Source organism: Oscillospiraceae bacterium (assembly GCA_035380125.1).
In the GTDB taxonomy this organism is placed as follows: Bacteria; Bacillota; Clostridia; order Oscillospirales; family JAKOTC01; genus DAOPZJ01.
Genome location: DAOSWV010000012.1, coordinates 7,459 through 96,521, shown reverse-complemented (window position 1 = coordinate 96,521; position 89,063 = coordinate 7,459). Strand labels below are relative to the sequence as shown.

Annotated in this window: 83 protein-coding genes and 1 pseudogene; 30 read left to right on the top strand and 54 right to left on the bottom strand. The window is 50.4% G+C overall.

The window, feature by feature from the left end; translation table 11 throughout:
- Positions 1 to 185: 185 nt before the first annotated feature.
- The 8 genes and pseudogenes from PK629_06510 to PK629_06475 form a co-directional block, all read right to left on the bottom strand.
- Positions 186 to 2,351, bottom strand: coding sequence for a Tex family protein (locus tag PK629_06510; GenBank protein ID HOP11123.1), 2,166 nt, complete (start codon positions 2,349 to 2,351; stop codon positions 186 to 188).
- 23 nt (positions 2,352 to 2,374) lie between these two features.
- Positions 2,375 to 4,075 carry a hypothetical protein gene (locus PK629_06505; protein ID HOP11122.1) on the bottom strand — a complete coding sequence of 567 codons (1,701 nt, stop codon included), beginning with the start codon at positions 4,073 to 4,075 and terminating at the stop codon, positions 2,375 to 2,377.
- A gap of 169 nt (positions 4,076 to 4,244) precedes the next feature.
- Positions 4,245 to 5,252: a hypothetical protein gene (locus PK629_06500; protein HOP11121.1), complete on the bottom strand. Its 1,008-nt coding sequence runs from the start codon at positions 5,250 to 5,252 to the stop codon at positions 4,245 to 4,247.
- A gap of 94 nt (positions 5,253 to 5,346) precedes the next feature.
- A complete protein-coding gene (locus tag PK629_06495) occupies positions 5,347 to 6,462 on the bottom strand; it encodes a DegT/DnrJ/EryC1/StrS family aminotransferase (GenBank protein HOP11120.1) in 1,116 nt (371 codons plus the stop codon).
- Between the two features lie 11 nt (positions 6,463 to 6,473).
- Positions 6,474 to 7,460 carry a GNAT family N-acetyltransferase gene (locus tag PK629_06490; protein ID HOP11119.1) on the bottom strand — a complete coding sequence of 329 codons (987 nt, stop codon included), beginning with the start codon at positions 7,458 to 7,460 and terminating at the stop codon, positions 6,474 to 6,476.
- A 3-nt stretch (positions 7,461 to 7,463) separates the two neighbouring features.
- Positions 7,464 to 8,315: pseudogene (locus PK629_06485) on the bottom strand (3-keto-5-aminohexanoate cleavage protein).
- 4 nt (positions 8,316 to 8,319) lie between these two features.
- The gene (locus PK629_06480; protein ID HOP11118.1) at positions 8,320 to 8,967 is read right to left on the bottom strand and encodes a hypothetical protein; all 648 of its coding nucleotides are present in this window, start codon (positions 8,965 to 8,967) and stop codon (positions 8,320 to 8,322) included.
- Positions 8,968 to 9,340: 373 nt separating this feature from the next.
- Positions 9,341 to 9,862, bottom strand: a complete 522-nt coding sequence (locus PK629_06475) for a hypothetical protein (GenBank protein ID HOP11117.1) — start codon at positions 9,860 to 9,862, stop codon at positions 9,341 to 9,343.
- A 150-nt stretch (positions 9,863 to 10,012) separates the two neighbouring features.
- Between PK629_06475 and PK629_06470 the strand changes: the two genes are divergently transcribed.
- The 15 genes from PK629_06470 (at position 10,013) to PK629_06400 (ending at position 27,141) form a co-directional block, all read left to right on the top strand.
- Complete coding sequence (locus PK629_06470) at positions 10,013 to 11,704, top strand: hypothetical protein (GenBank protein HOP11116.1); 1,692 nt, start codon at positions 10,013 to 10,015, stop codon at positions 11,702 to 11,704.
- A gap of 20 nt (positions 11,705 to 11,724) precedes the next feature.
- Positions 11,725 to 12,606 carry an MBL fold metallo-hydrolase gene (locus tag PK629_06465; GenBank protein HOP11115.1) on the top strand — a complete coding sequence of 294 codons (882 nt, stop codon included), beginning with the start codon at positions 11,725 to 11,727 and terminating at the stop codon, positions 12,604 to 12,606.
- A gap of 102 nt (positions 12,607 to 12,708) precedes the next feature.
- Positions 12,709 to 13,713, top strand: coding sequence for a potassium channel protein (locus PK629_06460; protein ID HOP11114.1), 1,005 nt, complete (start codon positions 12,709 to 12,711; stop codon positions 13,711 to 13,713).
- A gap of 564 nt (positions 13,714 to 14,277) precedes the next feature.
- On the top strand, positions 14,278 to 15,057 hold the full coding sequence (speD, locus tag PK629_06455) for an adenosylmethionine decarboxylase (protein HOP11113.1): 780 nt from the start codon (positions 14,278 to 14,280) through the stop codon (positions 15,055 to 15,057).
- Entirely contained in the window at positions 15,054 to 16,502 is a 1,449-nt protein-coding gene (locus PK629_06450) for an aminotransferase class I/II-fold pyridoxal phosphate-dependent enzyme (GenBank protein ID HOP11112.1), read from the top strand. Before speD ends, PK629_06450 begins: the two co-directional genes overlap by 4 nt.
- 1 nt (position 16,503) lies before the next feature.
- Positions 16,504 to 17,355: a polyamine aminopropyltransferase gene (gene speE / locus PK629_06445; GenBank protein ID HOP11111.1), complete on the top strand. Its 852-nt coding sequence runs from the start codon at positions 16,504 to 16,506 to the stop codon at positions 17,353 to 17,355.
- Complete coding sequence (gene speB / locus PK629_06440) at positions 17,348 to 18,196, top strand: agmatinase (GenBank protein ID HOP11110.1); 849 nt, start codon at positions 17,348 to 17,350, stop codon at positions 18,194 to 18,196. Before speE ends, speB begins: the two co-directional genes overlap by 8 nt.
- Before the next feature lie 150 nt (positions 18,197 to 18,346).
- On the top strand, positions 18,347 to 19,549 hold the full coding sequence (locus PK629_06435) for a saccharopine dehydrogenase family protein (GenBank protein ID HOP11109.1): 1,203 nt from the start codon (positions 18,347 to 18,349) through the stop codon (positions 19,547 to 19,549).
- Complete coding sequence (nspC, locus tag PK629_06430; GenBank protein HOP11108.1) at positions 19,549 to 20,679, top strand: carboxynorspermidine decarboxylase; 1,131 nt, start codon at positions 19,549 to 19,551, stop codon at positions 20,677 to 20,679. The genes PK629_06435 and nspC overlap by 1 nt, the downstream gene beginning before the upstream one ends.
- Positions 20,680 to 20,931: 252 nt before the next feature.
- Positions 20,932 to 23,103: a hypothetical protein gene (locus PK629_06425; protein HOP11107.1), complete on the top strand. Its 2,172-nt coding sequence runs from the start codon at positions 20,932 to 20,934 to the stop codon at positions 23,101 to 23,103.
- A gap of 11 nt (positions 23,104 to 23,114) precedes the next feature.
- A complete protein-coding gene (locus PK629_06420) occupies positions 23,115 to 23,789 on the top strand; it encodes an alpha/beta hydrolase-fold protein (GenBank protein HOP11106.1) in 675 nt (224 codons plus the stop codon).
- Positions 23,790 to 24,147: 358 nt separating this feature from the next.
- Entirely contained in the window at positions 24,148 to 24,879 is a 732-nt protein-coding gene (locus tag PK629_06415; protein HOP11105.1) for a LytTR family DNA-binding domain-containing protein, read from the top strand.
- Position 24,880: 1 nt separating this feature from the next.
- On the top strand, positions 24,881 to 26,197 hold the full coding sequence (locus PK629_06410; GenBank protein ID HOP11104.1) for a GHKL domain-containing protein: 1,317 nt from the start codon (positions 24,881 to 24,883) through the stop codon (positions 26,195 to 26,197).
- Between the two features lie 113 nt (positions 26,198 to 26,310).
- Positions 26,311 to 26,463, top strand: coding sequence for a cyclic lactone autoinducer peptide (locus PK629_06405; GenBank protein HOP11103.1), 153 nt, complete (start codon positions 26,311 to 26,313; stop codon positions 26,461 to 26,463).
- Positions 26,464 to 26,520: 57 nt separating this feature from the next.
- A complete protein-coding gene (locus PK629_06400) occupies positions 26,521 to 27,141 on the top strand; it encodes an accessory gene regulator B family protein (protein ID HOP11102.1) in 621 nt (206 codons plus the stop codon).
- Positions 27,142 to 27,586: 445 nt separating this feature from the next.
- Here PK629_06400 and PK629_06395 read toward each other — a convergent pair whose 3' ends face one another.
- From PK629_06395 to PK629_06385, 3 genes are read right to left on the bottom strand one after another with little or no spacing between them, the layout of a single operon-like run.
- Positions 27,587 to 27,772, bottom strand: a complete 186-nt coding sequence (locus tag PK629_06395) for a heavy metal-associated domain-containing protein (GenBank protein ID HOP11101.1) — start codon at positions 27,770 to 27,772, stop codon at positions 27,587 to 27,589.
- Positions 27,773 to 27,781: 9 nt separating this feature from the next.
- Positions 27,782 to 28,075 (bottom strand): metal-sensing transcriptional repressor, encoded by a 294-nt coding sequence (locus tag PK629_06390; protein HOP11100.1) that lies wholly within the window; start codon positions 28,073 to 28,075, stop codon positions 27,782 to 27,784.
- The gene (locus PK629_06385) at positions 28,072 to 30,303 is read right to left on the bottom strand and encodes a heavy metal translocating P-type ATPase (protein HOP11099.1); all 2,232 of its coding nucleotides are present in this window, start codon (positions 30,301 to 30,303) and stop codon (positions 28,072 to 28,074) included. The genes PK629_06390 and PK629_06385 overlap by 4 nt, the downstream gene beginning before the upstream one ends.
- A 266-nt stretch (positions 30,304 to 30,569) precedes the next feature.
- On the opposite strand from PK629_06385, the gene PK629_06380 reads away from it, so the two are divergent.
- Positions 30,570 to 34,844, top strand: coding sequence for an EAL domain-containing protein (locus PK629_06380; GenBank protein ID HOP11098.1), 4,275 nt, complete (start codon positions 30,570 to 30,572; stop codon positions 34,842 to 34,844).
- Here PK629_06380 and rfbD read toward each other — a convergent pair.
- Genes rfbD through PK629_06350 form a run of 6 tightly spaced genes read right to left on the bottom strand, consistent with a single transcriptional unit; the run spans position 34,841 to position 40,344 of the window.
- Positions 34,841 to 35,692, bottom strand: coding sequence for a dTDP-4-dehydrorhamnose reductase (rfbD, locus tag PK629_06375; protein ID HOP11097.1), 852 nt, complete (start codon positions 35,690 to 35,692; stop codon positions 34,841 to 34,843). The two genes, PK629_06380 and rfbD, sit on opposite strands and share 4 nt — an antisense overlap.
- Positions 35,689 to 36,726 carry a dTDP-glucose 4,6-dehydratase gene (gene rfbB, locus PK629_06370; protein HOP11096.1) on the bottom strand — a complete coding sequence of 346 codons (1,038 nt, stop codon included), beginning with the start codon at positions 36,724 to 36,726 and terminating at the stop codon, positions 35,689 to 35,691. Before rfbB ends, rfbD begins: the two co-directional genes overlap by 4 nt.
- A gap of 18 nt (positions 36,727 to 36,744) precedes the next feature.
- The gene (gene rfbC / locus PK629_06365; GenBank protein HOP11095.1) at positions 36,745 to 37,299 is read right to left on the bottom strand and encodes a dTDP-4-dehydrorhamnose 3,5-epimerase; all 555 of its coding nucleotides are present in this window, start codon (positions 37,297 to 37,299) and stop codon (positions 36,745 to 36,747) included.
- Between the two features lie 12 nt (positions 37,300 to 37,311).
- The gene (gene rfbA, locus PK629_06360; GenBank protein HOP11094.1) at positions 37,312 to 38,196 is read right to left on the bottom strand and encodes a glucose-1-phosphate thymidylyltransferase RfbA; all 885 of its coding nucleotides are present in this window, start codon (positions 38,194 to 38,196) and stop codon (positions 37,312 to 37,314) included.
- Between the two features lie 24 nt (positions 38,197 to 38,220).
- Complete coding sequence (locus PK629_06355) at positions 38,221 to 39,174, bottom strand: glycosyltransferase family 2 protein (GenBank protein ID HOP11093.1); 954 nt, start codon at positions 39,172 to 39,174, stop codon at positions 38,221 to 38,223.
- A 30-nt stretch (positions 39,175 to 39,204) separates the two neighbouring features.
- Entirely contained in the window at positions 39,205 to 40,344 is a 1,140-nt protein-coding gene (locus PK629_06350; protein ID HOP11092.1) for a glycosyltransferase, read from the bottom strand.
- A 252-nt stretch (positions 40,345 to 40,596) separates the two neighbouring features.
- Between PK629_06350 and PK629_06345 the strand changes: the two genes are divergently transcribed.
- The 4 genes from PK629_06345 to PK629_06330 all read left to right on the top strand — a co-directional run bounded on the left by PK629_06345 (position 40,597) and on the right by PK629_06330 (position 43,938).
- Positions 40,597 to 41,202: a hypothetical protein gene (locus tag PK629_06345; protein ID HOP11091.1), complete on the top strand. Its 606-nt coding sequence runs from the start codon at positions 40,597 to 40,599 to the stop codon at positions 41,200 to 41,202.
- A gap of 109 nt (positions 41,203 to 41,311) precedes the next feature.
- Positions 41,312 to 42,106, top strand: a complete 795-nt coding sequence (locus tag PK629_06340) for an amidohydrolase family protein (protein HOP11090.1) — start codon at positions 41,312 to 41,314, stop codon at positions 42,104 to 42,106.
- 721 nt (positions 42,107 to 42,827) lie between these two features.
- Positions 42,828 to 43,067, top strand: a complete 240-nt coding sequence (locus PK629_06335) for a DUF2188 domain-containing protein (protein ID HOP11089.1) — start codon at positions 42,828 to 42,830, stop codon at positions 43,065 to 43,067.
- Positions 43,068 to 43,074: 7 nt separating this feature from the next.
- Entirely contained in the window at positions 43,075 to 43,938 is an 864-nt protein-coding gene (locus tag PK629_06330) for an HAD family hydrolase (protein HOP11088.1), read from the top strand.
- A gap of 25 nt (positions 43,939 to 43,963) precedes the next feature.
- Here PK629_06330 and accA read toward each other — a convergent pair whose 3' ends face one another.
- From accA to PK629_06275, 11 genes are all read right to left on the bottom strand, one after another.
- Positions 43,964 to 44,758 carry a carboxyltransferase subunit alpha gene (gene accA, locus PK629_06325; GenBank protein HOP11087.1) on the bottom strand — a complete coding sequence of 265 codons (795 nt, stop codon included), beginning with the start codon at positions 44,756 to 44,758 and terminating at the stop codon, positions 43,964 to 43,966.
- The gene (gene accD / locus PK629_06320) at positions 44,755 to 45,615 is read right to left on the bottom strand and encodes an acetyl-CoA carboxylase, carboxyltransferase subunit beta (GenBank protein HOP11086.1); all 861 of its coding nucleotides are present in this window, start codon (positions 45,613 to 45,615) and stop codon (positions 44,755 to 44,757) included. The genes accA and accD overlap by 4 nt, the downstream gene beginning before the upstream one ends.
- Positions 45,612 to 46,931: an acetyl-CoA carboxylase biotin carboxylase subunit gene (locus PK629_06315; protein HOP11085.1), complete on the bottom strand. Its 1,320-nt coding sequence runs from the start codon at positions 46,929 to 46,931 to the stop codon at positions 45,612 to 45,614. Before PK629_06315 ends, accD begins: the two co-directional genes overlap by 4 nt.
- Positions 46,924 to 47,340 carry a 3-hydroxyacyl-ACP dehydratase FabZ family protein gene (locus PK629_06310; protein ID HOP11084.1) on the bottom strand — a complete coding sequence of 139 codons (417 nt, stop codon included), beginning with the start codon at positions 47,338 to 47,340 and terminating at the stop codon, positions 46,924 to 46,926. Before PK629_06310 ends, PK629_06315 begins: the two co-directional genes overlap by 8 nt.
- A gap of 31 nt (positions 47,341 to 47,371) precedes the next feature.
- A complete protein-coding gene (gene accB / locus PK629_06305; protein HOP11083.1) occupies positions 47,372 to 47,836 on the bottom strand; it encodes an acetyl-CoA carboxylase biotin carboxyl carrier protein in 465 nt (154 codons plus the stop codon).
- Between the two features lie 32 nt (positions 47,837 to 47,868).
- On the bottom strand, positions 47,869 to 49,107 hold the full coding sequence (gene fabF, locus PK629_06300) for a beta-ketoacyl-ACP synthase II (protein HOP11082.1): 1,239 nt from the start codon (positions 49,105 to 49,107) through the stop codon (positions 47,869 to 47,871).
- A gap of 134 nt (positions 49,108 to 49,241) precedes the next feature.
- The gene (gene fabG / locus PK629_06295) at positions 49,242 to 49,976 is read right to left on the bottom strand and encodes a 3-oxoacyl-[acyl-carrier-protein] reductase (protein ID HOP11081.1); all 735 of its coding nucleotides are present in this window, start codon (positions 49,974 to 49,976) and stop codon (positions 49,242 to 49,244) included.
- Entirely contained in the window at positions 49,976 to 50,887 is a 912-nt protein-coding gene (locus PK629_06290; protein ID HOP11080.1) for an ACP S-malonyltransferase, read from the bottom strand. Before PK629_06290 ends, fabG begins: the two co-directional genes overlap by 1 nt.
- Positions 50,875 to 51,825: a nitronate monooxygenase gene (locus tag PK629_06285; GenBank protein ID HOP11079.1), complete on the bottom strand. Its 951-nt coding sequence runs from the start codon at positions 51,823 to 51,825 to the stop codon at positions 50,875 to 50,877. The genes PK629_06290 and PK629_06285 overlap by 13 nt, the downstream gene beginning before the upstream one ends.
- A 16-nt stretch (positions 51,826 to 51,841) precedes the next feature.
- Complete coding sequence (locus tag PK629_06280; protein ID HOP11078.1) at positions 51,842 to 52,066, bottom strand: acyl carrier protein; 225 nt, start codon at positions 52,064 to 52,066, stop codon at positions 51,842 to 51,844.
- Positions 52,067 to 52,098: 32 nt separating this feature from the next.
- Positions 52,099 to 53,052 (bottom strand): beta-ketoacyl-ACP synthase III, encoded by a 954-nt coding sequence (locus PK629_06275; GenBank protein ID HOP11077.1) that lies wholly within the window; start codon positions 53,050 to 53,052, stop codon positions 52,099 to 52,101.
- Positions 53,053 to 53,228: 176 nt separating this feature from the next.
- Here PK629_06275 and PK629_06270 point away from each other — a divergent pair, with 176 nt between their 5' ends.
- The 3 genes from PK629_06270 (at position 53,229) to PK629_06260 (ending at position 54,449) form a co-directional block, all read left to right on the top strand.
- Positions 53,229 to 53,738, top strand: coding sequence for a sigma-70 family RNA polymerase sigma factor (locus PK629_06270; GenBank protein HOP11076.1), 510 nt, complete (start codon positions 53,229 to 53,231; stop codon positions 53,736 to 53,738).
- Positions 53,722 to 54,057, top strand: a complete 336-nt coding sequence (locus PK629_06265) for a zf-HC2 domain-containing protein (GenBank protein HOP11075.1) — start codon at positions 53,722 to 53,724, stop codon at positions 54,055 to 54,057. Before PK629_06270 ends, PK629_06265 begins: the two co-directional genes overlap by 17 nt.
- A 119-nt stretch (positions 54,058 to 54,176) precedes the next feature.
- On the top strand, positions 54,177 to 54,449 hold the full coding sequence (locus PK629_06260) for a zinc-ribbon domain containing protein (protein HOP11074.1): 273 nt from the start codon (positions 54,177 to 54,179) through the stop codon (positions 54,447 to 54,449).
- Between the two features lie 60 nt (positions 54,450 to 54,509).
- On the opposite strand, the gene PK629_06255 is transcribed toward PK629_06260, so the two are convergent.
- Positions 54,510 to 55,424 (bottom strand): AraC family transcriptional regulator, encoded by a 915-nt coding sequence (locus tag PK629_06255; protein HOP11073.1) that lies wholly within the window; start codon positions 55,422 to 55,424, stop codon positions 54,510 to 54,512.
- A gap of 121 nt (positions 55,425 to 55,545) precedes the next feature.
- Here PK629_06255 and PK629_06250 point away from each other — a divergent pair, with 121 nt between their 5' ends.
- The 4 genes from PK629_06250 to PK629_06235 all read left to right on the top strand — a co-directional run bounded on the left by PK629_06250 (position 55,546) and on the right by PK629_06235 (position 60,086).
- Positions 55,546 to 57,573, top strand: coding sequence for a glycoside hydrolase family 31 protein (locus PK629_06250; protein ID HOP11072.1), 2,028 nt, complete (start codon positions 55,546 to 55,548; stop codon positions 57,571 to 57,573).
- 202 nt (positions 57,574 to 57,775) lie between these two features.
- Positions 57,776 to 58,258 (top strand): sigma-70 family RNA polymerase sigma factor, encoded by a 483-nt coding sequence (locus PK629_06245; protein ID HOP11071.1) that lies wholly within the window; start codon positions 57,776 to 57,778, stop codon positions 58,256 to 58,258.
- A complete protein-coding gene (locus PK629_06240; GenBank protein HOP11070.1) occupies positions 58,255 to 59,442 on the top strand; it encodes a hypothetical protein in 1,188 nt (395 codons plus the stop codon). Before PK629_06245 ends, PK629_06240 begins: the two co-directional genes overlap by 4 nt.
- Before the next feature lie 173 nt (positions 59,443 to 59,615).
- Positions 59,616 to 60,086 carry a GtrA family protein gene (locus tag PK629_06235; protein ID HOP11069.1) on the top strand — a complete coding sequence of 157 codons (471 nt, stop codon included), beginning with the start codon at positions 59,616 to 59,618 and terminating at the stop codon, positions 60,084 to 60,086.
- A gap of 60 nt (positions 60,087 to 60,146) precedes the next feature.
- Here the strand turns inward: PK629_06235 and PK629_06230 are convergent, their stop codons facing one another.
- From PK629_06230 to PK629_06140, 19 genes are all read right to left on the bottom strand, one after another.
- On the bottom strand, positions 60,147 to 61,988 hold the full coding sequence (locus tag PK629_06230) for a DUF4153 domain-containing protein (protein ID HOP11068.1): 1,842 nt from the start codon (positions 61,986 to 61,988) through the stop codon (positions 60,147 to 60,149).
- Between the two features lie 129 nt (positions 61,989 to 62,117).
- On the bottom strand, positions 62,118 to 62,879 hold the full coding sequence (locus PK629_06225) for a sialate O-acetylesterase (GenBank protein HOP11067.1): 762 nt from the start codon (positions 62,877 to 62,879) through the stop codon (positions 62,118 to 62,120).
- Positions 62,880 to 63,095: 216 nt separating this feature from the next.
- Complete coding sequence (locus PK629_06220) at positions 63,096 to 63,755, bottom strand: hypothetical protein (GenBank protein ID HOP11066.1); 660 nt, start codon at positions 63,753 to 63,755, stop codon at positions 63,096 to 63,098.
- 131 nt (positions 63,756 to 63,886) lie between these two features.
- The gene (locus PK629_06215; GenBank protein HOP11065.1) at positions 63,887 to 64,108 is read right to left on the bottom strand and encodes a DUF6132 family protein; all 222 of its coding nucleotides are present in this window, start codon (positions 64,106 to 64,108) and stop codon (positions 63,887 to 63,889) included.
- Positions 64,109 to 64,227: 119 nt separating this feature from the next.
- A complete protein-coding gene (locus tag PK629_06210) occupies positions 64,228 to 64,629 on the bottom strand; it encodes an arsenate reductase ArsC (protein HOP11064.1) in 402 nt (133 codons plus the stop codon).
- 13 nt (positions 64,630 to 64,642) lie between these two features.
- Positions 64,643 to 65,173: a permease gene (locus PK629_06205; GenBank protein HOP11063.1), complete on the bottom strand. Its 531-nt coding sequence runs from the start codon at positions 65,171 to 65,173 to the stop codon at positions 64,643 to 64,645.
- Complete coding sequence (locus PK629_06200; GenBank protein HOP11062.1) at positions 65,173 to 65,655, bottom strand: permease; 483 nt, start codon at positions 65,653 to 65,655, stop codon at positions 65,173 to 65,175. Before PK629_06200 ends, PK629_06205 begins: the two co-directional genes overlap by 1 nt.
- Complete coding sequence (locus tag PK629_06195) at positions 65,652 to 65,855, bottom strand: hypothetical protein (protein ID HOP11061.1); 204 nt, start codon at positions 65,853 to 65,855, stop codon at positions 65,652 to 65,654. The genes PK629_06200 and PK629_06195 overlap by 4 nt, the downstream gene beginning before the upstream one ends.
- Positions 65,856 to 65,859: 4 nt before the next feature.
- Entirely contained in the window at positions 65,860 to 66,213 is a 354-nt protein-coding gene (locus tag PK629_06190) for a thioredoxin family protein (GenBank protein HOP11060.1), read from the bottom strand.
- A 24-nt stretch (positions 66,214 to 66,237) separates the two neighbouring features.
- Positions 66,238 to 67,389, bottom strand: coding sequence for an MFS transporter (locus PK629_06185; GenBank protein ID HOP11059.1), 1,152 nt, complete (start codon positions 67,387 to 67,389; stop codon positions 66,238 to 66,240).
- Between the two features lie 135 nt (positions 67,390 to 67,524).
- Complete coding sequence (locus PK629_06180; protein ID HOP11058.1) at positions 67,525 to 67,818, bottom strand: ferredoxin family protein; 294 nt, start codon at positions 67,816 to 67,818, stop codon at positions 67,525 to 67,527.
- Positions 67,819 to 67,836: 18 nt separating this feature from the next.
- Positions 67,837 to 68,850: a permease gene (locus PK629_06175; GenBank protein ID HOP11057.1), complete on the bottom strand. Its 1,014-nt coding sequence runs from the start codon at positions 68,848 to 68,850 to the stop codon at positions 67,837 to 67,839.
- A gap of 71 nt (positions 68,851 to 68,921) precedes the next feature.
- On the bottom strand, positions 68,922 to 69,242 hold the full coding sequence (locus tag PK629_06170) for a metalloregulator ArsR/SmtB family transcription factor (GenBank protein HOP11056.1): 321 nt from the start codon (positions 69,240 to 69,242) through the stop codon (positions 68,922 to 68,924).
- A 260-nt stretch (positions 69,243 to 69,502) separates the two neighbouring features.
- A complete protein-coding gene (locus tag PK629_06165; GenBank protein ID HOP11055.1) occupies positions 69,503 to 70,339 on the bottom strand; it encodes a molybdopterin-dependent oxidoreductase in 837 nt (278 codons plus the stop codon).
- Between the two features lie 330 nt (positions 70,340 to 70,669).
- On the bottom strand, positions 70,670 to 72,547 hold the full coding sequence (locus PK629_06160; GenBank protein ID HOP11054.1) for an ABC transporter ATP-binding protein: 1,878 nt from the start codon (positions 72,545 to 72,547) through the stop codon (positions 70,670 to 70,672).
- Positions 72,544 to 74,400: an ABC transporter ATP-binding protein gene (locus PK629_06155; protein ID HOP11053.1), complete on the bottom strand. Its 1,857-nt coding sequence runs from the start codon at positions 74,398 to 74,400 to the stop codon at positions 72,544 to 72,546. The genes PK629_06160 and PK629_06155 overlap by 4 nt, the downstream gene beginning before the upstream one ends.
- A 223-nt stretch (positions 74,401 to 74,623) precedes the next feature.
- Complete coding sequence (locus PK629_06150; GenBank protein HOP11052.1) at positions 74,624 to 75,286, bottom strand: GHKL domain-containing protein; 663 nt, start codon at positions 75,284 to 75,286, stop codon at positions 74,624 to 74,626.
- A gap of 8 nt (positions 75,287 to 75,294) precedes the next feature.
- Positions 75,295 to 76,350, bottom strand: a complete 1,056-nt coding sequence (locus PK629_06145) for a hypothetical protein (protein ID HOP11051.1) — start codon at positions 76,348 to 76,350, stop codon at positions 75,295 to 75,297.
- A gap of 14 nt (positions 76,351 to 76,364) precedes the next feature.
- Complete coding sequence (locus tag PK629_06140; protein HOP11050.1) at positions 76,365 to 77,075, bottom strand: LytTR family DNA-binding domain-containing protein; 711 nt, start codon at positions 77,073 to 77,075, stop codon at positions 76,365 to 76,367.
- A 133-nt stretch (positions 77,076 to 77,208) separates the two neighbouring features.
- Between PK629_06140 and PK629_06135 the strand changes: the two genes are divergently transcribed.
- From PK629_06135 to PK629_06125, 3 genes are read left to right on the top strand one after another with little or no spacing between them, the layout of a single operon-like run.
- Complete coding sequence (locus PK629_06135) at positions 77,209 to 79,464, top strand: glycoside hydrolase family 2 TIM barrel-domain containing protein (GenBank protein ID HOP11049.1); 2,256 nt, start codon at positions 77,209 to 77,211, stop codon at positions 79,462 to 79,464.
- Positions 79,465 to 79,494: 30 nt separating this feature from the next.
- Positions 79,495 to 80,643 carry a glycosyltransferase gene (locus PK629_06130; protein HOP11048.1) on the top strand — a complete coding sequence of 383 codons (1,149 nt, stop codon included), beginning with the start codon at positions 79,495 to 79,497 and terminating at the stop codon, positions 80,641 to 80,643.
- Positions 80,644 to 80,645: 2 nt separating this feature from the next.
- The gene (locus tag PK629_06125) at positions 80,646 to 81,164 is read left to right on the top strand and encodes a hypothetical protein (GenBank protein HOP11047.1); all 519 of its coding nucleotides are present in this window, start codon (positions 80,646 to 80,648) and stop codon (positions 81,162 to 81,164) included.
- 11 nt (positions 81,165 to 81,175) lie between these two features.
- On the opposite strand, the gene PK629_06120 is transcribed toward PK629_06125, so the two are convergent.
- From PK629_06120 to PK629_06095, 6 genes are all read right to left on the bottom strand, one after another.
- Complete coding sequence (locus tag PK629_06120; GenBank protein ID HOP11046.1) at positions 81,176 to 82,972, bottom strand: heparinase II/III family protein; 1,797 nt, start codon at positions 82,970 to 82,972, stop codon at positions 81,176 to 81,178.
- Between the two features lie 40 nt (positions 82,973 to 83,012).
- Entirely contained in the window at positions 83,013 to 84,809 is a 1,797-nt protein-coding gene (locus PK629_06115) for a heparinase II/III family protein (protein ID HOP11045.1), read from the bottom strand.
- A 75-nt stretch (positions 84,810 to 84,884) separates the two neighbouring features.
- Positions 84,885 to 86,069: a glycoside hydrolase family 88 protein gene (locus PK629_06110; protein ID HOP11044.1), complete on the bottom strand. Its 1,185-nt coding sequence runs from the start codon at positions 86,067 to 86,069 to the stop codon at positions 84,885 to 84,887.
- Positions 86,070 to 86,099: 30 nt separating this feature from the next.
- Positions 86,100 to 86,621: a 5-formyltetrahydrofolate cyclo-ligase gene (locus PK629_06105; GenBank protein HOP11043.1), complete on the bottom strand. Its 522-nt coding sequence runs from the start codon at positions 86,619 to 86,621 to the stop codon at positions 86,100 to 86,102.
- 233 nt (positions 86,622 to 86,854) lie between these two features.
- Positions 86,855 to 87,799: an SPFH domain-containing protein gene (locus PK629_06100; GenBank protein ID HOP11042.1), complete on the bottom strand. Its 945-nt coding sequence runs from the start codon at positions 87,797 to 87,799 to the stop codon at positions 86,855 to 86,857.
- Positions 87,800 to 87,848: 49 nt separating this feature from the next.
- Positions 87,849 to 88,277 (bottom strand): NfeD family protein, encoded by a 429-nt coding sequence (locus tag PK629_06095; GenBank protein HOP11041.1) that lies wholly within the window; start codon positions 88,275 to 88,277, stop codon positions 87,849 to 87,851.
- Between the last annotated feature and the right edge of the window lie 786 nt (positions 88,278 to 89,063).

Sequence of the window (89,063 nt, the reverse complement as noted above, 5' to 3'; positions counted from 1 at the left end):
ACTTAGGATTTGAACCTTTCAAACTCCTGCCTCCGCAACCAAAAACAAAAGTGGGCCTTGTACCCGCTTTTTGTTTTATCTTAATCTTAGGATTTGAACCTTTCAAACTCCTGTCTTCGAAATCATAAAAGCCCGCAATCATATGGATGCGGGCTTTTTGCTTTTATCGAAATCGGTCGGATCCGTTAATTGTTCGGCGTCGGGCGTCTCTTCATCGATAAGGAGATTCGCTTTTTTGCAAGGTCTACCGAAAGGACGTAAACTTTTACGATATCGCCCACCTTGACCACCTCCGACGGGTGCTTTATATAATGGTCGGTGATCTCGGAAATATGAACCAAGCCGTCCTGATGGACGGCAATGTCCACAAAGGCCCCGAAATCAATGACGTTTCTGACCGTTCCCGTCAGCTCCATACCGGGTTTCAGGTCTTCCATGCTCAGGATATCGCTCCTCAGGAGCGGAGGCGGCAGCTCGTCGCGAATATCGCGGCCCGGTTTCATCAGTTCTATGATGATATCACGCAGGGTCGGAATACCGATGCCGACCGCCTGTGCCACTTTGGATTCGCCCGTTTCTTTAATTAAAGATGGGAGAGATTTTACCTTTTCGGAAGTGAGATCGGAAACCGTCATCCCAAATTGGCCTAACAGCATTTTAGTAGCATCATAGGATTCCGGGTGAACCGATGTATTATCGAGAATATTTTTAGCCCCGGGTATGCGCAGAAAACCCGCGGCTTGCTCGTATGCTTTCGGGCCGAGTTTCGGCACTTTTTTCAGTGCCGTGCGAGAAGCAAACGGACCGTTTTCATCGCGGAACGCCACCACATTTGCGGCAACGGCAGCGCCGAGACCCGAAACATAGGTGAGCAATGAGGTTGAGGCCGTGTTTAAATCGACTCCGACGCTGTTGACGCAGTCCTCCACAACACCCGTGAGCTCAGTATCCAATCGAGCGGGGGGCATATCATGCTGATACTGCCCTACCCCGATGGATTTGGGATCAATCTTGACAAGCTCCGCGAGCGGGTCTTGTAACCGGCGTGCGATGGAGACGGCGCTTCTGAGCGAGACATCAAAATCGGGGAATTCTGCGGCTCCCAGTTTGGATGCGGAGTAGACCGAGGCGCCTGCCTCGTTGACAACCATATAGGACAACGGCGTTTCGACCTCTTTAATCAGCGCCGCGACAAAGATCTCGGACTCTTTGGAGGCCGTGCCGTTGCCAATGGCAATGACTTCGACTTTATGCTTGCCGATCAGGCGTTTCAGCTCCCGCTTAGCTTCCTCTGTTTTATTGTGAGGCGGGGTTGGATAGACGACGGTGGTGTCAAGCACTTTGCCGGTCGGGTCGACAACGGCGATTTTACAGCCGGTGCGGTAGGCGGGGTCAAAGCCCAATACGGTTTTCCCCTTAATCGGCGGCGAAAGCAGCAGCGGCTTCAGGTTTAATCCGAACATCGAGATCGCCTGCTGATTGGCCGTGTCGGTCAGCTCGGCGCGTATTTCACGTTCAACGGAGGGCTTGATTAAGCGGTTCCATGCATCTTCGGCTGCTTGACGCACCCATTCGGATAATATGGAGGTCCCTTTTACATACGCCGCAAAGATCGGCGTTAAAGCCAAGCCGTCCGTAATTTCGATTGCAACTTTCAAAAACTTTTCCCGCTCGCCGCGATTGATGGCTAAGATGCGGTGGCTCGGGATTTTACTCACCGGCTCGGAGTACTCGGCATACATCTCATAAACCGATTCCTGCTTCTCTTCGGTCTTCTCCGCGCGGGAGGTGATCACGCCGCTTCGCTTAATCAAATCGCGGAGCTGCCCGCGCAGTTTCGGATCATCGGAAATAATTTCGGCGATAATATCCTTTGCACCGTCGATTGCTTCTTCCACGGTATTGACGGAAAGCTCCGGGTTAATATACGGTAAAGCGATTGATAAGTCGCTGCCGCTGTCTTGTTTTAATATGAGTTCCGCCAAGGGTTCCAACCCTTTTTCTTTTGCGATGGTTGCACGGGTGCGGCGTTTCTGCTTGTATGGGCGGTAAATGTCTTCGAGCGCGGACATCGTCGCGGCTTTTTCGATTTCCGCTGCCAACTCATCGGTCATTTTGCCCTGCTCGGTGATGCTCTCTTTGATCTTCTGCTTGCGCTCTTCAAAAGAACGCAGATATTGCAGCCGGTCGGCGAGTTCCCGCAGCACCTGATCGTCGCAGGAGCCGGTCATCTCCTTGCGGTAGCGCGCAATAAAGGGGATGGTGTTTCCGTCATCGATCAAGGTGATAATATTTTTCACATGCTCGGGTTTGAGTTTAAATTCCGTGGCTAAAGCGAGATATTGTTCCATAAATTATCAGTTGATTCCCTCTTCTATATTTTATCCGCGTCGGTATAAGTGGACGTTCTCATCGTGCAGAGAATCTCCACTTCCCTGTCGATGGGCGTAAAATCGGTGCTGTAAATCGTGAACGAGTCCTTGACCTGCGGCACACTGCCGCGCAGCGTTTTATGGTAGAGATGTTTGCAAAACATCCCTTTGACGGTAATGGTGTGGCCCTTGTCGATATGCTCCAGACGGACGTTCCCGTTTTTCAAGCTGATGTATTCGCCCGCATGGGCATCCATGACGAGATTCTCGGTCTCCACTTTGCAGTTCGGAATCACCACATATTCCAATTTAAACGGAACCTTTTCGGTGCCCTCGGTCTTGACCCGCAGTTTCAGCCCGTTCTCCAGTTCAATGAAATCAATCGTGATTTTTAAGGTACAGACGCAGACCTTTTTGCGAATCGAATGATCCATCGCAAACCAGTCCGAAGTCGCCGGCGGGGTCTCAAACGGGAGCATATAGTCGTCGACGGCCGTGATTTCCATGCGGTATCCCTCGTCGGTCTTGACGACCTCGGTCGGAACAAACTGCGCAATCGCAAAGAAGGACGCACATGCGCGGACGTAGATATTCAAATCCCCGCACTTCACAAATAGAAAGTTCGGATTGTTGGCGATAATCGAATAGCTGAAATATTCCTTGCTGCGGCGGTAGATATTCGACAGCGGATAGAAAGCGGAATAGGTTTTGGGGATTTCGATGCCTTTCAAATCCTTTTCGGAGTCCCACTCAATCAGCTCGGGATTCAGCAGATAAACCCACATCGCGTTAGGCGCGCCTCGGTTGTTGTCGACCGAATCGTTGAAAATTTCCTCGGCAAACTTCAGATACTTCTTGTTCTTGAGGGTATGGCCCGCCCAGAGATACAAAAAGTAATACGGATGACCGGGGAAAAACTTACCGGAAGCAGAACCCTCGCCCTTGTCCTTGCGCCGGGAATTCTGGGTAAAAATACTGCCGTCGCACTCGATATAATTAAAGAGCAAATCCATATTTCTTTCAACGTATTCATAAATCTCGGGATGCTTGCCTTCTTCGGCGATGGTCAGCAGCGCATTGTCGTTGACCGCATTATACATGCCGGCCGAACGCTCGGTAAACTCGCCGTATTCATCAATATCAATGCCCTCGGCCAGATATTTGTCGGCCTTTGCTTTCAGCTCGGGCCAGCCCAGAATATTATAGGTCATCAGCAAAGCGGCGGCTTCCATCCAACGATGGTTCGGGGTGCGAAAACCCGTCACCAGCATCCCTTTGGCATGGTGGGTGATCACAATCAGTACCCGGCAGGCGGTCTCTTTTTCCGCTTCGGTCTGATCGGCATATTTTAAGAATATCCGATAAGCGCGGACAATGTTTAACAGATCAAACGTCGCCGGCGCGTGAAAATCCGAAATCAGCACATTGATGGTGCAGTCCGGATTGGTCGAACGCAAAATAAAATCACACCCGGCATTGATTCTCTCCAGCACTTCCGGATTTTTATAATACTTGCTCTCTTTGCAGCAATATGTGCAGATCAAATTATGCAAAATGCCCGCCGCACCGGTGGTTTCCGAAATCAGATAAGAATCCGCATAACCGCCGTTAAACAGATGATTCGGATCGTTGATGATCTTGGTCTTACTCTTTTCATACGTCGCATCAAGGCTCTCGGCTATTTTCAGATAATGTTGATTCATTCTGTTTTTTACCCGTCCTCTTCGCGGACGGATAACCTCCCATCCATATTTTCAGGGGCAAAACCGCTTATGCAAACTATACCATATTTTGCGCCGCTTTACAATCCGAAACAAAAAACCGCTGAAGTGCCTGCCTCAACGGTCGAAAACCGAAAACCCGTATTTTCAATCATTTCTCCGTCTCTCTTTTTTTCTTGACCTTTTGGCGAATATAGCGAAAATCACCCGCCATCACCTTATAAAAAAGCCGTTCGAGTTTCCGCCAGAACAAAACCACCGGCACATTATATGCCATGATCCGGTTGCGTTTTTTCTCATATTCGGCATCCGCAATGATATATTTCGCATGTTTAAGCGGAAACGCCAATTCGTAAGTTTTCGTGAAAAACGTTTTGCGGACGCCGCGCGGCAGCATATTCAGCGAATCGCCGTGCGCGGCGTCTTTGGAGCAGCCGATATTGCTGATCATATTATATTTCGGGACGATTTGAAGCTGATTCCTGCCGTATACGCTGAACTCATAAAAGAACTCCAGCGCGGCAACATGCCCTTCATATAGTTCCTGCTTTGCATAGGCGGATACCCTTTTCCAAAAGGTCTTATTGCGCTTGGTCTGTTCTTTCAGCAGATTCATGACATAGGGGTCCTTGCCGTATTCGAAGTCGTTAAATTGCTCAGCGGTTCTTTTCCAAGTGGCATTCCCCCAAATCGCGCCCTGTTTGGAAAAGAAATAATCCGAATTGACGTTTTCGCTGACGCCGAGATGGTTATACCCGCATATCACGCTGATCCGCTCATCATCTTTATAATATTCCAATAAATCCGCGCAGTATTGAAAAAAGCTGACCGACGGAATGGAATCGTCCTCCAGAAAAATGCATCTGTCGACTTTACTCCAAATCAAATCCCTGGCTTTTCGCCCAATGGTATAAAGCCCGAGGTTTTGTTCTTCATAAAGTTTATAGACAGTACACGCCCAGTCGATTTCCTCATCAAAAATCTTACGGTTTGCGGCAATGACCGCCCGCTCCTGTTCGTTTCGGCCTCCGTCGGAGATCAAAAACAAAACGCTCGGACGCGCTTGTTTTAAAACCTCGAATTGAACGCGCTGGCATTCGGGGCGTATCCATATATTTATTTTTACCGGCACATCGACCAGAAAGGGGTTCTTTTGCATTTTCGGTATCCTTTCATCTGCTTTTATATATTCGGAAATTCCTCAAAACGGGAGATTGTTGCACCACTTATGAACAAGTATCTTTATACCGCCGTTATTTTCTGCAACCCAAAACAATGCTGCATATTCTGTCGACGTCTTCCAAGTGCAAATCCGAATAAAGCGGCAGCGCAAGCACCCTTTGGCTGATATCAAGGGCAACGGGCGTGAGCGCGGGATCATACATGCCGCGGTAACAGTCAAAAGCGCTTGTGAGCGGGTAAAAATATTTTCTTGCAAAAATATCGTTTTCGGACAGTTTTTCAAACACCTCATCACGGCCTGCGCCGAAACTGTCTTCATCAAAAATAACCGGAAAATATGCATAATTCGGCGTCACATCCTGTTGAACGGCATTTAGCCGCAGCCCGTTGATGTCGGAGAGATTTTCAAAATACCGATCGGTGATCGTCTTGCGTTTTGCAATTTCAAAATCGATGTATCTGAGGTTGCAAAGCCCCATCGCGGCACAAAATTCATTCATTTTTGCATTCGTGCCGACCTCGTCTACAAGGTCATAATCCCGAATCCCGAAATTTTTAATCCTGTGTATCCTTTCACCCGTCTCACGGTCCTCAAAGCAGACAGCGCCGCCTTCGGCGGTATTAAAAACCTTTGTAGCATGAAAGCTGAAGCAGGAGATATCCCCGAAAGAGCCGATGCCCTTCCCCCGGTACTTCACGCCGAACGCGTGGGCGGCGTCATAAATAACCTTCAGATGGTGTTTCTTTGCAATGCGGTCGATTTCGCCGATGTTGCAGACGTTCCCGTATACATGAACAGCGACGATTGCGGTTGTTTTTTCGGTAATCAGCGATTCGATTTTAGACGTGTCAATTGTGAAATCGACGGGATTGATGTCGCAGAACACGGGCTTCAATCCGCTTCGGACAATGGCGTGAGTCGTCGAAGCGAAGGTATAGGGCGTTGTGATGACTTCGCCCGTCAGCTCGAGGGCTTGCATGGCTATTTCGAGCGCCATATGCCCGCTTGAAACCAGATCAATATTTGGCACATCCAAATACGCTTCCAGTTCGGACTGTAAAAGGTTGTGTTTTGACCCCATATTGGTCAGTCGGCGGCTCTCCCACAGCGGTTGAATTTCTTTGATATATTCCTCAAACTCGGGCATGGAAGAACGGGTGACCGGTATTGTTTTTTTCTCCGCCATAATACCCTCCTTTAACTGCGGTATGAAGGGAAGTAGTCCCCGTTGTCCGTTTTGCCCGAAAGCTTTACCAATTGATCATAAATCTCCGGCTGCGAAATGCGCTTCCCCTGCCAATATTCCAAAGATGTATGTTTTGAAAAATGCTTTTTAAAGAGCAAAAGAGAATCGTCCGGCGCGCTCGTGCGTCCGCTGCCGTAAACCACATAACGATAACCCCGCTCTTTTGCCCAGCGAATCAGTTCGGCATTGAGCAGATAATTGCCGTAACACGAAGTGCCCTTGACACTCATCGAACCGAGATGGCAATAGACGGCGTTTTCCCCGAGCAACTCGATATCCCGCCCCAAAACCTCATCGCCCAGAAGCGTTTCCGCTAAAATCACTTTGTTGTTCAACGAGATCAACAGTTCTTTGAAATATTCTTCGTTGAATCGATAGTGCGCTTCCGCATTCAATCGGTCCATATGTTCGCAGTAATCCCGATAAAAAATCCCCGCAATTTCCGGCGGCGGGTTTTCGGTAATACGCACGTTCAAGCCGAATTTCACGGCTTTATTCACCCCACGCTTTGCTGTTTTTGTCAGTTCGCTGACGGCAGGGTTCTCCGAACAATCCAATCTTGTCGCCGCCGATTCTCTGACATTGAACAATTCATATATGCCGCGAAACACCTCGGCGTTTCTCAGCACCGGATGAAAGCGGACAAACTCCGCTACAATCCGCTGTTCCCTGCAGTGGGCATTCAATGCCTTCTCAAATAAGTTTAAAAGCGCCTCGGTTTTTCCTTCCCGAACCTCGACAATGCAGGGGCCACCGTAGCCGTACGGGGTCATGGTGTCAAAATATTCGACCCCGTCCACCCTCCATTGAATCGGGCGTTTGAGATATTGATAAAGCACTTCGCCATACGCACACCGAAATTGAAACCGCACCAGTTCGCCCTTTTCGATATTCTCATACAGTTTCCCGTATTCTTGTGTCAAGTAAACATCCGGCATGGGTTATTTCCGAGCTCCTCTCGGTTCCAATTCCAGCAGAGTCCTGAGTTCGGTCGGCGTTACCAACACCTGTTGATTCGCTTCGATCAGGCGGTGAATACGTTCCAGCAGCATGGCGTTCGTCGCTTTGACGGTGCGTTCGGGGTTATACCAAATGTTGTCCTCCAGACCGACGCGCACGCCGTAGCCCATGCTGATGGCCAGCGAATTCATGTTCAGTTGGTAATTGCCGATGCCGCCGAACGAGAAAACAGCATCCGGCGGAAGTTCGCTGACCAGAAGCCCGGACGACAGCAGTGTCGCCTGCGCACAGGCGATATTGCCCAGAATTAAATTGAAATAATACGGCGGTGTGATCAACCCTTTGGTGATCAGGTATTTGGCATAGTTGATCATGCCGGAGTCAAACGCCTCCAGCTCGGGTTTGATCCCTTGTTCCTGCATGATTTTTGCAAGGTCCATGATCATAGACGGCTCGTTGATACTCGCCTGTTTGTTAAAATTTAAAGAGCTGAGCGTCAAGCTGGCCATATCCGGTTTCGCGGGCCCATCCAAAAACAACACCTCGGAACGCTATTCCAACCCGGTGTGAATGCGCCCGCTGGTGGAGACGCAGATCACCAGTTCCGGCGCAAATTCCCGGATGCCGAGAATCATTTCCTCATAAATCTCTTTTTTATAATGGGGTTCGCCGTTTTCGTCTCTTGCGTGCAGATGAACCATGCTGATGCCGATTTCGCACGCTTTTTTCACATCCGCAATGACCTCTTTCGGTGAAAGCGGCGCGCTGTTGTTTTGTTCTTTTGTCGGTATCATGCCGGTGGGGGTAAAATTGACGATAATCCCTTTGGGCATAAAATCACTCCTTTTTCTCGTGCGGTCTGGCGGGGTTTCCGACGACGGTTATTCCGGCCGGGATATTTTTGGTCACCACCGCACCTGCGCCGGCCAGCGCATTGCGCTCGATTTTGATTTTATGTAAGACGGTCGCTCCGAGGGCGATATAGCAATAATCTTCAATCTCGCAAAATCCGCCCAGTGTGCATCCGGGGCTGAATGTGTTGCCATTCCCGATGTTAAAATCATGCCCGATATAAACAGATTGCCGCACCATATTCGCATTTCCCATTTTTCCGTTAACCCCGAGGTGCGCGAAAGCCATGACAATGTTATTTTCACCCATCGTGACGCTGTCGGCCACATCGGCCAGCGGGCTGATGTAATTCTCGACCCGATATCCCTCCGCTTTGATCCGCTCATACACCTTGATTTTATCTTCCATGTGCCGAAATGCGTCCACCGCGCTGATCATGGCATATTCGGACGGCGGATACCGTTTGACCGCATCCTGAAATCCGACCAAAGGCAGCCCGCAGAATTCTTCCGCATCCAGATATTTTTCATCGACGGTAAAAGCGCAGATTTCAAAATCGGGTGAACGTTTTTTGGCATCTTCATACAGCATTTGCGCAATGTTGTTGTTTCCGAACACAATTACTTTCTTCATATAATTCCTCTTTAAAACAATATACTCGACCCCGTTGCTCTCTTTTTCTTTTGGCAGACATCCCGTTTTCAAAAACTTGTCCTGCGCATTCCGAACACTTCCTGTTGTATATATAATTGATTGTCAACAAGGCGCGAATCTTTTTTCATTATATATCAAATTGTTATATAAAGTCCATAGTTTCAACATTTTTACTCAAAAACCTCGCTTTTTCGGTGTTTCACCTCCAATCCGCAGTATTAAAACAACGCCTTCCTGTACGGAGGTGTTCTCTTTGTATATAAAATCCTTTCAAATTCGATTATCGCAAATATTACATATTATCTCCCGGTCGAAAAACATGGAACTTTCACAACCCGTTTTCGCAGCGGGATTATTTCAACCCTTCCAGGATCTTTTTCGCAATCCGACCCAGCTCGTCAAACGCGTCCCGAAACCGAACGGGATCCTGCCGGTTCAGCTCATAATCATAGGTGTCCGGAAAATCCTTTTCGCCCTCCGAGATCATCTCGTAAAAAGTATACACCTTTTCCCGATCAATCCGGCCGCCCATCCGTTTGAACACTTCCTCTTTGACCTGCGCATCGGCGACGAGTACGACATCGGCGCCGGTGATTTTTTTCTCCGCCTCTTCACTCCAGGGATTTCGGCGCAATGGGTCCGTCTCGATTCTTTTGCGCAGTTCCCGATAAACTTCTTCCATCAGCTGCGGCGTGTCCGGATATTGCTCATAAGCGGCAATCCCGACGGAATAAAGCTCAAGTTTGATCCCCTGCCGCTCTGTATAGTATCGCATATATTGTTCCAGAACCTGGCTTCGTAAAATATTGCCGTAGCAAATGATCACCCACGATTGAATTTCGGTGTTTTTGCTGTCAAAAAGTTGTTTTCCCATAAACGCTCCTGTCTGAATCTTCTCGCCGGGGCTTTATTTTAAGGTAACAATACAAGTATATCACACAGAGTTTTTGTGTCAACGTTGACATGACCCGATAAAAACGGTAAGATAAATTAAAGTTTTACCGAACAAGGAGAGATGCAAGCGATGATGTTGTCAGCTTTAGTGGATTTCCCCGACGATGCGCGCAACGAGTATCATGAAAGCACCGTCGATCAAATGATGGCAAAATTACAGGATATCGGCGTCCGCCGTTTGTATTTTCAATATTACAGCAATCGTGATTATGGGTATTGCTGGGACAACCATGCGCCGGGAAAGAGCTTGGCCGGCTGCCGGAAAACAGCCGAAAACATGCCGAATTTCAGCCGTGTTTTTGCCGCATCGGCCAAACGGCACGGCATTGAACCGGTCGCCGTGATGCGCCCGCAGGAACAGGGCAACTGGACGACCTGTTCGCCGTATTATGAAGAAGTCCGCAATTACCCCGGCATTGCCCGAAGCGGCGGATTTATGCAGATCACGACCCGATTTACACAGCAGCATCCCGAACTGCGCATCAAGCGCAGAAGCTGGGATCTGAACCCCGATTCATTCAATCAAACCATCTGCTCCATCAAACTCAAAAAACAAAATGCAGTGCCGAGCCGCATTGAAAAACAACATATCACGATTTATATTTCCGACGACAACGCACATTATCAAAAATACCAAGGTGATTTTACGCTGACGCGTTGTGTTGAAAAAGCGCAGCAGGACGTCATCTTGTCCGAATGGATTCCCGACTACGGGCACAAGACACTCACCCGGGCGGGAGATGCGGTCGAAGTCCTCACGCTGAGCGGGCTTTCCATCGACGCACGCTATGTGGTCGTCGGCGTGAACTGCCCCAGCGAGGCATCCTCTGAGGAGCGCTTCACCAATACGCCGGTAGCGGCCATCTCGATTTACGATAAAGACGGAACGCCCATCGATGCCTGCCCGGGCGGAGATCTGCGGGGCACACCGACCGGCGAGCCGCATATCGTGGCCGGATTCAATTACGACGACGGCTTCGGCGTCTATCAGGCGCTCACCCTCGACAAACCCGAAGGCGAAGGTTATATGGCGATCTGCAAGGGCAAAAACCAATATGTGCACGGCGCCTTGTGCGCCTGCGAACCGGCGGTTCAGGCCTATTGGCTGTCGCTGGCCGAACAGGCGATGGACGACGGTTTCGAGATGATCAGCAACCGCATCGAATGCCATTCGGTACACGTCGACGAACCCTTTGCCTACGGGTATAATGACTGCATCAAAGCGGAATACGCCCGCCGCTGGGGTGCTGCCGAAGAACAGGATATGGAACTTGACAAAATCGCCGAAATCCGCGGCGACGCTTATACGAAATACCTTGCCGAGTGCGCCCGCAGAGCGCGGAATCGCGGCAAAAAGGTCTGCCTGATTCTGAACATGGAAATGCTGCATAACCCCATCCCCTACAACCGCCGCTACGCCTATCCCATGAATGTGGAGTGGCAGTGGGAACGCTGGCTGAAGGAAGTGCGGCCCGACGAAATCACCATCCGCACCTATTTTATGACGCCGGAATTCGTCATGAACGACCCACAGTCCCAAACCATTCTCAAAGCCGCCGAAGAAACCGGTGTGCCGCTGACCTATGAGCGGTATTGCTATTGGGACTTTGCCGCCGATTTCGAATATATCCGCAGCACCGGGAAGTTTGACAATATGACTCTGTATGAAACCGCCGATGTGATCGAGAGCGACGGAAAAGGCGGCATCAACATCCTGAAACCCGAGCTGCTCGACCGACTGAAAGAACTCACCCATTCCTGATGCAGCAAGAGGAGAACACCATGGACGAAAAAACATTGACAATCGGTTTGGGCGGCTACCGGATTCTGCAAGCGCCGAATAGGACCCCGACCCAGATGATGTCCTATCTCATCACCACACCGAGTGGAAAGCTCATGGTCATCGACGGCGGCACCGCCGAGGATGCGCCCTATCTGATCGAGACGATTCACCGGCTGGGTTCCGAGGTTTCGCTGTGGATCGTGACGCACATGCACTACGATCATTATCAGGCGTTGGGCGAAATCCTCAAACAGCCCGATACCTGCGGCATCACCATCAAGCAGCTCTTGTATCAGTTCCCGCCGGCAGAGTGGGTACATCACGTCGAACCGCACTTTCTCGAAGTCAACAGCGCCTTTTATGCCTTGCTTCCCCAATACGAGCCCATTACTGAAATCATTCACAAGGGCGATATCTTCACGTTGGACGGCATGACCGTCGAAATCCTCAAAGACCCGTCGGATTACGCCGATTATGACCCGTCCTATCAGGGCGGTTCCACCGTCAACGACACCTCAATCGTTTTTAAGGTCTATTTTCCGAAAGGAAAATCCGCCTTGTTTTTAGGCGATCTGGGTCTGCGGGCGGGACATCGGCTGGCAGCCGTATGCGGAGTGCGTCTCAGAAGTGACATCGTGCAGATGGCGCATCACGGGCAAAACGGCGCCGGCGAAGATGTGTACCGGTTGGTGCAGCCCAAGCTGTGTATGTGGACCGCACCCATGTGGCTGTATGACAACAATCCGGGTCTGCGGGACGAATCCCGCGAAAATCGATTTGATTCCGGGCCTTTCAAGACCGTCATTGTCCGCCGCTGGATGGACGAATTGGGCGTCACCCTGCACGCCGTCGAGGGCGAAGGCCCCGTCTGGATCGTTTAAAAGGCCGTATCCCATTTGTGTTTCAGGTGTATTCAGTGTATAATTGAAATAATTCACAGTCTTTTTAAAACCCGTCACATCCCGTATAACGGAGGTGCATCAATGAAAAATAAGCGAAAATTCATATTAGTCGTATTCCTGCTGTTTGCTATCATTATCACAGGTGTCATCGGGTACATGCTGCTTTTAAAAGTGAATTTTGTCGACGCATTGTATATGACGGTGATCACGATTTCAACCGTGGGCTACGGCGAAGTCGGCGTGATGACCGATTCGGCGAAACTGTTTTCCGTGTTCATCATTTTTGCGGGCCTGTCGATGGTCGGCTACGGTTTAACAAGTCTGGTCTCCCTGTTTTTCGAGGGAGAATTCAAATCTGCCTGGAGGAGAAAGCGTATGGAGACAAAAATACAGGAAATCAAAAATCACTATATCGTCTGCGGCGCCGGCGATGTCGGCAGCACAGTCATCAACAGCTTGCGGGAAAACGCCGCCGATTTTGTCGTCATCGAGGAAAACGAAAAGCGCGTGCAGGAATTACAACAGCTGGGCGTGTTGACCATCATGGGCAATGCGACCCATGAAGACATCCTTCAAAAAGCGGGCATCGCAAACGCCAAAGGGTTGGTCTGCACGCTTCCCACCGACGCCGAAAACGTCTTCACCGTACTGACCGCAAGACAGATGAACCAAGGGCTGTATATCGTCTCTAAAGCCATCGAAACCACCTCTCACCAAAAATTATTGCGCGCCGGCGCAAACAAGACGATTTCCCCGAACGAAATCGGCGGGCAGCGAATCGCCTCTCATCTGATCCGCCCGTCTGTCATCTCCTTTTTGGACGTGATCACCCGCGCCGGAGACGTGACGCTTGATCTGGAGGAAGTCGTCGTTCCCCATCTTTCCGAGATCGAGGGAAAAAAATTATCTCAGGCAAAAATCCCCGAGCGGACCGGCCTGTTGATTCTGGCGCTGAAAAAATCCGACGAACCGCATTTCAAATTCAACCCCGGTTCGGGTGAAACCCTGCACAGCGGAGACACCATGGTGGTGTTGGGCACGAAAGAGCAGATTCATTCCCTGAATCAAATCATCAATCATACATAATTTAAATGCATCGGCAAAGCGCTTTCGTTTTATATCACGTTCAATCAGAGAATACTAAGTTGTCCGTCTTTTTTTCGTTTTTTTTGAAATCCGCAGAAACTTTATACCAATATCTTAAAACCCTTGACAAGATAAAACGTTTTATTCTATAATAACTGCGTTCTCATCGCATACAGCGAGAACAACTTTGACCGGTTTCGGTTTGAAAATCCGAGACCAAAGGCCATACGGACAGCCGGGTCAACTGCCGATTGTGAAGCAAACCCAGTGCGCTTCACATTATTGATTGCGTTAAGAGCGCAAAGTTCTATAAGTTGGCAACTCAATTGCCAGTTGGTTACTTCATAACCAAGTGTACTAGGGTACACGCTTGTGAAACGATCAATAAGAGTAGTAAAAGTAGTTCATACTGTATAGACTCTGAGAATCAAAATAGAAGCGGGCTTTCTCTCTGTTTCAGTGACAGAGTTTGCATCACTGTCTGCCTCAAAATAGATTTCGACGTTTTATAAGGTGTACCACAGCTCTGTGGCACATCTTTTTATTTTTGGAGGTTGCACAAAAATGGCGGAAAAAATACGGCTGTACGGATTCAACAATCTGACAAAATCGCTGAGTTTTAATATCTATGACATCTGTTATGCCAAGACGGCCCGCGAGCAGCAGGACTATATCAAATATATCAACGAACAATACAACTCCGACCGTCTGACCGAGATTTTGACAAAACTCTCCGAGATGATCGGCGCGACCGTGCTGAACATCTCCAAACAGGATTACGAGCCGCAGGGCGCCAGCGTCACGTTTCTGATCGCCGAGGAGAGCATGGTCAAAAACCGCAGCGGCGAGACGGTTACGGCGCATTTGGACAAGAGCCACATCGCGGTACACACCTATCCGGAATACCACCCCGAGACCTCGATTGCGACATTTCGCGTGGATATCGACGTCGCCACCTGCGGCGAGATCACCCCGCTTTCCACGCTGGACTTTCTGATCGGCAGTTTCGACTCCGACATTATCACCATCGATTACCGCGTGCGCGGCTTCACCCGCAACATGGAGGGCAAAAAACTGTTCCTCGACCGGGACATCGTCTCCATTCAAAACTACATCAATAACGACACGCTGTTGAAATACGACGCCGTGGATATCAACGTCTATCAGGCGAATATTTTCCATACCAAAATGCTCATCAAAGACCCGGTGCTGCAAAATTACCTGTTCAATTCCGACGTCTACGAGATTCCCCCGAAGACCCGGTTGGAAATCCTCAATTCCCTGCGCCGCGAAATGATCGAGATTTTCAGTGGCCAGAATGTTTATCCGGAGAACGGGAAATGAGCGACCAATCCCGCGCGCCGCTGATGGAGGCGCTCGAGCACATGCGCAACAACCGGCTTGTACCGTTCGACGTCCCGGGCCATAAACACGGCAAGGGCAATCCCGAACTGACGGAGTTTTTGGGCGAACAATGCCTCTCGGTCGATGTCAATTCGATGAAGCCGCTGGACAACCTCTGCCACCCCACAAGCGTGATCCGAGAGGCGGAACAGCTCGCGGCCGAGGCCTTCGGCGCGGCGAACGCTTTTTTTATGGTCGGTGGGACGACTTCCTCGGTGCAGGCCATGATCCTCTCGGCGGTCAAGGGCGGCGACGAAATTATCCTGCCGCGCAACGTCCACCAGAGCGTGATCAACGCATTGGTACTCTGCGGCGCGGTTCCCATCTATATCAATCCGCAAACCCACAAACAACTGGGCATCTCTCTCGGGATGTCGGTTCAAGACGTCCTGCACACCGTCGAAGAACATCCCCACGCCAAAGCCGTTTTAGTCAATAACCCCACTTATTACGGCATCTGTTCCGATCTGCGGCAGATCACGAAAATCGCCCACGAAAAGAACATGCTGGTTTTGGTGGACGAGGCGCACGGAACACACTTTTATTTCGGCAAGGACATGCCCGTCTCGGCGATGGCAGCCGGCGCGGATATGGCGGCAGTCAGCATGCACAAATCGGGCGGCTCGCTGACCCAGAGTTCGATTTTATTATGCGGCCCGAAAATGAACCCCCATTACGTCCGAAAAATCATCAATCTCACCCAAACCACCAGCGGCTCCTATCTGCTGCTGTCCAGCTTGGATATCTCCAGACGAAATTTGGCTTTGCAGGGCGTTGAGATTTTTGAAAAAGTGAAGAATTACGCCGACTATGCGCGCGAGGAAATCAACGCCATCGGCGATTATTATGCCTATTCCAAAGAGCTGATCAACGGCGACAGCATTTTCGATTTTGATACCACCAAACTCTCGGTCAATACCCTCCGGCTCGGGCTGGCGGGCATCGAGGTCTACGATCTGCTGCGCGACGAATACGGCATCCAGATCGAGTTCGGGGATTTGGGCAATGTGCTGGCCTACATCTCGGTGGGCGACAAGCATAAAAACATCGAGCGGCTCATCAGCGCGTTCAGCGAAATTCACCGCGTCTATAAGCGCAGCAATAAAGACCTGCTCGACAGCGAATACATCAATCCCATCGTGGTGATGTCCCCGCAGAAGGCCTTTTATTCCGATAAAATCAGTTTGCCGATCGAGGAATGCGCCGGCAGGGTCTGCACCGAATTTGTGATGTGTTATCCGCCGGGCATCCCGATTTTGGCGCCGGGCGAGCGCATCACCGACGAGATCATCCGGTATATCCGCTACTCCGGCGAAAAGGGCTGTCTGGTCACGGGTCCGGAGAGCATGAACGCCAGCCGGCTGAACGTGCTGAAAGGAGAATAAAATGGACGATCTTTGGTACAGCGAATATCACGCGCCAACCGTGCGGTTTTCCATCAAAGTCAAAAGCCAGCTCTACCATGAAAAGAGCGATTATCAGGATATCTCGGTATTCGATTCGGTGGAATTCGGGCGGTTTCTCACGCTGGACGGCATCATGATGCTGACCGAGCGCGACGAGTTTATCTACCACGAGATGATCACCCATCCCGCAATGGCCGTCAATCCGGAAATCAAAAACGTGCTTGTCATCGGCGCGGGCGATGGCGGTGTGGCACGGGAATTGATCAAATACAAACACATTCAACAGATTGACGTGGTGGAAATCGACGAACGCGTCGTGACGGTCTGCAAGGAATATCTTCCGAAAACCGCCTGCGGTTTCGATGACCCACGAGTTCAGCTCCATTTTCAGGACGGCTTAAAATTCGTCCGCCGCCGGGAAAACATCTACGACCTCATCATCGTCGATTCCACCGACCCGTTCGGCCCCGGCGAAGTGCTGTTCACCAAGGAGTTTTACGGCAGCTGTTTCAACGCGCTGACCGAAAACGGCATCCTCGTCAATCAGCACGAGAGTTCTTTTTATAAAAGCGACGCCAAAGAAATGCAGGCGGCGCACCGCTACAACATGCAGGTTTTCCCCGTCAGTCGGCTCTATCAGGCACACATCCCGACTTATCCCTCGGGCCATTGGCTGTTCGGATTCGCCTCTAAGGGGCTTGATCCCATCAACGACTTCAAAGCGGACGATTGGAACGCGCTCGGAATCGCAACGCGCTATTACAATACGCCGCTGCACCTCGGGGCGTTTGCCCTGCCGAATTATATCAAGGAGCTGCTTGCAAATGGATAAAAACGTGCAAACATTTTTGGCCTGCGATGCCGAATACGCAGAGGCGCAGGCCGTGCTGTTCGGCGCGCCGTTCGACGGGACGACCTCGTTTCGGCCCGGTACGCGGTTCGGGCCGTCTGCCATCCGCAGCGAGTCCTTCGGCATCGAGACCTATTCGCCCTACTGCGACAAAGATTTGGCCGATTACAGCATCTTTGACGGCGGCGATCTCGAACTGCCCTTCGGCAACACCGAGCGCGTTTTGGCGATGATTGAAGCCCATACCGCACAGCTTTTAGCCGATGAAAAGCGCTTTGTGATGTTGGGCGGCGAACATCTGGTGACGCTCGGTGCTTTGCGTGCGGTAACCAAGCGCTATCCCGATCTCCGAATCATTCATCTCGATGCGCACACCGACCTGCGCGATGAATACATCGGCGAAAAATTATCCCATTCCACGGTGATGCGCCGGGCGTGGGAATTGGTCGGCGACGGCAAAATTCATCAGTTCGGCATCCGCAGCGGCGAGAAATATGAATTCGAATTCGCACAAGTGCATACGAATCTGCGCAAATTCGATTTAGAGGGCTTTGAAAAAACCATCGCCCAGCTGAAAGATCAACCGGTGTATTTCTCTTTGGATTTGGATATATTGGATTCCTCGGTCTTCTGCGGAACCGGCACCCCCGAGGCCGGCGGCGTGACTTTTCAAGAATTGATGAATGCCGTTTTACAGCTTCACGAGTTGAATATCGTGGGCTGCGATATCAACGAACTCTCCCCGCATTACGACCAAAGCGGCAGTTCCACCGCCGTGGCCTGCAAAATCACCCGGGAAGTTTTACTTCAGCTAATAAGATGAAAATCGATATGTCAAAACTTTATTGTAGCCCGGTCGGAACCGAAAAAGAATACCGACGCCTTATACGGTAGGGAACGGTCTTGACCGTTCCGAAAACCTGAGCGTTTTCGTGAAATTAATATTCCAGAAAAATAATAGGAGGGCTATACCATGGGAAAATGTATGATCATCGGCTGCGGCGGCGTGGCAAGCGTCGCCATCCATAAGTGCTGCCAAAACAGCGAGGTTTTCAGCGAAATCATGATCGCCAGCCGCACCAAATCCAAGTGCGACGCGCTCAAGGCCAAACTTGAGGGCACCACCAAAACCAAAATCAGCACCGCGCAGGTGAACGCCGACCACGTCGACGAACTGGTCGCATTGATTCAGCAGTTCAAACCGGACGTCGTGTTGAATCTTGCCCTGCCCTATCAGGATTTGACCATCATGGACGCCTGCCTTGCGACCAAGACCCATTACGTCGACACGGCGAACTACGAGCCGCCGGAGCTGGCGAAATTCGAATACAGCTGGCAGTGGGCTTACCGCGAAAAATTCAAACAGGCGGGCATCTGCGCGCTGCTCGGCAGCGGTTTTGACCCGGGCGTGACGAGCGTGTTCTCGGCCTATGCGTTAAAGCATTATTTCGATGAGATTCACTATATCGACATTCTCGACTGCAACGGCGGCGATCACGGCTATCCTTTCGCGACCAACTTCAACCCGGAGATCAACATCCGCGAAGTCACCGCAAAGGGCAGCTATTGGGAAGAAGGACACTGGGTCGAGACCGAGCCGATGGAGATCAAGCGCGAATACGATTTCGAGGGCGTCGGCAAAAAGGATATGTATCTGCTGCACCACGAAGAGTTGGAAAGTTTAGGCCTCAATATCAAGGGTATCAAGCGCATCCGCTTCTTTATGACCTTCGGCCAGAGCTATCTCACGCACTTAAAATGCCTGCAAAACGTCGGCATGACCTCCATCGAGCCGATTGAATTTGAAGGCCACCAGATCATCCCGCTGCAATTTTTAAAGGCACTGCTGCCCGATCCCGCGTCTCTCGGCCCGCGCACCGTCGGCAAGACCAACATCGGCTGCATCTTCCAAGGAGTCAAGGACGGCAAACCCAAGACCTATTATGTCTACAACATCTGCGACCATCAGGCCTGCTACCGCGAGGTCGGCAGCCAGGCCATCTCGTACACCACCGGCGTTCCCGCAATGATCGGTGCGATGCTCGTGATGAACGGCAAATGGAACAAACCCGGCGTATGGAACATGGAAGAGTTTGACCCCGATCCCTTTATGGACGCGCTCAATAAATGGGGACTGCCCTGGGTCGAGGACTTTAATCCGACCCTCGTTGACTGATGAACGAACGCCTTTATTCGGTCGAGACGCCCTGCTATGTCGTCGATGAACAGCGCCTCGAAGAAAATCTCGTCATTTTAGCGGATGTCGCCGAACAGGCGGGCTGTAAAATCCTGCTCGCGCAAAAGGCCTTTTCTATGTTTTCCGTCTATCCGCTCATCGGAAAGTATTTGGCGGGTACGACGGCCAGCGGTCTGTTCGAGGCCAAATTGGGGCATGAAAAGATGGGCAAAGAGACCCATATTTTCTCCGCTGCTTACCCCGAAAAGGACTTCGACGAGATTTTAACGCTCTGCGACCATATCTCGTTCAATTCGTTCTCCCAGTGGGAAAAATACCGCGAGAAAGCCCTTGAGGCGAAAAAGAGCTGCGGCATCCGCATCAATCCCGAACACTCCACGCAGGGTCACGGCATCTACGACCCCTGTGCCGAGGGTTCGCGTCTCGGCGTCACCCGCAAGCACTTCCGTGAAGACCTGCTGGACGGCATCGAGGGGCTGCATTTTCACACCCTCTGCGAACAAAACAGCGACGCACTGATCGAGACGCTTGCGGCGGTGGAAGAAAAATTCGGCGAGTTCATCCCGCGCATGAAGTGGGTCAATTTCGGCGGAGGCCACCACATCACCCGCAAAGATTACGACCGAAAAGCGTTGATTGACTGTATTCAAAAATTCAAAAAAAAGTATCACGTCGAGGTCTATCTGGAACCCGGGGAAGCTGTCGCCTATTACGCCGGGTATCTGGTCGCCTCGGTGCTTGACATCGTCCGCAACGGTATTGATATTGCCGTACTGGACGCGTCCGCCGCCTGCCATATGCCCGATGTCATCGAAATGCCCTACCGCCCGCCGCTGTATCAAAGCGGTAAACCGAATGAAAAGCCATACACCTACCGCCTTGCGGGTCCGACCTGCCTTGCCGGTGATGTCATCGGGGACTACTCCTTTGATCAGCCCTTAAAAATCGGCGACAAACTGATTTTCGAAGACATGGCGATCTATACCATGGTCAAAAACAATACCTTCAACGGTATATGCCTTCCCTCTATTGCGTTGCTGAAAAAGGACGGCAGCATCGAACCGATTCGGACTTTCGGATACGATGATTTTAAAAACAGATTGTCTTGACATAAAGACCTATGTGTCATCCTGAGCGGAGCGCCGTTTACAGCGCGTAGTCGAAGGATCTCGCCATCACCAAGCCCTGAAAAATGGTTATTCATAACCATAATCTAACAGAGATTCTAACCCGCCCGTTGCCGCCGGTGACAGGCGGTTTTCTTTTTAGCGGTTGAAGGCGGCTCTCCCCTGTAGTATAATGAGTTGGTTAAATCCTTTATCCGCGCACACCGGATAATTATGATCATATCGGAGGCAATTATGGATTATAAAAAATATACCTTTCAAAAGGCCGTTCCCGTCTGGGAGACCGGAAAAGAAACCGAGGTCAATCACTGGCTCGAATTCCGCTGTGAAGCCAAAAAGAGCGAAAGTGTTTTGCTTATGTTGTCCGGTTCAACTGCTTATATCGTTAAGGTTAACGGCAAGTTCGTTACCTTCGGCCCCGCAAGATGCGCACACGGATTCTACCGCGTCGACGAACTCGAGCTTGCTCCGCTCTGCGACCGGGAAAACAACATCGTCACCGTCACGGTGTTCGGCTATAACTGCACGAGTTATTACCACATCTGCCAGCCGTCCTTTTTATGCGCAGAGTTGATTTGCGGCGGGAAAGTCACAGCCTATACCGGCGGCGACGACTTCATCGCCCGCGAAGTGACCGAGCACGAGCAGAAGACGGAACGCTACAGCTTCCAGCGGCCGTTCACCGAGGTCTATAACCTCGATTCCTCCTATCGCGATTTCTCGACCAAAGCGGATATCTCCGCTTTTACACCCGTCCCGCTCTCACGCACCGAGGATAAGAATTTTATCCCGCGCGGAAGTTATCTCAACCGCTATTCCCATGTCGGCGCAAAAGAGGTATGCCTGCGCGGTAAATTCACCGTCGGCGACCACAGCAAAGACATCGCCTACAGGAGGCATATCACGGGTATCTCCGATAACCTGACCGGTTTTCAACTGAACGAACTCACAACCAATTCCCTGCTCACCGCTAAAAATATTGACTCTTACGATATGGTCAAGGTTTCGGAAGCACCCGAAACAGTGAAGATCAAACAAAACGAATTCGCCGTCTATGCGATGAAACATAACACCACCGGGCAGATCGAATTCACCGTTACCTGCGAAAACGACGCCGAGGTGCTCGTCACCTACAGCGAACTGCTCGAAAAAACGGGCGAGCCGGTCGATTTCAGCCATGCCGACCTGGTCAGCGTACTGATCTGGCGGCTGAAAAAGGGCACTTATCGCCTCTCCTCCGCCGAGCCGTACACGGCCATGTATCTGAAAATCGCCGCAATCGGCGCAAACATCACGGTCTCCGATTTCGGCATGAACTATTTCGGCGCAGACGAACCGAAGAAAATATATAACGGCACCGACCCCCAACTGCAGGCCATCTTTGACGCCGCAGTCGAGACCTATCGCCAGAACACCTTCACCATCTTCATGGACTGTCCGTCCCGTGAGCGCGCGGGCTGGCTGTGCGACAGCTTTTTCACCTCCCGCGTCGAGCGCCTGATGACCGGAAAGAGCGAAGTCGAACACGCTTTCCTCGAAAACTTCCTGCTGCCCGAACATTTCGAAAACCTGCCCGACGGCATGCTGCCGATGTGCTATCCCGGCGACCACCGGGACGGAAACTTCATCCCAAATTGGGCGATGTGGTTTGTGCTTGAGCTTGAGGAATACCTCGCCCGCACGGGCGACCGGGCTTTTATCGACGCGGCAAAATCCCGAATTTATGCGCTCTTGAACTACTTTACGCCGTTTGAAAATGAATACGGACTGCTCGAAAAACTGGAAAAGTGGGTCTTTGTGGAGTGGTCGAAGTCCAACGAATTGGTGCAGGACGTGAACTTCCCGACCAATATGCTCTACGCCCGGATGCTCGAGAGCGTTGCTCATCTTTACGGCGATCAAGCTGCCGCCGAGAAAGCAGCGAAAATCAAAGAGACAGTCAACAAGCTCTCGTTTGACGGCCAATTCTATTGCGACAACATGGTGCGCGGTAAGGCGGGAAAACTCTATCCGACCGGAAACCGCACCGAGAGCTGCCAATATTACGCCTTCTTTTGCGGCACGGCCTCCCGCGAAACCCGCCCCGAGTTATGGAATATTCTGCTCAACGATTTCGGCCCGCAGCGTATCAAGGAACGGAACTGGCCGAATTTCCGCGACGATGCAAAATGGAAAGAAATTTATCCCGCTAATACCTTTATCGGCAACTATCTGCGGCTCGAGCTGCTCTGCCGTTACGGGGAATATGAAAAGCTGACCGAGAACATCAAGGGCTTTTTCACCAAGATGGCAGACACCACCGGCACGCTCTGGGAAAACGAAACCCCGAACGCCAGCTGCAACCACGGGTTTGCCTCCCATGTTCTGTACTGGATGGACAAACTCGACATGATTTCAAACAAATAGAAAGCAAAAAGATGAAGAAGAAAATTTACATGGCGGATGAAAAATGCCGCATGAATTTCGAGGTCTTTACGCCCGAACCGTTTAAAAAAAATCTGCCCCTGATCGTTTACTTACACGGCGCGGGCGAGCGCGGCACGGTAATCGAACACCTCAGCCGCCATGGGATTCCGCTGATGCTTGAAAACGGGTATGAAACCGAAGCCGTGATCTTATGCCCGCAGTGCCCGGGCGACTGCGTTTGGGACAACATTCCGCACGAGGTTAAAGCCGTCATTGACCGGGTGATCGCCGAATATGACGTTGACCATACGCGGGTCTCGCTGACCGGCTCGAGCATGGGCGGCTTCGGGACATGGATGATCGGGCTCACTTTTCCGAACTTCTTCTCGGCGATTGCGCCGGTGGCGGGCGGCGGGATGTCGTGGCGCTGTTCCAATCTGAGCACCACGCCGGTGCATGCCTATCACGGCGGGGCGGACACGGGGGTGCCGTTAGTCTATTCGCAGCTGATGGTAGATTCGGTGGTGAAAAACGGTGGCAGCGCAGAGCTGACTGTGCTGGATGGATACGGCCACTGCGACGGTATCAACACCGCCTATCAGCAATACGGCATCATCGACTGGCTGCTCTCTCACAAGCGCACCGATTTCTCCCCAATCCCCGAGGCCCTCTCGGTATATTATTAAATCGCATTTAAAAACGTAAAAAGCTCGAAACCGTATGGTTCCGAGCTTTTTTACGTATGAAAGAGACAGGTATAGTATGCAATTTCAATGCGGTTGTTCTTCATTCTCTCTGCCGAACGAAGCAGCCATTTAAAACTTTCGTTCAAAAAACGAATCGCACAATTTATGATAAGTTATTTTTAATATTTATTCAATTAAATTGCGCAAACGATATAAAAAAATGCGTAAACGATTGATGAGTAAAAAAGCTCCTATATGATTCCGAAATTCGTTTTTCAACATAAAAATAAAGAAATTTCTTTACAATTCGGTCGATTTATAGGATAATAAAGCTAATCGAACTTTTGAAGGGACATATATGTACATAGCCATTTGCGATGACGATGCCAACTTAATAATCGATCTAAAAAACAAATGCAAAAATGCCCCTTGTTTTTCGGATACCGCTTCTCCCGTCAAGATACAGACTTATCATAGCGGGGAAGAACTTATTACTGCTCTAAATGCAAATCCTCAATTAACATATGATATCATTCTTCTGGATATCGAATTCGGCCCGAACACCGTCAACGGAATCGAGACAACGAAAATTCTCCGTGAAATGGGTATTGAAACACCTGTCATCATCACAACTTCCTATGATTCCTATCTGCGACAGGGTTACGGTCTCGGAATCATGCGTTATATCACGAAACCGGTTGCGCAGGAAGAAATCGACGAAGCCCTAACCATTTGTCTTAAAAAGATTGCTCTTCTCGACGCAAAAATCGTGTTAAGAGATGGCAACCGGAACACTGCGGTCCGGTACCGGGATATCGTCTATTTTGAGTGCCGTAGTCACACCGTCATCGTATACGCCAAGACCCGGCAAAAATACACCTGCAATACCACTATCAGTTTTATTGAAGAACAGATGCCCAAAAAGTATTTTTATAAAATTCACAAGAGCTTCCTTGTGAATTTCAATTACGTCTCCTGCATCAAAGATCTCAATTTGACCTTAGACGACGGTACTGTTCTGCTGATTGCGCAAAGACGCCGGAGCAAGTGCATGGACTTTTTCAGGGAGTATGTTAAGGAGAATATTTGATATGGAAATAATCGTTCAATACTCGTTAAAGTTATTTGCTGCCATAACCGAAGTAATATTAATATATTACTTCTCAGATGCTTTTTTTGAGAGACGTCTCCGTAAGGCTTGCTATCTTATCGGTGCTTTTGCTGTGGTTTTCCTGTTTTTAATTGATTGTTACTTCAACGCAATAAGTATTATTGTAGGCGGCTTTATCATTGCAATTTTAATCATTGTTTTCTCATCTTATGGTGGTTTTTCGGAGTTTCTTCCCAAATTACTGATCTCTGTTTTTATTTATTGGGTTCTAAATCTCGGTGAAACCATACCCGCGATGCTCTGCATGTGGCTTTTTGGAGAGTCGAATTTTATACTCGCAATGCAAACCAATATCATTATATTTACAATTGTTTATGTTGGCAGCAAAGCTTTTTCTTTCCTTTTAACCTTTATCGTAAAACAAGCCTCAAAAAAACAAATTGTAGCATTTAAACTAAAATATAAAATATTTTTGCTTCTTTGTCCGACAATCAGCTTTGCAATCTATTATTATTGGTGTAACCTCATCTATTATGGAAAACAAAATGATTATGTTTTTACACTCGGGCTTTCTATTGCGCTGTTCCTTCTAAATTTATTAAATATAAAATTATTAAATTGGATTATTGAAGACGCTGAGGAGAACGCAAGAATGTCCATGGTCCAGGAATACTTAAAAAACGAGAGATCTCATATCACAAAGCTCGACGCGCGCAACGGCGAAATCCGTAAAATAAGCCATGACATTCGGCATCATATGCTGACGTTATCCGCGTTGCTGTCGTCAAAGAATTATCCGGAGGCCGAAAATTATATAGAGCGTCTAACCGATGACGTTCTTCAAAAAACCAAGACCATTGACAGCGGTAACACCTTGATCGATTCGGTTATCAATGAATATTATGCCCAGGCAGCCGCCCACGGAATCAAAATTGTTTATCATATTAAGATACTCGAAAATCTGCCGGTTGACGAAATCGGCCTTGTCATCATTCTGGGAAACGCTTTAAAAAACGCCATTGAGTATTGCGAAAAGGAAAAGATCGATACCGTCAAAGTCACCATGCGCAGCAACGATAAATTTTTAATAATAGAGATCATCAATCAATTAAAAACCGTTACGCCGGAAATGAGCGCGGGCATATTTAAATCAAGTAAACCCAATCAGCTTATTCACGGAATCGGTATCCGGAGCATGAGGGAAACCGTTAAATCCATGTCCGGTGATATCTCCATCGAATGTAAGGATGAGCGTTTTGTTCTCTCCGCAATTATCCCCTTAAAGCGCGTGAATTAATCGTTTGCGCGCTTTTTTCTATCGTTTGCGCAAATAGTGTTGAAATTAAGCGAAAGATGTTTTATATTGTAGTCGGAATTCTTTAATTCACTATGCTACGAAGGAGGTTGAAAATGATGAAGAAGTTTTTCTCGATGGCATCAAAACTCTGCTTGTTGCTCGCCCCCATTGCATTAACCACTGCAATTGCATCAAATGGAATCATGTGCGTAATGTGGGCATATCAGCCACAGGCGCCCGAATCACTGCAAAAACTCGGCAAATGACACATTTTCAGGTCTGTGACGTTTCCGGTATATGTTTCAAACATATACCGGCTTTTTATGGGTATGCTGCATAAATTAGCGTTAAAAATTTCAGATTATTTTAAAAAAATGAATGTCCTGAAAGTGGATCAGGAGATTTACACATACGGTATCGAATTGATTCTGAGCGACGTTTTGAATCTGTTAATTCTGTTTATTGCAGCCTGTGTGCTAAACAGAATTTTAGAAACGGCAGTTTGGAGCGCTGTGTTTCTCGTATCGAGAAAATACACCGGCGGATTTCATGCACCGTCTCATTTCCTTTGCATTCTGACCGCTCAAATCGGTTTCATCGTATCGTATTTTGTCTGTGAATCCCTGAATCCTGCGGCTTACATCTGGTTTGAAAGCATTATTACAGGAATAGGAATTATAATTCCCCTTGTTTTCGGCCCCGTAGGAAGTCCCAAAAAACCCATTACAAAATCGTTTTATCAAAAAAAGAAAATTTCATTATCCGTGTTTTTAATCGCAATAACCGCAGTATTTTTATTAATCATATTCTTCTTCTCGGATATCAAGGTGTTTCTCTATGGTTTTGCGTCCTATATGGTGGTAATTTTCTTAATTCCCGCCGGATATATAGACAACAAAATAAGGTGTGGTTATGGGAGTGGGGTTATTACTAATGAAAATTAAATTTAACAATGAACTACTGTATTAAAATAATACGAATTGAAGAATTGTCGAAGGACATATGGGAACATCATCCGAAAGAATTTCATGAAATAATGAATCTTTTGGATTTCACATTAGAAATCAAAAATCCGTTTGAACGCAAGTGGATGACTTCCTATGAACTTCCCACCTTCATTTTAAATCGGTTTGTTAAAATCAATGATTATAATCAAGCGGAAATCGAATTGATTTGTAAACAAATAATCAAGTTGTGTGCTTTTATTGACAATGGTTACGACAACGAAACCATTAAAGCGTTTTTTCAAGCTCATCTGAAAAAATTGGGGTCATGACCGGAGCAACGGGTCACGTAATAAAAATTTCATAAACCCGACAGGGCCGCAGCGTTTCGCCGCCGCCCTGTCGGGTTATTTCATATGTGCCGTGCCGTTAAAAGAGATAACAGCTATTCCTGTGCGCTGAAACCGATGTCGTCGAGCGTCTCGATGGCGGCGGCGGCTTTGGCGTCTTCCACCTCGACGGTCTTGGTTGCAAGGTCGACCTTGAACGCGATTCCCTGTCCGGTAAGCGCCTTTGAGATGCGCTCGACGCACATCTGACAGTGCATGTCGGGTACTTTCAGTGTTTTCATTTTAATCCCTCATTTCATCAGTTTTTGAATGGTCTCGACAAGGTCGGTCACGACCGCGTCGTCGCCGTTTTTGATGTCCGTCACCACGCAGGTTCGGATGTGATTTTCGAGCAGCACTTTGCTGAAGGCGTTCAGCGCAGACTGCACGGCGGAGACCTGCGTCAGGATGTCGGTGCAGTAGGCGTCTTCGGACAGCATCTTCTGCAAACCCCTTACCTGCCCCTCGATGCGTTTGAGCCGGTTTTGCAGGGCGTTGAATTCCTCCGATTCCCGGTGTTTGGTTTTGTGACAGCATTCGTTCATAGCTTTTTCCCCTTCAATCTCAAAGCATTGGTCACGACGAACAGCGAGCTCAAGCTCATGGCGAGCCCGCCGATCATCGGCGAGAGCAGCAGGCCGAAGAACGGATACAGCACGCCCGCCGCGACCGGAATGCCCAGGGTGTTATAGATAAACGCCCAGAACAGATTCTGCCTGATGTTTCGGATCGTCAGGCGGCTTAACCTGACAGCGCGTACCACGTCCATGAGTTCCGACTTCATCAGCACGATATCGGCGGAGTCAATGGCGATGTCGCTGCCGCTGCCGACAGCGCAGCCCACGTCCGCCTGAACGAGCGCCGGCGCGTCGTTGATGCCGTCCCCGACCATCATCACAGCACCGCCTTTTTCCTGATAGCGTTTGACGACTTCTGCCTTCTCGGTCGGCAGCACCTCAGAGACAATCTCATCCACGCCCACCGCAGCCCCGATATATTCGGCGGCGGCGCGGTTGTCGCCTGTGAGCAAAACGGTCCTGACATTCATCTTTTTCAGGGCATCCACGGCGTCTTTCGCGTCGGGCTTGACGGTGTCGGCAATCGCAATCAGCCCCAACACCTTATTATCCCGTGCAATCAAAACCGCCGTCTTGCCCTCACCCTGAACGCGTTCCAGCGCCTCTTGATATTTTTGAATCGGGATTTTGTTTTCGATCAGAAGAGCGGCGCTTCCCGCCAGAATGCGCAGACCGTTTTGATCGTTCCCGAAAAGTCCCCTGCCCGCGATGCTCGCAAAATCTTTTGCCGTCTCAGTGGTTTCAATCCCCCGGGTCTTGGCCGCGTCGCAGATGGCCCTGGAGAGCGGATGGTCGGAGAATTTCTCCAACATATATGCCGTTCTTAAAAGCTCTTCTTCATTGTCTGCCACGATGTCTGTCACGGCGGGTTTTCCCTCGGTGATCGTGCCGGTCTTGTCGAAGATGGCGGCGGTAACCTTGTGGGTGATCTCGAGCGCCTCGCCGCTGCGCACCAAAATACCCTTAGACGCGCCCAACCCCGTGCCGACGATAATGGCTGTCGGCGTGGCGAGTCCCATGGCGCACGGGCAGGCGATGACCAGCACGCTCGTGAAAACCTTGAGCGCGAACGAAAACTCCGCACCGGTCAAAAGCCAGATCATAGCCGAGACCAGCGCAATCCCCATGACGATCGGGACGAACACGCCGGCGACCTTGTCCGCCGTCTTGGAGATCGGAGCCTTTTTTCCCTGCGCGTCCTCGACGAATTTGATGATCTTCGAGAGCGTCGTGTCCTCGCCGATCCGGGTGACCCGGACATACAGTGCGCCGTCAACCGAGACGCTGCCGCCGATGACCTCGCTGCCCTCGGTTTTCACCACCGGCAAGCTCTCTCCGGTCAGCATCGCCTCGTTGACACTGCCGCTGCCGGAGGTCACGACGCCGTCGAGCGGAACTCTCGCGCCGGGCTTGACCAGTACGGTGTCGCCGACCTTGATCATTTTGATCGGTACTTCCCATTGGCCGTTGTCGTCGACCAACACGGCGGTGTCGGGCGCAAGCGCCATCAGTTTTGTAATCGCGCTCTTCGTCTTCTCCTGGTTGCTGGCTTCAAGATATTTGCCGACCGATACCAGCGCCACCACCACAGCGGCGGACTCGTAATAGAGATTGTGGATGTAATGCGGATTGTCAGCGATGAGGAAGGTCATCGCCAAACTGTAGATGAATGAAGCGGAAGCGCTCACCGCCACCAGCGTGTCCATGTTCGAATTTCCGTGAAACAACGACTTGAACCCGCCCGTGAAATACCGTTTTCCGAGAAACAGTACGGGAATGCTTAAAAGCATCTGCAGCATGGCAAAGTTCACCGGATGAGTGTCAGGCGACAGAATATCCGGAAACGGCATGGAGGGGAACAGCATGTGCCCCATTGACACAAGCAGCAGAACGCCCGCGAAACACGCCGAGACGATCAGCGCCGCTTTCTCGTGCGCGAGTTTTTTCCCGTTCTCCTCCATAACCGCCGGTCTTTCTTCCGACGCATGCGGAGCTGCCGTAAACCCGGCCTTTTCCACCTTCGATATAATATCCTCGGGCTTTACTGCTGTCTCGTCATAAGAGATGGTCAGCCGGTTCATGGGCAGGTTCACTTCGCTTTTCTGAACGCCCGGCAGCTTTTTGGTCACGCGCTCCACGGCGCTCGAACAGGACGCGCAGTGCATTCCGCCGATATCGTAAACTTCTTTTTTCATGTTTTATCACCTCGCGGTATCGTATACCCCCATGGGGTATATTTATTATATACCCTTTTTGTATACTTTTCAATACCTCTTATAAAATATTATATGATAAACTCAGTTCATGCATATATTTTATAAAAATGTAATATTTTATTGTTTTTTGTCCTATTTTAATATATAATTCCCATATAGAAGATTCCCCAATAGATTTACTGCGTACATTTGTTTCGCGCTAATAGTGTCTCACTTTCATTTTATACTATTCTTAAAAGGAAGGAGTGGATATATTGATATTCCATCATATCGAACCGCGAAGCCCCTCTTCGGCGGGCAGCTTCAAGCTCAAAAAGAAACGCATCTATATCATTGCAACCGTTATTTTGATCATATTCGGCAGTCTTTATTTGGGCTATTCCTGGAACAAATATCACAAAAGCGCTGCTGCGGAAGCGATCACATTGGCGAATTCGTTGGAATCCCTCCTGCATCCCGAACACATCGCTGCACTAACCGGCAGTTCGGCAGATCTGGAAAAGTCCGAATACATAACGACCAAATCCAGCTTAATGCGTTTGGTCAAGACAAAATCTCAGATCTACTTTGCCTATCTTATGTATGAACGAAACGGCGACCTTTTATTTTTGATGGATTCCGAATCTCCGGATTCTCCGGATTATTCACCGCCCGGACAAATCTTCAACGAATACGACGAAGCCGATCTGAAACCCTTTGAGACCGGAGAAACCGTATTGACCGACCCGGTGACCGACCGGTGGGGCACTTGGATCAGCGCGCTCGTTCCGGTTAAAGATGCCGCTGGAAACGTCATTGCCGTTTTCGGACTCGACTATTCGGCTGCAGATTGGAATTTACAAATTTGGCAGCAAATAATTCCCGACATACTCATCGTTATCAGCATTTTCATGCTTGTTTTTGCACTGCTCAATACCCGCAGCCAAAGTTTACGCCTGAAGGAGCTCAGCGACAAATTGGCTCTAGATGAAGCGCTTTACCGCGGTGTCTTCGATCAGGCTCCGATCGGAATTGCAATTGTAAACGATAAAAGTTTCGTAACCCAATCCGAATTCGGAAACTCAAACATCAATTCCATGTTCGAACGGATATTAGGCAGGAAAAGCGGGGAATTGATACATATCAAATGGCCGGAAATCACATATCCCGATGATCTGAAAAATGACCTGGAGAACTTTGAACGCTTTAAGGCCGGAGAAATCAACGGTTATTCCATCGAAAAACGCTTTATAAAACCGGATGGATCCATCGTCTGGACCCATATGAAAATTTCAAATCTTCTGGGCAATGAAAACTCCCATTCCTCACATCTGTGCCTGCTTGAAGATATCACCAACCGAAAACTGACGGAGAAGTCTCTCAAGGAAAGCGAACGCAGCAAATCTGTTTTCCTTTCAAATCTTCCCGGCATGGCATACCGCTGCAATTATGATCGGGAGTGGACCATGCAGTTTATCTCGGACGGTTGTTTTACATTGACCGGATATCATATCGAAAATTTACTGTATAACAGGGACCTGTCATTCAATGACCTGATCGCGCCGGAATACCGCGAAATCATCTGGGAAGAATGGAAACGCACTTTAGCTTTAGAAATACCGTTTCATTTTGAATACGAGATTATCACTGCCGATGGGAAACGAAAATGGGTGCTCGAACACGGGCAGGGCGTTTATAATGAGCTGGGAGAACTTGATGCGTTGGAAGGCATGATCCTTGACATTTCAGCCAGCAAGGAAATTGAAAACATCTTCAAGTTCAACAGCGAGCATGATTTATGGACAGGCCTGTATAATCGCAGGTATCTGGAAAACCTTTTAAAAGAAGACGCAGCAAACCGGTCATCCGAAAAACGGGCGGTTGTCAGTATCAATTTGAGTGCTGTTCATTCACTGAGTTTAAAATACGGATTTCAATACAGTCAGGAACTGATAAAAAAAGCAGCCAAAGCACTCGATACACTCAGTACCGAACACTGCCAACTATTCAGCACTTATGAAAACCGATTTGCCTTTTATATTAAAGCCTATAAAGATAATAAAACACTGAGCTCTTTCTGCGAAACCATCGTGAATGTTTTAAAAGCCGTATTTACAACCGACAGAATCGGCGGAGGCGTCGGCATCGTTGAAATTGATGAGGAAAATAAACACGATATCGATTTGATATTAAAAAATCTCCTGATTGCATCCGAAAGAGCGATCAATGTTTTCGAGCCGGACATCGGTGTCTGCTTCTTTGACAAAGAGATGGCAGCTCAACTTTCGCGTGAGGAAACAATCAACTATGAACTCAGTCAAATCGCTGCGGGCGTGAAAGACGAAAGATTGTTTTTACAATATCAACCCCTTTTGAACCTTGAAACCAATCAAATCTGCGGTTTCGAAGCCTTGGCGCGCTTTCATAGCGATGCTTTGGGTTCAATACCACCCGGCGAATTTATTCCGATTGCAGAGAAATCAAATCTTGTCATTCCGCTGGGCTATAAGATCATGTATAAAGCGTTCAGCTTTTTAAATCGCCTGCAACAGCAGGGATATGACACCGTTATCGTATCCGTCAATATTTCCGCAATTCAACTCATGAAAAACGACTTCACCCGAAACCTGTTCGATATTATCGCCGAAACACACGCGAATCCGAAAAATATCGGCATCGAGATCACAGAATCGGTATTTGTTGCAAATCATGACGACATCAATCAAATTATCGGTGAAATGAAGTCCTTCGGAATCAGCGTCGCCATCGACGACTTCGGCAAAGGATATTCATCCCTCTCCCGAGAGCGGGAATTGAATGTGAACTGCCTTAAAATCGATAAATGTTTTATCGATAAAATCATGTCACCGGAGGATCAGGAATCCATCACCGGCGACATCATCTCAATGGCGCATCGGCTGGGTCACCGCGTAATCGCAGAAGGTGTGGAAAATGAACACCAGCTGCATTATCTGAAAGCGCACCGCTGCGACGAGGCGCAGGGATATTTAATCGGCAAGCCGTTGGATGAAGAAATCGCGCTTGAGTTTTTGCAAAAGAATAACGATTTTGATTGTATTTCAAATTCAAGCCGCCATAATTCTTCCAAGTTTGAATATTCGGAAATTACGCCTGCGATATATATGGATCAGCTGCAATTGATCTTAAACTCCACCGATCAGGCGATTTTCGGCGTTGATATAACCGGGAATTGTACTTTCTGCAGCAACAGCTGTATTGAATTATTGGGATATAAAGCCCGAAAGGATTTACTCGGCAAAAATATGCACGAAACGGTTCATCACAGCCGTGCGGACGGAACCCCAATTTCCGTCAGTGATTGTGCCATGGATCAATCCATCAAACAGGGCAGAAGCTTCAGAACGGAAAGCGAGGTTTTTTGGAGAGCGGACGGCACATTTTTTGAGGTGGAGTATCACTCATACCCCCAAATTAAAAACGGTGATATCATCGGCGCTATCATTGCCTTTGCAGACATCTCCGACCGAAAGCGGAAAGAAGCCGAAAGCGATTATCTCAACTGCCACGATATGCTGACAGGGCTTTATAACAGAAGATATTTTGAAAATAACCGGGCAGAAATTGATCTTCCGGCATCTCTGCCGTTATCGGTTATTTATTCTGATATCAACGGTTTGAAAATGACTAATGATATATTCGGGCATACTGCTGGTGACGCGTTGATTAAAAAATCCGCTGAAATATTGCTACAATCCTGCCGAGGACAGGATGTCATCGCCCGCGTGGGAGGCGACGAATTCCTCCTCTTACTGCCGAATACGAGCTCCAAAAATGCCGAAAAAATACTTTCCCGTATCAAAACGGGTTTTTCGAATGCACATGTTGAGGCGATCAAATGCAGCATCTCCCTGGGTTGTGATACAAAAACAAACGAAAATCAGTCTCTGGAAATGATCATTACAAATGCAGAGAGCGCCATGTACAAAGAAAAAGCCATAAACCGCAATAATGTCAACAAGGATATGATAGACACCATTATCAAAACGCTGTATACAAACAATCCCCGAGAGCACCGACATTCAACCGGAGTCAGTGAATTATGCGGTGAAATCGGCGCCGCACTGCATCTACCCGAAACCGAAATCAGTAAGTTGAAACGGGTCGGCTATCTGCACGATATCGGAAAAATCATCCTCTCAAAAGATATTTTAGCCAAAGATACCTTAACGAAAGAAGAAAAAGAAAAAGTTCAGCAGCATCCCGTCATCGGATATCGAATCTTAAATCTTTTCGACGACACGCTGGATTTGGCGGAATTTGTTTACGGCCATCATGAGAAATGGGACGGAACCGGATATCCGAGAGGGTTAAAAGGAGAACAAATCCCTTTAATCTCAAGAATCATCTCCATCGCCGAGCACTACGAACGCAAATTAAACCAAGGAAAAACTTCCTTGCAAAAGCGAAAACAGGCCGCCGTTGAAATTATAAAAAAAGGTTCCGGGATTCAATTCGATCCCGAAATCGCCGAATTATTTATCTCGTTAAAAAGTAATTAACCCCGATCAAAATCCCCAAGGAAGCGTCTCAGCGCGTCCTGCCATGCGGGAAGCCGCTGAAATCCGCTCTCGGTCAGTTTTTCTTTGGAAAGCCGTGAATTCAACGGACGCGTAGCTTTGGCTGCACGGTATTCCGATGTCGGAATTGAATGGATTTTACATGGCAGCCCTGCCTCTTTCATGATGGCTGCGGCAAACTCGCTCCAGGCGCAAAAGCCCTCGTTCGTCGCATGATAGACGCCGTATTTTTCGGTCAAGAGCATGTCGCACAGCAATGAGGCAAGATCAAATGTATAGGTGGGCGAACCGACCTGATCGTTCACAACGTCAATCGTATCCCGTTCATTGCCCAACCGCAACATCGTTCTGACAAAATTGCCGCCGTTGACGCCGAACACCCACGAGGTACGCACGACAAAATAATTCTCCAGTGTCTGTCTGACCTCGTTTTCACCGAGCAGTTTGGTCAGCCCGTAAAAATTGAGCGGTCCCGTCGGCGAATCCGGCTCAAACGGCGCAGTTCCTTTTCCGTCAAAGACATAATCGGTGCTGATATAGACCATCTTCGCCCCCGCTTCACGACAGGCGATGGCGACGTTGCGCGTGCCGTTTACATTTACGGCACGACAAATTTCCTGTTGTTCTTCGGCCTTGTCCACGGCGGTGAAAGCGGCGCAGTGGACGACGGCATCGGGCTTATATGCTTGAACAGCGGAAAGCACGGCGGCCCCGTCAGTCAAATCGAAGTCGCCGATATCGACGCCTTGATATTCGATTTTTTGCTTGGCAAGGCGGCGGATGACGTCATAACCGAGCTGTCCGTTTGCGCCGGTCACTAAAACCCTCATGAATCTTCGCCCTCTCCGCGATTTGCGTACATACAGTCGTAATACTTCTGATAATCGCCGTTCAAAATCGGTTCCCACCAGCTGCGGTGTCCGAGATACCACTGAACGGTCTTTTTCAGACCTTCTTCAAATCCGACAGACGGCTGCCAGCCGAGTTCATCGCGGCTTTTTGCCGGGTTGACCGCATAACGCCGGTCATGACCCGGGCGATCGGCGACATAAGCAATCAAATCTTCCGATTTTCCGAGTTCGCGTAAAATCGCCTTTACAACCGCTAAATTGGAATGCTCCCCATAACCGCCGATATTATATATCTCACCCTCTCTGCCCTTACGAAGCACGAGGTCGATGGCGGCGCAGTGGTCTTCCGTGTGCAGCCAGTCGCGTACATTTTCACCTTTGCCGTACACCGGCAGCGATTTATCCGCCAGCGCTCTTGTGATCATCAGCGGAATTAACTTCTCCGGAAATTGGTACGGTCCGTAATTGTTGGAACAGCGCGTAATCGTAATCGGTAAATTGAATGTCCGAAAATACGCCAGTGCCAGCAGATCGGCTGCCGCCTTTGACGCCGAGTACGGACTCGACGGGCATACAGAGCTCCCCTCGGCAAAGGCCAAATCGGGTCGGTCATACGGCAGATCGCCGTAGACCTCGTCGGTGGAGACCTGATGATACCGCCCGATCTTGTATTTGCGGCAGGCGTCCATCAGTACCTGTGTCCCGAGGACGTTGGTATGCAAAAATACGCCGGGGGTTTCCAGCGAACGATCCACATGGCTTTCCGCCGCAAAGTTGATAACAGCGTCCGGCTTTTCCTCCTCAAACAATTGAAAAATACAGGCGCGGTCGGTGATATCGCCCCTGACAAAGCGGAATTTCGGATTTTGCATCAACGGCTCCAGCGTCGCAGGATTTCCGGCATAGGTCAGCGCATCCAAACAGACAATGCGATCCGCCGGGTGATTCTTAAATTCATAATAGATAAAATTTGCGCCGATGAATCCGGCGCCGCCGGTCACGAGAATGGTCATGTCCTATCCCCTTCTCTTTTATTGATAAATAAAACTGCAGTCGCTGTCCCGCAGCAAAGGCGCATTCCGGTCTTTCTCAGACAGGATGGGGTTTATTACACCCCATTGAATACCGATTTCGGGGTCGTCGAAGCGAATCGAGCGGTCGCTTTCGGGATGATAGTCGTTGTCGGCTTTATACTGCACCTCAACTTTGTCGGTCAGCGTGACAAAACCGTGGGCGAAGCCGCGCGGAATCAACAGCTGAACCTTATTTTCTGCGGAAAGCTCGACGCCCACCCACTGCAAATAAGTCGGCGACCCCTTTCGCAGATCGACCGCGACATCCAAAATTGCTCCGGCGGTCACACGCACCAGCTTGGCCTGCGCCCACTCGCCGTTTTGAAAATGCAGGCCGCGCAGCGTACCTTTTTTCGCCGTATAGCTCTGGTTGTCCTGCACGAATTTCAGGGAAATTCCGAGCGCCGAAAGCTTTTTTTCGGACCAAGTCTCCATAAACCAGCCGCGGTGATCGCCGAATACCTCGGGCTTCAAAATCTTAACCTCCGGCAAATCCGTATCTATGATCTCCATATGCCGCCTCACTTAATATTGAATCTTTCCCTCGGCGACACGCTTCAGGTGTTCGCCGTAAGGGGAGTTCCCGCAGCGCTGCGCCGCGCACAATAACATGTCCGCATTAATCCACCCGTTTTTAAAGGCGATCTCCTCAACGGCGGAAATTTGAATCCCCTGCCGCTTTTCGATCACGCGCACAAAATCCGAGGCGTCGGACAAACTCTCCACCGTGCCCGCGTCCAGCCAGGCATAACCGCGCCCCAGCAGCCGGATGTTCAGCGAGCCGTCCTCAAGATACAGCCGGTTGAGATCGGTGATCTCCAGTTCGCCCCGCGCGCTGGGTTTGAGCTTTTTTGCAAATTCAACCGCACGCCCATCGTAAAAATAAAGCCCGGTGACGCAGTAATTGGACTTCGGCTGTTTCGGCTTTTCCTCCAAAGAGATCACCTTTCCGCTCCCGTCAAATTCCACAATACCGAAACGCTCCGGGTCGTTGACGTAGTAACCGAATATCGTCGCCTTATCCTGTTCGGTATCCGCGGCCGCCGTCCGCAAAAGCGTCCCGAGCCCGTTTCCGTAAAAGATGTTATCGCCCAGCACCATCGCGCAGCAGTCCCCGCCGATAAATTCCTCGCCGATCAAAAACGCCTGGGCAAGTCCGCCCGGCGAGGGCTGTTCCCGATAGGAAATGGAGAGGCCGAATTGACTCCCGTCTCCGAGCAGCCGTTCAAAATTCGGCAAATCCGAGGGACTGGAAATCATCAGAATCTCCCGGATGCCCGCGAGCATCAGCACCGAGAGCGGATAATAAATCATCGGTTTGTCATAGACCGGAAGCAGCTGTTTGGATGTGACCATCGTCATCGGATAAAGCCTTGTCCCTGCGCCGCCGGCCAAAATAATGCCCTTCATCGTTTTCCCTCTTCCCGCCGATCTCTAAAAATGAACCACCTGTGCAACTTTCCTGATCAAACCGCTTTTCCAGATACGGTATTTAAAAGTGATATAAATCCTTCGTAGCTTTCCGGTCTGTGCACCGTTCGCATAGTCCCTCAACATATTCTTTTCCCGTTCATCCAATTGCAGATTCGGCAGTTTTAAAAGCTGTCCCGCCTGAATCATCGTATCAATCAACGCCTGCCGGTGCTTCTTATAGTTGAAATTTTTCAAATGATACAGCACCGCTCTGAGCCCTCTGCCATCCTTTGCGCCGACGGCATTTCCACCGTGCTGCCGGTACAGGATAAGAGGCTGCGGAATGAATCCGATTTTCCCCGCCGCCGAAGCGATCAGCGCAAACCACCAGTCGTGCATCAAAATACTGTCCTCTTCCGTCGGAACCGAAGCCCATTTCCAAAGCGCCCGATTGATCATCATGGTGCAGCCGGTCACGACGTTCTGCGTCAGCAGTTGGGACAGGGCATTTCGCCGCGGGTTCAATCCGGAATATTGAATAAACGACGGAGCGATTAAACCCAGATTTTCATCCACGACCTCCAGATCCGTATGAACCAAGCACGGGGTATCGGGGCTGCCATTCTCCAGCGCCTTCATCTTTTCCAGCGCCAAACGGATTTTTTCGGGCTTCCAGATGTCGTCCTGATCGCAGTACATGATATACCGATACCCTTCCGCCTGCCGTGTCAGAAAGAAAAAATTCTGCTTTGCGCCGCCCGACGGTTTTTCTTTTTCGATCAACCGGATTTTATCAGGAAACCGCCCGGCATAGTCCCGCAGCAGCGTTATGGTTCCGTCTTTAGAGCCGTCGTCGGAGACCAGCAGCGTCCAATTTTGAAAATCCTGCCGCAGAAGCGAATCCAGCTGTTCGGCCAAAAATTTTTCCCCGTTGTAAGTCGCCATCAGAATTGCCAGTTCCGTTTTCTCCGCCATGTGTGAACTTTCCTTCCGTCCTTTTCGAATTTAAATCGATTCTTCGAAGATCTTCCCAAGCGACTTTGAAAACGCCTCTTCCGAAAATAACTCTCGGAACATCCTCAGGGCGTTTAGCCGCATTTGTCGGTTCTCCTCCGGCGTCATACCCGCAATTTGTTCCGCTGTCTTTTTCAGATCATCACGGCAAATATTGAATCCGGCGCCATATTGTTCCACCAGCATTTGCGTATCGCCGCCGATGGTGTTTAAAACAGGCAGCCCGCCCGCAAAATAGTCGATTGATTTCATCGTCAGACCCACGCAGATGCCGCTTTTCATCATGTTGATGCCGAATCGGCATTGGTCGAAAATCGCCTGTTTTTGCGCCTCATCATAGATAATCCCGTGGAATTCAACCTTTGCACCGGCTTTTTGAGCGGCGCAAATCAACTTCTGACGCGATTCGCCGTCTCCGATGATATGTAGCGTCACAGGCCGCAAAAGGGCGATTTCACCGATGAGCTTTGCAATCATGGGAATATCGATGACGTTGTTGATGGAACCGAGATAACAAAGCCCCAGTTCTTTTGTTTCAGGCGCTTTCGGTTCATTTGTGGCGGTATTCCGATGGCACAGATAAAGAATATCCGTCTTTTTCCCGGTCAATTGCTTTTCAAGTTGTGTGCGGTAGAGTTCGCATTCCAACGTGATTGTATCGGCGGCATAAAGCCCGTCATCCCGTATTCTTCGCCAAGCCGAAAACGGCAGTGCAAACAGCTTTTTCAACCCGCGTCCGGGGAAATTTTCGGGCCAGAGGTCATACAGATCCAAGATCAGGCGGACATCCGGGTGTTGCTTTTTATATTCCGCCGCCTGCTTGACCAAGCTGTTAGGCGGTATCTCGACGAATATAAGATCGGGTGAAATTTCCTCCGCTTTCGAAAACGCATCCCGGGCAAAGCGGTTGTGAGAGCGTATCCTTGCCGCCGAAAAGTTTTTTCGATAGGGTCTTGTCGGAATTTGAACGGTATTTTCAAGATCAACTCGGAACGGCGTTTTTCGGATATGGTCAAAATCGGAAGTGATATAGGTGCAGTCATACCCCTTTGTACGCAAAAAATCCTCAATCAGCCGGATCCGGTGTTCATAATAATGAAAGCAACTGATGCAGACCGCTTTTTTTCGCATGAAAATAAGTCTCCACTTCCAATGTTTAAAATCCGGATATCCGGTCGCTGTCCCCGAGATTATCTTCGACAGTTTTCGCGTGTATAATTCTCATCTATTGTACCATGACAATCTTTTCTTTTCAAGTGGATGATTTTGTTTCCCGCCTGCCTCGCGTTTAAAAAGGAATCCGGAATAAAATACGTTGACTTTTGTCGTATTTTAGTATATTATGGAAGAAATACGAAATTATACGAAAGGATCGGATGTATTATGACGGAACTTGAAAAGCTGCAGCGCGCAAAACTCTATATGGACAAGCTTGCCGAAGGCGTCGACCCGGTCACCGATACGGAGATGCCCGATGACTGCATCCTGAATCAGGTGCGTCTTTCCCGGTGTTTTTTCTATGTGTCGGACGTCCTGCGCCGGGTCATTGAAAACGATGGCGCCGAACCGGAAAACCCGCATCGGGCAGAAAAAGAAGGCGCTGCGGAAAAGCCCGCGCAAAGGCCGGCGGTTGCGGATTTCGAACTGACGCCGGAACAGCGCAAGGCCTTTATCTTTTCCGATGATGCGGCTTCGGTCAGCAATCTTGTCGCCGCGCTGAACGCCCTGATCGATCCGGAGCACATGAAGAAACTTACCAACATTGCCGTCACCGACTGGCTGCTTGAAGCGGGCTTTTTGGAAAAAGTCGAATCGGACGGCAAGAGTCATCGCCTGCCTACCGAGCAGGGGGAACGCATCGGCCTTTCGACAATGAGCCGGCGGGGTCAAAACGGCGAATACACCATGGTGCTGTATAACAAAGAAGCCCAGCGCTTTATTCTCGACAACCTCGAAGCCATCATGCAAAACCGCAGGAATAAAAGTTAAAAATCGGATCTTTTACAAAACGGTGGCAAATCGGCGGTAGTTGTGGTATGATAAATCAATATGCACGGGACTTTCCGTGCGCCATTCTTTTAAAAAAGGTCGTTCATACATGCAGCCCATCATCGATTCACACTGCCACGTCTATCCCGACAAACTCGCAACCCGCGCCGCACAGAGCATCGCGGACTTTTACGATATGCCCGTCCGATACGACGGGTCGGTGTCCACTCTTCTTGAACAAGGCGCGCGCGCCGGCATCACGCATTATCTGATTCACAGCGTGTCGGTGCTGCCCGCGCAGGTGCGCTCGATCAACGAATTCATCGCCGCACAGGTCAATGCGCATCCGGGCGTCATGACCGGATTCGGCACGCTGCACCCTGACAGTAAAGATATCGACGGCGATTTGGCGCATCTGATTTCCCTCGGACTGAAAGGCGTCAAACTCCACCCAGATTTTCAAAAATTCGCCGCCGATTCCGAAAAAGCGGCGGCTTTGTGCAAAAAATTCGCGGGGAAATTACCTCTGCTCATACACGCGGGGGATACCCGGTTTCACTATTCGCATCCGGCACAGATTTTGAATCTGAAAAAGAAACTGCCCGAACTGACGGTGATCGCCGCGCATTTCGGCGGCTGGAGTTGCTGGGACGACGCCGAAAAGGAACTGCCCGGCCTGCCGAATTTCTACGTCGATTGCTCGTCGTCGCTGTATGCGCTCAGCCCCGAAAAAGCCAAGCGGCTGTTTGAAGCGTTCGGTCCTGAAAAGGTGCTGTTCGGCACCGATTACCCCATGTGGTCGCCCGCAAGCGAATTGGAATTGTTTCACGCCGTCGGCTTAACCCCGCGCGAAGAACGCCGCATCCTCTACGAAAACGCCGCTGAACTTCTTTCGATTGAATAACCCGAATTTTTTATTGTTGATATATTTATTTCCACAAATGTAGGGGCGGATATTATCCGCCCGTTTTTGTTTTCGCCATACTATCGGTTTCAATGTAGGGGCGAACTGCGTTCGCCCGCATAAACCACCCCGGCGCTACGCGCCCAACCCCTAAGGTGTCGCAAGCGACACCATGCAGAGGGGAATCAAGACGCACCTCATACGTTTTCGCGTTGTAGGGAATAGCGCTCCCGTCTTTGCGAGCGAAGCGCGGCAATCCAGACACGGGGTATCCCGACAACTGTGGTAAAACCGGACGCTTGTTCTCTGGAATTGCCGCGCAATTTGATTGCCTTCGTCGCGCGCGTAGCTTCGCTACACGCTGTTTCCCTCGCAAAGACGGAGTAGGGACGTACCTGTGTGTGCAAGCCCGCAAAGAATTGCCATGCAATTCTCAGTAGGGGACGGTTTCCAATCCGCTCTAAAGAGCGGTATGACGACCCGAGCGGGCGGCGTACGCCCGCGTTTCCCGTTACCCCGTAGGGCGGGGTGACCACACCCCGCCGAGCGGGCGGCAGGAAGCCGCCCGCAACAGGTGACTTATAAAGTTCCACATGGAACAATTTAACAGCCGGGCTTATATTATTGTAGCAAACTGTTGATTTTTGGATTTTGTTATTATATAATAATAATGGAAATAGGTTATGTCTTTAAATCAATACAATTATATGGGGGTATAACAATGATAAAAGAACGAGTACATGTAATTTCAAATAGAGATCAAGAAGGATGGGATGTTAAAAAAAGTGGATCAAGTTGTGCAAGCGTATACACAAGAACAAAAGAAGAAGCTGTTAAAATTGGGCGAATTATGAGTCAACGTTCTGGCATTGATTTGATCATCCATGGGAGAGATGGAAATATCCAACGAGCAGATAATTATGGCTGCTGTGTTTCTCATTTAAAAGCTAAAGATAGGTGATAGCTTTATGCAAGAAAATAATCCCGTAGTTGCATTAATGTATGATTTTGATAAAACACTTTGCACAAAAGACATGCAAGAGTACACCTTCATACCTAATATTAAAATGACAGCACAGGATTTTTGGCAAGAATCAAATTCTCAAGCCAAAAATAAAAAAATGGATGGAATACTATCTTATATGCAAGTGATGCTTGAAAAAGCGCACGCTGCCAGGCAGTGCATACGGCGCGAAGAATTCGTTAAACTTGGAAAAGACCTTGAATTCTTCTCTGGTGTAGAAAGCTGGTTTGAACGAATCAATAGAATCGGAAATGATTTAAATGTAAAAGTTGAACACTTTATTATTTCTTCCGGGCTTCGCGAAATTATCGAGGGTTCCAGTATTTTTAACGAATTTAAAGAAGTATTTGCCTGTGAGTTTTTATATGATGAAAATGATGTCGCTTGTTGGCCTAAGAATGTTGTAAATTATACGACAAAAACTCAATTCTTATTTCGTATTAATAAGGGTGTGCTTGATATTTCAAATGATTATGATCTTAATAAATACACGCCCGAAGATGATCGGCCTGTACCTTTTCGGAATATGATTTATATAGGTGATGGACTTACAGATGTTCCTTGCATGAAATTGGTTAAAGCAAATGGAGGTTATTCTATTGCTGTATATCAAGAAGGTAATCAACAAAAAGTAGCGGATCTTCTTCTTGATAAAAGAGTTGACTTTATTCAACTTGCTGATTATACGAAAGGCAGTGAATTAGATATAACTATTCGTGATATCATTTGTAAAATGGCATCGGTGGATTCGTTAAAACGTAAAAGCGATTCACAACTAAAATCAGTTTCAAAGGCATGCAGTATATAAAACAATTTAATTCATTTAATCCTCCCTACCTCCCTTTACCCCCCTCATAGATGCCGAGGCGGCGGAAACGGGCGTAGCGGTTATTAAATAATGTCTCGACCGGCTGCGCGGAAAGCGCGGCAATATCGCTTAAAAGCCGATCGCGTAAAGCGTTGCACATCGCGTGAAAGCGCTTAAAATCCTCGGGGATGACGTCTTCCGCCACCCTGAGTTTTTTGTTGTCCTGTGCGGTCAGATGCAGGCACTCGGCGGCCTCGGCCTCCGCGCCCTGTTCTTTGAATAAAATGCTGGCGCAGCCCTCGGGCGAAATCACCGAATACACCGCGTTTTCGAGCATATAGACCCGGTCGGCGACCGCAAGCCCCAATGCCCCGCCCGAGCCGCCCTCGCCGATGATCACCGAGATCACGGGCGTTTTTAAGCCCATCATCTCCATCAGGTTTTCGGCAATCGCCTGCCCCTGTCCGCGCTCCTCGGCGTCCGCGCCGCAATGCGCGCCGGAGGTATCGACCAGGCAGATCACAGGCCGGTGAAACTTCTCGGCCTGCTTCATCAGCCGCAGGGCTTTGCGGTAGCCCTCGGGCCGCGGCGCGCCGAAATTGCAGCGAATCCGGCTCTCAAGATCGGTTCCGCGCTCGATGCCGATAAACGTGACGGGGATATCCCCGAGCAGCCCGATGCCGCCCAGAATCGCCTCGTCGTCGCCGAAATTGCGGTCGCCGTGCAAGACGGTGACCTCATGTAATAGTTGATTGATATAAGCCGATGCGGTGGGCCTTTGCAGGTCGCGCGCGATTTTTACTTTCTCGTAGGCAGTCATAGTTTTTTCTCCGTCGTATGCTGTTTCAATAGGCGGCCGATGACTTCGACGAGCTGTTTACGGTCGACAATCGCATCCAAAAAGCCGTGTTTGAGTACAAATTCCGCGCTCTGAAAATCGGCGGTGAGTTTGCTCTTGGTGGTCTGCTCGATCACGCGCTTGCCCGCAAAACCGACCAGTGCCTTAGGTTCGGCAATGATGATATCGCCGAGCATCGCAAAACTGGCGGTTACGCCGCCCGTGGTCGGATGAGTCAGCACCGCGAGATAAAAACAACCCGCTTCGCCGTGGCGCTGAATCGCGCCGCTGATTTTGGCCATCTGCATCAGGGAGATGATGCCCTCCTGCATGCGTGCGCCGCCCGAAGCCGTAAAGCCGACGACCGGCAGGCGGTTCGCGGTCGCATATTCAAAGGTGCGGGTGATGCGCTCACCGACCGCCGCGCCCATGCTGCCCATCATAAATCCGGGTTCCATGGCAAACAGCGCGCATTTAACGCCGCCGACGATACCGGTTCCGCAGACGACGCCCTCATTTTCGCCGCTGCCGTCACGCGCTTTTTTCAATTTATCTTCATAGCCGGGAAAGTGCAGAAAATCCCGTGCGGTGATATCGGAAAACAGTTCGGAAAAACTGCCTCCGGCGCAGAACGCTTCTAATCTGCGCCGGGCGGGCAGTGTTAAATGGTGTCCGCAGGAGGGGCAGACACGTAAATTCTTCTCCAGTTTTTTGCGGGGGAAATATTGTTTGCAGCGCGGGCACTGCTCGCGGTCGTCGGCGGGTTTGCGCGGGGTGCCGCCGGGTTCGAGCGGATTGGCGGGTTTGCGGAAAAGATCGGCAATCTTGAATTCGCTCATGTGCGCGCCTCCTTCCGTTTTTGCAGCCATGCGGTGTCATACTGCCCGCTGTGAAATTCGGGGCTGCGGATGATCTCTGACTGCTGCTCGATGTTGGTCGGAACGCCGCTGATGACGAGTTCGCAGAGAGCCGCTTCCATCTTGCGCACGGCCTCTTCGCGGTCGTTTCCGGCGGTGATCAGCTTGCCGATCATCGAATCGTAAAACGGGGTGATCTCGGCGTCCTGAATCAGCGCGGTATCAAACGACACGCGGTTGCCGCCCGGGACGTGTAAAAAAGACACTTTGCCGCCGCCCAAAGCGTTGATGCGGCACTCGATTGATGCGCCGCGCAGTTGGATATCCTCCTGCCTGAACGGCAATTCCATTTGCGAGGCAATGCGGATCTGCCACTTGACCAGATCGATGCCGCTGACTTCCTCGCTGATGCGGTGCTCGACCTGCAGGCGGGTGTTCATTTCGATAAAATAAAAATTTCCGTCGGGTGCAAGTAAAAATTCCACGGTTCCGGCATTGGTGTATTTAGCGGCTTTGACCGCCTTGACCGCGGCCTCCCAAAGGCGTTTGCGGATATGTTCGTCAATCGCGGAACAGGGGGTCTCCTCGATCACTTTCTGCCTGCCGATCTGCAGCGAGCAGTCGCGCTCGCCCAAACAGACCACGTTCCCGGTATGATCGGCCAAAATCTGCACCTCGACGTGACGCACCGAGGTCAGGTATTTTTCCAAAAACACATCGCCGCACCCGAAGGCCTTTTTGGCCTCCTCGCAAGCCGCGACCACCGACTTTTCGAGGTCCTCTTCACGTTCGACAATGCGGATGCCTTTTCCGCCGCCGCCCGCTGCGGCCTTGACCAGCAGCGGATAGCCGATCTTTACAGCCGCTTTCTTGGCCTGCGCAACCGTGACAACGCCGCTGCCGGGAATGACCGGAACGCCCGCCGACATCATCAGACGGCGCGCCTGATCCTTGTTGCCCATCCGGTCGATCACGTCGCTCTCCGGCCCGATGAACACGATATCGTTTTGAACACACAGCGCGGCGAACAAGCTGTTCTCGGATAAAAATCCGTAGCCGGGGTGGATGGCCTCGGCATGGGTCGCCAGCGCGGCGCTGATGATATTTTGCATATTTAAGTAGCTCTGCACCGCCGAAGCCGGGCCGATGCAGATGCGTTCGTCAGCCAATGCGGCATGCAGGGCGTTTTTGTCCGGCTCGGAATACACGGCGACCGTGGCAATGCCCATCTCGCGGCAGGCGCGGATGATGCGTACGGCGATCTCGCCGCGGTTTGCGACTAAAATCTTTTTAAACATCGCTTTTCTCACCGATCAGCGCGAACGAAAACTCGGCGCTCACGCAGAGTTTCCCGTCCACATATCCTTTGCCCGACGCCCAGTAAAACGGCGGCTTCGCTCTGGTGATTTTGCATTCGGTCTCAAACAGGTCGCCGGGTTTGACGACGTTTTTAAACCGTACCTTGTCGAGCCCGGTCAGCAGCGTGCGGCCTCCGGGGGCCAGCAATACGCAGGAGGACTGTGCCAGAATCTCGCACAAAATCACGCCCGGCACCACCGGGTCGCCCGGAAAATGCCCCTGCAAAAACCACTCGTCGGGCCGGATGCGCTTTTTGGCGTGCGAGACGCCGTCGATCTCCTCGGCCTCGTCGATCAGCAGCATTCCGTTGCGGTGGGGCAATACTTTTTTAATCTCTTCTTGCGTCATCACTCAAACAATCCTTTCAAGGGGTCGGAAATTAAATCTTTTCAATTAAAAACAGCGGCTGCCCGAATTCGACGAGCGCGGCGTTTTTGCCGCAGACCTCGGTGATCACGCCGTCGATCTCGGCGGTCAGTTCATTCAGCACCTTCATGGCCTCGACAATGCAGAGGGTGTCGCCCTTTTTGACCTTGGAACCGACCTCGACAAAACGCGGACCGTCTTCGGACGGCGCCAGATACAGCGTGCCGACCAGCGGCGACTTTTGGCAATAGGCATCGGTTTTGGGCGTTTCCGGCACGGATGCGGATTCAGCGGGTTTTTCGGCTTTTACGGCTGTTTGAACGGCCGCAGTGACCGGCGCTGCGACAACAACCGGCTCGCTGACCGCTTGTTTTTGCGCCTCCAACAGCACATGGGTCTCGCCGTCGCGCACTTCAAGCCGTCCGAGTCCGTATTGGCGCATCAATTCGGCCAAATCTTTGACTAATTGTAATTGCATATGATGACCACCCTTTCATACACGGGTTTTAATTAAACTTTTTTGAAAGCAACGCAGGCGTTGTGCCCGCCGAACCCCAATGAAGTCGAAATCGCCAGATCAAGTTCGGCGCTGACCGCCTTATTGGGTGTATAGTTCAAGTCACATTCGGGGTCGGGGTCGTTGAGATTGATCGTGGGCGGAATGATGCCCTCACGCAGCGCCAAAATTGACGCAATGGCCTCGACCGCACCCGCCGCCCCGAGCATATGTCCGGTCATCGACTTGGTGGAACTGATATGCAGTTCACCCGCTTTATCACCGAATACCTTTTTATAGGCCGCCGTCTCGCAGCGGTCGTTGAGCGCGGTACCGGTGCCGTGGGCGTTGACGTAAATTCGATTGAGCTTGATGTTTTCCGAACCGCGCATGGCATCTTTCACGGCTTTAGCCGCAGCATCGGGTTCGGGCGACGGCGCCGTCACATGGTAGGCGTCGCAGGTCGCCCCGTAGCCGCACATCTCGGCGTAAATTTTTGCACCACGCTTGACCGCGTGCTCGTATTCCTCCAAAATCAACGCTCCTGCGCCCTCGCCCATCACAAATCCGCCGCGCCGTTTGTCAAACGGCAGAGAAGCCGCCTCGGGGTCGTCGGCGGTGGAGAGCGCCATCGCGTTGGTGAATCCCGCCATGGCTAACGGCGTGATGGCCGCCTCGCTGCCGCCGCAGATGGCCGCTTCGGCATATCCGTCTTTGATCGCGCGGAACGCCTCGCCGATGGCGGTCGTACCGGTCGCGCAGGCCGTTGTCACCGAAAGGCAGGAATTGCGCGCGCCGAATCGGATGGCGATGTTGCCCGCCGCGATGTTCGATATCATCTTGGGCACAAACAGCGGCGAAACCCGACGCGACCCGCCGTTGAGCAGTGCGGAATGTTCGGCGCAGAAGGTCTCGAATCCGCCTACACCCGAACCGAACACCACACTCAGGTCTTCCGGTGAAATTTTCTCCGCCAGCCCGCTGTCTTCCATGGCCTCGGCGGCGGCATACAGCGCATACTGCACGAACAAATCGGTTCTGCGTACCGTCGTTTTATCCATGCACAACAGCGGGTCGAAATTCTTCAGCTGTGCGGCCAGTTTATATTTGCAGCCCTCGACGGAAAAGCGGGTGATCGGACCGATGCCCAAAGTCCCGGCTTTCAGGTTCTCCCAAAAAGTCAAAACGTCGTTTCCGATCGGCGTTAATGCGCCCATTCCGGTGACAACCACGCGTCTCATCGTTGTGTTCATCCTCTCGTATTCGGTGAGTTCAAAATTTATTTTCGGTTGGGGATGTTTTATTCTATTGTTTACGACAATAGAATAAAACTCCTGCGTTTAAAAGATCAATTTTCCGGGTAACGCACCGGTATCCCTTTAAATGTCTACATGGCCAAGCCGCCGTCGATTTGAATCACGCTTCCTGTGATGTAATCGCTTTTCGAAGAAGCTAAAAAGGCCACGAGTTCGGCCACTTCTTCGGGTTTGCCCATGCGGGCAAGCGGTACCGCAGCCAGCATCTGCTGATTGAGCGGCGTTCCCGCAGTCATGTCGGTCTCGATAAAACCCGGCGCGACCGCGTTGCAGCAGATCCCGCGCCCCGCAAGTTCGCGCGCGACCGACTTGGTCAGGCCGATCAGCCCGGCTTTGGCGGAGGCGTAATTCGTCTGTCCGGCGTTGCCCGTGATGCCCGCGACCGAAGTGATGTTGACGATCTTACCCGAACGCTTGCGCGCAAAAATCGGGTAGACCTGCTTGATGGTGTTGAACGCGCCTTTGAGATTGACGCCGACCACGCGGTCGAAATCGTCCTCTTTCATCGCCAACATCAATTTGTCGCTGGTAATGCCCGCGTTGTTGACCAGAATATCAACCGTGCCGAAGTCCCTGACGATCTCTGCAAATACGGCGGAGACCGCCGCAAAATCCGACACATCACAGCGGTAACAAGCCGCTTTCGCGTTGAGCGCTTTCAGTTCGGCAAGGGTCTGTTCGGCGCGCTCGGTGTTTCCGGCATATAAAAAAGCCACCGAAGCGCCCTCTTGGGCCAGTTTCATGCAGATTGCGCGCCCGATTCCCCGTGAACCGCCGGTCACGACCGCGACTTTATCTTGCAACATCATCTCAGTTCCTCCATAACAAGTTCGATTTCACGCGGCGTCTGCACCGAGCGGCAGACGGCCTCGGGTGCCATACGCTGTACCATCTTGGTCAGCACAGAACCCACGCCGGTCTCGATAAAAACGGTCACACCATCGGCGAGCATTGCAGCAACCGTCTGCTGCCAGCGCACGGGATGATTGATCTGGCGGCTTAAAAGCGCTTTCGGATTGCTCTCATACAGCGCTCCGGTGCTGTTGGTATAGCACTGCAAAACCGGTGTACGAATTTGATATTTTTCAAGTATTTGCTCAAATTCTGTTGCCGCGCCGTCCATCAGCGGAGAGTGAAAACCGCCGCCGACTGCCAGCGGAATGCACCGCCCGCCTTTTTCGCGGATTTTTTCCTCGAATGTTTTCAGTTGGCAGTCAAATCCGGACACCACGAGCTGTTCCGGTGTGTTGTAATTCACCGGCCACACCCCGTCGAATTCAGCGCAGACGGCTTCTACCGTCTCGTGCGGCAGTTTGACCACCGCCATCATCGACGCTTTTACAGCATCCGCGTATTTGGCCATAATCCGTCCACGCTCGCAGACCAACCGGAAGCCGTCCAGCGGGTCGAACGCCCCGGCAAAAGCCAGCGCGGGCAGCTCGCCGAGTGAAAATCCCGCCGCCGCGTCCGGGTCAATTCCGGCTTCGCAGGCCGCGATTGCCGCCGCGAAATCCGCTAAATACAGGCACGGCTGCGTATTCTCGGTCTGTTTGAGTTCCTGGGGCGTGCCGGAAAAACACTGTTTTAACGTTCCGGGGTGAATTTCTTCCGCAGCGTCGAACAGTTCGCGCACATTCCGGCTGCTCTCGTAAAATTCTTTGGCCATGCCCGGAAACTGCGCGCCCTGTCCCGAAAATAAAAACGCTATCCGACCCATGCGCAGGCCTCTAACAGCAGCGTTTCGGCTTGTTCAACGACTTCTTGAATAATTTCATCGGCGGTCTGCTCACGGCTTACTAGTCCGGCGATCTGCCCCGCCATAAAGCACCCGGCCTTGGTGTCGCCTTCAACGGCGGCTTTCCGCAATGCGCCGACACCGAGTTCGTTGACTGTTTCGACCGTGGTCTCCGGCTGAAATTCGACCTGTTTAAACTCGCGACTGAACACGTTTTTCAGACAGCGGCAGGTGCTTGCCGCAAAACGGCGACCGGTCGCGACCGTCGAGATATCGCCCGCCTTGAGCACCATATCTTTATAATTTTGATGGACGCCGCACTCTTTGGCGACCAAAAAACGCGTACCCATCTGGATGCCGCAGGCCCCGAGCATCAGCGCCGCCGCAAAACCCCTGCCGTCGGCGATGCCGCCCGCCGCGATCACCGGAATGCCGACCGCGTCACATACCTGCGGCACCAAAACCATAGTCGTCAATTCGCCGATATGTCCGCCGGATTCCTCGCCCTCGGCGATCACCGCGTCGGCACCCAGTTTTTCCATCTTTTTGGCCATTGCGACCGAGGCGACCACCGGGATAATCATCACGCCCGCGGCTTTCCAGCGCTCCATATAATCGGTCGGCATGCCCGCGCCGGTGGTCACGACTTTGACGCTTTCCTCTGCGACGACGTCGGCCACCTGCCCGGCAAACGGGCTTTGCAGCATGATGTTGACGCCGAAGGTTTTATCCGTCAAAGAACGGGCGACCGCAATCTGTTCGCGCAGATAATCGGGGCCGGCGTTCATCGCCGAGATCAAGCCCAGTCCGCCCGCATTGGAAACGGCGGCGGCCAGCTTCCCGTCGGCGATCCAGGCCATTCCGCCCTGAAACACCGGAAAACGGATGCCCAGACGTTCACAAATCGTAGATTTTATCATAGGTTTATCCTCTCGTTTAGCCCTTCATTTTTACTTCAATCGCGCCTGCCAGATCGGACACCGTTTTGATGTCGTCCGCCAATTCGATCTCGACGTTGAACTCGGTTTCGAGATCCATGACCAGTTCGGTGATGTCGAGCGAGTCAATGCCGAGGTCGGTCAAAACCGTCTCGCTTGTGATTTTGGAGGCGTCGCACTCCAGTTTTTCGACCAATAGGGATTTGATTTTTTCGGTTACCATGTTATTTACTCCTTTAAATATCATTTAAGATGTCACCATCTCAACAGGCAGGATGCGCTGGCGAGACCTCCGCCGAACGCTGTTAATAGAATCAGGTCGCCCCGTTTCAATTCGCCCGCTTTGTTCAGTTCGTCGAGGGCGATCGGGATGCTGGCCGACGAGGTGTTGCCGTAGCGGTCGATGTTGATTAAAAATTTCTCGATCGGGATGCCCGAACGCTCCGCCGCGGCCTCGATGATGCGCCGATTTGCCTGATGTGGTATAATGGCTTTGAGGTCGTCCGGGGTCAGTCCGTTTCTCTGCAAAAGGGTGTTGATATCCTGTATCATGGACTGCACCGCGAAACGGAAGATCTCCTTCCCGTTCATCCGGATATAGGGCGATTCGGGTTCAAGTTCCGAAAATGGACTCTTCCCGGCATAAAACGGAACCCGCAGCGCGTTTTCGTCTCCGGTCACAGTAAACACGGCGTCGAGATAGTTTTCGCCCTTCGAAAGTACCGCCGCTCCGGCGCCGTCTCCGAAGATCACGCAGGTCGAACGGTCTTCCCAATCCGTGATCCGGCTGAGCCGTTCGGCACCCACGATAAGGATGTTGCGATAACCGCCCCGGGCAAAAAAGCAGGCCGCCGTCTCCAGCATAAACACAAACGCCGAACATGCCGCACTGATGTCAAACGCCATGCAGCGAACACCGAGTCTCTTTTGAATTGCACAGGAAAGTGCGGGGGTTACAGTGTCGGCGCTAACCGAGGCGGCTAAGATCAAATCGAGTTCTTCGGCCTTCAAACCGCAGTCGTCCAAGGCGCGCTGCGCGGCTGAAACGGCCAGATCGGCCGTGGTCTCCGAAGTACAGATATGCCGGCTGCGAACGCCGACGCGCTGTGAAATCCACTCATCGCTTGTTTCGACAAGCTGTGAGAGTTCGCCATTGGTGACGACGCGTTCCGGCACGCACATGCCCGTGCCGACGATTTGAAAACTCATGAAAGTTCCTCCCGTGGTAATGGCCACATAAAGTTAGTGCGCCGAAATGGGCGGAAGTTACAAAAATAATTTATAAAAATTTCTTTAAAAATCGTGTAACTTTTCGCTTTTTAGCGGTACTAACCCATGGATATATTTATGTCTGATCAATCTGTTATAGAGAAAAGAGGTGCGAATTGGACTCGTTTGAAAAAATATATCGGGACAACGCCGCCCGCGTTCACGCGTTTCTGTTCGCGCTCTGCGGCGATCCGCTTCTATCCGAAGAACTGACGCAGGAGACCTTCTTTCAGGCCTTTTCCGCTTTCCACCGTTTTCAGGGCAAGAGTGAATTGTTCACCTGGCTTGCCGCGATTGCCAAACACACCTATTACAAATACCTGCGCAAACATAAGCAGGGCCTCGACACCATCAACCTCGACCTCGTCACCGATATTTTCTGCCGCACAAGCCACTGCAATCCGGAGGACACGGTGATCCGCCGGGTCGTCTGCGACTCGGTCAAACGGTTGGTGCGGAAACTACCCGAAAAATACCGCGACGTAGTGATTTTACGCATCTATGCAGAGATGCCGTTCGCCCAGGTGGGTGAGGTGTTGGGCATCAGCGAAAATTCTGCCAAGGTCATATATTTTCGCGCTAAAAAAATGCTGACGGAGGATTTGAAAAATGAACTTGAACTGTGACGCCACCCTCGACCTGATCTCTTTGTATTGGGACGGGACCCTCAGCGCCTCCACCCGTGCGGCCGTTCGGGAACATCTGCGCGGCTGTCCGACCTGCCGCAATCAATATCAGCAGTATGCGCATGCCGCAAAAATCGCCGTCCAAAGACCCGAACCGAAAGAAAACATCAACCTCACCGACGGGTACAACTCGCTTTTGCGCAAGCTCAAAAAGCAGCACTCCATGCGGGTCGGATTTCTGGCAGGCTGTGCATGCGTGACGCTGGCGGCGGTGGCAATCAGCGTTCTGAGAGATAAAAAAGAGCGTTCCGGGTATTAATTGCTTGTTTCCACAAATAATTTTATAACAATCGGTAAATTCTTGTTGCAATTTTGTTTACAATACTGTATGATGAGATAGCAAATCAAAAGATTTGCAAATTGAAAAAGAGGTATTTCATGTACGAAGACAAAACTCTGACCTGCAAAGACTGCGGTCAACAATTCACTTTCACTGCCGGTGAGCAGGAATTTCACGCGGAAAAAGGTTTCACGAACGAGCCGCAGCGCTGCAAGGCCTGCCGCAATGCCCGTAAAGCCAACGCCGGCGGCGGTGCCGGAACCCGCAAGATGTACGATGCCGTATGCGCTGAGTGCGGAAAAGCCTGCAAGGTTCCTTTTGAACCGCGCAGCGACCGCCCCGTCTATTGCAGCGACTGCTTCAGAAAATAAAAGTGAGTTACAACAAAGGCTGTTGCATTTTGCAACGGCCTTTTTTGGCTTTTCAAAAATCTACTGGTTATTTCTGCTGTTGAGCCAACTGCGGTATTTCGAAGGTGAAATGCCCTCATACTGCCGAAAGACCCGGCTGAAATAATACCCGTTCTCAAAACCGACCTCCCGTGCGATCTGCTCCAAAGTCCTGTCGGTTGTCCGAATGCGCTTTTTGGCCTCCTCAATGCGCAGCCGGTTGATGTATTTGACCGGCGAGACGCCCGTGCTCTGCTTAAACTGCCGCGCCAGATATTGATAGGAAACGGACAACCGCCTGCTCAGCTGTTGTATGTCGATCTCTCCGGTATAGTGACCGTGGATGAAGCCCAACGCCTCCTGCACCACCTTTTTCTGTTCTTTTTCTTTTGACGCTAAGGGATTTTCCTGTATGCAGGCACGGGACAATAAAATCAAAATCTGCCGGATATAGAATGAGATCATCAGCTTATACCCCGCCGCAGGCCGGTTGCGTTCCAACAGCGCCCGCTCAAACAGCGTCCGAACTTCGTCATAATATTTCCCCGTCTTCACAATCGGTAAGAGACAGACCGCCAATTCTTGCGAAGCCGGCTCTTCGAGCTGAAAAAAGTACGATGTTTTTTGTGTTGCCGATTCATTGTTATCCAAAATCAGCAGCGGGATATCCGCCTGTTTCAGCTGTCGGATCGGAGCCGAAAAATGCGTATAGAAAAATCGGCAGGGTCCTTCGGGGGACGACTGATAAAACACCTCGCCCGGCGGCACTAAAATAACCTCTCCCTCATGCACGTCATATTCATTTTCACCCACCCGGCAGCGCATCACACCCCGATAGACGACAATCAACTCAATATCCTGCAAGATCCGGTCGGGAATGTGCCAGCCCTGCGCGCAGATCGAATGCCCGATCAAATTCACCGTAAAATCTCCGTCCGGTTCCAACCGAAAAACCATTGTCTCACCTCTTGGTTTCATTTTGTATAAATATAATTATATCTGTTTATTTTTTTATTGCAAGTCCCGCGTTATAATGAATGCGAAAAATACTTGGAACCGCACACAGGAGGCAATTCATATGAACTTTTTTTCAATCCAAGACGGCGCATTGATTTTCAAACGCCGCAAAGAGACGCTCCGGATTACCGGATGGGGCGAAAACAGCCTGCGGGTACGGGCAACCCAAAACCCGGTCTTTACAGACAACGACTGGGCGCTGACGATGCCTGCCGAACACAAAGCCGAAATTGAGATCGCGGATGATTATGCCGTGATTTCCAACGGAAAGATCAAAGCGCGCATCAATATATTCGGGAAGATTAAATTCTTCAATCAAAAAGACGAATTGATTTTAAACGAATATTACCGCAGCGTCGACCACGGCGGCGAACCGAAGCCGAACCTCGATCAGGTTACCGCGCTGCGCAAAATCGCACGCGAATTTAAAGGCACTGCAAGCGACAATTACGCCATCACCGCCCGTTTCGAGCCGAACGACGGCGAACGCTTCTTCGGTATGGGGCAATACCAGCAGCCGTATCTCGACCTCAAGGGCTGCATTCTCGAACTCGCGCAGAAAAACACGCAGGCATCGGTGCCGTTTTTGATCTCCAATCTGGGTTACGGCTTTTTATGGAACAATCCCGCGATCGGCAGCGTCAGCTTCGGAAAAAACCTGACCGAATGGCATGTGCAGTCAAGCAAGCAGCTCGATTACTGGATCACCGCCGGAGACACGCCCGCCGAAATCGAGGAGACCTATGCTAAAGTTACCGGCACTACGCCGATAATGCCGGATTACGCCATGGGGTTCTGGCAGTGCAAACTGCGTTACCGCACGCAGGAGGAACTGTTAAATGTCGCGCGCGAATACCACAAAAAGAAAATCCCGGTCAAGGTCATCGTCGTCGACTTCTTCCACTGGCCGAATCAGGGCGACTGGATGTTTGACACGGACTACTGGCCCGACCCGGAGGGCATGATCAGAGAACTCAACGAGATGGGCATGAAACTGATGGTCTCGGTTTGGCCGACCATCGAACCCGAATCGTGTAACTATAAAGAGATGGCGGAACGGAATCTGCTGATCCGTACCGACCGCGGCGCAAAGGTCATGCAGGACTGCTTCGGCCTCGTGGAGTTTATCGACACCACAAATCCCGAGACGCAGGATTTTATCTGGCAGGCCTGTAAAAAGAACTATTTCGACAAGGGTGTTTCCCTGTTTTGGCTCGACGAGGCGGAACCTGAATACAGCAACCCCGATTTCGATATCTACCGCTATCACATCGGTTCGGCGCTCGAATGCGCCAACGTCTACCCGGTCACGTTCGCCAAGGCCTTTTACGACGGACAGCGGATGGAAGGCGTCGAAAACCCGATCAGTTTGATCCGCTGCGCCTGGGCCGGTTCCCAACGCTATGGTGCGCTGGCCTGGTCAGGCGATATCCCCTCCACGTTCGGACAGCTGCGCAATCAGGTCTGTGCGGGTTTGAACATGGGGCTTGCGGGCATTCCGTGGTGGAATTCGGATATCGGCGGCTTCCACAGCGGCAACGTCAACGACCCGTATTTTCACGAACTGCTGGCGCGCTGGTTTGAGTTCGGCACTTTCTGCCCGGTCATGCGGCTGCACGGCGACCGTACCCCGCGCGACAAGACCAAACTCGGCCCCAAAGGCGGCGGCTCCTGCTCGACGGGCGGTCCGAACGAAATCTGGAGCTTTACCCCGCAGCTCGAAGAAATCATGACGAAATACATTCTGCTGCGCGACCGGATGCAACCCTATATCTCTGCGGCGATGACAGAAGCGCACGAAAAAGGCACACCGGTGATTAAACCGCTGTTTTATGATTTCCCGACCGACGAGGCCGCTTGGAAAGTCGAGGACGCATATCTCTTCGGACACGACCTGCTGGTCGCGCCGGTGACCGAAGAGGGTGAGACGAAAAAATCCGTCTATTTGCCCGCAGGTGCGACATGGACGGATGCGTGGACAAAACGGGTTTACGAAGGCGGGCAGACCGTCACCGTGAACGCCCCGTTGGAAATGATCCCGTTGTTTGTCAGGGACAATGACGGCATATTAAAATTATTAAATCTATAGTGGAAGCGGCGCGGTGTTGTCATCCCGCCCCTCTTAAATAGCGGGCGATTGAGAATCGCCCCTACACAGAATGAAAGCCGCAAAGGGCGTTGCCCTTTGCGGCTTTTGCTTGTTAAAAATAAAAAAATATGATAAAATTTTTTTACATCATAAACGGATTCATCACTTTCAATCGTATTTATAGCGGAGAGGAGGGAAGGCAGTGAGTCAATTGTCCGGTACCAACGATACCATCACGGCGGCAATCGAAAAATATTCCGACATGGTCCGCCGCATCTGCTTTCTTTACCTGAAAAACGACGCTGACGTCGAGGACGTGTTCCAAGAGGTGTTTCTGAAGTTCTTTCAGAATTTCGACACATTTGAGAGCGAGGAGCATCAAAAGGCCTGGTTATGCCGCGTGGCATTCAACAAATGCAAGGACCTGCACAAGAGCTTTTGGCGCAAAAACGTGGTCGGCATTGAAGATCGGGAACTCCCCTATGAACTTCCGGAACAGAGCGAAGTGACCAAAGCGGTGCTGGAACTGCCCCCGGATCAGAAAGAACTGATCTATCTGCATTATTACGAGGGCAGACCCATTCCGGAAATCGCCGAGATCATGCAGAAAAACCAAAACACGGTCTATTCCCTGCTCCGGCGCGCAAAGACCCGCCTAAAGAAGAAAGTGAGTGAACTCGAATGAATTCCTTTAAGGATGATTTAAACCAAATCAAAGCCGAAGCGGCCCTGAAAGAAAAAACGATGGCCTTCGTTCGGACGGAGCTTGCGAAATCGGAATATGAGCGCATGGGAACTGTCCGCACCGAAACCGTCAAAAAGGAGAATCCGTTTATGAAAAAAATGATTGGGGCGCTCTCCGCCGTCGCCGCCTGTGCACTGCTTGCGGTCGGTGGATTCGTCTTCTACAACACCCCGCTCAATTACGTCAGTTTTGACGTCAACCCCAGTGTGGAACTCGGTATCAACGCATTCGATCAAGTCGTCACGGCGCTTGCCTATAACGATGACGGCGAACAGCTGCTGGCCGGAACCAATGTTATACACCAGTCCCTGGAAGATGCGGTAAGCAATCTGGTGGAACAGGCAGATGAACAGGGCTACATCATGGACGACGGCTCTTCGGTCATTGCTGTCACCGCCGAATCCAACAATGAACAGACAGCCGCACAGATCCAAGCCACCTGCGAAAACACCATCACTTTGACGTTGAACAAGGGCGAGACGACTGCGGTCGTTTACACCGACGCTATTTCATTAAAATTCGCCCAACAGGCCCGGGAATCCGGCGTGTCTCCGGGAAAATACAGATTGATCGAAGTGCTGCAGTCATTGGATCCCACCGTCACGGTTGATCAATATAAGAACGCCAAGGTCAGCGAGATCATCGCGGCCGCCGGAGAGATGCTTGACCAAAACGGCAACGCCGTCGGCAACAACGGCAACGGCAACGGTCAGGGCAACGCCGACAATGCCGACGCGCTCCAGCGCATCCGCAACGCCATCAAAGCCCAAACCGCCGAACAGACCAAAACCCAAACCCAGAGCATGACACTGGGCGAAAGCGGAAACGGCGAGACCTATACCGAACAAAATCAGAATCAGAACGCCAATCAAAATAAAAACAGTGAGACTCAAGATAAGGAACAGGAGAAGGAGCAAAACAAGGCCGAAAACGGCAATCCCACAACCGCTTCTCCGGCCACGCCCGCCAATAACGGAAACGGCAACAGCAATACCGGTACTGCCTCAGGCAGCAGTGATTGCTCAAGCGACTGCTCTTCGTGCTCTTCTTCCTGCGTATCCGATGGGTCCGGCGCTCAATCGGATAACGGAAACAGCAACGCCGGCGGCAACGGTAAAGGTTGATCATTCGATCTGTTTTTAACGCTTTCAACATAAATTCCTCCGTATCGACAAACCACAGGCCACGGCAATCGCCGTGGCCTGCGGTTTATGTATGATTAAATTCATCTTTAACGGTTTTGTTTTTTGTGTTATAATGCTAACTAAATCGGAAGTTCGGAAGGTTAGGGATCAATATGAAAAATCAAAATATGAAAGAATTCTGGCGCTGGATTAAATTCTTGTTGTTTTCGATCAGCGCGGGTTTGATTCAGATGGCGAGCTTTGCCTTTTTAAACGAGGTCGTACATCTGCGTTACTGGGGCAGTTACCTGATCGCGCTGGTATTATCCGTCATCTGGAATTTCACACTGAATCGCCATTTCACCTTTAAATCGGCGAACAACGTGCCGCTCGCGATGTTAAAAGTGTTCGGCTATTACTGTGTCTTTACGCCGCTCTCTACGATTTTCGGCGATTATCTCGTCGAAACTCTGCTTTGGAATGAATATCTCGTAACTTTTATCAATATGCTTGTAAACTTTGTGACCGAATTCCTGTTCCAGCGGTTTGTCGTTTTCCACGCCACCATCGACACCAACAAATTGGCCAACAAACAGGCCCAAAAAGAACAGGCTGAAACAGCCGAGGCCGAAATCTCGGAGTGAACACCCAACATTTTAATTAATGAAATCAAAACGTCGGAAATAAAACGGTTATCCGGCGTTTTACTTTTCCGAAAGATACAGCGCGCCCGGCTCAACCCAATAATAGACCTCATTCGTTGACCGGTTCAAAGAATATTCCGCGGAATTCAAGACCAATAAAGCATTGAACGAATCCGTCTCAAAGGCAATGCTCATATTGTCCAAAGTCCCGTCGACGGCGTTTTTTGCGTTCAGCCCGTATTGATCGATCAATCCATTAAAATAATCATCCAAACTCTGTTCAACCAGAACTTGATTGTTTAACGAAATACTGATTGAAGGGACTTTCGACTCCGACGTCATTACCCAGTCCACTTTATAATTGCCGTTGTTACCGGTGAATTGAATCGACTCCGTACCGTACTTTTGGAACCTGACAACCCAATCATAATCATGGATCGGCATCGCGGATGAGCTGAGAGAGAGATAGATGCCTTGGACCGGAATACCCGGCGTTTCAGAGTCTTGTGTTTCCTCCCAAGCCTGCTCGAAACCAAAGACCTCTTTAAAGCTGCGTTCATTAATTGCAACCGTATCCAACCATGACGGCAAATTTGCTTCATCTTGATATATCAGGTAATATACCGCGTCGGTGACGTCGATTTTGACCGATTCCTCGGGCTCCGTTTCTGCCGGAGTTAAGGTGTTTTCTGTCAGCATATTCTGGCTGACCAGCAGCTTTTCAAGCCGATTGATTTGAACCGTTACGGGAAGATCCTGATAACCGACGGCCGGCAAAATCGAGAAGATCGCCAAAGCACATGCCGTCAGCGCAACAAAGGCATGTGCGCGTTCTTTTTTCGTGAGAATCAAAAAAGATCCGATAAAGGCAAGCACCCAAAGCAGGATAAAGATATATTCGGTTGTCTTTAATCCGGTACTTATCAGCTGTTTGATCACAGCCCAGGCCTCGAACACCAAGATGATGAAAGAGGCGATCGGATAGACGATGCGGTAAACCTTGGCGAGGTTTGATTCGCTGCGGATCGTCATGGCGTGCAGCCATAAGCCGCCGACAGTGTATGCCGCCGCAATGGAATACAACTGGACAAATTCGACCTGCATGCCGGTCAAAACGGTTCGTCCCGTCCAAATGAGCAGCACGAGCGTCAAGGCCAGCACAATGGGAATCATGATATAAGAAAACAGAACCTCAATAAACCGCGGCTGACGCTGCGCCCCGTCCCGCTTCGGGTCCGCAACGCCTTTTGTAAAGTCCGGGAAATATCCGACAAACAGCGTATATCCGATTAACCCGGACAACGTGGCGATATACATATACACTTTTTCGCTCATGTCGCTGTAAATCAGATATTCGAATGCGGCGGCGATGCCGGATGCCCCGGCAAAGATGACAAGCCCGTAAATCAGGGAGATGAAGAAGGCCTTTTCGGCCATGAACAGAGACACGTCAAACGCTGTGCGGTCTTCCCGGAAACCCGCGAAAAGAATAAACAGGATTAAACCGATAAAAATCAACACAGCGATACGAATTTGAGCAATGTTGCTGATGACGACATAGCTGTTCGAAGTATTAATTTTTGAGAAAAAGTACAGGAGCAGAAAGGTCACGGCGGTCACAAGAACGCCGAAGAAATTGGCAAGTTTAAACGCTTTTTTGTCGCTGAATCGGCTGACAGCCAACACTGTGGCGGCCAAGCTGACGACAGCGCCGAGTGCAAACGACCAGTTCAAACAGTTGAACAAGAAATTATACGGTTCCTGCTGCTGCCAGTCAAGCTGGATTCGGATCATCATGACAATGGAGAAAGCCACCGCACAGCCGATGGAGACCGGATATCGTTTGAATGCTTTCAATGCACCCGCAAAAATCTGTATAACAGATCGGAATACTTTGTTCATTTGATATTCCTCCAATCAAAACCGCTCGTCATGTATCATTGAATGAATGTGAGAATTTCACCCTTTGCACAAATTTTCTCTGAATTACCGCCTCCGTCCGTCGTTATTTATATGAATTTTTATCTGTTTTTACAACGGTTTTTGCCCGGTTAAAACAAACCGTGCCATATTGAGTCCGGCGTCGGTGCCGGCGATATTATATGCCTGCTGCGTAAAATGACTCCGATCTTTCATCCAGTCGCGCAATTCAGCCAATTTCGTCGAGACCAAAACAGCGTCGGGGTTTTCGCGGCAGAGTTTCTCCTGCGCCGCGATGATCTCATCAAAGTCATCGGCATCGCTCCGATGTCCGATCTGAATCACAAAGCATTTTTCGATGCCCGCCATTTTCATGCGGTCTAAAATCGCATTAAAGCGCGTTATGTATTCCTCACCCGGCAGTCCTGCCCCGCCGTCCTGTTCTCCCTGGCACCAGACCATAAACCGGTGACGGACAATAAAACCGTTTCTGGCTAAAAACAGATCCGCCGCTTTCAACCTGGCTTTTGCGTCTTGAATCGGCGGTTTGTCGGGATGCCAGAAATCGGTGTTTGTGCCACCCATGCTGCACGACACCGCGACAATCGGGATATTCGTTAGAGAAAAATAGGCCTCGCACAATGCAGAAACCATTGAGCCGGACATCGCGTGGTCATCGACGCCGCTCTCGGGATTGCGTTCGTCGAGACCGAACGGCTCGACAATATCATGCAGCCAGTCCGGATCGCTGATTGCCCGGAATTCATAGCCGTGCCCGCTTTTACACACAACGCTCTCTGCGGCATTTCCCCGCCCCGACATATTCGACTGTCCCATAAAAATGACAAGGTCGACCGTTTGGTTTTGCTTCATCACAATCCCTCCTGTCCGCTTTCTGTAATTCTATTATAAAATGTAAAGCAATCCGATGTCAATGTTCGGATTCGTTTTTGGGATCTTTTTCTTTTTTTCGGGTCATATTTGTTTCGGTGTTTCTCCTACCGCAAGTTCTGTCTGCCCCATATAAAAATGATGGAGCCGACTATGTTTTCACTCTTAAATCAATCCAATCTGTATTAACGCTTGTTGTCATCCCGAAAAACGCCCCGATTCATCCATCTGGTGGGAGACAAACAAATAGGTGCCGCCGACATCTTTCAAAGTCAATACTTTATTCCCGTCGCAGTAAAAATTGTCGTTATAACAAAGGCGAATAAGGTTTCCCTCACGTTCCCCGCGCAAAAAATTGATTTGCATTAAATAGTTCGTATCCCCGTGTAAATTGTAATAGGAATCAAATTTTGCAGAATATGAAAATTCATCAAGCCCCAACCCGTAAGTCTGCGTAAGTCCGATCCCCATATAGGCCTTCAGAACCTCATCCATTTCTGATTTTTTGATTTTGGTGCAGGGACACGGAACTTCATCAATGCTGCAGGACATGCCGTTTGCTTTTAAAAAATCTGCGAGTTCATCGCCCTCTGCCCGATCAGTGACATTGATGCCATTATAGAAAAGCGCATATAAATCAATCTCTTCCGGCGTGTCGTACAATGAACTCAAAAATTGATTTCGAATATCGAAAGAATCGCGGTTAAAAAACGAATTACCGTTGAAAAACGCCAATTCTTCGCAGGACAATGTTATGACTTTCGGTTCTCCCGTTTCCGAGGAGGTTTGAATCCCGCAGCCTGCCCATAATGCCCATATGCACGTTAAAACGAGAATATAAATCAATTGTTTTTTCATATCGCTTCCTCCGATCGACCTTGTCTAGCGGAATCGTGTTTGCGCATTTCCATTATAATCCTTTTTTCGACCGAAAGCAAAGTTTATTTACCGTATGAAAATTTTATACGGATGTTTATAAGGTTTTTAATTTAATTCTTTTTTTGATCGCCCTTTTCTTCTTTGCTTTTCTTTTTCTCTGGTAAAAGCAAAGAGACCAACAATCCGAATACCGCGCCGTACGCCGTCGAGATATACGGATTCGAGGTGATGGCACAAGTTCCCGAAACGCAGCCCACGAAATAATAATACGCAAAGCCGCCTATGGCGCCTACGGCGGTCAAAACCAGTTTCAGCCAATGTTTTTTTAACATATTCATGCCCTCCGAATGATAAAGATATAATTTTATCATACGCGCAATCGCGCAAAACTCCGTGACTGTATCACAAAAGCAGGGCATTAAATAAACACCCTGCTTCAGCTTTTATTATTTTAATATTCAATCAATTCCGTGCGCAGCTGTTTGATTTTTTCTTCAATCGTCAGAATCACCCGCATGAATTCTTCGTCGGGTTTCCCGGTGGGATCGTCCAGACCCCAGTCCTCCCGGCGCTTTGCGGGCAGATAGGGACATTCGACGTTACAGCCCATTGTGACGACCACGTCAATCGGCGGCAATTCGGCGAGCAATTTCGAGCGCTGGGATTTTTCCATATCGATGCCGTATAGCTGCCGGATCAAGCGGACTGCATCGGTGTTGATGCGGTCTTTCACTTCCGTGCCTGCGGAATAACTCTCAAACGCGTCGGCGGCAAAGTGTTTCCCCAGCGCTTCGGCGATCTGGCTGCGGCAGGAATTGTGCACGCAGATAAACGCGACTTTGGGTTTCGGCATAAAACGCTCCTTTTCAGTCCTGATTGCGGTCATAGACCTCCTGCCGCTGTTCTTTATCGAGCGACTTTTCGGTGATCGCCGCGATGATCAGAATGCCGATGATGCTCAGTCCCAGACGAACCAACATAAATGTCGGGCCCATGCTGGCGGCTTCAAAGGTCAGCATCGGGATTTTGGTCGTCGACCAGGCTCCGACAAAGACGAACACGTTGAACAAACTGCTGCCCTTTTTCAACATCACACCGGCCACCGGAAACGCCGCATACAGCGGCCCCGCGGCGGCTGAGCCGAGGAAAAACGCCAACAACACGCCCTTGATTCCGGAGCCCTTGCCGGTGTATTTCATCATCGTCGCCCGGTCGACCCACACGTCGAGCAATCCGAGCAAGACAAAGATCGGCGGAATCACCGAGATCATTTCGATGATGTTCTGCTTGGTCAATTCGAGCGACTTTGCCCCGATGTCGGGGACGATCAAACCGATCACGACGTTGGCGGCGATCAACAGCAAGGGGATTCCGTACCGCTTTATCAATTTCTTCATCACAGCACCACCCCGATCACAACCGCCGCAATCAGCGAAAACACAAACGCGGAAATATTGCGGATAATCGCGGCCTTCTTCCCGAAGGTTTTGATCTCAAGCGGCAGAGTCACGATACCCACCATCATCAGCGTCGAGACAAACGCGGCGATCTGCATATACCCCGCGCCGTTTTTAAGCAGCGCGGCTGCCAGCGGAAACGCGACAAACCCGGGAATCAGCGTGATCGAGCCGATTAATGCCGCTCCGAGCACGCCCAAAACGCCGGAATCGGTTCCGAGCAGATCGGTGATCGTCTCGGGGCTTAAAACCGAAAACGCCAACCCGATGATGACCAAGATTACAAGAAGCTGCGGCAGGATGTTCTCAAACGCCTTCCATGCCTTTATCAATGCGGCTTTGGTCTTTTTCCGGTCTTTAAAAAAGGATACGGCGAGTCCCGCGCCCGCGAGCCCGTATAAAATATAGGTGAAGGGACTCATTTGAGCTCGATACAGTTCCCGCAGCAAAGACCGACGCAGAGACCGCAGCCGTTGCATTTGCTTTCATCGAGTTCCATGCGTGAGCCGAGTGGTTCCTCATCGTCTTCGACCCATGAAATCGCGCCTGTCGGGCATTCTTTCAGCGGTTTGCACATGCGCGGATCGGATGCGCATTTTTGCTTGTCAATCACTGCTTTCATATGTTTAACCCCTGACTTTTTTCAAAATCATAACAACTTCTTCGGGTTTCAGAACCTTGCCGTAAGAGACCACTTTGCCGTCGACCACCAGCGCCGGCGTGCTCATCACGCCGTAAGCCGCGATCTGTGCAAAATCGGTCACATGGTCAATCATGTCGTTCATTCCGAGCTGCGCAAGCGCCTCTTTTACGGCGGCTTCGAGCTGATTGCACTTGGCGCATCCGCTGCCCAGCACTTTCACACCCGAACCCTCGGTTTTTGCCTTCTCGGCTGCTGCCATGTTTTCCGCGTTGCAGTTTCCGCAGCAGCAACAGGAGGATGCCTTTTCTTCTTTGTTTTTCTTACCAAACAGTGCCATCATGTAATACCTCTTTCTGAATAATTATAGTGAAGCCACTTTTTTCTCGGGTTTTCTTTTTAAGAAAAATGAGGTTGCAATCCCTACGATCAACATCAAAACCGAAGCGATCAGATATATTTTATCAATCCCGTATGAACTGATGATTTTGGCGTTGACCGAAGTCCCTACCGCTCCGCCGACAAACATATTGAACGAAGCGACCGACATTGCCGTCCCCCGCATCTTCGGAAGAATTTCCTGCGCGGCGGACACCAAGGTGGACTGGAAGAATATAAAGGATATTCCGAAAAAGAAGAGGCCTGCACAGAGCAAATAAATATTGCTGCTTGCCGACAGGGCGAACAGTGCGATGAACCCGATCACGCCGGTCATGATAAAGTACAGCGCTCCCGTCTTTTTCCGAATCTTCGGGGCGATTCGGCCGCCGATGACGGTTCCGACGCCGAACAATGAGAGAATTAATCCGATTACCAATATTTCATATCCGGTGATCTGCTGAAGCAATTTCCCCGAATAGGTGAACGTTCCGAATACGCTGAACCCCACGAAAAAGATGGTCAAAACCAAACGCATGAATTTAAAATTGCTGAGCGGTTCTTTATAGGCGCTGATAAAGTTCAGCTTTGATACCACGGACGCGTCTTTCTCCAGCATTTTTAACATGAACAACGCCAAGATCAGTTCTCCGATGCCGTAAAAAATATAAACCAACCGCCATGAGCCGTAATATGCAAGAACGCCTCCCACCGCTGTTGCGGTAGCGCCGCCTAGGAACATAAGGCCCATGACCTTGCCTAACGCCTTATGCCGATTTTGGTCATCGAAACTTTGGCCGACGAGCGCCATGGTCACGGGGAATATACCCGCGCCGAAAGCGCCATTCACGGCTCTGAAGATGATCAATGACGGCAGATTATACGCAAACCCGCCCAGGATGCTGAAAACAGCGGTTCCCATCGCTGCGATATTGATGACTTTTGCTTTCCCGAATCGATCCGACAGGGGTCCGAAAATCAGGGTGAATGCGCCGAAAGCCAGCATATAGGCGGTAACCGAAATCGCAGCCGTCTCAACGCTCAAATTGAGATCTTTTGCGATATTCAGCAAAAGAGGAGCGGCGGCATAGTTGTCACCGTTGGCCAAAAAGGCCATAAAGCCTAACAACAAGAGCATTTTATTCTTCTTTTTATTATCCATTATCGTTCACCTTAAAATTTATTCTCACGTATCTCATACTTGCCGTACGGATAAGCGTCATTATTTTGCCCAAATACGGCTTGTGAAATGGGACGCCTCTTTATAACTCTTTCAACAACCGCAGCCGTCGCCGTCACGGCGGCAGCAGCTTCCCCCGCAACCACAGCCGTTCTCCGGTTTTGCGTAAGGCGGTTTCCATCTGGTGTCTTCGCCGACATAAGTGATTGCGCCGACCGGGCAGCGGTTTCCGCAGCCGTGGCAATGATCGATACATTCGTCGGGAGCGGTCACGACCGGCGACGGCGCTTTTTTGACGTCATACACACCGTGGGGACACGTTTTGACACAGGTTCCGCACTCCTGACAGATCACATAATCGACCACGGGATACCAAGTTTTTGCCATGATTTTTTCCTCCGTTTTTTATACGATTAAAGGTTGAAGCGCATTGAACAAATATCCCACAAGGATGATGCCTACGGTGCAGATGACGATGAAAAGCGCCAGCAGTTTGGGCTTGACCGCCTTGCGCAGCATGATCATCGACGGCAGCGACAATGTGGTGACTGCCATCATGAACGCCAAAATCGAACCGAGCTGTGCGCCTTTGTCAAACAACGCCTGCGCGATCGGGATCGTGCCGAAGATATCCGCGTACATCGGAACGCCGACCAGCGTCGCCAACACCACGCCGAACGGGTTTTTACTGCCCAATGCCGCGATCACCCACTCCTCGGGAATCCAATTGTGAATCACCGCACCGATGGCAACGCCGATCAGGATATACAAAATGACCTTCTTGAAGGTGGCGAACATCTGATCTTTGGCATAGATGATCCGGTCTCTGCGGGTCAGGTCGGGCGCGTCGATATCGACTTTTCCGGCTGCCAGAATAAACGGCTCGACGTGCTTTTCCATATGCAGTTTCTCGATGATTGTACCGCCGATCACCGCAATAATCAACCCGACAAGCACATAAATTACCGCAACTTTGAATCCGAAAATGCTCATCAACAGCACAAGCGACCCCAGATCGACCATCGGCGACGAGATCAGGAACGAAAAGGTCACGCCGACCGGCAGCCCCGCCGAGGTGAAACCGATGAACAGCGGGATCGAGGAACACGAACAAAACGGAGTGACCGTGCCGAGCAATGCCGCAATGGAATTCGCTCCGATTCCATGAAACCGGCCCAATATTTTTTTGCTGCGCTCCGGCGGAAAATGGCTCTGGATATAGCTGATGACAAAGATCAGCACGCACAGCAGAATCGTGATTTTGATGACGTCGTAAAGAAAAAACTGAATGCTGCCGACCCAACGATTTTCAAGGTCGAGCCCGAGCGCGGCAAGGCCATCGCCGATCAGCTCGTTCAGCCACTTCATTCCTAAAATCTGATACTGGAAAAAATCCCAGATCGCTTTTATTGTTTGCATAGGAAAAGCCTCTTCATATCAATTATTTTTGATGTATCGCCCAAAAGAAAAGCCATTGCCGTAATGGCTTTTTAACAGGCATTTTTACAGCTGCATGAACCGGAGCAATCCGCACAGGGCGTTGTTATCTCTTGCAGCAGCTTCAGCGCATCTCCGCTGCCCTGCTCGCAGATTTGATAGTGTGTCCACTTGCCGTCCTGACGGCTCTCGACAATGCCCGATTCGACCAGAACCTTCATATGGTACGAAATCGCCGATTGGCCCATATCGAGTTTGTCGATCAGCACGCAGGCGCATTTTTCGCCGCCGCGCAGCAGTTCCAGAATCCGCAGACGGTTTTCATCGCACAGGGCTTTGAATACCTTTGCCTGATGTTCATAATTATTGTCCAAAACATTCACCTCACATCAAAAATATTTGATGTGTCTTTATTATATGACCAAATTATTCACTTGTCAACACTTTATTAAATTTTACTTCCGAATTAACGATGGCAGTTAAGAGTGAAAAGTGATATTTACGAAAATCCCCCCTTGGGGGCACGAAATGCCGGGGTGGTTAATGTAATCCGTTTTGCGCAGCAAAACACCGCAACTGCCCACTGTGAACTGCCCACTGCCAACTTTACCTTTTTCACTTTGCATTTATAAATTTATTTTATATCCGCCTTATTGGAAAACCCGCGGCTCTCCCAATACCCGCGATATTCCGTATCGTCGGACAATGTGATGTGATTGACCCAGCGCGCCCACTTATAGCCCCGCTTGGCTTCGGCCACCACGATGAACGGATAGCCCATCTCGGGCGGCAAATCCAGTCCGTTGGCTTCGTAGGCCAAAATCAGTTGATTGGACAGCACATAGTCCAACGACAATGAAGTGGTATAGCCGTCCACCGCTTCGAAAATCACCGTATTTGCGGTCGATTTTGCTCCCGCCAGATCGATCAGATCGGCGAGCAATGAGCCGCGCCATAAAATCGTGGCGTCCCAGCCCTCGACACAGTGAAGCGTCACCAGCCGCTGATAATCCGTCAATGCGCGCACCTGTTCGATATTCAGTTCAACGGTTTGATCGACCAAGCCGTCGATGGTCAGGACAAAGCTCTCAGGGTCGACATACTGCACCCCTTTGATGGAATTATCTCTCGGCCCGATCGCGGGGTCCAGACGTGTGCCTTGATAATCGGTGATCTCGTTTTCGCGGTATCGGCTCAGGGTCGCGGAAGTGACCGCGTCCACCGAAGTCACGGAAGCCGCCGAAGACGCCTCGCTGCTCTCGGGCAAGCTGCTCGGTTCCTGCTCGGATTCGGGTTCCGACTCCGATTCGGATGAAGCGCTCTCCGCCTGCGAGGACGTTTCGCCGATCGATGAAGTTTGGCTTGAAATCAAGGTTGCCGAACTGATCGCGTCGGGGTTTTGCGAACTTGCGGCTGCGCAGCCGTTTAAAAGTATGATGAAAGCCAATATAAAAATCCCGTAACGTTTCATAAAAACCTCCGTTCCCGGTTCGCCTGCAATATGCAGGTTCCTGCAAAATGCAGTTGTTTTAATATTATCAAATTTAATACTCACAATCGGTGAGTTTATCACCTTGTTTGTCTCTAAAATAATGCAGCCGCACGATTGTTTCATGCGGCTGCATTAAAATTTTCGGCAGTGTCACTTTACACTTTTAACTGCAAACTGTTAACTTGCCTTTATGGAACTTATCTGTAATACTGCGCCTGTGCACATTTTGTCATTCTGAGCGTAGCGCGCCAAAATAGGCGCGTTTGAAGTTCTGAAGAATCTCGTTCCCATAAAATCTGCGGCAACCGGTTATTTATAATACTGTGCCTGCGCGTTCCAGAGTTCGCTGTATTTCCCTTTTTCATCGGCCAGCAATTCGTTATGACTGCCGCGCTGTACCAACTGACCCTCGTCGAATACTGCGATATCATCGCAGAAGCGGCAGGATGAGAGCCGGTGGGAGATGAACACCGCCGTCTTATCGCCGACCAACGTATTGAACTTGGAATAAACCTCGTATTCGGCGACCGGGTCGAGCGCGGCGGTCGGTTCGTCGAGAATGACGAACGGCGCATCCTTGTAGAGCGCCCGAGCCAGTGCGATTTTTTGCGCCTCGCCGCCCGAAATCTGCACGCCGTCTTTGTCGAAATCCTTATAAAGCGGCGTGTCAAGCCCGTGTTCCAACTCCGAGAGCCGCTGGCTGAATCCCGCTTCATTAAGGCATTTTTCGGCCTTTGCAGCGTCGTAGTTCTTGGCCACCGCGACATTCTGACCGAGCGGAAACGCAAGCAGCTTGAAGTCCTGAAACACGACCGAGAAGATGTCCATATACTCTTTATAGTCGTATTTTCGGATATTGAAATCGTTCAGATAAATTTCACCCTCGGTTGGGTCATAGAGTCTGCAAAGCAGCTTGATAAAGGTGGTTTTGCCGCTGCCGTTCATGCCGACGATGGCGAGACGTTCGCCGATGCGAAATTTCAAATTGACATGCCGCAACGCCCAGACATCGGTATTGGGATATTTGAACGAGACGTCGCGGAATTCGATCTCATATTTGAAATCATCCCGCTTTTCAACCGACAGTGATCCCTGATACATCTTATTCGGAATATCAAAAAACCTGAAGGTATCGGCCAGAAAGGCGTTGTTACCAACCAGTTCGACCCACAGATTGACGAACTGCCCGATACCCGCGGTTAAGCTTGCAATTGCTCCGACATACATCAGCACATTGCCGACGCCAAACGCCCCACCGAGGGCTTTTAAGGCGACGAACGCATACACCGCGCCGCTCATTAAATAGGTGACGGCATTACTCGTGCCTTGCCATCCGGCCATTTTTTTAATAACATCCCGAAAGGTTGTGCTCCAATATCCGGCCGGATAAATACGCCCGTCGGCGGCAAATGCATCCTGCTGATAAATACGGACATCCATCGCCCTTTCCGAACTGCTCAATCCTCCCCTTCCTCCGTAAAAGAAAAATAAACGATTGCCCATTCGGGCCTTAGGCGCTTGTTTGGCAAAAGCGTCGTTGGCCTTTGCGGAAAGCATCGGCGGTATCATTACGGCAATTGCCAGTACAGTAAATACTGCCGCAAGCAGCCACGGTGAGTTCATAAACGCCAAATCGCCGCTCTCGGGTACCTTCAGCGTGAACAGTGTAATCACGAGCGCGACCGAACAGATGATCTTGACTGCGCCGGTGGTCAGTTGACTGAACATACCGGTCATACGCGAAAGCCCCTTAGCGCCCCAATTGCGGTTTTGGTAGATCGTTGAAAGCAACTGATGAACCTCGGCATCTTCGACATCACAAAAATCCATGTCAAACAATTTACCTGAATAAGCGCTGTTCATTTGCTCCCAAAAAATCGAATGCAGGTAGTTTGTCCACCGCTGCGCGGCATCTTTTGCCAATAGTAAAACTGCGTTTACCCCAACTGTAATGATCGCCAAACGGATCAATGTTTGAGTATCTCTCGTTCCGGCCAACTCGTTTAAAATCAATGCCGACAAGTAGAGATTCGGAAAAACAATCAGCGCGTCGAACAGGCCGGACAGAAATTTGCTGAACGCCAACGGCTTTCCGCTGATTGTGCGGGTCATTTTCATCCCCCGCAGAATCATTCGGAGATTTTCGATAAAACTGCGCTTATTTTCGTCTTTTTTCTTCATTTTCATATCATTACCTCAACCGCTTCGAGATTTTCTTTGTAATACCGGCTCTGGATGCCGAATAACTCAGCGTATTTCTTTCCCTTTTGAATTAATTCATCATGTGTTCCCGTCTCGGCAATCACGCCGTTTTCCAAAAAGACAATCCGATCACAAAAGCGGGTCGAAGCCAGACGGTGCGAGATAAACAGCGAAGTCCTGCCGGCGGTCAGGTCGTTGTATTTTTGATAGATGTCGCTCTCGGCGATCGGGTCGAGAGCCGCAGTCGGTTCGTCCAATACCACAACCGGTGCGTTTTTATAAAGCGCCCGTGCCAACATCAGGCGCTGGGTCTCCCCGCCGGAGAGCTCCACCGCATCCTCGTGCACGGTTTTATAAAGCAGCGAATTCCATCCGTGGGGCAGTGAATCAATCTTTTTTTCGAGATTGGCTAGTTTTAAGCATTCCCGCGCCCTTGTCTCGTCGATGTTGTCCAGCGACTGTGTGATATTTTGCAGCACCGACAGCGGCATAATCGAAAACTCCTGAAACACCGCGCAAAACAGCGCGTAATACTCGTTGCGGTTAAAGTCCTTCACATTGATACCGTTGAGTAAAACCTCACCCTCGGTCGGGTCATAAAGCCCGCAAAGCAGCTTGACCAGCGTGGTCTTGCCCGCACCGTTCAATCCGACCAACGCCAATTTCTCTCCGGCTCTGATTGTCAGCGAGAGATTTTTAATTGTATCCTCCTTGGCTTGGGGATAACGGTAAGTGACATTGCGCAGTTCGAATTCGTATTTCCCGTCGAGTGTGTTCTTCAACTCCGCGCCACTGCCGAAATTGAATTTCTCGGGGTATTCGAGAAATACCCGGACATGATCGACGTCAAGCATATCCCGATGCAGCTTTTCGAACCCGCTCATGATCCCCGAAAAATAATTCGCAAAGCCGCTGATTGCCGCGAAAACCAACACAAACTCGGAGACCGCCATCCCTTTGGTCAACGCGATATAGATCAGCCACCCGTAGGCAAGGCCTTCGCGCAGCAGCGACATCAGGCAGTTGACCCCGTCGGCGGCAAGCTCCCTCCAATTGCAGCGCTGTTCCCAGTCGAGGCAGATTTTTTCGAAATCGCGCATAATTTCCCTGAGCCACCGAGCCGCGCCGAAGATGCGTATATCTTTAGCAACCTGATACTCACTGCCGATCGTGCAGATATACCACAGTTTTTCCCGGTTTTTCCTGAAGTCGTCTTCATGGGCATACTTCCAGTCATCGGTCTTTTTACGTACGATCAGGCTCACTACGGTGGTCAATGCGACAACAGACAGTATGATCGGACTGACTTTGGTCAATACCAATAAAAAGATCACAAATCCGCCGAGAGAGATGGCCAGGCGATACATCGTTCTGTAACCCGCTTCGGTGCCTTGCCCGTTTGCACATGTCGCCTGCTCCGCCTTGCCGAATTTTAAGCGGAAATCCGGATTTTCGATATTTTCATAGCTTGTCCGCAATGCTTTTAACACGTCTTTTTTGCTCAGATTCGACCGGCAGGCAACGACCTCGTTGAAAAAATATGTCGAGGCCCATGCGTTCAGAGCCTTTACGATCACGATGGCAGCCGTGAATAACCCGATGATAATCAATAACTGCCCGGCCGTTTGGCGTTGTTCCAGCCCCGCGATGACACATTTGGGCAAGAATAATCCGGCGGTCGAATAACCGAGGTCGGCAATAATAAACGCCGCCATCAGCCATAAAACAATCGGGTTCACTTTTGCCGCATTCCCTAACAGATACCCGGCGTTTTGAAACATATTGTACTTCGGTTTTGTTTTCTGTTCTTTTTTCTTTTTTTCCGCTTTTTCGCTCAAAAGGACTCATCCCCTTTCCGAGTTGAGGATAACATATCATCAAAATAAAAACGCATTTTGGGGACGAAATGCGGATTGGGGGGATGAAATGCGAAAATCAGTGAACAGTTGACAGTTAAATGTGTACAGTGACATACCCGGAAAATTCATGATAACGAAACTCTTCGCTATGCTCGGGATGACAACCGCACTGGAATTTCACTTTAAACTTTATCTTTACACTTTACACTTGCGCAGGCAAAAGCACTTCCGTCGAAAAAGCCTCGTCTTCGCTGGCGCGGGTGATATAACCCCCGTACTTTTTCACGATCGTATCGACGCGCGAGAGCCCGAAACCGTGCCCAGCGCCCTTTGAGGTCAGAAACCGGTCGGCAAGTTTTGCCTTTTTCTTTCCGGCGGCGGTATTGGAGACCGACAGATAGAGATAACTCCCCTTCATCGTGATATAAATACGGATCAGCCGCTTCTCTTCCGGCAGCTGCGAACAGGCCTCGATGGCGTTGTCGAGTAGATTCCCCAAAATCACACTCAGATCCAGTTCGTTGACCGACAGATTGACCGGCACGGCGGCATCGGCTTTGACCGTGATTTTTTGATTCTTCGCCAGCGAGAGTTTGCTGTTCAAAATCGCGTCGGTCATGCGGTTGCCGGTCTTCAGCACGGTCTCGACGTTGGTCAGATCGTCGTCGAGCATATCGAGATACTGATTGACATCATCATATTCGTTTCGGCTCATGTGGGCCTTCAACGTTTGAATGTGGTGGCGGTAGTCGTGCCGCCAGCCGCGCATGGTGCGGTACATATTCTCGACCTCGGCGTAATATTGCTTCACCAGCCCGTTTTGGTAGGCGGCAATGCGTTTGTCAATCCACTTTTGAAACAGCATAAAGTTCCTCACTTCGTTTTCAATCGCTTGACGACTTCATAGACGGCTTTGCGGTTTTCAGGGCACACCGTGTTCTCGTTGAAAAACAACACGCCTTTAAGCCGTTTGTCCTTTTCGCGATATTCTTCAATCCAATCCCCGAATCGCCCGATCAGTTCCGGCGTCTTGGGCCAAATCGAATAGTTATTCAACGCCTTGCTGCGCACGCAGGTCTGCAAGATCATATCGTTGGGCGCCAATTTGTCAAGTAATGCGTCAAACTGATTCTTTGTCGTCTCAAAATGCGCGATATGCGGCATCACCATATCGATGAAAGCGCTTTTTAAACGCGTGGGATCATGACCCCAGCCCTCCGCGCAGGAGGAATGCAGAAAGACCTGCGTACCCGGTTTGATCGCTTTGAGCTTCTCGTTTAACTCTTTCATCTTTGCCGTAATCACATCGATTTTCCACCGGTCGAAAAGAATATCCCCGTCTGAAAAATCATGAATATCCGCTCCGATATCGGCTTTGAAGCGTTCGGCACAGTCCTTACAATAACACGAACCCGGCGCGAAACTGAGGCGCTCATAACCTATGGACGTTACATTCGCATGATTATAAAAACGCAGTAAATCCATCATTTCGCGCTGTTCCAAATCCCATACTTCGCCGCAGGTCGGGCAGAACAGCCACGGGCAGGGTTCACCGGTTTTCAATTGCTGTTCGGCGGCATTCGGAAACGACATGCGAACTTTCTCGGGGTTATAAATCGCCAGATTTGAAAACAGCTGTATGGCGATATTTAGCTGTTCGGCTTCGGCAATCACTTTCGAGACGAACTCGGTCTTTTTATCGGCGTTGCGGCAATTTTTGTCCCGCAGGCATTCGAGCTTTTCGTCCTGCACCGGCCAGCAAAAACCGTCGTGACCCGGATCGAAACGAGCGTAGCCGACCATCATCAGGCTCAGGCAGTTCATGCCGTGTTCCGCCATCTCGTCCAGCAGCCGCAGCATATGCGGTAAATCGTTTCCCTCGGGCGTCGGGGTCTCATAGGAAATGCCGACCTGCCAACCCAAAATCATATCCGTTGCCCCTTTCACAGCCGGCTCATCAGCGCGCGGTTGAGTTCGTCGTACAGGTTTCGCGCCAGCGGAATTTCGACGAGCGGCGCGCCGGGTTTCTCCGTTAAAAACACAGCGGTTTTCGTAACTTTTCGCACATACCGTAATCCCGCGATAAACGAGCGCCCGCATTTGAAAAAGGTCTCGTCGAGTTCCTTTTCGATCCCCGCGAGCGTGGACTTTACACGGAATACACCCTCAGCGGAATGGATTTCGACATAGTTCAGCGCGGCTTCGAGATAGACGATGTCGGCAAGCGGAACCCGCACGGTCTGGCCGCCGCTGTTTGCAACCAGCGCTTTCTGCCGGTAACGCAGATTCTCCACCGCACGGTTCAAAACGGGAAAGAGCTTTTCGGGCGTCGCCGGTTTGAGCAGATAGTGTAGCGCCGAAACCTCATAGCCGTCGCCGATGTATTCGTAATACCCCGTGACAAATACGATCTGGACAGTGCGGTTTTCTTTTCGAATTTCTTTTGCCAGCGTCACGCCGTCCATCTTGCCCATCTCGACGTCGAGCAGCAAAATATCAAAACCCCTGTCCTCGGAATAGGCGAACAAAAACGCCTCCGCGCTCTCGAAAGCGCAAAGCTGTATCACCTCTCCGACGCCTTTTGCCCAATCGCTCACCGACGCCGAGAGATATTCGATCTGTTTCTTGTCGTCGTCCACAATCGCAATTTTCATCGTTTTCGCTCCGAAAGGTTCATATTGTCGAATTATACCATATTTGCGGGCAAAAGGAAACCATGCCGCTCTCTTGCTTTTCCGATACCCATGTGTTAAAATTTTCACAGATATTTCAATGGAGGGCTCATCTATGCAGACGGTCTCGCTCAACGGAAAATGGACGCTTCTCTGGAACAAAGAAAAGGATTTCGACCTCTCCGCGCCGAAAAACTCCTGCCCGGCGGCGGTGCCCGGCAATGCCGAACTCGATCTCGCGGCGGCGGGATTTCTGCCGACAGACCTCTATTTCGGCATGAACATCACCGCGCTCAAAGAACTCGAGGACTGCACTTTTTGTTATACGAAAAACTTTGATCATCCCGGGTTCAAAGGGTCGGCGATTCTGCACTTCTCCGGTGTGGACTGTTTGGCGGAATATTATCTGAACGGTGAAAAATTCGGCGAGAGCGACAACTCGTTTATCGAATATGAATTTGATATCACCGGTTTGCTGAAACCGCACAACACGCTTGCAGTCGTGCTGCACAGCCCGATTTTAGCTGCTTATCAAGAGACCCCCGATGCATTTATGACCCGCAACACCGTCCCGCTCAACCACGATTCGGTGTTTGTGCGCAAGCCGCCGCACGAGTTCGGCTGGGATATCATGCCGCGCGCGGTGACGTTTGGCTTGTATAAAGACGTCTATCTGTACGAAAAACCCGCATTCTCGGTCACCGAAGTCGCTTTCGACGTCTTAAAGCTGACCGCCGACGCCGCCGAACTCGATTTCTCGGTGATGACCGACCTCGGCTTTGAACAGATCAAATCCGGTTCACGCGTTGAAATCACCGGCACCTGCGGTGAGAGCAAATTTACCGTGACCGAAAAGTTGTATTATAAAGATGCGCTTGTCCGCGTGAAAATACCTTCGCCGAAAGTGTGGTGGCCGCGTGATTACGGCGACCAAAACCTCTACGGCGTAACCGTAACCATTTTCGTCGGCAATGAAATTGTTGCCTCCGAAACGCTCAAGATCGGCATCCGGACCGTGGAACTTGTCCGCACCGAAGTCACCGACGGGCAAAACGGCAAGTTCGAGTTTCTCATTAACGGACGGCGCATTATCTGCAAGGGTACCAACTGGGTGCCGCTTGACGCATTCCACAGCCAAGATAAAGATCGTTATGAAAAAGCGCTTGACCTGCTTTACGACATCGGGTGCAACATGGTGCGCTGTTGGGGCGGAAACCTCTATCCCGAGGACTGTTTCTTCGATTTCTGCGACGAACACGGGATTCTGATCTGGCAGGATTTCGCAATGGCCTGCCACGCCTACCCGCAGGGCGAAAAATTCTGCAAAACCCTCTCCGAAGAGGCCGCTTTTATCATCAAAAAGTTCCGCAACCACCCGTCGCTGGTGCTTTGGGCGGGCGACAACGAGGTCGATGCGATTTTATATCAAAACCACACCCTACCCTCGCTGAACATCCTGACCCGAAAGGTGCTGCCCGAGGCCGTCAAGCTGAACGATTACAACCGTCCCTACCTGCCCAGTTCGCCCTATATCTGCGATGAACTGGCTGAAGCGCAGCGCGATGACCTCTTGCCCGAATTCCACCTCTGGGGTCCGCGCGACTATTTCAAGAGCAGTTTCTACACCACCGCCAAAGCGCATTTTTTCAGCGAAACCGGCTATCACGGCTGTCCGGGCAAAAAATCGCTCGAAAAATTCATCTCGCCCGAAAAGTTGTGGCCGTATACAAACAACAGCGAGTGGAATTTACATTCGTCCGATCAGCGCGACAACGACTACCGCGTGCTGCTGATGGAAAAGCAGATCCGGCAGCTCTTCGGCGAAGTGCCGGATAACCTCGACGACTACACCTTTGCCTCGCAGGTTTCGCAGGCCGAGGCCAAGAAGTTTTTTATTGAGAACGTCCGCACCCAAAAACCGGTCAAAACCGGCATTCTGTGGTGGAACCTGCTCGATGGATGGCCCCAGATGTCCGACGCCGTGGTCGACTGGTATTTTGAAAAAAAGCTGGCTTACGATTACATCAAGCGTTCACAGGCACCGTTTTGCGTCATGATCGGCGCGATGGAAAACTGGCATCTGCCGGTCATTGCGGTCAACGATACCCTCAAACCGCTCTCCGGCGAAGTGAGGGTCTGCGGCGAAAACGGCAAACCGCTGTTTGAACGAGAATTTGCGCTTCCCGCCGACGGATATTCGGTGCTTGAACGCATTCCGGCGATGTACAGCGACAAAGCATTGTTTTTGATCGAATGGCGTACCGAAAACGGACGCGGCTCCAATCACTTTGTCACAGGAGCGCCGCCGCTGTCATTGAATCAATACAAGGATTGGTATGAAAAGATCACCGCTTTTTCAAGTTTGAAATAAATCGATCTCTCTTCGAAAGGATGATTATTGATGCGTATCGGTGAATTTACCGATTCCTTTTTGCCGATTGCGGACGGCGTCGGCAGAGTCGTGCTGGGTTATGCCCAGACTCTGGGCAGCAAAGGACATGACTGCTATGTGATTACACCCATGGGCGACACCGGCTGCCGTGGGAAATATCCGTTTGAAATCGTCGATTTTTCAGGAATGCCACTGCCCCAAATGCCGCAGTATCGCGCAGGCATGCCGCTGCTCGACCAGCATTACCATAACCGCATGGATATGATTGAGTTCGATATCGTCCATGTCCACAGTCCCTTCACCGCCGGGCAGGAGGGTCTGCGCATAGCCAAAAAACAGAGCGTTCCGCTGGTCGGCACCTTCCACTCCAAATACTATGACGACTTTCTGCAGGTCACCAAGCAAGAGGTTATCGCCGACGTCGGCGTTAAATACGTCGTGGCTTTTTACGAAAAGTGCGACGAGGTCTGGGCGGTCAGTGAAGCCAGTGCCGAAACGCTCAAAAGTTACGGCTATTCCCGCGACGTGATTGTCATGCCCAACGGCACCGATGTGCGCAAACCCGTTCTAAGTGAGAAAGAAAAGGCGCTGCAGCAGTATTCCCCCCACGGCGATCCGATTTTACTGTTCGTCGGTCAACTCAACTGGAAAAAGAACATTCTGCACATTCTCGAGGCGGCTGCTTCGCTCAAAAAGAGCGGCCTAAAATTCCGACTTGTATTGGCCGGACAGGGTCCGCACCGCAGCGAAATCGAGAAAAAGTGCAAAGAACTTGAAATTGACGATCTCACGATACTGCCGGGTCATATCCTGGATACAGCCAAGCTGGACGGCTTATATCAAGCGGCATCGCTGTTTGTGTTCCCGTCGATTTACGACAATGCGCCGATGGTCATTCGGGAGGCGGCCGCGATGGGCACGGCTTCGCTCGTGACCCGGGGATCCAGCAGCGCCGAAAACATCGTCGAAAACGAAAACGGACTGCTCTCCGTTGACAACTCAATGGCGTTGGCACGAACCATTGAGGATGCACTGAAAAATCCGAAAAAGCTGGCGGAACTCGGCAAAAACGCCCAAAAGACCATCCCGGTCTCCTGGGATGAATTGCTCGACACCGTTTTGGAGCGTTATCAGCGATTGATCGGATTGTATTTATAACAATGCATAACACCGCAAACGGCAACGGCCAAACGGAATTTCCCGCACGGAAACAAATTCGATTGCAGGGATATGATTATGCCTCATGCGGCGCTTATTTTTGCACAATTTGCATATCAGACCGCACTATTGTTTTATGGGATAATGTAGGGGCGGATAGTATCCGCCCGAATGAACAGCCGCTGTTATCTAAATACGGAACCATCGTTGATACAGCAATCAATAATATTTCTCAATACTACCCCCATATTATAATAGACAAATATTGCATCATGCCTAATCATGTTCATTTGATGATTTTTATATTGCCGGATGAAAACGGGCGGATGATATCCGCCCCTACATTATCAACTATAATCGGACAAATGAAACGTTGGGTGACCAAACAAATCGGGTTTTCAATTTGGCAAAAATCGTTCAATGATCGAATTATCCGCAATGAACAAGGATACCGGGAAGCATGGAAATACATCGACGAAAATCCGTTAAAATGGGTCCTCGATCAATATTATTGTGAATGAATTTGCGTCAGTCAGTTGATTTGAAAGCGAATTGAATATTCGGTATTGATCTCCGGCGTGATTCGCACACGATACAGACAATCGCGCACCCAGTCCTTTTTTAACGCCTCGTCGGTCAATTCCTGCCGGTCGAGTTCGACTTTTACCGGGCTGTCGGCTGTCAGTTTGTGTCCGTTTAATTTAAAGCCGTTTTCAATCAATTCGGGTTTGTCGCGCAGCACAAAGTTCCAGCAGACCTCGGTCGGCTTTTCACAAGTGATATGGTCTTTCACAATCAGAATATCCCCGATAAGCGACCATTCGCGGGTACAGGTTTTAACGCCCGTACCCTGTTCATACGCGGTTTTATAACTGACGGATGCGGTCATTTGCTCTTCGTCAAACGTGAATTTGTCGGCTTTATATTCCGCGCCGTTGTGCTGCATATGCCCGCCGATCTCGGGGAGGTTATGCCAGCTGGACTGCATCGTCCAGATTTTATAGCGGTTTTCGTTGAACGTGTCGCGGGTATAGGTGCCGACGCCGGGATCGATCAAAAACGGCTCCTCGTCGAAATAGACAATGAAGCTGCCTACGTCATTGTGATTGTGGCTCTCGTTGTTATGCCCACCCTTGAATGCGGTATAGAGTTTTGCGCTGCGCATCACGCCGACCTGCATGCCGTCGTAGTTGGCGGTTTTCGGCGGGATGTAATCAACGCGCGGTTCGACGTGCTGAACGAAGTTTTTAACAATCCGGTGCGGGAAAAAGTTTAAATTTCCCTCGGTGATCACGGTCTCGTTGTCGAGATACCCAGCGGCGAAATTTTTCAGCCGATCGCTGCCGACGCGTTTCCCGTAACGATAGACAATCCCGAGATCGAACGAATGCAGCTGGTAATGTGCATCGGCAAACGTCACATACTTCCTGCCGCCGATGTTCATATTCATGATATACTCGCCGACTTTACGGGTGAACTCATGTCCGAAAATATCGATATCGCCGCCGGTCATATCATAGAGCTGTTCGAGCGCATCAAACCAAGCCGCACCCGCCGCGTTCCAATAGCCCGCGCCTTCGTCGCAGCCGCCGTCGTCGTTATAAGTCGCGGTGAAAATATCGAGAAACTCCAACGAGCGTTTGACCACGGCCTCGCGCACCGCAAGGTCTTTGACCATCAGCGCCGTCACCGACAGCACATTCGAAACGATCCAAGGAACCCAGTTATTCACAAAATCAGTGATCCAGCGCATCGTATAAGTCAGGTACGGCTTGATGATGCGCCGATTGACTTCATACGCGATCCGCTCCCGAATGATATCCGGTATCTCCGCATCGATGCGGTCTCCGACCAAAAGCATCACCCACGCCAGTGTTGCGGCGGTGGCCGCGCTGAACAGATCGACAGCCACAATATCGTCGCCGAACGCATCCGGGATCGGTTTTCCCAGAGATGTCTGATCTTTTGCCACGTTATGTGCCGAGATAACCCAGCTGGTTTCTTCGCAGACGGCCCAGATCAAATCGATGATCTCGGTGATGTACTTGCCTTTTCCCTCACAAAATTCCCCGAGCGCAAGCGCGAACAGCCGCTGCCGACGCGGGAAATAGGCGTTTTGGAAATTGGAACGGTTGCCGTTTTGAGAAAATTCCCGATACAGCGAGAGCGGCAAAACCGGAATGCTCTGCCCTGCAATCTGCTGCGCCTGCTCGATCAGGATTTTTTGTTTCGCCGCGGGAATATCGGCAGGGCCTTTGTTTAAATCCAAAAACGGCTTATAGTCCTCAAAAGGCAGCACCCGATATTTGATATCCTTAAAAAATTCCATGGTTCAAGTTCTCCTGCTTTTTTGACCGGCACAAATACATCTATTCAATTTCAAACGAAACCGAATATTCGGCCTTCTTCTCCGGTGTGATTTTGACACGGTAAAGGTATTCACGCTCCCAGGAGTTGCTCAAAAGTCCGTCACCTAAAGCGGGCGCGGCTTCGATGCTGATTCCGGCGGGACAATTAACGGTGAGTTTATGGCCGTCCAAAGCAAATCCGTTTTCAATAATTTCCGGTTTATCCGGTACCATGAAAACCCAGCAAACCTCATTCGGTTCGGAACAGGCAATGTGATCGCGTATCGTGATTTTGTTCCCATGCAGACCGAATTCGCGGGTGCAGGTTTTGACATCCGTACCCGCTTCGTAGGCACCGGCATAGCTCACTTTTGCGGTCATGGTGTTGTCGTCGAAACTGAAAGAATCGGCTTTGTATTCCCTGCCCTGATGCTGGGAATGCCCGCCGATCTGCGGCACGTTATGCCACCCCGACTGCATAAACCAGTGGCCATAGCGCCGTTTCGGGTCAAACGTCGCAGCGGTGTAGGTGTCCACACCCGCGTCGATCATCCACGGTTTATTCTCGAAATAAACCACAAAGTTACCGATATCGTTGTGGTTATGGCTCTCGTCGTTATGGCCGCCTTTGATGGCGGTATACACCGTATCGCCGCGCATGACCGCAACCTGAAGACCGTCGAAATAATGCGTTTTCGGCGGGGTGTAATCGTTCTTTTGTGCAATATCGCCCGAAACCAGCGTTCTGATGTTTCGATACGTCAGCGACGTGGGAGATCCCAGCAAGAGCCGGTTATCGATATACTTTGCCGCAAAATCCTGCAGGGCCTGACTGTGTACGCGGCTGCCGAAATGATGGATAAAGGCATAATTCGCTTTGATTTTCACGGATGCGTCGGCAAAGTTGACAAAATATTTTCCGTCTACGCTGACATGCATGAGATATTCCCCGACTCTGCGGCAAAAGTCATTGTCAAAAAAGTCGATATCTCCACCTGTTAAGTCATATAAAAGCTCCAGTGAGTCAAACCATGACGCGCCTGCCATGCCCCAATATCCCGGACCCTCGTCGCAGCCGCCGTCGTCGTGATAGGTCTCGGTGAAAATGTCGAGAAAATCCATCGAGCGCCGAACCAATGCCTCGCGCGTCGGCTGATCTTTGACCATGAGCGCGGTGATCGTGAGCATATGCGAGACGATATACGGATCCCAATTGTTGACGAAATGGGTGATCCAGCGCATTTCATATTTCAAATAGGGTTTGATGATTCTGCGGTTGAGTTCGAACATCAGCCGGTCATGGATGATATCCGGGATTTCCTTTTCAATTCTGTCTCCCAACAGGTGCCAGACCCACGAAAGCGCCGAAGCGATCGCGACGCTGCCCAAATCGACAAAAACAATGTCGTCGCCGAACTGATCCAAAAGCGGCTTGGTTCGGAACGAAAAATCTTTTGAGACATTGTGCGCCGGCATGACCCATGTGGTCTCTTCACAGGTCGCCCAAATCAAATCGATAATTTCGTTTAAAAATCGGCCTTTTTTCTCGATATACTCCGCCATCGCCAGATTGGCAAGCCGGTTGCGGCGCTGCGCACTGAGGTCTTGATATCTCGTCCGATTGCCGTTGTTGTAATAATCGCAGTATATTGAAGCGGGCAAAACGGGGATCACATCCGAAGTCAATTCCTCCGCCCGTTTGATGTACGTTTGATGCATCCATTCGGGAATATCCCCCGGGTTCTTTTGGATATCCGAAAAAATCTTTACCTCTTGAAAGGGCAATACACGGTATTTTACATCGTCGAAAAATCTCATGACCATGACCTCCTTGCACAGATTCCCTGGTGTTCGATCCGGTTTTATAAAATAACGGGATTGAACCTCCGTATCTCATCTGAATAGAATCACGTCGGGCTTGATATATTTCGCCAGCGCTTCCAGATAATAATAGTCGCCGAAAATCGTACCCTCGGGCGTCGGAACTCTCTTCCAATGGCAGATGCCGTCGCTGAGCAGCGCGGTGGATTCTTCGCCCTGCGCGGTGGTGTAATTGTCAATCAGCGAACAGATCAGCGCTTTCGCGGCGGCTTGATACAATTCATAGTTTTCGAACTCGGGTTTTGCCCGCATCAGACCACACGCCGCGATTGCGGAAGCGGAGGTGTCACGCGGATGCCCGCTGCCGTCAGTGAAAATCAAATCCCAATAGGCGATCAAATCGGACGGTGATCTGTTTAAAAACACATTGGTGACCGAATACCAATACGGGAGCTTGGAATAGTCGCCCATCCGCTCAAAATCCATCATCAGCCCGTAGACCGCCCAGCTCTGGCCGCGCGCCCAGCAGGAATCGTCGGCATAACCCTGCGCCGTCACGCCTTTTGCTCTTGCGCCCGTTTCGGGATCGAAGAAAAAGGTGTGGAATGTCGTTCCGTCGGGGCGGATGATCGTCTCCAAAGTGGTATCAAGGTGGATTTTTGCGATCTCGGTATAGCGCTGTTTGCCCGTCTGTTCGGTCGCCCAAAACAACAGCGGAAGATTCATCAGGCAGTCGATGATGAGCCGATAGTTATCGGGTGCGTTCATCTCACCCCATGCCTGAATAAACTGACCTTTTTCCTGAAAGCGGTCGGCGAGATTGTCTGCGGATTTGAGGGCATATTCCTTCGCCCGTTCGTCGCCCGTGATCTCGTACGCCATCACGCAGGACAGGCCGTATAAGAATCCCATATCGTGAAAATGGACATTGATCTGTTTGTCCATCCGGTCAATAAAACTCGCGACCGTCTCCTCGGCAGCCGTGCGGTATTTCTGCTGCCCCGTCAACTGATACGCCAGCCAAAGCATGCCGCTCCAAAAACCCTCGGTCCAACCCTTGTTTTCGGTTTCCGGGTAGATATACAGGGGATCCGTGGTGGCGCTCGGAAAAACGCCGCCCTTATAAAGTTCCATCCCATGATCGATCCGCAAAAGTGCGGCATCCAAAGCCGCTTTCATTTTTTCCGGCGTCAGCTCTTTGGCCTTTTCAAACCACCGCTCGGGGTTTTTCAGTGTTTCGCAAACAGGTTGAGTCATGATTTTCTCCTTTAAAATGAATTTTTAATACTATGTTGCAATGACAAAATCAACTTTTTGATCATGGGACTCGACAGGAATCTGATCCACCAGCAGTTCTTTTCTGCACAGCACGACTGAAAATCCTTTATAATCGGTCAAAAATCGGTCGTAATACCCCTTACCGTATCCGATTCTGTATCCTTCCGCATCAGCACATAGGCATGGCAATACGGTGAGATCGATCATGGAAGTCGGAATGATATTCCCTTCTTTTTTCACGGTCGGTATCCCATATAAACCGTTTTCCAGTTCTTCAATATCGTTTATGGCCACAGCTTCCATGGCGTAATCCGGCAGACATCTCGGCACACACACCGTCTTATGAAGTCCAATCGCTGTTTTAATGATATCGCGCGTTGATACTTCATCTCCGACTGAAACATAACAAAAAACCGTTTTTGCCTCTTGAAACGCTTTGAGTGAAAGCAGTCGCTGCATTGCCGCAAGATCCGATTCGCCTCTTCGCTGTTCGGAAATCGCATGAGCTGTTCGCAGAGCCCATGCCCTCACTTCGTCCTTTTCATTCATAAAATGTTAAATGTCCGGTTATAAACGGCCATATCATGCTCCGTTTCTTTTAAAGATGCCGATAAAATCCGACTCCGCATAAAATTATACCGTTTCTCCCCGCAATGTCAAGCGCTCAACTACTGCATATCAAGATTAAAAGACCGCCTGCCGCAGAGAATCTCTGCGGCAGGCGGTTAACTTTAATTCAGAAATCGGTTCAATAAAATATGTTTTTATTCCTTGACCAGTTCCTTGACCGAAGTCGCAAGACCGGCCAGCGATTGAATCTCGGACGGAATGATAATCTTGGTGGACTGTCCCTCGCCGACTTTAGCCAGCGCTTCCAAGCTCTTAAGGGCGATGATCTGCTGCGTAGGCGCAGATTCGTTCAGCATTTTGATACCGTCGGCAAGTGCGGACTGCACCTTCAAAATGGCTGATGCTTCACCTTCGGCCTCGCGCATTCTCTTTTCCTTCTCGGCTTCAGCTGCAAGAATGATGGCTTGCTTTTCACCTTCAGCCGAAAGAATCGCGGACTGCTTTTGGCCCTCGGCCACAAGGATGGCAGAGTTCTTTTCGCCTTCGGCACGCAGAATTGCTTCACGGCGTTCACGCTCGGCCTTCATCTGACGCTCCATCGCGTTTTGAATTTCTTTCGGCGGCAGAATGTTCTTGAGTTCGACACGGGTGACTTTAATGCCCCACGGGTCGGTTGCAACGTCGAGGATCACGCGGATCTTGGTGTTGATGGTATCGCGTGAAGTCAACGTTTGATCGAGTTCCATCTCACCGATGATATTACGAAGTGTCGTGGCCGTCAGATTTTCGATTGCAAACATCGGATTTTCGACGCCGTAAGAGAACATCTTAGGATCGGTGACCTGGAAATAGACGACTGTGTCGATCTGCATCGTGACGTTATCTTTGGTGATAACGGGCTGCGGCGGGAAATCGACGATACGCTCTTTCAAAGAGACCTTTTTAGAGACGCGGTCAAAGAACGGAATCTTCGCGTGAAGACCGGTCTGCCAGGTGGTGTAATATGCGCCGAGTCGCTCGATGACGAAGGCATGTGCCTGCGGAACGACTTTAATGTTCGACACTAAAATAATCAAAACGAAAAGGGCGACAATACCGATTGCGATGCCGCCGCCGACGCCGATAGCTGCATAAATCATAAGTAATCCTCCTGTCTGTTATAACTGCTTGCCCGTCGTGATGAATTTCTCACGACTGCTTCTTGACAAACAGTTTCGTGCCCTGCATGTCTTTAACGATGACGACTTCCCCGGCGGAAATGCTTCCGCCGTCGATGTCGACCGCGTTCCAAACGAGACCGTTGGCATTAACGGTACCCATCGTATGCGGTTCAATCGGCGTCAAGACAACCGCTTCGGCGCCGATATTGCGGTCGGCGTTAGTCGGTTCTTTTTGCTCTCGCAGTTTGCGCGCCAAAGGCCGTGTTGCAACCAAAGTTACACCGGAAACCACGATGAACAAGACGATCTGAAGCCACAACGGTGCACTGAGCAACGTTGCGATACCGGCGATTAAAGCACCGGCGGCAAACCAGATGCTGATCAGTCCGGCGGATATACCCTCGACAAGCAAGGTTACCACGAAAACACCGGCCCACACCCAGATCATGGGATCCATAAAAACACCCCTTTCAAAGGCATCCAATTGATTTTTAAAAATCTTCAATTGGCCGGTTATATGTGCCGGGTAAACGACCCGGATTTCATTCCTGTCATTTTACCCGCATTTATTGTACCACAATCGTTCACAAAGTGCAATAAAAATCGGGCAAATATTCGACAAATATTGTAAATTCCTCTGTTTCCATTATTTGAGATTCAACGAATATGCCTTTTAAAGATATTGACACCAACCGAAGAATATGATAAAATCAAAAACCGCCGGTAACTACCGGCTCAAACGGCTTGCTAAAGCAAGCCATCGTGGTCATAACGTCCGGTGAAAAATTAATACGGAGAGGTATCGAAGTGGTCATAACGGGGCTGACTCGAAATCAAATGCGGTGTTTGGAAGCGCAGGGCTGAAAAACCTTGATACGGCGGGGTTTCTGCCGGGTAGTTGAAAACAAAATACGGTGAGTTCTCTCCATCAGTTCTCTCCAAAGCGCAAACCTTTGAGAATTGATGTTGAAGATAGATACGGAGAGGTATCGAAGCGGTCATAACGGGGCTGACTCGAAATCAAAACCGTTTTTCGTAAGCCTCTTCTCGGAAAGCCTTGATATTACTGGGTTTTTCGGGGTTTCACAATTTCATATTTTACTCGTTCTCCCCATCCGTTCTCTCCAATTTCCGAGGTGAGCTGATGTGAGAAATATACGGAGCGGTATCGAAGTGGTCATAACGGGACTGACTCGAAATCAAATGCGGTGTTTGGAAGCGCAGGGCTGAAAAACCTTGATAC

Coding starts and splice junctions, on each gene's coding strand:
- PK629_06510 (HOP11123.1), bottom strand. CDS start 2,351: ATGGAACAATATCTCGCTTTAGCCACGGAATTTAAACTCAAACCCGAG.
- PK629_06505 (HOP11122.1), bottom strand. CDS start 4,075: ATGAATCAACATTATCTGAAAATAGCCGAGAGCCTTGATGCGACGTAT.
- PK629_06500 (HOP11121.1), bottom strand. CDS start 5,252: ATGCAAAAGAACCCCTTTCTGGTCGATGTGCCGGTAAAAATAAATATA.
- PK629_06495 (HOP11120.1), bottom strand. CDS start 6,462: ATGGCGGAGAAAAAAACAATACCGGTCACCCGTTCTTCCATGCCCGAG.
- PK629_06490 (HOP11119.1), bottom strand. CDS start 7,460: ATGCCGGATGTTTACTTGACACAAGAATACGGGAAACTGTATGAGAAT.
- PK629_06480 (HOP11118.1), bottom strand. CDS start 8,967: ATGAAGAAAGTAATTGTGTTCGGAAACAACAACATTGCGCAAATGCTG.
- PK629_06475 (HOP11117.1), bottom strand. CDS start 9,862: ATGGGAAAACAACTTTTTGACAGCAAAAACACCGAAATTCAATCGTGG.
- PK629_06470 (HOP11116.1), top strand. CDS start 10,013: ATGATGTTGTCAGCTTTAGTGGATTTCCCCGACGATGCGCGCAACGAG.
- PK629_06465 (HOP11115.1), top strand. CDS start 11,725: ATGGACGAAAAAACATTGACAATCGGTTTGGGCGGCTACCGGATTCTG.
- PK629_06460 (HOP11114.1), top strand. CDS start 12,709: ATGAAAAATAAGCGAAAATTCATATTAGTCGTATTCCTGCTGTTTGCT.
- speD (HOP11113.1), top strand. CDS start 14,278: ATGGCGGAAAAAATACGGCTGTACGGATTCAACAATCTGACAAAATCG.
- PK629_06450 (HOP11112.1), top strand. CDS start 15,054: ATGAGCGACCAATCCCGCGCGCCGCTGATGGAGGCGCTCGAGCACATG.
- speE (HOP11111.1), top strand. CDS start 16,504: ATGGACGATCTTTGGTACAGCGAATATCACGCGCCAACCGTGCGGTTT.
- speB (HOP11110.1), top strand. CDS start 17,348: ATGGATAAAAACGTGCAAACATTTTTGGCCTGCGATGCCGAATACGCA.
- PK629_06435 (HOP11109.1), top strand. CDS start 18,347: ATGGGAAAATGTATGATCATCGGCTGCGGCGGCGTGGCAAGCGTCGCC.
- nspC (HOP11108.1), top strand. CDS start 19,549: ATGAACGAACGCCTTTATTCGGTCGAGACGCCCTGCTATGTCGTCGAT.
- PK629_06425 (HOP11107.1), top strand. CDS start 20,932: ATGGATTATAAAAAATATACCTTTCAAAAGGCCGTTCCCGTCTGGGAG.
- PK629_06420 (HOP11106.1), top strand. CDS start 23,115: ATGAAGAAGAAAATTTACATGGCGGATGAAAAATGCCGCATGAATTTC.
- PK629_06415 (HOP11105.1), top strand. CDS start 24,148: ATGTACATAGCCATTTGCGATGACGATGCCAACTTAATAATCGATCTA.
- PK629_06410 (HOP11104.1), top strand. CDS start 24,881: ATGGAAATAATCGTTCAATACTCGTTAAAGTTATTTGCTGCCATAACC.
- PK629_06405 (HOP11103.1), top strand. CDS start 26,311: ATGATGAAGAAGTTTTTCTCGATGGCATCAAAACTCTGCTTGTTGCTC.
- PK629_06400 (HOP11102.1), top strand. CDS start 26,521: ATGGGTATGCTGCATAAATTAGCGTTAAAAATTTCAGATTATTTTAAA.
- PK629_06395 (HOP11101.1), bottom strand. CDS start 27,772: ATGAAAACACTGAAAGTACCCGACATGCACTGTCAGATGTGCGTCGAG.
- PK629_06390 (HOP11100.1), bottom strand. CDS start 28,075: ATGAACGAATGCTGTCACAAAACCAAACACCGGGAATCGGAGGAATTC.
- PK629_06385 (HOP11099.1), bottom strand. CDS start 30,303: ATGAAAAAAGAAGTTTACGATATCGGCGGAATGCACTGCGCGTCCTGT.
- rfbD (HOP11097.1), bottom strand. CDS start 35,692: ATGAGGGTTTTAGTGACCGGCGCAAACGGACAGCTCGGTTATGACGTC.
- rfbB (HOP11096.1), bottom strand. CDS start 36,726: ATGACCATTCTCGTGACCGGCGGCGCCGGATTCATCGGCGCAAATTTT.
- rfbC (HOP11095.1), bottom strand. CDS start 37,299: ATGGAGATCATAGATACGGATTTGCCGGAGGTTAAGATTTTGAAGCCC.
- rfbA (HOP11094.1), bottom strand. CDS start 38,196: ATGAAGGGCATTATTTTGGCCGGCGGCGCAGGGACAAGGCTTTATCCG.
- PK629_06355 (HOP11093.1), bottom strand. CDS start 39,174: ATGGCGGAGAAAACGGAACTGGCAATTCTGATGGCGACTTACAACGGG.
- PK629_06350 (HOP11092.1), bottom strand. CDS start 40,344: ATGCGAAAAAAAGCGGTCTGCATCAGTTGCTTTCATTATTATGAACAC.
- PK629_06345 (HOP11091.1), top strand. CDS start 40,597: ATGACGGAACTTGAAAAGCTGCAGCGCGCAAAACTCTATATGGACAAG.
- PK629_06340 (HOP11090.1), top strand. CDS start 41,312: ATGCAGCCCATCATCGATTCACACTGCCACGTCTATCCCGACAAACTC.
- PK629_06335 (HOP11089.1), top strand. CDS start 42,828: ATGATAAAAGAACGAGTACATGTAATTTCAAATAGAGATCAAGAAGGA.
- PK629_06330 (HOP11088.1), top strand. CDS start 43,075: ATGCAAGAAAATAATCCCGTAGTTGCATTAATGTATGATTTTGATAAA.
- accA (HOP11087.1), bottom strand. CDS start 44,758: ATGACTGCCTACGAGAAAGTAAAAATCGCGCGCGACCTGCAAAGGCCC.
- accD (HOP11086.1), bottom strand. CDS start 45,615: ATGAGCGAATTCAAGATTGCCGATCTTTTCCGCAAACCCGCCAATCCG.
- PK629_06315 (HOP11085.1), bottom strand. CDS start 46,931: ATGTTTAAAAAGATTTTAGTCGCAAACCGCGGCGAGATCGCCGTACGC.
- PK629_06310 (HOP11084.1), bottom strand. CDS start 47,340: ATGACGCAAGAAGAGATTAAAAAAGTATTGCCCCACCGCAACGGAATG.
- accB (HOP11083.1), bottom strand. CDS start 47,836: ATGCAATTACAATTAGTCAAAGATTTGGCCGAATTGATGCGCCAATAC.
- fabF (HOP11082.1), bottom strand. CDS start 49,107: ATGAACACAACGATGAGACGCGTGGTTGTCACCGGAATGGGCGCATTA.
- fabG (HOP11081.1), bottom strand. CDS start 49,976: ATGTTGCAAGATAAAGTCGCGGTCGTGACCGGCGGTTCACGGGGAATC.
- PK629_06290 (HOP11080.1), bottom strand. CDS start 50,887: ATGGGTCGGATAGCGTTTTTATTTTCGGGACAGGGCGCGCAGTTTCCG.
- PK629_06285 (HOP11079.1), bottom strand. CDS start 51,825: ATGATAAAATCTACGATTTGTGAACGTCTGGGCATCCGTTTTCCGGTG.
- PK629_06280 (HOP11078.1), bottom strand. CDS start 52,066: ATGGTAACCGAAAAAATCAAATCCCTATTGGTCGAAAAACTGGAGTGC.
- PK629_06275 (HOP11077.1), bottom strand. CDS start 53,052: ATGAGTTTTCAAATCGTCGGCACGGGCATGTGCGTGCCGGAACGCGTC.
- PK629_06265 (HOP11075.1), top strand. CDS start 53,722: ATGAACTTGAACTGTGACGCCACCCTCGACCTGATCTCTTTGTATTGG.
- PK629_06260 (HOP11074.1), top strand. CDS start 54,177: ATGTACGAAGACAAAACTCTGACCTGCAAAGACTGCGGTCAACAATTC.
- PK629_06255 (HOP11073.1), bottom strand. CDS start 55,424: ATGGTTTTTCGGTTGGAACCGGACGGAGATTTTACGGTGAATTTGATC.
- PK629_06250 (HOP11072.1), top strand. CDS start 55,546: ATGAACTTTTTTTCAATCCAAGACGGCGCATTGATTTTCAAACGCCGC.
- PK629_06240 (HOP11070.1), top strand. CDS start 58,255: ATGAATTCCTTTAAGGATGATTTAAACCAAATCAAAGCCGAAGCGGCC.
- PK629_06235 (HOP11069.1), top strand. CDS start 59,616: ATGAAAAATCAAAATATGAAAGAATTCTGGCGCTGGATTAAATTCTTG.
- PK629_06230 (HOP11068.1), bottom strand. CDS start 61,988: ATGAACAAAGTATTCCGATCTGTTATACAGATTTTTGCGGGTGCATTG.
- PK629_06225 (HOP11067.1), bottom strand. CDS start 62,879: ATGAAGCAAAACCAAACGGTCGACCTTGTCATTTTTATGGGACAGTCG.
- PK629_06220 (HOP11066.1), bottom strand. CDS start 63,755: ATGAAAAAACAATTGATTTATATTCTCGTTTTAACGTGCATATGGGCA.
- PK629_06215 (HOP11065.1), bottom strand. CDS start 64,108: ATGTTAAAAAAACATTGGCTGAAACTGGTTTTGACCGCCGTAGGCGCC.
- PK629_06210 (HOP11064.1), bottom strand. CDS start 64,629: ATGCCGAAACCCAAAGTCGCGTTTATCTGCGTGCACAATTCCTGCCGC.
- PK629_06205 (HOP11063.1), bottom strand. CDS start 65,173: ATGAAGAAATTGATAAAGCGGTACGGAATCCCCTTGCTGTTGATCGCC.
- PK629_06200 (HOP11062.1), bottom strand. CDS start 65,655: ATGAGTCCCTTCACCTATATTTTATACGGGCTCGCGGGCGCGGGACTC.
- PK629_06195 (HOP11061.1), bottom strand. CDS start 65,855: ATGAAAGCAGTGATTGACAAGCAAAAATGCGCATCCGATCCGCGCATG.
- PK629_06190 (HOP11060.1), bottom strand. CDS start 66,213: ATGGCACTGTTTGGTAAGAAAAACAAAGAAGAAAAGGCATCCTCCTGT.
- PK629_06185 (HOP11059.1), bottom strand. CDS start 67,389: ATGCTCTTGTTGTTAGGCTTTATGGCCTTTTTGGCCAACGGTGACAAC.
- PK629_06180 (HOP11058.1), bottom strand. CDS start 67,818: ATGGCAAAAACTTGGTATCCCGTGGTCGATTATGTGATCTGTCAGGAG.
- PK629_06175 (HOP11057.1), bottom strand. CDS start 68,850: ATGCAAACAATAAAAGCGATCTGGGATTTTTTCCAGTATCAGATTTTA.
- PK629_06165 (HOP11055.1), bottom strand. CDS start 70,339: ATGAAACGTTACGGGATTTTTATATTGGCTTTCATCATACTTTTAAAC.
- PK629_06160 (HOP11054.1), bottom strand. CDS start 72,547: ATGAAAATGAAGAAAAAAGACGAAAATAAGCGCAGTTTTATCGAAAAT.
- PK629_06150 (HOP11052.1), bottom strand. CDS start 75,286: ATGCTGTTTCAAAAGTGGATTGACAAACGCATTGCCGCCTACCAAAAC.
- PK629_06145 (HOP11051.1), bottom strand. CDS start 76,350: ATGATTTTGGGTTGGCAGGTCGGCATTTCCTATGAGACCCCGACGCCC.
- PK629_06140 (HOP11050.1), bottom strand. CDS start 77,075: ATGAAAATTGCGATTGTGGACGACGACAAGAAACAGATCGAATATCTC.
- PK629_06135 (HOP11049.1), top strand. CDS start 77,209: ATGCAGACGGTCTCGCTCAACGGAAAATGGACGCTTCTCTGGAACAAA.
- PK629_06130 (HOP11048.1), top strand. CDS start 79,495: ATGCGTATCGGTGAATTTACCGATTCCTTTTTGCCGATTGCGGACGGC.
- PK629_06125 (HOP11047.1), top strand. CDS start 80,646: ATGCATAACACCGCAAACGGCAACGGCCAAACGGAATTTCCCGCACGG.
- PK629_06120 (HOP11046.1), bottom strand. CDS start 82,972: ATGGAATTTTTTAAGGATATCAAATATCGGGTGCTGCCTTTTGAGGAC.
- PK629_06115 (HOP11045.1), bottom strand. CDS start 84,809: ATGAGATTTTTCGACGATGTAAAATACCGTGTATTGCCCTTTCAAGAG.
- PK629_06110 (HOP11044.1), bottom strand. CDS start 86,069: ATGACTCAACCTGTTTGCGAAACACTGAAAAACCCCGAGCGGTGGTTT.
- PK629_06100 (HOP11042.1), bottom strand. CDS start 87,799: ATGATTTATGCAGCTATCGGCGTCGGCGGCGGCATCGCAATCGGTATT.
- PK629_06095 (HOP11041.1), bottom strand. CDS start 88,277: ATGGATCCCATGATCTGGGTGTGGGCCGGTGTTTTCGTGGTAACCTTG.